This is a genomic window from Dyadobacter sp. HNCC25DJ183 (assembly GCF_056895175.1).
On record NZ_JBXHAP010000001.1, the window covers coordinates 1 to 115,343 of the forward strand.

At 49.3% G+C, this 115,343-nt stretch carries 90 protein-coding genes (1 of these 90 running past the window's edge); 47 read left to right on the plus strand and 43 right to left on the minus strand.

Features of this window, described 5'->3' with window-relative positions:
* Both AC1XTG_RS00005 and AC1XTG_RS00010 read right to left on the minus strand, forming a co-directional pair.
* Positions 1–769 (minus strand): transposase (locus tag AC1XTG_RS00005; protein ID WP_484840534.1); only part of this gene is annotated, 769 nt, incomplete at its 3' end.
* A 138-nt stretch (positions 770–907) separates the two neighbouring features.
* Entirely contained in the window at positions 908–1,597 is a 690-nt protein-coding gene (locus tag AC1XTG_RS00010; protein ID WP_056288443.1) for a hypothetical protein, read from the minus strand.
* A 102-nt stretch (positions 1,598–1,699) separates the two neighbouring features.
* On the opposite strand from AC1XTG_RS00010, the gene AC1XTG_RS00015 reads away from it, so the two are divergent.
* From AC1XTG_RS00015 to AC1XTG_RS00030, 4 genes are all read left to right on the plus strand, one after another.
* On the plus strand, positions 1,700–3,082 hold the full coding sequence (locus tag AC1XTG_RS00015; RefSeq protein WP_056288440.1) for an MATE family efflux transporter: 1,383 nt from the start codon (positions 1,700–1,702) through the stop codon (positions 3,080–3,082).
* A gap of 46 nt (positions 3,083–3,128) precedes the next feature.
* Positions 3,129–4,151, plus strand: coding sequence for an LLM class flavin-dependent oxidoreductase (locus tag AC1XTG_RS00020; protein WP_484840535.1), 1,023 nt, complete (start codon positions 3,129–3,131; stop codon positions 4,149–4,151).
* Between the two features lie 128 nt (positions 4,152–4,279).
* Positions 4,280–4,450, plus strand: coding sequence for a hypothetical protein (locus tag AC1XTG_RS00025; protein ID WP_056288433.1), 171 nt, complete (start codon positions 4,280–4,282; stop codon positions 4,448–4,450).
* Between the two features lie 10 nt (positions 4,451–4,460).
* Positions 4,461–6,587: a type IA DNA topoisomerase gene (locus tag AC1XTG_RS00030; RefSeq protein ID WP_484840536.1), complete on the plus strand. Its 2,127-nt coding sequence runs from the start codon at positions 4,461–4,463 to the stop codon at positions 6,585–6,587.
* Here AC1XTG_RS00030 and AC1XTG_RS00035 read toward each other — a convergent pair whose 3' ends face one another.
* The 4 genes from AC1XTG_RS00035 to AC1XTG_RS00050 form a co-directional block, all read right to left on the minus strand.
* Positions 6,588–8,195: a sulfatase family protein gene (locus AC1XTG_RS00035; protein WP_484840537.1), complete on the minus strand. Its 1,608-nt coding sequence runs from the start codon at positions 8,193–8,195 to the stop codon at positions 6,588–6,590.
* Positions 8,196–8,200: 5 nt separating this feature from the next.
* Positions 8,201–9,706 (minus strand): sulfatase family protein, encoded by a 1,506-nt coding sequence (locus AC1XTG_RS00040; RefSeq protein WP_484841095.1) that lies wholly within the window; start codon positions 9,704–9,706, stop codon positions 8,201–8,203.
* Positions 9,707–9,893: 187 nt separating this feature from the next.
* Positions 9,894–11,540, minus strand: a complete 1,647-nt coding sequence (locus tag AC1XTG_RS00045; RefSeq protein WP_484840538.1) for a RagB/SusD family nutrient uptake outer membrane protein — start codon at positions 11,538–11,540, stop codon at positions 9,894–9,896.
* 3 nt (positions 11,541–11,543) lie between these two features.
* Positions 11,544–14,639: a SusC/RagA family TonB-linked outer membrane protein gene (locus AC1XTG_RS00050; RefSeq protein ID WP_484840539.1), complete on the minus strand. Its 3,096-nt coding sequence runs from the start codon at positions 14,637–14,639 to the stop codon at positions 11,544–11,546.
* A 281-nt stretch (positions 14,640–14,920) separates the two neighbouring features.
* Between AC1XTG_RS00050 and AC1XTG_RS00055 the strand changes: the two genes are divergently transcribed.
* Positions 14,921–15,259, plus strand: a complete 339-nt coding sequence (locus AC1XTG_RS00055; protein WP_056288420.1) for a PadR family transcriptional regulator — start codon at positions 14,921–14,923, stop codon at positions 15,257–15,259.
* Positions 15,256–17,862, plus strand: a complete 2,607-nt coding sequence (locus AC1XTG_RS00060; RefSeq protein WP_484840540.1) for an ABC transporter permease — start codon at positions 15,256–15,258, stop codon at positions 17,860–17,862. Before AC1XTG_RS00055 ends, AC1XTG_RS00060 begins: the two co-directional genes overlap by 4 nt.
* Before the next feature lie 10 nt (positions 17,863–17,872).
* On the opposite strand, the gene AC1XTG_RS00065 is transcribed toward AC1XTG_RS00060, so the two are convergent.
* Positions 17,873–19,045, minus strand: a complete 1,173-nt coding sequence (locus tag AC1XTG_RS00065) for a cytochrome-c peroxidase (RefSeq protein ID WP_056288417.1) — start codon at positions 19,043–19,045, stop codon at positions 17,873–17,875.
* Between the two features lie 245 nt (positions 19,046–19,290).
* Here AC1XTG_RS00065 and katG point away from each other — a divergent pair, with 245 nt between their 5' ends.
* From katG to AC1XTG_RS00085, 4 genes are all read left to right on the plus strand, one after another.
* The gene (gene katG / locus AC1XTG_RS00070) at positions 19,291–21,570 is read left to right on the plus strand and encodes a catalase/peroxidase HPI (protein WP_484840541.1); all 2,280 of its coding nucleotides are present in this window, start codon (positions 19,291–19,293) and stop codon (positions 21,568–21,570) included.
* Between the two features lie 246 nt (positions 21,571–21,816).
* On the plus strand, positions 21,817–22,140 hold the full coding sequence (locus AC1XTG_RS00075; RefSeq protein ID WP_056288410.1) for an ArsR/SmtB family transcription factor: 324 nt from the start codon (positions 21,817–21,819) through the stop codon (positions 22,138–22,140).
* Positions 22,141–22,145: 5 nt separating this feature from the next.
* Positions 22,146–22,628 carry an SRPBCC domain-containing protein gene (locus tag AC1XTG_RS00080; RefSeq protein WP_484840542.1) on the plus strand — a complete coding sequence of 161 codons (483 nt, stop codon included), beginning with the start codon at positions 22,146–22,148 and terminating at the stop codon, positions 22,626–22,628.
* 7 nt (positions 22,629–22,635) lie between these two features.
* Positions 22,636–23,022: a DoxX family protein gene (locus AC1XTG_RS00085; RefSeq protein WP_484840543.1), complete on the plus strand. Its 387-nt coding sequence runs from the start codon at positions 22,636–22,638 to the stop codon at positions 23,020–23,022.
* A 37-nt stretch (positions 23,023–23,059) separates the two neighbouring features.
* On the opposite strand, the gene AC1XTG_RS00090 is transcribed toward AC1XTG_RS00085, so the two are convergent.
* Together AC1XTG_RS00090 and AC1XTG_RS00095 are read right to left on the minus strand one after the other, a co-directional pair.
* Positions 23,060–23,461, minus strand: a complete 402-nt coding sequence (locus tag AC1XTG_RS00090; protein WP_484840544.1) for a hypothetical protein — start codon at positions 23,459–23,461, stop codon at positions 23,060–23,062.
* Positions 23,462–23,587: 126 nt separating this feature from the next.
* Complete coding sequence (locus AC1XTG_RS00095) at positions 23,588–25,654, minus strand: sensor histidine kinase (RefSeq protein WP_484840545.1); 2,067 nt, start codon at positions 25,652–25,654, stop codon at positions 23,588–23,590.
* Between the two features lie 356 nt (positions 25,655–26,010).
* Here AC1XTG_RS00095 and AC1XTG_RS00100 point away from each other — a divergent pair, with 356 nt between their 5' ends.
* The 5 genes from AC1XTG_RS00100 (at position 26,011) to AC1XTG_RS00120 (ending at position 32,459) form a co-directional block, all read left to right on the plus strand.
* On the plus strand, positions 26,011–26,577 hold the full coding sequence (locus tag AC1XTG_RS00100; protein WP_484840546.1) for a DUF4256 domain-containing protein: 567 nt from the start codon (positions 26,011–26,013) through the stop codon (positions 26,575–26,577).
* A 72-nt stretch (positions 26,578–26,649) separates the two neighbouring features.
* Entirely contained in the window at positions 26,650–27,318 is a 669-nt protein-coding gene (locus AC1XTG_RS00105; RefSeq protein WP_484840547.1) for a DNA alkylation repair protein, read from the plus strand.
* Positions 27,319–27,362: 44 nt separating this feature from the next.
* The gene (locus tag AC1XTG_RS00110) at positions 27,363–28,262 is read left to right on the plus strand and encodes a histone deacetylase family protein (RefSeq protein ID WP_484840548.1); all 900 of its coding nucleotides are present in this window, start codon (positions 27,363–27,365) and stop codon (positions 28,260–28,262) included.
* 102 nt (positions 28,263–28,364) lie between these two features.
* The gene (locus AC1XTG_RS00115) at positions 28,365–29,618 is read left to right on the plus strand and encodes a hypothetical protein (protein WP_484840549.1); all 1,254 of its coding nucleotides are present in this window, start codon (positions 28,365–28,367) and stop codon (positions 29,616–29,618) included.
* 276 nt (positions 29,619–29,894) lie between these two features.
* Entirely contained in the window at positions 29,895–32,459 is a 2,565-nt protein-coding gene (locus tag AC1XTG_RS00120) for a TonB-dependent receptor (protein WP_056288382.1), read from the plus strand.
* 88 nt (positions 32,460–32,547) lie between these two features.
* Here the strand turns inward: AC1XTG_RS00120 and pruA are convergent, their stop codons facing one another.
* Positions 32,548–34,173, minus strand: coding sequence for an L-glutamate gamma-semialdehyde dehydrogenase (gene pruA, locus AC1XTG_RS00125; RefSeq protein WP_484841096.1), 1,626 nt, complete (start codon positions 34,171–34,173; stop codon positions 32,548–32,550).
* Between the two features lie 226 nt (positions 34,174–34,399).
* Here pruA and AC1XTG_RS00130 point away from each other — a divergent pair, with 226 nt between their 5' ends.
* Both AC1XTG_RS00130 and AC1XTG_RS00135 read left to right on the plus strand, forming a co-directional pair.
* A complete protein-coding gene (locus AC1XTG_RS00130; RefSeq protein ID WP_484840550.1) occupies positions 34,400–35,602 on the plus strand; it encodes a proline dehydrogenase family protein in 1,203 nt (400 codons plus the stop codon).
* Between the two features lie 276 nt (positions 35,603–35,878).
* Complete coding sequence (locus AC1XTG_RS00135; protein ID WP_056288374.1) at positions 35,879–36,760, plus strand: AraC family transcriptional regulator; 882 nt, start codon at positions 35,879–35,881, stop codon at positions 36,758–36,760.
* A gap of 158 nt (positions 36,761–36,918) precedes the next feature.
* On the opposite strand, the gene AC1XTG_RS00140 is transcribed toward AC1XTG_RS00135, so the two are convergent.
* The 5 genes from AC1XTG_RS00140 to AC1XTG_RS00160 form a co-directional block, all read right to left on the minus strand.
* Positions 36,919–38,466 carry an amidohydrolase family protein gene (locus AC1XTG_RS00140; protein ID WP_484841097.1) on the minus strand — a complete coding sequence of 516 codons (1,548 nt, stop codon included), beginning with the start codon at positions 38,464–38,466 and terminating at the stop codon, positions 36,919–36,921.
* Positions 38,467–38,587: 121 nt separating this feature from the next.
* Positions 38,588–40,177, minus strand: coding sequence for a S10 family peptidase (locus tag AC1XTG_RS00145; protein ID WP_484840551.1), 1,590 nt, complete (start codon positions 40,175–40,177; stop codon positions 38,588–38,590).
* A 54-nt stretch (positions 40,178–40,231) separates the two neighbouring features.
* Positions 40,232–41,719, minus strand: a complete 1,488-nt coding sequence (locus AC1XTG_RS00150) for a S10 family peptidase (protein WP_484840552.1) — start codon at positions 41,717–41,719, stop codon at positions 40,232–40,234.
* Between the two features lie 35 nt (positions 41,720–41,754).
* A complete protein-coding gene (locus AC1XTG_RS00155; RefSeq protein WP_056288364.1) occupies positions 41,755–43,140 on the minus strand; it encodes a RagB/SusD family nutrient uptake outer membrane protein in 1,386 nt (461 codons plus the stop codon).
* A gap of 11 nt (positions 43,141–43,151) precedes the next feature.
* Positions 43,152–46,205, minus strand: coding sequence for a SusC/RagA family TonB-linked outer membrane protein (locus tag AC1XTG_RS00160; RefSeq protein WP_484840553.1), 3,054 nt, complete (start codon positions 46,203–46,205; stop codon positions 43,152–43,154).
* 445 nt (positions 46,206–46,650) lie between these two features.
* On the opposite strand from AC1XTG_RS00160, the gene AC1XTG_RS00165 reads away from it, so the two are divergent.
* The 3 genes from AC1XTG_RS00165 to AC1XTG_RS00175 are packed head-to-tail and all read left to right on the plus strand — an operon-like array spanning position 46,651 to position 49,253.
* Positions 46,651–47,406, plus strand: a complete 756-nt coding sequence (locus tag AC1XTG_RS00165; RefSeq protein ID WP_484840554.1) for a TIGR04290 family methyltransferase — start codon at positions 46,651–46,653, stop codon at positions 47,404–47,406.
* A 2-nt stretch (positions 47,407–47,408) separates the two neighbouring features.
* Complete coding sequence (locus AC1XTG_RS00170; protein WP_056288356.1) at positions 47,409–48,293, plus strand: glycosyl hydrolase; 885 nt, start codon at positions 47,409–47,411, stop codon at positions 48,291–48,293.
* Positions 48,294–48,311: 18 nt separating this feature from the next.
* A complete protein-coding gene (locus AC1XTG_RS00175; protein WP_484840555.1) occupies positions 48,312–49,253 on the plus strand; it encodes a glycosyltransferase family 9 protein in 942 nt (313 codons plus the stop codon).
* Here AC1XTG_RS00175 and AC1XTG_RS00180 read toward each other — a convergent pair.
* Both AC1XTG_RS00180 and AC1XTG_RS00185 read right to left on the minus strand, forming a co-directional pair.
* Positions 49,219–50,607 carry a Coenzyme F420 hydrogenase/dehydrogenase, beta subunit C-terminal domain gene (locus AC1XTG_RS00180; protein WP_484840556.1) on the minus strand — a complete coding sequence of 463 codons (1,389 nt, stop codon included), beginning with the start codon at positions 50,605–50,607 and terminating at the stop codon, positions 49,219–49,221. The two genes, AC1XTG_RS00175 and AC1XTG_RS00180, sit on opposite strands and share 35 nt — an antisense overlap.
* Positions 50,591–51,691: a polysaccharide pyruvyl transferase family protein gene (locus AC1XTG_RS00185; protein WP_484840557.1), complete on the minus strand. Its 1,101-nt coding sequence runs from the start codon at positions 51,689–51,691 to the stop codon at positions 50,591–50,593. The genes AC1XTG_RS00180 and AC1XTG_RS00185 overlap by 17 nt, the downstream gene beginning before the upstream one ends.
* A gap of 160 nt (positions 51,692–51,851) precedes the next feature.
* On the opposite strand from AC1XTG_RS00185, the gene AC1XTG_RS00190 reads away from it, so the two are divergent.
* Entirely contained in the window at positions 51,852–52,454 is a 603-nt protein-coding gene (locus AC1XTG_RS00190) for a histidine phosphatase family protein (RefSeq protein WP_056288349.1), read from the plus strand.
* Between the two features lie 8 nt (positions 52,455–52,462).
* On the opposite strand, the gene AC1XTG_RS00195 is transcribed toward AC1XTG_RS00190, so the two are convergent.
* The gene (locus AC1XTG_RS00195; RefSeq protein WP_056288346.1) at positions 52,463–53,029 is read right to left on the minus strand and encodes a DUF1003 domain-containing protein; all 567 of its coding nucleotides are present in this window, start codon (positions 53,027–53,029) and stop codon (positions 52,463–52,465) included.
* Between the two features lie 803 nt (positions 53,030–53,832).
* Between AC1XTG_RS00195 and AC1XTG_RS00200 the strand changes: the two genes are divergently transcribed.
* The 8 genes from AC1XTG_RS00200 to AC1XTG_RS00235 all read left to right on the plus strand — a co-directional run bounded on the left by AC1XTG_RS00200 (position 53,833) and on the right by AC1XTG_RS00235 (position 63,461).
* Positions 53,833–54,951 (plus strand): NAD-dependent epimerase/dehydratase family protein, encoded by a 1,119-nt coding sequence (locus tag AC1XTG_RS00200; protein WP_056288339.1) that lies wholly within the window; start codon positions 53,833–53,835, stop codon positions 54,949–54,951.
* Positions 54,952–55,020: 69 nt separating this feature from the next.
* Positions 55,021–57,051: an NAD-dependent epimerase/dehydratase family protein gene (locus AC1XTG_RS00205; protein ID WP_484840558.1), complete on the plus strand. Its 2,031-nt coding sequence runs from the start codon at positions 55,021–55,023 to the stop codon at positions 57,049–57,051.
* Between the two features lie 11 nt (positions 57,052–57,062).
* On the plus strand, positions 57,063–58,016 hold the full coding sequence (locus AC1XTG_RS00210; protein WP_484840559.1) for an MDR/zinc-dependent alcohol dehydrogenase-like family protein: 954 nt from the start codon (positions 57,063–57,065) through the stop codon (positions 58,014–58,016).
* 11 nt (positions 58,017–58,027) lie between these two features.
* Complete coding sequence (locus AC1XTG_RS00215; RefSeq protein WP_484840560.1) at positions 58,028–59,032, plus strand: Gfo/Idh/MocA family protein; 1,005 nt, start codon at positions 58,028–58,030, stop codon at positions 59,030–59,032.
* A 25-nt stretch (positions 59,033–59,057) separates the two neighbouring features.
* Positions 59,058–60,143, plus strand: coding sequence for a glycosyltransferase family 4 protein (locus AC1XTG_RS00220; protein ID WP_162242757.1), 1,086 nt, complete (start codon positions 59,058–59,060; stop codon positions 60,141–60,143).
* Between the two features lie 2 nt (positions 60,144–60,145).
* On the plus strand, positions 60,146–61,261 hold the full coding sequence (locus tag AC1XTG_RS00225; protein WP_484840561.1) for a CgeB family protein: 1,116 nt from the start codon (positions 60,146–60,148) through the stop codon (positions 61,259–61,261).
* A complete protein-coding gene (locus tag AC1XTG_RS00230) occupies positions 61,258–62,346 on the plus strand; it encodes a CgeB family protein (protein WP_484840562.1) in 1,089 nt (362 codons plus the stop codon). Before AC1XTG_RS00225 ends, AC1XTG_RS00230 begins: the two co-directional genes overlap by 4 nt.
* Positions 62,343–63,461 carry a CgeB family protein gene (locus AC1XTG_RS00235; protein ID WP_484840563.1) on the plus strand — a complete coding sequence of 373 codons (1,119 nt, stop codon included), beginning with the start codon at positions 62,343–62,345 and terminating at the stop codon, positions 63,459–63,461. The genes AC1XTG_RS00230 and AC1XTG_RS00235 overlap by 4 nt, the downstream gene beginning before the upstream one ends.
* Positions 63,462–63,485: 24 nt before the next feature.
* Here AC1XTG_RS00235 and AC1XTG_RS00240 read toward each other — a convergent pair whose 3' ends face one another.
* A complete protein-coding gene (locus AC1XTG_RS00240) occupies positions 63,486–64,973 on the minus strand; it encodes a glycoside hydrolase 5 family protein (RefSeq protein ID WP_484840564.1) in 1,488 nt (495 codons plus the stop codon).
* Between the two features lie 231 nt (positions 64,974–65,204).
* Here AC1XTG_RS00240 and AC1XTG_RS00245 point away from each other — a divergent pair, with 231 nt between their 5' ends.
* On the plus strand, positions 65,205–68,423 hold the full coding sequence (locus AC1XTG_RS00245; RefSeq protein WP_484840565.1) for a SusC/RagA family TonB-linked outer membrane protein: 3,219 nt from the start codon (positions 65,205–65,207) through the stop codon (positions 68,421–68,423).
* A gap of 9 nt (positions 68,424–68,432) precedes the next feature.
* A complete protein-coding gene (locus AC1XTG_RS00250) occupies positions 68,433–69,872 on the plus strand; it encodes a SusD/RagB family nutrient-binding outer membrane lipoprotein (RefSeq protein ID WP_484840566.1) in 1,440 nt (479 codons plus the stop codon).
* A 65-nt stretch (positions 69,873–69,937) separates the two neighbouring features.
* Here the strand turns inward: AC1XTG_RS00250 and AC1XTG_RS00255 are convergent, their stop codons facing one another.
* Positions 69,938–70,249: a hypothetical protein gene (locus AC1XTG_RS00255; protein ID WP_056288313.1), complete on the minus strand. Its 312-nt coding sequence runs from the start codon at positions 70,247–70,249 to the stop codon at positions 69,938–69,940.
* Between the two features lie 21 nt (positions 70,250–70,270).
* Positions 70,271–70,456 (minus strand): DUF3606 domain-containing protein, encoded by a 186-nt coding sequence (locus AC1XTG_RS00260; RefSeq protein WP_056288310.1) that lies wholly within the window; start codon positions 70,454–70,456, stop codon positions 70,271–70,273.
* 187 nt (positions 70,457–70,643) lie between these two features.
* On the opposite strand from AC1XTG_RS00260, the gene AC1XTG_RS00265 reads away from it, so the two are divergent.
* On the plus strand, positions 70,644–71,297 hold the full coding sequence (locus AC1XTG_RS00265; RefSeq protein WP_056288305.1) for a hypothetical protein: 654 nt from the start codon (positions 70,644–70,646) through the stop codon (positions 71,295–71,297).
* Between the two features lie 15 nt (positions 71,298–71,312).
* On the opposite strand, the gene AC1XTG_RS00270 is transcribed toward AC1XTG_RS00265, so the two are convergent.
* Genes AC1XTG_RS00270 through AC1XTG_RS00280 form a run of 3 tightly spaced genes read right to left on the minus strand, consistent with a single transcriptional unit; the run spans position 71,313 to position 74,828 of the window.
* Positions 71,313–72,008 (minus strand): ABC transporter ATP-binding protein, encoded by a 696-nt coding sequence (locus tag AC1XTG_RS00270; RefSeq protein ID WP_056288301.1) that lies wholly within the window; start codon positions 72,006–72,008, stop codon positions 71,313–71,315.
* Positions 72,001–73,392: an ABC transporter permease gene (locus AC1XTG_RS00275; RefSeq protein ID WP_484840567.1), complete on the minus strand. Its 1,392-nt coding sequence runs from the start codon at positions 73,390–73,392 to the stop codon at positions 72,001–72,003. Before AC1XTG_RS00275 ends, AC1XTG_RS00270 begins: the two co-directional genes overlap by 8 nt.
* Positions 73,389–74,828 carry an ABC transporter permease gene (locus AC1XTG_RS00280; RefSeq protein WP_484840568.1) on the minus strand — a complete coding sequence of 480 codons (1,440 nt, stop codon included), beginning with the start codon at positions 74,826–74,828 and terminating at the stop codon, positions 73,389–73,391. Before AC1XTG_RS00280 ends, AC1XTG_RS00275 begins: the two co-directional genes overlap by 4 nt.
* 114 nt (positions 74,829–74,942) lie before the next feature.
* Between AC1XTG_RS00280 and AC1XTG_RS00285 the strand changes: the two genes are divergently transcribed.
* The 3 genes from AC1XTG_RS00285 to AC1XTG_RS00295 all read left to right on the plus strand — a co-directional run bounded on the left by AC1XTG_RS00285 (position 74,943) and on the right by AC1XTG_RS00295 (position 78,135).
* Entirely contained in the window at positions 74,943–75,857 is a 915-nt protein-coding gene (locus AC1XTG_RS00285) for a pirin family protein (RefSeq protein WP_484840569.1), read from the plus strand.
* Positions 75,858–75,983: 126 nt separating this feature from the next.
* The gene (locus AC1XTG_RS00290; protein WP_484840570.1) at positions 75,984–76,865 is read left to right on the plus strand and encodes a sulfite exporter TauE/SafE family protein; all 882 of its coding nucleotides are present in this window, start codon (positions 75,984–75,986) and stop codon (positions 76,863–76,865) included.
* Between the two features lie 214 nt (positions 76,866–77,079).
* Complete coding sequence (locus tag AC1XTG_RS00295) at positions 77,080–78,135, plus strand: SGNH/GDSL hydrolase family protein (RefSeq protein WP_484840571.1); 1,056 nt, start codon at positions 77,080–77,082, stop codon at positions 78,133–78,135.
* A 64-nt stretch (positions 78,136–78,199) separates the two neighbouring features.
* Here the strand turns inward: AC1XTG_RS00295 and AC1XTG_RS00300 are convergent, their stop codons facing one another.
* The 5 genes from AC1XTG_RS00300 to AC1XTG_RS00320 all read right to left on the minus strand — a co-directional run bounded on the left by AC1XTG_RS00300 (position 78,200) and on the right by AC1XTG_RS00320 (position 84,206).
* A complete protein-coding gene (locus tag AC1XTG_RS00300) occupies positions 78,200–79,786 on the minus strand; it encodes an ABC-F family ATP-binding cassette domain-containing protein (RefSeq protein ID WP_484840572.1) in 1,587 nt (528 codons plus the stop codon).
* Between the two features lie 173 nt (positions 79,787–79,959).
* Positions 79,960–80,772, minus strand: a complete 813-nt coding sequence (locus AC1XTG_RS00305; protein ID WP_484840573.1) for an alpha/beta hydrolase — start codon at positions 80,770–80,772, stop codon at positions 79,960–79,962.
* 113 nt (positions 80,773–80,885) lie between these two features.
* Complete coding sequence (gene xth / locus AC1XTG_RS00310; RefSeq protein WP_056288277.1) at positions 80,886–81,662, minus strand: exodeoxyribonuclease III; 777 nt, start codon at positions 81,660–81,662, stop codon at positions 80,886–80,888.
* A 63-nt stretch (positions 81,663–81,725) separates the two neighbouring features.
* The gene (locus AC1XTG_RS00315) at positions 81,726–82,445 is read right to left on the minus strand and encodes a hypothetical protein (protein ID WP_056288275.1); all 720 of its coding nucleotides are present in this window, start codon (positions 82,443–82,445) and stop codon (positions 81,726–81,728) included.
* Positions 82,446–82,487: 42 nt separating this feature from the next.
* A complete protein-coding gene (locus AC1XTG_RS00320) occupies positions 82,488–84,206 on the minus strand; it encodes a tetratricopeptide repeat protein (protein ID WP_484840574.1) in 1,719 nt (572 codons plus the stop codon).
* Positions 84,207–84,497: 291 nt separating this feature from the next.
* On the opposite strand from AC1XTG_RS00320, the gene AC1XTG_RS00325 reads away from it, so the two are divergent.
* Positions 84,498–87,203: a PAS domain-containing protein gene (locus AC1XTG_RS00325; RefSeq protein ID WP_484840575.1), complete on the plus strand. Its 2,706-nt coding sequence runs from the start codon at positions 84,498–84,500 to the stop codon at positions 87,201–87,203.
* Between the two features lies 1 nt (position 87,204).
* On the opposite strand, the gene AC1XTG_RS00330 is transcribed toward AC1XTG_RS00325, so the two are convergent.
* A complete protein-coding gene (locus AC1XTG_RS00330) occupies positions 87,205–87,801 on the minus strand; it encodes a hypothetical protein (protein WP_484840576.1) in 597 nt (198 codons plus the stop codon).
* Positions 87,802–87,805: 4 nt separating this feature from the next.
* Complete coding sequence (locus AC1XTG_RS00335) at positions 87,806–88,612, minus strand: metallophosphoesterase family protein (protein ID WP_484840577.1); 807 nt, start codon at positions 88,610–88,612, stop codon at positions 87,806–87,808.
* 210 nt (positions 88,613–88,822) lie between these two features.
* Here AC1XTG_RS00335 and AC1XTG_RS00340 point away from each other — a divergent pair, with 210 nt between their 5' ends.
* The 5 genes from AC1XTG_RS00340 to AC1XTG_RS00360 all read left to right on the plus strand — a co-directional run bounded on the left by AC1XTG_RS00340 (position 88,823) and on the right by AC1XTG_RS00360 (position 95,670).
* Entirely contained in the window at positions 88,823–89,278 is a 456-nt protein-coding gene (locus tag AC1XTG_RS00340) for a hypothetical protein (RefSeq protein ID WP_056288267.1), read from the plus strand.
* Positions 89,279–89,484: 206 nt separating this feature from the next.
* Positions 89,485–90,099, plus strand: a complete 615-nt coding sequence (locus AC1XTG_RS00345; protein ID WP_484840578.1) for a TetR/AcrR family transcriptional regulator — start codon at positions 89,485–89,487, stop codon at positions 90,097–90,099.
* Positions 90,100–90,150: 51 nt separating this feature from the next.
* On the plus strand, positions 90,151–91,518 hold the full coding sequence (locus AC1XTG_RS00350; RefSeq protein ID WP_484840579.1) for a TolC family protein: 1,368 nt from the start codon (positions 90,151–90,153) through the stop codon (positions 91,516–91,518).
* A 6-nt stretch (positions 91,519–91,524) separates the two neighbouring features.
* On the plus strand, positions 91,525–92,568 hold the full coding sequence (locus AC1XTG_RS00355; protein WP_484840580.1) for an efflux RND transporter periplasmic adaptor subunit: 1,044 nt from the start codon (positions 91,525–91,527) through the stop codon (positions 92,566–92,568).
* Between the two features lie 18 nt (positions 92,569–92,586).
* On the plus strand, positions 92,587–95,670 hold the full coding sequence (locus AC1XTG_RS00360; RefSeq protein ID WP_484840581.1) for an efflux RND transporter permease subunit: 3,084 nt from the start codon (positions 92,587–92,589) through the stop codon (positions 95,668–95,670).
* Between the two features lie 54 nt (positions 95,671–95,724).
* Here AC1XTG_RS00360 and AC1XTG_RS00365 read toward each other — a convergent pair whose 3' ends face one another.
* The 3 genes from AC1XTG_RS00365 to AC1XTG_RS00375 form a co-directional block, all read right to left on the minus strand.
* Positions 95,725–96,066, minus strand: coding sequence for a hypothetical protein (locus AC1XTG_RS00365; RefSeq protein ID WP_056288252.1), 342 nt, complete (start codon positions 96,064–96,066; stop codon positions 95,725–95,727).
* 128 nt (positions 96,067–96,194) lie between these two features.
* Positions 96,195–96,965, minus strand: a complete 771-nt coding sequence (locus AC1XTG_RS00370) for a LytR/AlgR family response regulator transcription factor (protein ID WP_056288248.1) — start codon at positions 96,963–96,965, stop codon at positions 96,195–96,197.
* Entirely contained in the window at positions 96,940–98,184 is a 1,245-nt protein-coding gene (locus tag AC1XTG_RS00375) for a sensor histidine kinase (protein ID WP_229238711.1), read from the minus strand. The genes AC1XTG_RS00370 and AC1XTG_RS00375 overlap by 26 nt, the downstream gene beginning before the upstream one ends.
* A gap of 125 nt (positions 98,185–98,309) precedes the next feature.
* On the opposite strand from AC1XTG_RS00375, the gene AC1XTG_RS00380 reads away from it, so the two are divergent.
* Positions 98,310–99,332: a LacI family DNA-binding transcriptional regulator gene (locus AC1XTG_RS00380; protein WP_056288245.1), complete on the plus strand. Its 1,023-nt coding sequence runs from the start codon at positions 98,310–98,312 to the stop codon at positions 99,330–99,332.
* 88 nt (positions 99,333–99,420) lie between these two features.
* Positions 99,421–100,062: a bifunctional 4-hydroxy-2-oxoglutarate aldolase/2-dehydro-3-deoxy-phosphogluconate aldolase gene (locus AC1XTG_RS00385; protein ID WP_484840582.1), complete on the plus strand. Its 642-nt coding sequence runs from the start codon at positions 99,421–99,423 to the stop codon at positions 100,060–100,062.
* 100 nt (positions 100,063–100,162) lie between these two features.
* On the opposite strand, the gene AC1XTG_RS00390 is transcribed toward AC1XTG_RS00385, so the two are convergent.
* Together AC1XTG_RS00390 and AC1XTG_RS00395 are read right to left on the minus strand one after the other, a co-directional pair.
* On the minus strand, positions 100,163–100,477 hold the full coding sequence (locus AC1XTG_RS00390; RefSeq protein WP_484840583.1) for a helix-turn-helix domain-containing protein: 315 nt from the start codon (positions 100,475–100,477) through the stop codon (positions 100,163–100,165).
* Between the two features lie 12 nt (positions 100,478–100,489).
* Positions 100,490–100,828, minus strand: coding sequence for a type II toxin-antitoxin system RelE/ParE family toxin (locus tag AC1XTG_RS00395; RefSeq protein ID WP_484840584.1), 339 nt, complete (start codon positions 100,826–100,828; stop codon positions 100,490–100,492).
* A gap of 238 nt (positions 100,829–101,066) precedes the next feature.
* Between AC1XTG_RS00395 and AC1XTG_RS00400 the strand changes: the two genes are divergently transcribed.
* Both AC1XTG_RS00400 and AC1XTG_RS00405 read left to right on the plus strand, forming a co-directional pair.
* Positions 101,067–101,534, plus strand: coding sequence for a nuclear transport factor 2 family protein (locus AC1XTG_RS00400; protein WP_484840585.1), 468 nt, complete (start codon positions 101,067–101,069; stop codon positions 101,532–101,534).
* A 517-nt stretch (positions 101,535–102,051) separates the two neighbouring features.
* Positions 102,052–104,289 (plus strand): bifunctional alpha,alpha-trehalose-phosphate synthase (UDP-forming)/trehalose-phosphatase, encoded by a 2,238-nt coding sequence (locus AC1XTG_RS00405; RefSeq protein ID WP_484840586.1) that lies wholly within the window; start codon positions 102,052–102,054, stop codon positions 104,287–104,289.
* 52 nt (positions 104,290–104,341) lie between these two features.
* On the opposite strand, the gene AC1XTG_RS00410 is transcribed toward AC1XTG_RS00405, so the two are convergent.
* The 5 genes from AC1XTG_RS00410 to AC1XTG_RS00430 form a co-directional block, all read right to left on the minus strand.
* Positions 104,342–104,596, minus strand: a complete 255-nt coding sequence (locus AC1XTG_RS00410) for a hypothetical protein (RefSeq protein WP_056288225.1) — start codon at positions 104,594–104,596, stop codon at positions 104,342–104,344.
* 224 nt (positions 104,597–104,820) lie between these two features.
* A complete protein-coding gene (locus tag AC1XTG_RS00415) occupies positions 104,821–105,894 on the minus strand; it encodes a dipeptidase (protein WP_484840587.1) in 1,074 nt (357 codons plus the stop codon).
* 10 nt (positions 105,895–105,904) lie between these two features.
* Positions 105,905–107,014: a D-TA family PLP-dependent enzyme gene (locus tag AC1XTG_RS00420; protein ID WP_056288218.1), complete on the minus strand. Its 1,110-nt coding sequence runs from the start codon at positions 107,012–107,014 to the stop codon at positions 105,905–105,907.
* A 46-nt stretch (positions 107,015–107,060) separates the two neighbouring features.
* Complete coding sequence (locus AC1XTG_RS00425) at positions 107,061–107,537, minus strand: RidA family protein (RefSeq protein WP_056288214.1); 477 nt, start codon at positions 107,535–107,537, stop codon at positions 107,061–107,063.
* Positions 107,538–107,657: 120 nt separating this feature from the next.
* Entirely contained in the window at positions 107,658–108,971 is a 1,314-nt protein-coding gene (locus AC1XTG_RS00430; protein WP_484840588.1) for a GntT/GntP/DsdX family permease, read from the minus strand.
* Between the two features lie 283 nt (positions 108,972–109,254).
* Here AC1XTG_RS00430 and gyrA point away from each other — a divergent pair, with 283 nt between their 5' ends.
* On the plus strand, positions 109,255–111,885 hold the full coding sequence (gyrA, locus tag AC1XTG_RS00435) for a DNA gyrase subunit A (protein ID WP_056288209.1): 2,631 nt from the start codon (positions 109,255–109,257) through the stop codon (positions 111,883–111,885).
* A gap of 73 nt (positions 111,886–111,958) precedes the next feature.
* Positions 111,959–113,419: a tetratricopeptide repeat protein gene (locus tag AC1XTG_RS00440; protein ID WP_056288206.1), complete on the plus strand. Its 1,461-nt coding sequence runs from the start codon at positions 111,959–111,961 to the stop codon at positions 113,417–113,419.
* A gap of 43 nt (positions 113,420–113,462) precedes the next feature.
* Here the strand turns inward: AC1XTG_RS00440 and AC1XTG_RS00445 are convergent, their stop codons facing one another.
* Both AC1XTG_RS00445 and AC1XTG_RS00450 read right to left on the minus strand, forming a co-directional pair.
* Complete coding sequence (locus AC1XTG_RS00445; protein ID WP_484840589.1) at positions 113,463–114,806, minus strand: hypothetical protein; 1,344 nt, start codon at positions 114,804–114,806, stop codon at positions 113,463–113,465.
* A gap of 1 nt (position 114,807) precedes the next feature.
* Positions 114,808–115,343: the 3' portion of a glycosyltransferase family 2 protein gene (locus tag AC1XTG_RS00450; RefSeq protein WP_484840590.1), read on the minus strand. Its footprint extends 430 nt past the window's final position; 536 of the gene's 966 nt are visible here — the last part of the coding sequence; the start codon falls outside the window, past its right edge; its stop codon occupies positions 114,808–114,810.

Here is a 115,343-nt window from a genome sequence, read left to right on the forward strand (position 1 = left end):
AACTGTTGCGCTCTCCTAAAATGGCCTCTTGCTGCTCGTATCGAGCAATATTGGCCGGATAATATTGGGTCACGTAACCCAATTTGGCTTTCATTTTCTTGTCAATGTTTTCTTTCTTGCCAAGTACCTGGTTGAGCGTATCGACCGTATCCTGTACTTTTTCTTTGTTGATCGTGGTCAGGTCAGGGGGTTCGGGTAAGTTGTCCTCGGTGGCGGCCACGCTCTGGGCATAGGCCCAGATATCAGCCAGTTGCTTCTTCATTTTCTCCTTGCTGGTAGCGATCGCCTTCTTCCAGACAAAAGTGTATTTATTGGCATTGGCCTCGATCTTGGTGCCGTCCGTAAAAACTTCCTCAATGCTCAAATAGCCTTCCTGCGCAAGTAAACTGACCACTTGCTCAAAAATTGTCCTGAAAGTATCTTTCAAACGCACGCCCCGAAAACGGTTAATCGTATTGTGATCTGGGAAGCTCATCGAACTCAAAAACATAAAGTAGATACTTTCCTTGCAGGCTGCTTCGAGCTTCCTGCTAGAATAGATGTTGCTCATATAGCCAAATACAAGCACTTTCAACAGCATCTGGGGATGGTAGCCTGCCGAACCCGAATGATAGTAAGCTGCATTGAGCGGCTCCAAGTTGATCTTATTGATCACATCATTGACCACACGTACGACGTGCCCCTTAGGGATCAATTCGTCCAGACTTGGAGGAAGCAACATCAACTGTTGCTGCTGATAAGGCTTAAAAGAAGGTTGTTTGCGGCCCATTTTTCTGATTTGCTTATACCTAAAGATAATCAATCCGGAAAATTTGCACAACCGCTACAAACAAAAAAAGACTGCCTCATTTGAGACAGCCTCTTTTTTCGTACTTAATGTTATAGTTTCTTAAACAAGCAATCTACATTAATAAAGCACTTCATACCAGTGTTCTCTTGCGGCTATTCTTTCCACTTTCGTAACCCAGGCTGCTCTCATGGTAAATATGTATTTGATCTGGCTGCCTTTTGGGTCTTTTTCGTAATAGATAATGCGGATCCGGTCGGGAGATGCACCTGTCACAGCATCTTCTATCGACTTGTATTTAGCAGGAAGTGTATTATCCAGGTAACCAACGGAGGGCGAAAAGTTATTTTTAGAAAGTGATTTTACTGCTGCGGCGAAATAGTTATCAGGAAGTTTGATCTCCAAGGTTTGCCGCTCGTCGTTCCATTGACTGCTGCCCTTTTCTGCACTCTGCGGAAGGAATTCATAAAGCTTTTTACCTGTAGCATAGGGTACATTGCCATGCGGCCCCGAATCAATGACATGGATATTGACAGTCTGCGAATTGAAACTAAATGCGGAATAACCCACGAGCGCTAAAAAGGTAGCCCCATCAATATTTGCTTCGTTACCCAACAGATTTGATGTTTTCGTCACCCCAGCTTGTTCAATCGTCAGCTCCTCACATCGCCAGTATTTGTTTCCTGCTTCCAGGGAGGCCAGCAATGCTTCTTTATCAACAGTCGGTTTTGTTTCAGCCTCAACGGGATCTTCTTGTGAGCACGCGGAAAGGGAGGTAATTAATAGCAGGAGGTACAAATAACGTCTCATAAGTAACAAGTTAGTTCATATGCAAGATAAGATAGTTTTGTAAGTCACCGCACGGCGCATTTTATTTTTTGTAGCTTTGCGCCCCTTTTCAAAACTTTCTCTATGTCAGCCTCCAATCAACTTGGGCATGCTCCTGTCAGATCTCTGTTTTTTCAAAACTATGGTCCTGCTATTATTAGCCTGCTATCCTCCATTGTGCATCAGGTAATCAATGGGATTATACTAGGACAACAGGTAGGGAAAGATGGGCTTGCAGCCGTAGGTCTGTTTGGCCCGGTCGTCATCGTCCTGATCGCATTGAGCTTGCCTGTCATGATCGGTGGAAGCGTGCTGATCGGCAAAGGAATAGGAGCAGGTGACTATAGAAACGTACAACAGGTATTTCAGTTTGCTACCACACTGGTCATTTTAATGGGAGGCTGCGTAGCTGTCAGTGCGCCATTCCTGACAATGCCGCTTGCCCGCTTCCTAGCCGGCGCAGGTAATCTTGCTCTGACAGAAAACACAGCAGACTATGCATTCTGGCAATTAGTCAGTCTTCCGGTATTCTTTCTGGGAATGATCTGGGGCAGCTTCGTACGTGCTAACAATGCACCAAAAGTATCAAGAAATGCGTCGATCCTGGCAGCTGCAGTCAACATCGTTCTTGATGTAATATTCATCATCGTCTTTGAAATGGGTGTTGAAGGTGCATCAATCGCAACATCAGTCGCATTAGCCTGCGGCGCGGCCTACCTTTTTGTCTTCATTTCAAAGGGCAGTACACATTTAAGTTTTTCTTCTTTCCGATTTACACTCAGGCTAGCGCAATGGAAAGAATATTTTCAAATCGGCCTGCCTTCGTTCGCGTCTGAAATCGCGTTTTCATCAGGTTTGTTGCTTATCAACCAATCATTAATCCACTACGGTGCCACTGCAATTGCTGCATTCGGGTTGGTCAATTACCTTAGTTTCCTTTTGATCCGACCATTTACTGCTGCCATGATTGCCGCACTTCCGATTATATCTTACAATATCGGAGCAAAACAACCAGATCGGGTACTTGCAACCCTGCGCTTTTCACTGGGTTTTACCCTAATACTCGGCATAGTAGTTGCAGGGCTGGGTTTGTTCCTGTCTGACGTGCTAGTTGGGTTATTCTCAGGAGATCAAACTGTTAGTTACCGGGAAACTGCGGGCGAAGCAATGGGCTTATACTTCCTGCTATTTCTGGCAGCGGGCCCTAACTACCTGCTTGCAGCATTCTTCCAAAGTACAGGCAAGACAATCGCCTCTCTTTTTGTCAATCTTCTGAAAGGTTTCTTACTGATTCTCCCTGCGCTCGCGATACTGCCTGATTATCTGGGCCTTCCGGGAATTTGGCTGTCCAGGTCGATTTCCGAAATAGTCACGCTCATCGTCATTGCAGCTTATACATTGTATTTCAAAAACCGGTATTACACTAGTGACGCTATCCTTCAAGTTAGTGGTCGCCGGAACTTTTAGGTCTCATTATCCTTTGTAAAAGCAGGCCTACTCTGGAATATATATTATGAAAAAAATAGGATTTTTATCGTTTGGGCACTGGGCTAACCACCCCGCCTACAACGCCCGGACAGCCAGTGATACCCTGCTTCAATCCATTGATCTGGCTGTTGCAGCCGAAGAAATCGGCTTGGACGGGGCGTATTTTCGGGTACATCATTTTGCGTCGCAACTCGCTTCTCCATTTCCGCTGCTTTCAGCGATTGGAGCGAAAACAAGCAAAATTGAAATAGGCACGGGCGTTATTGATATGCGCTACGAAAACCCGTTGTATATGGTGGAAGACGCCGGCGCGGCAGACCTGATCTCGGAAGGACGATTACAGCTGGGTATCAGCAGGGGATCGCCGGAACAGGTGATTGATGGCTGGCGGTACTTCGGATATGAACTGGCCGAGGGAGAAACAGATGCAGATATGGGACGTCGCAAGGCGCTGGAATTCCTGGAAAGGCTGAATGGAGTTGGATTTGCGAGACCGAATCCCAACCCAATGTTCCCGAACCCTCCAGGTTTGCTGAGACTGGAACCCTACTCCGAAGGTTTGCGTGAGCGGATCTGGTGGGGCGCTGCTTCGAATGCAACAGCTGTGTGGGCGGCCGAAAATGGCATGTACTTGCAAAGCTCCACATTGAAGTTTGATGAAAGCGGCAAACCTTTTCATGTGCAGCAGGCTGAACAGATCAGGCTGTATAAAGAAGCCTGGAAAAGGGCGGGACACCAGCGTGAGCCGAGGGTTTCCGTGAGCCGGTCTATTTTCGCATTGGTCAATGAACAAGACAGGTATCTATTTGGTCAGGAAGCCAACAGACGCGACAAGATCGGCATGATCGAGCAAGATAAGCGGGCTATTTTTGGCAGAAGCTATGCTGCTGAACCTGATCAGCTTATCAAAGAATTGGCTCAGGACGAGGCTATTCAGGAAGCGGATACGCTGTTGCTGACCATCCCAAATACGCTGGGCGTCGATTACAACGTGCATGTGCTTTCATCTATTTTGGAGCATGTCGCACCCGGCTTAGGCTGGCGGTAAGTTCTGAATTTGAATGAGATATAATGGCAACCGGTGCAAAGCCGGTTGCCATTGTTCGTTAAGACAGGTCATTCCACACGTCACTTTTTTGTACTTTCGCCTAAACTCCTACTAAACCGTTTATTCAAATGAATCCAATCTGGGCGATTGTAGCTATTATTCTTGGCGTTACTTTGTACAAACAATTTGATTTTCAAACCCTGCAGTTCGAAAAACCTGCGCTGGCCGTTGTATATCTGCTCACATTTATTGCCTCAGTGTATTTTCTGATAAAAAGCAGGAAACAATCGACCAAGTAAGTTTACAATCATGAAACTGTGTATTGCTGAAAAGCCCAGCGTTGCGAAGGACATTGCAGGAGTGATCGGGGCAAACCAGCGGCGGGACGGTTATTTTGAGGGGAACGGTTACCAGGTAACCTGGACGTTTGGGCATTTTTGTACTTTAAAAGAGCCCCACGACTACACCGAACGCTGGAAAGCGTGGCGGCTGGAAGATCTGCCTATGATCCCGTCAAGCTTCGGTATCAAGCTGATTGATAATGCAGGCGCATTGAAGCAGTTTGGTGTAATAGAGAATCTGGTCAGCCAGTGTGAGGAAGTGATTAACTGTGGTGATGCAGGGCAGGAGGGAGAGCTGATCCAGCGCTGGGTCCTGCTGAAAGCCAAATGCAATGTACCTGTCAAGCGACTCTGGATTTCGTCGTTGACCGAGCAGGCAATCCGCGAGGGATTTGAGAAGTTGAAGGACAGCGAGCTTTACAACAACCTGTATGCCGCGGGCAGTGCGCGCGCCATTGGCGACTGGCTCCTGGGCATGAATGCGACGCGACTTTTTACCAAAAAATTCGGTCAGGGAAAGGTGGTACTCAGCATCGGCCGCGTACAAACACCGACACTCGCGCTCATCGTGCAGCGGCAAAAAGAGATCAATGCATTCGTATCCGAGGAATATTGGGAGCTCAAAACCATTTACCGGGAAACAGAATTTACAGCCAATATAGACCGGCTTAAAAGTGAGGAAAAGGCAAAAAAAGGCTTGGCTTATCTGCTGTTGCATGATTTTGAAATCACCTCATTTGAAAAGAAAGAAGGTAAAGAAGGAAACCCGAAGCTTTTTGACCTGACTTCCCTGCAGGTGGAAGCCAACAAGAAATACGGCTACTCTGCGGAAGACACATTGAAACACACACAAAACCTTTACGAAAAGAAGTTTATTACCTATCCAAGGGTAGATACCACTTATCTCTCGGAAGATCTGCATCCCAAAGTGGAAGGGATATTAAGAGAACTTACGCACTACGCGCAGTATACCGCGCCGCTACTTGAAAAGCCGATACCGAAATCGAAATCCGTTTTTGACGATAAAAAGGTAACCGATCACCACGCCATTATTCCTACCGGCGTGCAGCCAAATCATATTAATCAGGACGAGAAACGCATTTACGATCTGGTTACCCGGCGTTTTATAGCCTTGTTTTATCCCGAATGTAAAGTTTCAAACACGACAGTACTTGGGAAAGTCGGTCAGGTTGAGTTTAAGGCTACGGGAAAGCAGATACTTGAACCTGGCTGGCGTGCGCTGTATGCCAATGATGCGAGTGCCAAAAAGGAAGCTGCGGAAGAGGAAAAGCTGATGCCTAACTTCGAAGTAGGTGAAAGAGGGCCGCATGAACCGCGCGTGCACCAGGGAAAAACGACGCCGCCAAAAGCTTATACGGAAGCTACGCTGCTCAGGGCAATGGAAACAGCCGGCAAGCAGGTAGAAGACGATGAAATGCGTGAGCTTTTGAAAGACAATGGAATAGGAAGACCTTCCACCCGGGCCAACATCATAGAAACCCTTTTTAAAAGACGATATATCGAGAAGAAAAAGAAGAATATCGTCGCTACGCAGACAGGCATTGATCTCATTGATACGATCCAGAACGAATTGCTTAAAAGTGCCGAGCTGACGGGGAACTGGGAACGCAAGCTGCGCCTGATCGAAAAAGGCGAGTATTCTATGGATACATTCAAGCAGGAATTGATCCAGATGGTCGTGGATCTCACGCAGGAGGTGAAGAACAACCGCGGACGGGCGATCAGCATTGCGGAGGAAGTGCCGGTAGAAGTCGAAAAAGAGGTAAAGGAAAAGAAGGTCGCCAAACCCAAAGAGCCCAAGGAGGAGATTAATATTGAGACACTTACCTGTCCGAAATGCAAGGCGCATTTGCTGAAAAAAGGTAAAACAGCTTACGGCTGTGCCAATTTTCAGGTTTGCGGCTTTAAGATACCTTTTGAATTTTTGGGTAAAAAGCTTACTGACAAGCACGTTTACGATCTGCTAAGCAAAGGGAAAACGACGCGCATAAAAGGTTTGCAAATCCCGGGCAATCCTGAAACAACCGACGCCAAGCTGGTCATGAACGGAGATTTCAACTTCGAAGTAGGGTAGTTAAGGTTTGATCTTCTCAAAATCGGATGCATTGACCCAGCCAGCTTTCATTTTCTCACCTTTCATGTAGCGTTCATAGAAGTTGCGGGAGGCAGGTTCTGCAAACGGGTAGCTGTCGAAAACGTCTACTTTCCCAAACATGCGAGGATCGTTCTGACTTTTCAGCTCTTTTTCCAGTTGGATTCGCAGCGCATTTTTTACTTTGGCGTAAGCAGGGTCTTTCGCGAGATTGGTCATAGCGTCGGGATCTTTGAGATAGTTATAAAGTTCTTCCGCCCCTTTTTTTCCAAAAGATAAATTCCATCTTTCCTGATCTTGCCCGGCACGTTTTGCATTTAATAGGACGGTTTTCGTCGGACTTCCATCCGTATCGAGGTAGCCGGTTTCAGGGTTACCTGCCGGCCAGCGACCAGGTTCATAGTTGATCGTGTAAATCAGGCTGTCTTTAACAATCCCGCGTACCGGGTATCCCTGATCGTGTGGCCGGCCCACGTCCGTGCGCTCTTTTCCAAGCAAAACGTGGTCACGTGTTTGATCTGTGCGTCCCGCCTCTCCGTTTGCGAAAACAGGTAGCAAAGACTTACCCTGCATTTGCATTCCGGTTTTGCCTTGCAGCCCGGCCGCTTCCAGCAGGGTAGGCGCAAAATCTGTAAAACTTACAAAATCCGACACTTTCCGTCCAGGCGATTTGATCCCGTCTTTCCACATAATAGCCAGTGGAAGGTGGTTATCATATTCGTAAACATGTCCTTTCGTTCTGGGAAATGGCATTCCATTGTCCGAAGTAACGATAACAATGGTGTTGTCCAGCTCGCCTGCATCTTCCAGTATCCGCAGCATCTCTTGCAGGTGCTTGTCGAAGTACTCAACCTCGTAGGCATAATCGAGCATATCGTTTCGAACCGTATCATTGTCGGGCCAGTAAGCTGGCACGCGTTCAATGTCGGAGCGCTTCTTCTTTCCTTTGGCTGCGCCGCTGCCATATTCGTATACCCTGTGCGGTTCGTGGCCACCATACCAGAAACAAAAGGGCTGGTCGCTGTTTCGGTCTTTCAGAAATACTTCCAGATTGGCAGCATAGTTTACGGGTGAAATAGCCTTAGTGGGCGCATTCATTTTGATTTCGTTGTAATGCTTGCCAGTCAGCAGCCGCGGACTTCCATTAATTTCCCCGGGATCACCAGGTCCCCAGCCTTTGCCGGTAAAACCCGTCAGGTATCCTGCATTGCTCAACTTTTCCACCCAGCTGCTGAATTTCGCCGGAAAAAACGGCACATGGTTAGCTGCTTCTTCCAACTGCCAGGGATTGCGTCCAGTCAAAATGCAAGAACGGGAAGGCGCACACTTGGCATTAGGAGTGAATGCGTTTTCAAACAGGATTCCATTTGACGCAACACGATCAAAGCCCGGCGTGCTGACCCACTTATTTGATAATCCGTACGCGCTCATGTGCCGGTAGGAAGCATCGTCAGCAATGCAAAAGAGGATATTTGGCCTCTTCTGCATTGCGCCAATAGCATCGTTACGGGTGATTTGCACAGCAGCCATCAAAGGCAACAGCAGCAACAGGATCCAGCAATAACATTTGACTTTGCTTTGTTTGATCATGGTCATTATTCCAGCTTGATAGTCTCTGTCTCGCGTTTCGGACTACCTTTCTGTATTTCATTCAACAAGTCGGTCATCTGCTTCAACTTTTCCGGCTGCGAGGAAGCAAGGTTGGTAAGCTGTCCAACATCCGTTTTTACATTATATAACTGGTACTCTTTCGCATTGCCCAGTTCGATATTTACATTCTTGTTTACTGCCGGGCCATTGTAGGGAGGTATCATCACAAAATCACCTTGCCGCAATGCAGTACGGGAGCTCGCTTCTATCACCAGCTCATTCCGCCCTTTTTTGCTTTTACCCAAAAACACATCGAGGTAATTCTGACTGTCCAAACCCTTTGCTTCCTGTCCCGCCAAATGCGCGAGCGAACTTAGTAAATCAAGCTGGCAAACCACGGCGTCGGATACTGTGGGTTTGATCGTGCCTTTCCAGTACGTGATGAATGGAACACGAACGCCAGCTTCAAACAAACTGTATTTGCCGCCCCGCAATGGTCCCGCCGGTTTGTGGCTGCCCAGTTTCTCAACTGCATCGTCATGATAACCGTCATTTACGACCGGTCCGTTGTCACTCGTGAAGATGATCAGGGTGTTTTCAAGAATACCTTCTTTTTCGAGTGTTTTCAATAACTCACCCAGGCACCAGTCTGCCTCCGCGATCGCGTCGCCTCTGGGGCCCATTCCGGTTACCCCTTTAAAGCGGGGATTGGGCGTGCGCGGCACGTGTGGCTGCTGCATGGCGTAGTAAAGAAAGAACGGCTTTGATTTGTTGGAAACAACAAACTGCTGCGCCTTGGTCAGGAACAGGTCGGCCATTTCTTCATCATTCCACTTCGCCTTCGCGCCGCCCTTCATGTAACCAATGCGTGAAATTCCATTGGTGATGCTCTGGTCGTGACCGTGGTGCCATTTCATTTTCAGCAACTCGGGATTATCTTTTCCCGTCGGCTCACCTGGAAAGTTCTCTTTGTAGCTCACCTGAATGGGATCGTTCGGGTCAAGACCAACAACACGCGTATTTTCAATGTAAACCGTCGGTACCCTGTCTTGCGTGGCAGCCAGAATGTAGGAGTAGTCGAAGCCCAGCTGGTTGGGCCCGGGCTTGATTTCCTTGTTCCAGTCTGTATTTCCATCTCCCAATCCCAGATGCCATTTACCTACGATCCCTGTCGCATACCCTGCTTTTTTCAGGATTTTCGGAATGGTCGCTTGCGCTGTATCGATCAGCAGCGGAGCATCACCCGGCAGGATCTTGGCGTCTTTGTTGCGCCACGGATACACGCCCGTTACCAATGCAAAGCGGCTGGGCGTACAAGTTGACGAAGTGGCATAACCATTTGTAAACCGAATGCCACCTTTCGCGAGCCGGTCCATATTCGGGGTATTCAAAGCAGTCGCTCCATAAGCACCCACATCGCCATAACCGAGGTCGTCGAGATTTATGAGGATGATATTGGGTTTCGCTGCGTCAGGCTCTTTGCCTGCAAACTGCCAGCCGGTAGCAGCCATCAAAACTGCAAATGAGAAGCCCAGAATAGTAAGCTGTATGTTTTTGTTCCGTGTTTTTTTTATCATGTTATATAAAATTGAATGCGGGATATTTGTTTAATTGAGCTTCAACCTGCATTGAAGAAAGTGTTAGGCTTTACATTTTTACCTTGTTGGTTAAATGGCTTGGTTGCTTCTCCCCAACACCTCACTTACCCAGCTTAGGATTTACATTCACTTCCGTTTCCGGGATTGGCCATAATTCGTCAGTGCCTTTCCTGAATTTCTTTGACGTAACATACCAGCGGAATTTTGGGTCGGTCTTTTTGGAAGTAGCCGCGTATCTCTTGGAATCCGGGAAGGCGGCTCCCCAGAAATCACCGGACAGAGCCTGATCAGTTGTGCCCCAACGAAGCAGATCCCACAACCGTATCCCTTCGAAAGCCAGCTCAATCCGCCGCTCTCTCCGCAGGATCGTTCGCAGTTCAGCCGCATTGGTTACCGTAATTTTGGGTAAATTAACAGAAGCCCTGCCGCGTACTGCATTGATCGTTTGATCCAGAAGTGACTGCGTAATGGGCGTGCCTGCTTCCAGTTCGGCTTCCAGGTAGCTCAGCAGCACTTCGGCGTAGCGGATCACAGGCAGGTTTCCTCCGTAGTCGGCAGTCAGACTTCCATTGAAAGATTCATCAAAAAATTTGCGAAGCCCGTAACCCGTGCGCGTCGCTTGCTTGGAATAAGTGAGCTGGTCGAGTGAGTTGACGGAGTCTGGATGTACCACGTACCTGCGCCCGCCGAATGTAGTTCCATCCCACAGGAAAGTCGCGCGGAAACGCGGGTCGCGGTTGGCGCCCATATCTTTCGGATTGTATTTGGGGCTGTCGTAAGAGAATGGCGTTCCGTCTGCAAATCCATATTCCTCAGCCAGACTTCCAAGCGGGTTGATAATATGCCAGCCGCCGTTGATCGCAGGATAAGCATGCTGCGGCATCGCATTAGGCGCTTGTCCAGGCACGTGCTGCAAACTGAAAATGATCTCCCTGCTGTTTTCATTGGCAGTATTGAACAAACCTGCGTAGTCCGGGTCAATGGTATTTTCACCTAGATCAATGAGCTGTTTGTAAGCAGCAGCCGCTTCTTTAAAGCGTTTTTCACCCAAATACATCCGTCCAAGAAACGCCAGCGCGGCCTGTTTGGTAGCACGACCGCTTTCATTCGCAGCCAATGATTTTTGTCCGGGCAGGTCAGCTGCGGCGGCAGTCAGCTCGTCAATTACAAACTGTACAATTGCTGTTTTCGGCGCTTTTCCAACGTTGTTGGCCTCATCCGGTGTCAGCGTTTTGGTAACCAGCGGGACCGAACCCCAGTATTGCGACATATAGAAGTACTGGGTTGCACGCAGGAACCTGGCTTCTGCGGTCAGCCGGCGGATAAAGGCCTCGCTTGCAGGTACTTTGCCAATGTTTTCCAGGAAATCGTTGGTGATTGCGATCCTTTTGTACGAACCTGTCCAGTAACCCTGGATCACATTGTTGTTGGCAGTTAATGTCCCGTCGGTAAGTTTGTTAAAAGTCGAATTGTCGCCCCTGCGGTCGTATGCATTGTCTGTTGCAAATTCGAGGAACACGCTGCCGAAGTAGCTCCACCAGTCGTTCGGTACCGTGTTGGTTGCATAAGTAATGCCGCCCCGGTACATTCCCGAAAGGGCGATCATCGCATTTGATTCTGAATTCCAGAAAACATCTTTGGCAAATGCATTGGTGGGAAATTGCTTCAACTGATCGTCGCATGAAAGCAGCGGCAGCAGGATCAGTAACAGAGTCGATTTACGTAAAATATATTGCGGGATTCTCATGACCTAAAATTTGATATTGACACCGAAAGTATAAGTGGATAGAATAGGGTAGTATGGGCCGCCGGTGTTGATCTCGGGATCCCAGCCCTCGCGATAGCTGCTGAATGTGAGCGGATTTTCAATACTCAAATAAAGCCGCAAGCGGTCGACTTTCAATTTGCCCAGTACAGAAGCCGGCATTGAGTAGCCCAGCTGCACGTTCTTAACCCGCAGGTAAGCCGCATTCTGAACCCAGAAATCGGATTGCACGGTATTGGGCGTGCCGCTGTTGGTGACTACTTCGAGACGAGGGTAGTCAGGGTAGCGCTGCGGATTGGCGGGGTCAAACCGTCCTTCCATTTGCCAGCGTTGGATATTGCCCAGATTAAAGAATGCAACACCGGCGTAATTGTTCAGCTGGCCTTTCACGCCCGCCACACCTTGCAGGAACAGCGAGAAATCAAAGGCTTTGTAGCGCAGATCCGAATTGAAGCTGTATGTATACTTCGGAATGCGGCTGCCGAGGTAAGTGCGGTCGTAAGTAGCGTCCACCTTTCCGTCGGGTACGCCATTGGGTCCGCTGATGTCTTTATAGCGCAGATCGCCGGGCCGCGCGCCGGGTGTAATTGTCGTTTGATTGGGCCAGGCATCGATGTCTGTCTGGTCGAGGAAAACGCCATCGGAAAGGTAGCCGTAGTACATTTCCATTGGAAAACCATTGAATAGCGTCGAACCGTTTCCGACAAATCCGTTTGGCTGCCGCACATTGCCCAGGCCCAACGACATTACCTTATTCTGGATAATAGAAAAATTTCCGCCAATCGAGTAGTTGAGCTTCCCGACATGGTCACGGTAAAATCCGTCAAATTCCCAGCCTTTGTTTTGTGCCTCACCCGTATTCGTTTCGCTGATCGCTACGCCCAGCACAGAAGAAACGCTGGCCGAGGGTTTGAAGAGAATGTCTGTTGTATTCCGTTGGAAGTACGTCGCATTAAAGCCTAGCTTCCTGTTAAAGAATTCTGTTTCGATGCCGAAATCAGTTGTTCTCGTCGACTCCCATTTGATATTTGCATCACGGTAAGTGGCATACGCCGCGCCGGTCGTAATGCCTGTACCAAATGGATAATTGGCACCCGAATTCAGCACGGTCTGATAAGGATAGTTCCCGATATTCTGATTACCCAGGATACCCCAGGAGGCTTTGAGCTTCAAATTGGAGAGCCAGGATACACTTTTCAGGAACTGCTCTTCCGAAATGCGCCAGCCGGCCGCCGCGGAAGGAAACACGGCATATTTGTTGTTATCAGGAAAGCGCGAAGAACCGTCGTAGCGAAGGGTTGCTTCCAGCAGGTACTTATCCTCGCGGTTGAAGCGCAGCCGCCCGAAGTAGGACTGGATCGCCCATTGCTCGCCATATCCATTGACCTGCTGATTATCCGCGCCACCCATATCAATGGCGGTATAATCGTTGCTCGGGAATCCCTGGCGATAACCAGAAAAATAGTCACTTTGCTCGTTTTCAAAAGAATATCCCAGCAGAAAGTCTACCGTGTTCTTCTGGAAACTCCTCGAATACTCTCCCACAAATTGCAGTGTGCGATAGATCTCTTTATTGCGGTCCTGGTTCAGTACTGATTGTGCCAGGTTTACTGTCGGGCTCAGGCGCTGCGATGCATTGTAGGAGACACGTTCGAGCAATGCAAAATTATAACCGCCAATTGCCGAGAGGTTTAATCCGGGAATGGGCTGCCAGTTGAGCTTCATATTGGTAGTCAGCCGGTTTTGCGGATTGCGGAAATACGACGAAGATGCAATCCAGGACACGGGCGTGCCACCACTTTCCGGACCTAACCCAAATTCGCCGTTTGAAGCCTGGCCCAGGAAAACAGCCGGATATCTCACTGCATTCTGGATCAGCTGGTCTGTGAGCTCGCCGCCTTTGTTGCCTGTGGCCTGCGGCTCCTTTCGCAGTTGGGAAGAACCGCCAATTCGCGTGGTCAGCTTGAAGTTCCTGCCCAGGTCGTTTTCCAGGTTCAGGCGCACATTGTAGCGGGTAAAGTTGTTCTTCGGCACAATGCCGTCCTGACTCAGATAGCCGCCCGAAATGAAATATTTTGCCCGCTCGTTGCCGCCATTGATGTTGATGGTATGACCGGTCTGAATGCCCTTTTCAGAAAAAAGCATGTCGAGGAACCTGGTATTGGGAAACCGGTCGGGATCACTCTGCGAGCGGAATTTGGCAATATCCTCGGCAGAGTAAGCCGCGGTTCCGGAAGCGATATTGAACATTTCTGCATACTCCCAGGAATTAACGAAATCAGGCAGCTCCGTTGGTTTGTTAAAGCCCACATACCCGTTGTAGCTGATCTTCGCCTTTGCCTCGCCGCCGCTTTTTGTAGTTACCAGGATCACTCCATTAGCGGAACGTGCGCCGTAAATGGCAGCAGAAGAAGCATCTTTCAAAACTGAAACAGACTGGATATCGTCCGGACTGATATCATTCAGCTGTCCGGGTATACCGTCGACAAGGATCAGGGCATCGGGCGTAGCACCGAAGGAACCTACGCCGCGTACCCGGATCGTGCTTCCATTACTACCCGGCCGACCCGAACCTGTGGTCACAGTTACCCCGGGCATTTGACCGGCAATAGCCTGACTTACCTGCGTCACGGGGCGATTTTCGAGCGCATCCGAACCGATCTGCGACACGGAGCCGATCACATTCACCTTTTTCTGCTCGCCGTAGCCTACTACCACAAATTCATTCAGAAGCTTTTGGTCAGAAACGAGCGTGACTTCAAGCCGGGCTTTGTTGCCAACTGTAATTTCCTGAGTTACGTACCCGACGAAAGAGATAATTAAAACGGAGCTTTCACTGACACCGTCAAGACTGAATGCGCCATCGCCGGCGCTGGAAGTGCCTTTGCCTGTACCCTTGATCAGCACGCTCGCGCCGGGGATACCTTCGCCTTTTTCATCGGTAATTTTTCCGGTTAAAGTGCCGGCATCCTGGGCGAGACTTGTCTGCGCATTAAAAACCAGCAGCAATGCGGCCAGGCAAAGTATGGCTGCGAGCCGCCTTTTCAAGGCTGCATTTTGTAAGGTAAAAAATCTGTACATAAGGGTTATAAATTGATAAAAGGGAGCATACCGCTGGTTGAGGTATGTTAATCGATTAAGTCTAGCAAATATATAGGCTTAAAAGACTGGTTTGTACAAAAAAATTGAAAAAACTGTGAACAGAGCGGATAACTACGTCCGCTATCGGACACTTCCCGTTCTTTTACGGACAAAAATTTTCTGCTGATAACCATTCAAATCGCGGCTGAATGCACTTATTCAGCATTTCTGGTAAGTGGCACATATTTGTACTATAAAATATAAACTAATCAGCCGGGCTGATGCGACGAACTTATCTGGGAGAATTTGAAGAACTCGTTTTACTGATGATCGCCATCCTGGACGGTCAGGCTTATGGGTTAACCGTCAGTCAGGAAATCGAGCAGCACACGGGACGGATAGTCACCCTGGGCGCCATTCACAACACATTGATCAGACTGGAAGAAAAGGGCTTTGTGCGCTCCGAACTCGGCGGTGCAACTATGGAGCGCGGCGGCAGGCGGAAGCGGCTGTTCAAAGTAACAGCGCTAGGGGCAGGCGCACTGCGCGATATACAGCAACTACGCAGCAAGTTATGGCAGCTGATGCCCGATAGCGGGTTAAATACCAATGCACTATGAATACGCCACAGCCACCCCGCTGGGCCAGATCTGTGCTCAGGTTACTGCATCCGGACAATACACTGGAAGAAGTGGAAGGCGATCTGGATGAACTGTATGCATACTGGTACCGGCGCGCAGGAGCTGGTGAAGCACTGCTGAGATACCTGCTGAATGTGGTTTCCCTGTTGCCGCCTTTTGTGCGATCTCGGGCCCGACAATACGAATATGAACAACCTTTTGCCTTAAATCCTGCTATGTTAAAGAACTACTTCAAAATCGCGTGGCGCAACATTGTCCGTCAGAAAGCTTACTCAGCGCTCAACATCGCCGGACTTTCCATTGGAATGGGGTGCAGTATCCTGATCCTGCTTTGGGTTCAGAACGAGCTGAGCTACGACCGCTTCCACGCACAGGCAGACCGGATTTTCAGACTTACATGTAATGCGGGAGATTTCAAGGCGGCAGTGAGTCCTGCTGGAATCGCGCGCGGTTTACAGCAGCAAATGCCGCAGATTGAGGCAGGTGTGCGGCTAAGCAAGCCGGTAACCAGCCTTTTTGAAGCTGGCGAAAAGAAGTTTGAAGAAAAGCGCGTCTTTTTTGCCGACTCGAATTTTCTTCGTGTCTTTTCCTTTCCATTGCTGAAAGGGAACCCGGCCATTGCACTCAGCGATCCGGGCGCGTTGCTCATCACAAAGGAAATGGCCTGGAAGTACTTCGGGAGCGACGATGCTGTGGGCAAGATCCTCAGGAGAAACAATGGCGAGAATTTCAAGGTGGCAGGTGTTCTGGCCAATGCGCCCTCCAACTCTCATTTACAGTTTGATTTCATCATTCCGATGTCCAATCTGGCGCGCACTGATCGGGATTTGCAGACGGATACCTGGGGCAATTATAATTTTTATACCTATTTCAGACTTGCTGAAAATACGGATACCTCGCTGCCCGCCCTGCAAAAGCTGACTGCCCGGATGTTTGAGATCTATAAAGCGCATGGACAAGCTTTGAAAGTCGGCTTTCAGCTGCAACCGCTTACCGCCATTCACCTGCATTCCGATCTGCAGATCGATCTTCCCGGTCACGGTAATATCCAGTATGTCAACATCTTCTTTGTTGTGGCGATTTTCATCCTGATCGTTGCATGTATCAATTTCATGAACCTCGCCACGGCCCGATCTGCACGGCGCGCCAAAGAAGTGGGGCTGCGCAAGGTAGTAGGAGCGGGGCGTTACCAGCTTGTGCTGCAATTCCTGGGCGAGTCGCTGATCTTTTCATTCCTGTCACTTTTCATTGCAATCGGCATTGTCTTCTTGCTTTTGCCGATCTTCAAAATGCTGACCGAAAAAGAACTTACGATACAATTGCTCGACGCCAGGCTGTGGCTGACCTTAACCGGAATAGCACTGCTCACGGGACTGGTCGCGGGTAGCTATCCTGCCTTATTCCTGTCAGGATTTGCGCCGGTTAAAGTGCTTAAAGGTAAAATGAGGGTAGCAGGTGCGAATCTGGTCTTCCGGAACGGGCTCGTCGTGGCGCAGTTTGTAGTCGCTATCGTGCTGCTTGTGGGTACTGCCGTCGTGTATAAGCAATTGAATTTTATCAAAAACAGGAACCTCGGATTCGATAAATCTAACCTGCTCTATGTACCAATGACGGGTGAAATGTGGGGGAAAAAACAAAGTCTGAAAGCCGCCCTGGCCCAGGAGCCGTTCACTTCCAATTTCTCCATTATTTCAGACTTACCCACCGCGCTCATATCAGGTACTACCGACCTGGAATGGCCCGGACAAGTCGCGCCGAACCAGGTTATTATTCCCTCACTGGACGTGGACGAGCATTTTGTGGATGTTTTCAAAACCAAAATACTCGCCGGCCGCAGTTTTTCCAGCGGATTCTCGGGAGATAGTTCCAGCTACATCATCAATGAAAAAGCAATGCAGGTGATGGGTATGAACCTGCAAAATGCCGTGGGACAAAGCATTACATTTAGTGAAGTAAAAGGCAATATCATAGGTGTCGTAAAGGATTTTCATTTCAAGTCTTTGCAGTACGAGGTAGAGCCGCTTGTGCTCAGGCTCAATAAATGGGGCGGGTATGTGATTGTCCGCACGCCGGCAGGAAACAACGAAGCGACCATTCAGGCGCTGAGCAGGCTTAATCAACAGCTTAACCCCGCTTTTCCCTTTACTTATGGTTTTCTGGACAAAGACCTGGATAACCTGTACCGCAGCGAGCAGCAAATGGGCAGTATCTTTAACCTTTTTGCCGGACTGGCCATCTTTATTTCCTGCCTGGGTTTATACGGTTTATCCGCTTTTATGGCCGAGCAGCGGAACAAAGAGATAGGTGTCAGAAAGGTGCTGGGCGCAACTGTCACCGGCGTAGTGGCATTGCTTTCCCAGGATTTTTTGAAACTGGTACTGATCGCGATCGTTCTCGCGTCACCAATCGCCTGGTATGCCATGCACAAATGGTTGCAGGATTTCGCTTATCAAACAAGCATCGACTGGTGGGTGTTTGTGCTGGCCGGCGCACTGGCTGCTTCCATTGCTTTGCTTACAGTCAGTTTTCAAAGTATCAAAGCCGCATTAATGAACCCTGTAAAGAGCCTGCGGAGCGAATAATGGAGTGGATTCATAGTCCCGAGACGCGCAATCCGCTTGGTACGGAAGCAGGTACTGTTTTGTCGAAAGCATCATCATTCAGCGTATTCAGGAACTCGACGATCCGCGAGATATCTTTGAAGTTGACATCCATATGCGTAGCCAGTGAGTCCATTTGCGAGGCTTTTACATTCGGGTTCGCGATCTTTCCGCCAGCTACGTCTTCATAAAACAGCAGCACCTGATCCAGCGTGGCAAATTTCCCGCTGTGCATGTACGGAGCAGTATACCGCAGGTTTCTGAGAGTCGGCGTGCGGAATGCATAATCGTTATTGATTCCGCTGTCGCTTTCCTTTCGATTACCACTGTCGGGCACGCCGAGCGTATGTAATTTGAAGTCCGAGAACATCGGACCGGAGTGGCATTTGGCACATCCACTTGTCAGAAATGCATTCAGACCTTCTTTTTCACCGGTCGACAATGCATTGCTGTCGCCGCGCATATACTGGTCAAACCGCGTATTCGTCGCGATCAATGTCCGCTCGTAAGCTGCCAGTGCCTTGGCCATATTCCATTGGTTCACAGGTTCAGGTTCGTTGTAAAAAGCTTTGGCGAACAGCTCCTGATAGGTTGGTATCTTCCGGATCCTGGCGATGATCTCGTCAATAATATTTTCTTCTCCAAAAGCATTGCCACGCATTTCTTCCAGTGTCCTGACGGGCTCCAAAGCCTGCTGCTCCAAACCTTTCGCGCGCAGGTCCCAGAACATCGGCGCTGATTCTGGCTGGTAGGCTTTATGATTTTCAATCCCGTTGAAAGCGGTATTCAGGATACTTTGCGAATTGCGCTTCACAAAAGGAATGGTATTGGCATGGGCAAACCTCCTTTTGCTGCCGGTTCCACTTCCGTTTACACCAATAGACGTTTCGAGAAACTCTGCATAATTGAACTCAGGCTGGTGGCAAGTCGCACACGCCACGTCCTGATTACCCGATAGTACCGGGTCAAAAAACAGCAGCCTGCCCAGCTCGACCTTCTCGGGTGAAGTAGGATTATCCACGGGATGGGTGACGCGCTCTGGCAATGCGCCGAGGTCGGCAATGGTTTCGACAACTTTTGGTTTACGCTGGCGCGTGCTGCTTCCATCCTGTCCGCAAGACAAACAGCCAATGACCAGCAAAGACAAAAGCAGTGTTATATTCATTGCCTTACAAAAGCTTTTCAGAATTGATTTTTACGCAAAATCTCACCGCATTTTGATTCGATGCTCGATGGGTATTCTGAAACACTCCACTGCTTTTAAAACTAAATTCAATGCACATTGATTAATAGATAGGAACTATCGAATGATAGAATTAATCAATTTTCATTATAATCTCCAAAAACATAACTTGCCGACCTGCATTGAAATCCTGTGCAGGTACTGACAGTAAATTCTGAACTTACAATATGGAAAACGAATCAAACGACATTAGCAAATGCCCGTTTCACAACGGCACTATGAACAACAGCAATGTGGGCGGCGGCGGCACGCGAAACCGTGACTGGTGGCCAAATCAGCTTAAATTGAACATTCTGCGTCAACATTCCTCCAAGACAAACCCGATGGGTGAAGACTTCGACTATGCAGAAGCGTTCAAAAGTCTGGACCTCGCCGCTGTAAAGCAGGACCTCCATGCGCTTATGACCGACTCACAGGATTGGTGGCCGGCCGATTTCGGGCACTACGGTCCATTGTTCATCCGTATGGCGTGGCATAGTGCAGGTACTTACCGCGTGTTTGATGGCCGTGGGGGCGGTGGTTCGGGACAGCAGCGTTTCGCGCCGCTGAACAGCTGGCCTGATAACGTGAGTCTTGACAAGGCGCGTCGTCTGCTTTGGCCCATCAAACAAAAATATGGAAACAAAATCTCCTGGGCGGATCTGATGATCCTGACGGGTAATGTGGCCCTGGAATCAATGGGCTTCAAAACGTTTGGATTTGCCGGAGGGCGCGCCGACGTATGGGAGCCGGATGAAGACGTTTATTGGGGAGCGGAAAAAACGTGGCTCGGCAATGACCGCCGGTATCCTCAGGGTGTTCCGGGAGTAGCAGACCACGGTGTGGTATCTTCGGATGAAGATGCGGGCCGGGGCATTCACTCGCGTGACCTGGAAAAGCCGCTTGCCGCAGCACACATGGGACTGATCTACGTAAATCCGGAAGGCCCGGATGGAACACCCGACCCGGTTGCATCTGCAAAGGATATCCGAGATACATTTGGTCGCATGGCGATGAACGACGAGGAAACGGTTGCGTTGATCGCGGGTGGACATAGTTTTGGTAAAACACACGGAGCGGCTCCTTCCGAGCACGTGGGTAATGAGCCGGAAGCGGCAGACGTGGAACTGCAGGGTTTGGGTTGGAGCAACAGCTTCGGCTCAGGAAAAGGTCCTGATACGATCACCAGCGGACTGGAAGTAACCTGGACCGCGACACCTACACAATGGAGCAACAATTTCTTTGAGAACCTTTTCGGTTTTGAATGGGAATTGACAAAAAGTCCTGGCGGTGCACACCAGTGGGTAGCGAAAAACGCGGAGCATATCATCCCTGATGCGTACGATAGTACCAGGAAGCACGCGCCGACGATGCTCACGACCGACCTTGCATTGCGCTTTGATCCGGTTTACGAAAAAATCTCGAGGAACTTCCTTGAAAACCCGGACGCATTTGCCGACGCATTTGCCCGCGCCTGGTTCAAGCTGACGCACCGGGATATGGGCCCGCGCGCCCGCTACCTGGGCCCGGAGGTACCCGAAGAAGTATTGATCTGGCAGGATCCCGTTCCGGCTGTTGACCACGCGTTGATTGATGACGCGGACGCTGCTGCATTGAAGTCGAACATTCTGGCTTCCGGATTAACAGTATCTGAGCTGGTATCTACTGCCTGGGCATCTGCAAGCACATTCCGTGGCTCCGACAAACGCGGTGGCGCGAATGGCGCGCGTGTACGGCTGGCACCTCAGAAAGACTGGCTGGTGAACAATCCGATCCAGTTGCAAAAAGTACTGAGTACGCTGGAAAGTATCCAGGGTGAGTTTAACAGCATTCAGACCGGTGGAAAGAAGGTATCCCTTGCCGATCTGATCGTGCTGGCCGGCTGTGCCGGGGTTGAGAAAGCTGCCCAGGATGCAGGTCACGCAATTTTGGTTCCGTTTACACCCGGCCGCACGGATGCTTCACAGGAGCAGACTGACGTAGAGTCGGTGGCATTCCTCGAACCGGCTGCGGACGGATTCCGTAACTACCGCCGGACAAAAGCGGATGTAGCTACGGAAGAGCTGCTGATCGACAAGGCGCAATTGCTGACGCTCTCGGCACCTGAGCTGACCGTGCTGGTAGGTGGAATGCGGGCATTGGGCGCCAACTTTGACGGTTCCAAAAACGGCGTTTTCACGTCACGCCCGGGTGTTCTGACCAACGATTTCTTTGTTAACCTGCTCGATATGCGCACGGCGTGGAAGGCAATGGGAGAAGACAGGGAAACGTACCTCGGTACCGATCGCGCAAGCGGACAGCCGAAATGGACTGCAACGCGTGCCGACCTGGTTTTCGGATCAAACTCAGAGCTACGCGCCGTTGCAGAAGTATACGCAAGCGCAGACGCCCAGGGCAAGTTTGTAAAAGACTTCGTTGCAGCCTGGAACAAGGTAATGAACCTGGACAGGTTTGATCTTGCAAAATAGGGCAAAAAAAGCCGCATAGCGGCCAAACATAGGTAGGAACAGGTAAAAAGAGGGGAGTAAATCCCGTAGGGATGCAACAACAATGCGCCGCGAAATTATTTAGCCTCTCCTAAGTTTCAGCATAGCCTCTATGCAGACGTTCCGGTTTTCCGGAGCGTCTTTTTTTTAATGTTTATCTAAATAAATTCCCAAAACATTTGCGTAGTTAAATGGCTACATTTATATTCGTAGCCAAATAACTACATAATGAATTTAAGAAGAGACGTATTTCAGGCTATTGCCGACCCGACCAGAAGGGCGATCCTGATGCTGGTAGCATCGCAGTCGCTGACAGCCGGCGCGATCGCGGCCAACTTCGACTCGGCGCGCCCCACCATTTCCAAACACTTATCCATCCTGACGGAATGCGAACTGCTTGAACCGCAGCAGAATGGGAGAGAAGTGTACTACCATATCAATGCGAAGAAGATGAAAGAAGTGGCCGATTTTATCGAGCCTTTCCGGCAGATGTGGGATGACAGGTTTAACAAACTGGAAGCAATCATGAAAAATTATAAACCCAAAGAATAAAAGCAATGGAAAGAAAAACCAGAGTGGATGCCGAGGAAGGAAAGCAGGAAATTGTGATTACCCGGGAATTTGATCTCCCGCTTGAACTGCTTTTTAAAGCCTATGTCGAACCCGAGATTGTGGCCCAATGGATGGGAACGAAGGTGCTGAAACTGGAAAGCCGGAAGCACGGCGCTTATCAGTTCGAGACTTCCGATCCGCAGGGTAACGTCGTTTTTCGCGCCAATGGAGTGATCCCCGAATTTGTTCCAAATGAAAAGATTACGCGGACTTTTGAAATGGAAAACATCGTTGCCACGGCGCCGCCCTTCGCCGTGCAGCTTGAATTCCTCGAATTTGAAAAACTGACCGAAGGTACCAGCAAGCTTACCATGCAGATCATTTACAAATCCGTCGAGCTGCGTGATCAGATGTTGAAAATGCCTTTTGCATACGGATTGAATATGGCGCACAACCGTTTGGAAGAAGTTGTAAAACAGTTGAAATAAAACGATTATGGAAAAGCGAAACAGAATCATTTACTGGATTGCCACCATCTGGCTTGCGCTCGGAATGACTTCAACCGGCGTCGTGCAGCTCATGAAGATGAAAGAAGAAGCGGATATGATGACGCATTTGGGCTATCCATCTTACTTTATGACATTGATTGGCGCTTGGAAAATCCTCGGTGTGGTCGCATTGCTTGTTCCAAGGTTCCCTTTGTTAAAGGAATGGACTTATGCGGGCTTTTTCTTTGCAATGTCGGGCGCGGTGTTCTCGCATCTGGCAGTAGGTGACGAGGTGAAGGATCTTTTCGGGCCGGTGCTGCTGATCGTGCTAACAATTGTTTCCTGGTACTTCCGCCCGGCGGATCGCAGGCTGGCTAGCACGGGTTTGGCTTGACCCAATCATTAACCTTAACGGGCCTGTTACTTCCCAATTATGCAGCTTGTACAATAGAAGTTTTTACTTTTTCCGGGAAGTCAAAGTTTTGCAAGACTCCATTTATTCTGGCCTCTGGCATCATCATTTCATCTGTAAAAGATATTTCCTGCCATCCGAGGCTTTGTAATTCATCATGCATTTCAGTCTGGGACAGCGAGAATAAATCTTCAAAAAAAGTTTCAATATTCTCTTTCAGGGAAGTTAACGCTGTGTGCTCTTCGGAACCATATCCTGACACGTTCAGAGACGGGATAATGCTGACAATGTGTTCCCCTTGTTGGCCCGTAAAGACACGAAGTGTGCCTTCGAAACCATCTTTGAAGATCCGTAGCTTCTCTGACGGAACATCGCGTGAGTCTGACGACTGGTTTGTTGAAAGTATATCTAAGCTAGACATAGTTAACGAAGATTGGTTATGAGATCAAGTACCAAAAATACGAACTGATATTCAAGGTAAAAGCATTCAATTGATTTGGTTCCCCTAGTTCTTCAGTGGCTATCGGTAATGAATGTGCGGCGCATTTCACGAAGGCAGCTCTACGAAAAACGTAGTGCCTTCGCTCGCTGACTCAAACCAGATCCGGCCGCCGTGTGCTTCCACGATCTGCTTGCAAATGGAAAGCCCGATGCCGAATGATTGTTCACCGGCGGTGCCCGATCGTTTCGCGCTGCTCAAATGGACGAAGATCTGGTCTTTCAGTTCCGCAGGTATCCCGATCCCGTTGTCCTGAACAGCCAGCAGTACTTTTCCTGTTTGTACCTGTAAAGCAACGCGGATTGTTCCGCCTGCCGGAGAAAATTTAATCGCATTGCTCAGCAGGTTACAAAACACCCGCCATATTTTTTCGCGGTCAACAGGCACTGTTACCTTTTCGAATTGATAGTCGATTTTCTGGTGCTTTTCACTGGCTTTGTAGCTGAGCATATCAATGCACGATTGCACGATTTCCTCTAATGCAACTTCGCTTTTGATGATTTTGTCACGGTCTGGTGTCGATTGCAGGATCTGTCCGATCAGTCCGTTGGCACGTTGCCCGGCTTCCTGAATGCCCGTGATAATTTCCTGCTGATCAGCCGACGGGTCCAGGTCCCAGAAGAGCAGCTGCGAAGCCGACATCATGGACGCGATAGGGTTCCGAAGGTCGTGCGCGATGATTTTCAATACCGCTTCATTTTCCATTTCAGCCTGTTCCAATGCATTCACGGTATCCTGCAAAACAATATTGCTCTGCGTAATGGCGCGGTTCAGTTCGGTGACGGCGAGCAGGTTGCTGGCGCTTTTCTGCGCGCTCCGCCAGATCAGGTACACGATCACACATAGCGAAATGGATATGATCAGGGCAAAATTGAGGATCACTTTCTGTCGGGCATCTTGCTCTGCTTCCAGGTCTATCTCGTGTTCCCGCTGGATCTGCTGCAGAAGCTGCCCCACGTCGCTTTTGTTTTCTGCATTGTTTTTGAGATCAGCAATCCGCTCCGCTTCCATATTGGCGACAAACAGTTTACCGGCCGTTTCAAAATCTCCTAAACCATACGAAATAGCGCCTTGCAGCTTTCCGTACAACCTTTCCGACTCAGGGTCAGGAGCATTCGTGACGCTTTTCAGCAAGTCCAGTTGCTCCCGGGCTTTGGTAAATTGTTTGGTATCAATGTAAAGCTTTGTCAAAATCAGCCTCGATTCCTGCTCCACGTCAAGCGACCATTCAATTTCATTGTCGTGCTGCAGGCAACGTTTGATCAAACTTTCGGCAGTCTGCGTCTCGCCTTTCAGCGCGTAAGCTTCGGCTTTATTTTTCAGGATTACCAGCTTTGCAAAGCGGATAAACTTGTGTTCTCGCGGGAAATCTTTTGCATGGGCAGCAATGAAATCCTCTGCTTTTTTGAAGTATTCCAAAGCAATATCAGGCTCGTTCCGGTGAATGTGCGCAATGCCGATGTTCCGCAAACTACCTTGTTTCTCGATGAATTGCAGCTGGAAATTCTCCTTATCTGTGCATTCCGCCAGTTCTTTCAATTCCTGTTTCCAGTACTGGATTGCCTGGTAATAGTTCTCTTCCTCGTAAGAAATGTTCGCGATTCGGCTGCTGTACCGCGCGCATTCGCAAATCTCACCCAAACCAAGCAAAAAGGATTTTCCATTATAATAGTTGCGGTAAGCTCTGTAATAGTCTTTTTGTTTCAGCAGATCGTCTCCTTTCAGCAGCAATGCCCGGGAGTAGTCGATCGGGTTCTCTTCGCGGATCTGTACAGAGGGAAAAAGTTGCATGAGGCTGTCGGTATACAGCAATGCATCCGCAGCCCTGGTGGAATCGCGGTAGCTGAGCACTTTCATGAACTTGTAGTATTGAACCTGGTCAGTGAGGCTGAGCGTGCCCAAAGTTGCCACCAGTGAATCGAGTGTTTTGACAGATTCTTTCACGCCAACTATCCTGGAACTTCGGTCGAGACTGTCAATCCACGTTTTAAGTTGTTCATTAGGCTTGTTCTTCTCAGATTTCCTGCAAGCATTCAGGCCGGAGATTAATGGAAGCCAAAGCAGAAAAATGATAAACGGACTTGCAGGTATAATCTGATGAAATCGCTTGTTCATTGCAGTAAAAGCCAATCTATACGTCGGCTTAAATGGGGATAGGAGTGGGTTAATGCCGGATTAATACAATTGTAACACAGCTGTTTGCGTACATAAAGACATAAACTGAACAGAAAGCTACACACAAATCTTTAAGCAAAATTGTAGAAAAACTTGTGTAGTCACCTGGCTACTTATATATTGGTAGCCAAATAGCTACATAATGCATTCGTGAGAAAAGACGAAATGCTTAATTTTTAACGAAAACAGCAGCAGATTAAATGCCCTCATGCTTCGTGAAAATTCGTGCATTCGTGGCATCAAAGAATGCGCATTAAAGGATTGATCAAAAGCAAAAAACGAACCAGATCGCTATCATGAAAACAACAAAAAAGCAACTATCCGCCGACCAGACCTCCGAGCTGCTGGCGACACTGAAAGCACGTTTCGAAAAAAACAAAAACCGCCACAAAGGCATAGAATGGGAGCAGGTACAGGCAAAGCTGGAAGCTGATCCCGAAAAATTGTGGACGCTGGATGAAATGGAGGTGACAGGCGGCGAGCCGGACGTGGTCGGAATGGATGAAAAAACGGGGGAGTACCTGTTTTTCGACTGCTCACCGGAGACGCCCAAAGATCGGAGAAGCTTATGCTACGACCGACAGGCATGGGAATCACGCAAGGCAAACAAGCCTGAAAATACGGCCATGGACGTGGCTGCCGAAATGGGGATCGAGCTGCTGACGGAGGAACAGTACCAGGAGTTGCAGCAGCTGGGGAGTTTTGACCAGAAGACATCAAGCTGGCTGAAAACACCCGCCGACGTACGAAAGGCAGGCGGCGCAATCTTTGGCGACCGCCGCTTCGGGAGGGTGTTTATTTACCATAACGGCGCTGATTCTTATTACGCAGCGAGAGGCTTCCGCGGCGTACTGAGGGTATAGCACTGAATGCAGCAGAATGAATTAGAACTGCTTCAAACCACGCTTTACAGATCAATGTAATTCACCTAAGATATGACGCTCGAAGAAACCCTTAGCAAGCTCGAAGCACTTGGCGGCGAAAAGATGCGGACTTTTAACACGAAAAATGGAGCAGGTCCCAACCAGTTTGGCATCAAGCTCGGGGATATCCGTGCCGTGGCGAACAAAATCAAAGCCGATCACAAACTGGCGCTAGCGCTTTGGGATACGGGAAATGTAGAGGCGCGGCTGCTGGCTACGCTGATCATGAACCCGAAAAAGCTTTCGGCGGATGAACTTGAAAAAATGGTCAGGTCTGAGCGGTACGTGCAGGTTTTCGAGTGGCTTTATGCCAATGTGGTCAAGAATCATCCGGATGCTGAAACCCTCCGCAACAAGTGGCTGCAATCCGACGACTCCATGTGCAGGCGCCTGGCATGGAGCCTGACGAGCGGCTGCGTGGCAAGGAACCCCGGCGTGCTGGACCTTCCTGCATTACTTGACACCATTGAGTTCAAAATGCCCGCCGAGGCGCCGGAAGTACAATGGACCATGAACTCAGCGCTGGCCAATATCGGCATCCATTTCCCGGAACACCGGGAACGCGCATTGGCGATTGGGGAGAGGCTCGGTATTTACCGCGACTATCCGGTATCCAAAGGATGCACCTCCCCATTTGCCCCGACATGGATCAATGCAATAGTAAGCAGACAAACTAAGTGACCGTTGCATGGAGGCTTTTACGATTTCATGTGTAAATTCCCTCCATGTTCCCGATTGCTTTTGACCCTGTATATAAGTACCCGGTGCCGGAAGGTCACCGCTTTCCAATGGATAAATATGAGCTGCTGCCCATGCAGCTCCTGCGGGAAGGTATCGCGGCGGAGATAGATTTTTTCAGTCCCGCGCCAGTTGAACTGGAGTATGTATATGCAGTGCATGAGCGGGATTACATTGACAGGCTTGTGCAAGGGAAGCTGAGCAGGCAGGAAATGCGGCGGATCGGTTTTGAGCAAAGCGCATTGCTGGCCGAGCGTGAGCTGCGGATCACCAACGGTACCGTGCTGGGCGCGCTTAAAGCGCTGGATAGTGGCTGTGCTTTCAATATAGCAGGCGGCACGCACCATGCGGGCTACAATTTTGGTGAAGGCTTTTGCATGATCAACGACCAGGCTGTGGCCGCGCAGTACCTGCTCGATCACGGCAAAGCAAAGCAGGTGCTGATCATCGATCTAGATGTGCACCAGGGAAATGGTACCGCTCACATTTTCCTCAACGAACCCCGTGTTTTCACCTTTTCTATGCACGGGAAAAATAATTATCCATTCAGAAAGGAACGCAGCGACCTTGATGTGCCGCTGGAAGACAAAACTGGCGACGCTGCCTACCTGCGGTTACTGGAAGAAAATCTCCCCGACCTGATCAGCCGCGTCAAGCCCGATTTCATTTTCTACCAGGCCGGCGTTGACATTCTTCATACAGACAAGATAGGCCGCATGGCGTGCACGGTGGAAGGCTGCCGCATGCGCGACCGACTGGTTTTCGGGCTGGCTACACAGCATCGCATTCCGTTGCAAGTCAGCATGGGAGGCGGCTACTCACCACAGTTACGCACCATTCTCGACGCCCACGTGAACACATTCCGTTCCGCTGCGGCGCTTTTATAAGTTGTTCAAAAATCTTTTTTGCTGAGGCACATGGATTTATCAATTTCGCATTTAACTTTGAATTACAAAGTACTTTGGTTAACACGACAAAATGAACTTTCTATGCGCGAACAAATCCTGTTGAACATCGACAATCCTGGACAACTTGAGAAGCTGTACCGGAACAACAAGCCGAATTTCAAGTCGGCATTTAACGACCTTTATCCTCAGCTGCGCGAGAATATGCTCGCGGAGACCTGGTACCAGCGGCTGAACTTCAGCCAGGATGAACTCTTCTGGGGAACGCCCGGCGAGCGCGTTTTTGTAGTAGCCGCTTCGCTCGTCGCCGCACTGCTGGCGCAGCTTCCACGTTTGCTGTCCCTGGATCAGGAGTTTTTTTATTCCCGCAACCTGAGCTTTATCGTTTTCCCGATCCTGATCGCCTACTTCGCCTGGAAAAACAGGATTTCATTTAAAACAGTCGCTGGCCTAGCTGTTTTAACATTGGCTACTGCCGTGTTTATCAATGCGCTCCCGAACGAAACACCCGGCCGGACTGCGGATACCCTCATTCTGGCTTGTATCCATTTGCCTTTGTTGCTGTGGTCGCTACTGGGCTTTGCATTCGGTGGCGGGAAGCTGCGTGACAGGGCAAACTGGCTTGGTTTTCTGCGCTATAATGGCGAGCTCGCCGTGATGATGGTGCTGCTCCTGATCGCCGGTGGCCTTACTACCGCCATTACGATCAACCTTTTCCAACTGATCGGATTGCGCATTGAAGATTTCTATTTCAACTATGTGGTAATATGCGGACTGGCCGCAGTGCCGGTTGTCGCTACTTTCCTGACGCAGGCACAGCCCGCCATTGTCAACCGGGTAGCGCCTCTTATCGCCCGGCTGTTCAGTCCGATCGCGCTGGTGATACTGATCATTTATCTGGGAGCAATGGTATTTTCAGGTAAAAACCCTTACCAGGACCGAGAGTTTCTGTTGCTTTTCAATGCGCTGCTGATAGGAGTAATGGCGCTGATCTTCTTCTCTGTCTCAGGAAGCGACGCCGGAAAGAAGAACGAGATTCAGGTACAGATTCTCTTTTTGCTGTCAGCTGTTACTATTCTGGTCAACGGGATCGCGCTGTCGGCCGTTTTGTTCCGGATATCGGAGTGGGGGATTACACCTAACCGTCTTGCCGTACTGGGCGCTAACCTGCTTATGCTCATTCATTTGTTCTTCGTGGCCGCTAATCTCTGGAATGCATGGAGGAAAGAAACCGGGTTGTCGCCCGTTGGAAAGATAATGGTCACATTTCTTCCGGTCTACGCATTGTGGGCTGCCGTTGTTACCTTCCTTTTCCCTTTCATTTTTGGATTTAAATAATCAACAGAAGAGCAGGTTGATCTGCGTTCAATTTCAAAAAGCCGGTTGCTGTCACCAGTAACCGGTTTTTTTTTCGAAATAAAATATACTCTATTAAATTGATAGATTTAATGCTTTTTATTTTAGTTTTGCACGCAGTCACAAAATCTTGAAACCAGTGTCACGAATTATCCCCTGCGATCGCAGCCGATGTCAACCCAGTTCCCCTGTCCGGAATAGCGCGGACGTTAGCCATTTTATTTTTAACACCACCAAAAAATAAGCAGATACCTCTCTATGAAGACATTTTTTAAAACCATTCTAAGTTCCGGCTTGATTCTGGTTTCGTTTTTAGTAAATGCGCAGGACCAGCCCATGATCAATGCCACTGTCAGCGGTACGATCCTGGATGCGACCAACGACACGCCGCTGGTTGGTGCCACGGTCACCATTAAGGGAACTACGAATGGGGATGCCACAGACGCCAATGGTCAGTTTGACCTGATTACCGGCCAGAAATTGCCATTTACGCTGATCGTATCGTTTTTGGGTTACCAGAAAAAAGAAGTGCTCGTCAGCGAAACGCAGGTGACGATCAAGCTGGATCCGGCAGCTGATAACCTGGAAGATGTGATCATTTCTTCGCGCCGCCGTCAGGAATCAGCCCAGGAAGTACCTATCCCGATATCTGTAATCCGCGGTTCTACTGCCGAGGATGCGGGTGCGTTCAATGTGAACCGTTTGAAGGAACTTGTGCCTACGGTGCAGCTTTACGTGTCCAATGCACGGAATACCACCCTGAACATTCGCGGGTTAGGATCCACCTATGGTTTAACCAACGACGGTGTTGATCCGGGCGTGGGATTTTATGTGGATGGCGTGTATTATGCGCGTCCCGCCGCAACTGCGCTGGATTTTATAGACATCGAGCGGATTGAGGTACTGCGTGGTCCGCAAGGCACTTTGTTTGGAAAAAACACCACTGCGGGCGCGTTCAACATCAGTACGAGAGCTGCAAGCTTTGATCCGGGTGGCAGCTTTGAATTGAGTTATGGAAATTTCGGGTTTGTTCAGGCCAAAGCTTCGGTAACAGGTCCGATTTCCAAGAAACTGGCAGCACGCGTTTCTTTCACGGGAACACAGCGAAACGGATTGTTTTACAACGTGCATACGCAGCAGCCGATCAATGATATCAACAACATCGGTGTCCGCGGACAGCTTCTTTACACGCCGAATTCAAAAACAAACATTACGATCATCGGAGATGTTTCCGATCAAAAGCCGAACGGATATGGCTGGCCGGTGGCCGGGGTGGTGCCTACCAAACGCGCACCTTACCGCCAGTTCAATGCCATCATCGCGGATCTGAACTACCAACTGCCTTATAACAGCGCATTCGAAAGAAAGTTGGACCTGGATACACCTTCGAAAGCGGATAACCAGCTTGGCGGTGTTTCAGTCAATGCAGATTTCAAAATCGGAAATGGGACATTAACGTCCACTTCGGCATGGCGTTATTGGAAATGGACCCCATTGAATGACCGTGACTACATCGGGCTGCCTGTATTTACGATATCATCGGGTAATTCGAAACACGATCAATGGTCGCAGGAAATCCGCTATTCGGGCAGGATTTCTCCGAAGCTGAGCGGGGTAGTAGGGCTGTTTGGCCTGTGGCAGGACCTGGCTTCCGATCCTGTACAAACAGAAGAGGCAGGTTCGGCGCAATGGCGCTTTGCGCAAAGCTCGAACAGTCCGCTCTGGAAAACACCAGGCTTGTTTGATAATTTCGGAATCCGTACTACCAATCGTATCAAAAGCACGAGTATGGCAGTTTTTGCCAACGTTGACTGGGCGATTACCGACAAGCTGCATGTGCTGCCGGGTATCCGTTACAACTACGACAAGAAGGTGGTAAATTATGACCGCAAAGCATACGGCGGTCTGCAAACCACAGATGCGGCACTGCTCGCACTCAAAAAAGGAGTTTACTCCGACCAATCATTTAACACAGACTATGATCAGGGTAACTTCTCAGGGCAGTTGTCGCTCCAATACAAAGCGAGCGCCAGGTTCAATGCATTTGCAACTTATTCTATTGGATACAAGCCGATTGGAGTGAATGTAGGTGGCTTGCCGACAGCAAACGGCGCGATTCTGCTGGATCTTGCGAATGTGAAGCCGGAACACGTGGAGCATAAAGAACTTGGTTTCAAAACTAAGCCGACTGCCAACTCTATCCTGAATTTAACATTGTACCGCTCCGATATTCGCGATTACCAGACACAGGTTCAAACGCCTGAGCCAGGTGTAAACCGCGGCTACCTGGCCAATGCGGAGAAAGTGCGTGTGCAGGGAATCGAGCTGGACGGTAACATCCGCTGGACGCATTTGACCCTGAATGCAGCTGTGGCTTATACCGACGGTAAGTACGTGAAATTTGCCAATGCGCCTGTTCCTCTGGAAGAAGTGGGTGGTGAGCAGGCATTTAAAGATGTTTCCGGCGGTGCATTGCCAGGTATCTCCAAATGGTCGGGATCGATAGGCGGTGAAGCGAATGTAAAAGGTACTTTCCTTGGATTGAAGGGTAACTACTTCCTGGGTATTGATGAATTTTACCGCTCAAAGTTCTCGTCGAGTCCGTCGCCCTCCCAATACCTGAACATCGACGGCTACGCGCTGACAAACGGCCGCCTCGGCTTCCGGGCATCTAACGGGATCTCTGCCTTTATCTGGGCGAGAAACCTGCTTAATAAGGATTATTACGAATTGCTCCTGGCTGCGCCGGGTAGCTACGGCCAGTATGCTGGTATCGTGGGCGACCAGCGTACGTACGGCGTAACACTGCGCTACTCGTTCTAAGCGGAGCAGGATTTTAGCTTAAAACACATTTTACAGCCTGGATTTCCATACTGTAAAATGTGTTTTTTTTGTTTGTTAGAACGGCAGGTCAATCCTTTTGCAAGAAGGGATATTCATATGTTTTTGGAGGGTCAAATGTTTCCTTGATCGTTCTTGCAGAGACCCAGCGCAGCAGGTTCAGAATAGAGCCGGCCTTGTCATTGGTACCCGAGCCCCGAGCCCCGCCGAAAGGCTGCTGCCCCACTACTGCGCCGGTAGGTTTGTCGTTGATATAAAAATTACCAGCCGCATGCCGGAGTCGCGCCGAAGCCTTCTCAATTGCTTCGCGACTGGTGGCGATCACCGAGCCCGTCAATGCGTAAATGGAAGTTTGATCGATCACATCCATGATCTTTTCATAATCATCGTACACAAAGACGGACAGTACCGGGCCAAATATCTCTTCCCGCATTGTCACATAATGAGGGTCGGTTACCTCTATGATCGTGGGATCAATGAAGTAACCTGCTGACTTGTCGTAGGTACCTCCTGCAATAAGCTGCGCCTCGGGATCTTTCCGGGCCTGCTCAATATAGGCGACGATCTTGTCAAAGGCTTTTTCCGAGATGACCGCATTGATGAAATTGCCGAAATCCTCCACTGTGCCCGTTCTGATCGCTTTCAGGTCGCTCAGCATACGCGCTTTGACAGCCGGCCAAAGCGCCGCCGGAATGTAGGCGCGGGAAGCGGCAGAGCACTTTTGTCCCTGGTATTCAAATGCGCCGCGGATCAAAGCGGTGGCCACCACGTCCACAGGCGCGCTCTCGTGTACCAGTACAAAATCCTTCCCGCCGGTTTCACCCACGATCCGCGGGTAGCTTTTGTACTTTCTGATATTTGCGCCAATGTGGTTCCAGATGGTCTGGAAAACGCCGGTGGATCCTGTAAAGTGGATTCCTGCAAAATCGGGATGGTCAAAAATCACCTCGCCGGCCTTCGGTCCGTCTGCATTGATGAGGTTGATTACCCCGGCGGGCAGCCCTGCTTCCCTGAAAACTTCCATGATCACCGCCGCCGAATACACCTGGTTTTCCGAAGGTTTCCACACGGCCACATTGCCCATCATGGCGGCAGAAGCGGGTAGGTTGGCTGCTATCGCAGTGAAATTGAATGGGGTAAGTGCATACACAAAGCCTTCCAGCGCGCGGTATTCGGTCTGGTTCCAGATCCCTTTTCCGGAAACGGGCTGCATTCCGTAGATCTCTGTCATAAACTTCACATTAAACCTCAGGAAGTCGATCAGCTCGCAGGCGGAATCAATTTCTGCCTGGTAAGCATTTTTCGACTGTCCCAGCATGGTCGCTGCATTGATCTTGTACCGGTACGGTCCTGCAATGAGGTCGGCGGCTTTCAGGAAAATCGCAGCCCGGCTTTCCCAGGGCGCGTTTTCCCAGCTGGGTTTGGCTGCCAATGCTGCTTCAATGGCGAGTGTTACGTGGCGCTCATCGCCCTCGTGGTAATAGCCGAGTATGTGCGCGGTTTCATGCGGCGGGCGGATCGCTACTTTCTTGTCAGTCCTGATCTCCTTATCCCCGATATACAGTGGAATGTCCGCTTCCGTTGACTTTGCTGCTTTGATTGCCTCATTCAGTTTTGCCCGTTCCGGGCTTCCGGGAGCATAATTGAGTACAGGTTCGTTTTGAAGTGCGGGAGCGTCAAAGAATCCGTTTGCCATATCTGTTGTTGTGCTGGTTGGTTTTTTGTTGAACAATGCGCGGATGGAATGGTAAAGCCGGGTGGGTGCGCATTGAACTAGTTCTATATATATCAAAGGTAAAGCAGGCGCAGAAATCAGCTTTAATCGCAAATTATCCATGTCTAATCAGAAATTGGCATTGCAGGAAATCTGAAAATCTGCCGTTTATTTTTGATGGAAAAAGCTGATCAATACGATGGAAAATATGTTTGAAGACTCAGAGCCTGCATTTGCTTACAAGTCCGACAATGAGCTGAAAAAGGCTTTCTGGATGTTCAGGGCAATGGGTTTCAACCAGCTCGTGGGACTTGGTACCAGTGCTATCCTGAACGCAATCAAATGGAAACTGCCGGTCAATCCAATCCTGAAAAACACGCTTTACAACCAGTTTGTAGGCGGTGAAACACTCGAAAAGATAGGGCCTGTCGCCGATAAGCTGGCCGAATACCAGGTGGATGTGATCCTCGACTATGGCGCCGAGGCAAAAACAGGTGAAGCGAATTTCGATCTTACCAAACGGGAGTTCATCAAGGCGATCGGGTATGCTTCTTCCCGAGGTAATGTCCCGTTTGTAAGCCTCAAAGTAACCGCACTCGCAAGCTTCGGACTGCTCGAAAAGCTCAATCCCTTTTTCAGGATGAATGCAGCCGGCGTTTCAATGGACACCACGCAGCTGACCGAATCTGAAAGCCGGGAATGGCTGAATATGACCGACCGTATTTTCCAGATCTGCGAAGTGGCGATGAACAAACAGGTAGGCGTGCTGATCGATGCGGAAGAATCCTGGATTCAGAACACGATCGACTACATTACCATGCGCGCCATGCAGATGTACAATCAAAAGCGCGTAACCGTGTTCAACACCATTCAGCTTTACCGGCACGACAGGCTTGCATTTCTGAAAACAAGTCACGCAGCAGCAGGCAGTCTGGGTTTTCGTCTTGGTGTGAAGCTCGTACGCGGCGCTTACATGGAAAAGGAAGCAGCACGTGCAGCCGCCCGCAACGAAAGCTCGCCCATTCAGCCCGACAAAAGCGCAACCGACCGGGACTACAATGCGGCACTCGCATATTGTCTCGACCACCTGAATGAAATCTCCATCATCGTGGCCACGCACAACGAGTTCAGCAGCCTGTACACGACAGCAAAGCTCAGGGAGCAACACTTGCCTGCGAACAATGGGAAAGTGTTCTTTTCGCAGCTATATGGGATGAGCGACAATATCACATTTGGGCTAGCCAAAGAAGGGTACAGTACGAGTAAATACCTGCCTTACGGGCCAGTGAGCGATGTTATTCCGTATTTGCTGAGGAGGGCGCAGGAGAACAGTTCGGTAGCGGGACAAACCGGCCGCGAGGTAGAATTACTCCGCCGCGAAATGAAAAGGCGCGGGTTCACTACCTTCTGACAAAGGCCTGAAAACGGCGTGGATAATATTTAATAATTTTTCGCTAATAATAAACATATATTAACCTCCCACTAGGTTCTTCGGAGAAAAATGATAATATTGATTAAGGTTGTAAACACACTTCATTAAGCGTAACCAAACAGATTCGCCGCACAGTTCTGTTTAAAGGCACTATGCCTGTTACAAACCAAAATTTTCATGAAATACTGATATTAAAATTTTACTATTCGTATATACCTAAATCTTTAATGTTTGTAACCCATTTAATGAAAGTTTATGAAAGTACTTCAATTTACTCCGCCAGTCCCGAAAGAAGACGCAGTAGTGGTAGAAGAGGACCTGCTGCCCCACTTTTACAATTTCCTTCACCGGCATAAGGAATTGCAGGTCACTCTCATTATCAAAGGAGAGGGTACATTGGTCGTAGGCAATTATTCACAAGCCTTCAAATCCGGGGACGTTTATGTGATCGCTGCGAATCAGCCGCATATCTTTAAATCCAACCCGGCTTATTTTGCAAGAATGGAGAAGGACAGTGCGCACGCGATCCACATCTTTTTCGATCTCGAACGCATTCCCGACGCCTTTTTCCAGCTGGCCGAATTCAGTTCCATCAAGAAGTTCATCTGCTCCTGCAACTCGGGCTTACAGCTGCCGGAAGAACACGCAGCGCATGTGGCCGGCGTAATCCGGGCACTTACCGGACAGAGCAATCTGGAAAGGCTGTTGTCGCTTTTCGAATTGTTCCAGTACTTCTCTCTGCAGGTGAACAGCTGGAAATCAATGTCGACCGGCTTCTTCGATTACCCTGTTTCAGAATCCGACGGAAACCGGATGAACGACATTTTCCAGTATACATTAGAGAATTATGCAGAGAATATTACATTAAACAAAATCGCTGCGATCGCGCACATTACGCCGCATGCATTCTGCAAGTATTTCAAGCAGCATACCCGTAAGACCTACAACAACTTCCTGAATGAGGTCAGGATCAATGAGGCTTGCAAGAAGATCATCAGCGGTAATTACGACGGCATTTCAACGATCGCCTATAAAACAGGTTTCAATAGCGCCATTAATTTCAACCGTGTTTTCAAAAAGACAACCGGCATGTCGCCCAGCGATTACAAACGCGAATTCCGCCGCAAATTTGCATAATTAGCAATTGCGTATATGTGCTAGCGTTATGTATTTTGGTTATTAGGTGGTCATTTGTGGTCATTGATTGTCATTAGGAGTCATTTGTGGTCATTAGATTGTTATAGCTGTGAGCACAGCAAACAACTCAATGACCACAAATCACCCCCAAACCCCCACTACCTTCCAGGCTGGACGATCTTCATTCCTGTCTTGGCCTTCTCATCATCTACCATTTTCTTGACATCTGCGAGCAGCTTTTTGGCATCGTAAATTACACCGTCTTTGATTGTGTACCGCACGCCGCCCACGCGGGTAACTTTATTGTCGGGCATGAGCCTGATTGCGCCGGTACCGTAAAGTACCTGGAAGTTTTGCAGCGGGTTTTCTTCCACCAGCACGAAGTCGGCGAGCTTGCCTACTTCCACGCTGCCCAGGTCCTGGTCAATGCCAAGCGATTCAGCGCCATTGAGGGTAGCAGCTTTGATCACTTCCAGCGGGTGAAAGCCGGCTTCGCGGAGTAATTCAAGCTCGCGGATGAACGAAAATCCGAAGAGTTCGTAAATAAAGCCCGAGTCAGTGCCCGTAGTGACCCTGCCGCCGCGGTTTTTATATTCATTCAAAAACATCATCCACAAACGGTAATTCTCCTTCCATTGAATCTCCTGCTCGGTTCCCCACGAATGCCAGTACGATCCGTGCGAATTCCAGCTTGGTTCGTAAAACCGCCAGAGTTGCGGCATGGTGTACTCGTCGTGCCACTCCGCCCTTCTTGCGCGCATTAAGTCACGGTTTGCCTCATAGATATTCAGGGTAGGAGACAATGTAAAATTCAATGCGATCATCTCGTTCATCACTGCATTCCATTTTTCTGAAAATGGCGGCGCTGCCTGTTTCCAGAGCGTACCTGCTTCTCCAAACCGGTCCTGTTCGTTGGTATAGTTATAATCGAGCGAATAGTTCTGGACCGTCCGGTCTGCAAAGAGCGCTTCGGGCAGCCCATACCAGTGTTCCATAGAGTTCAGACCGGCGCGCGCGCTGTTCAATGCATTCCACGGTCCCACGTCGGTTTGCGAGTGGTGCATCATCGAGCGAAGACCGAGCTTCTTGTTTTCGTCTATCGCGGCTTTCATGATTTCAGGGGCTGCGCCAAAAAACTTGATACCGTCCGAACCTGCCTTTGCATTGGCCTGCACCCAGGCGCGCGCCTGTTCCGGCGTGGAGATAGGTGTGTTGCTTCCCAAACCAAACCGCGAGTACGCTTTGATCCGGGGCGCTGTGATCAGGTTTTTGGCACTTTTATCTTTTTCTTCCAAAGTCCATTCACGACCGTTCATGCTGCCCGGCTCAGCAATGGTGGTTACGCCGTGCGCCATCCAGAGTTTGAAAACATACTCGGCATGCGCATTTTTGCTGCCGCCGCCAATGTGCGCGTGGGTATCGATAAACCCGGGCATCAGGTACATTCCTTCTGCCTGTAACTCTTTGCCTCCGGGCTTCAACACCGGGCGGCGCTTGGCGTCAACAGGCTGGCCGGTTACACCGACTGTGGTAATGCTCACGATCCTGTTTTTCTCCACCACAATATCTACCGGACCAGTAGGAGGGGCGAGGGTACTGTTGATCAGCGTGGCGCCCCGGATGATCAGCTGGCTGTGTGGCCCGTCGCCTTCCTTCACTTCCGGCGCCTTCATGGTAGCAGCCTGTCCAAATGCATTCAATTGCATTGCAGCCGCAGCGATGGCGAAACTCCATTTTGTTAAAAAACGCATCATAGCAATGGGGTTAAGTTGTTTAAAGCCAAAGAAGCCCGCTGTTGGTGCGGGCTCCTTTGCATATTATTGACTGTCAGTATTTGGCAGGCTGGCCGCGTTTCGGCGTCGCTTTTTTGATGAAATCACGGAGGTCGTTATTGGCAGATACAAGGTCTTCCTGCCGCAGGTACATCATGTGACCGCTCCGGTATCCCTTCCAGTCCATGCGCGATTTAAGCTTACCGCTCGGATCCATTTGCCACATGTTGTTTTGTGCATTGAAGTAATCGCAGGCGCCATCGTAGTAGCCCGATTGTACCAGCAAATGCAGGTATGGGTTTTGGGCCATAGCCTGGCGCAGGTTTTCGCCTGTTTTGTCGGTATCATCTCCCGTCCGCGACCAAGGGTGCACCGGTCCGAACATATAATATTTCAGGTCCGTCTTGTAATTAAGTACCTCGCGGAAATAGTAGTTGATAGGGGGCGTAAATGAATGCAGCCAAGAAGTCAGCTCTGGTGCGTAGTCGGGCTTTTCACCGGCATCCTCACTGTCAATACCCAGGTAGCGCGAGTCGAGACGGCCGACAGTCCGTCCTTTGTCACGGAGCAGCTCTTTCCAGAAAAACTGCGCAGGAATAACCAGGTTATGTTCCAGTACCACTTTTTCCGACAAGCCCGAGTACCGCGCGATTTTGCCCGCGATTTCTTTTCTTTTCGCAGGTTCAAGGGTACCGCCCATTGCAAGTGCGGGAATCAGCTCGAATGTCGTAAACTGCTCCACTTCCGGCAGCATCTGAACCAGGTCTTTCTGTTGCAGGTCGGACGCAAGTACCTTGTGGTGCCAGGCCGTAGCCGCATAGTAAGGAAGCATGTTCGCGTCGCCTACCGGACCTTTCCTGTCAATCCCGAGATTGGTTGGGGATACCAGGATCACGCCATTCAGGTACATCCAGTTGGCATTCTGCAGTTCAAGCGCCAGTCCCGACACGCGGTTGGTGCCATAACTTTCCCCGATCAGGTATTTAGGCGAAAGCCAGCGGTTGCGGCGGCTCACGAATGTATTGAGCCAGTCAGCCAGGTATTTGATATCTACATTGGTCCCGAAAAATTTGGATTTGGGCACATCCTTGTCAGCCGGGCGTGAATAGCCGGTATTGATCGGATCAATGTAAACGATGTCGGCGATATCCAGAATCGAATTGGGATTTTCCTTCACTGTATAAGGCTGCACAGGGTAACCTTCGCTGTCGATGCTCAGCAGCTTTGGTCCCGTGTAAGCCAGGTGCATCCACACCGAAGCAGTACCCGGGCCGCCATTGAACGAGATCACCAGTGGCCGCGTTGCCCGGTCTTTGATATCCGATCTTTCATAATAAGTGTAAAAAACGCCGCCGATTGCTTTGCCCGCTTCGTCCCACACCGGCTGGGTTCCCACGGTTACATTGTAAGGTACCTTCACACCTTTGATCGACACCGACTGGTTAAGCGTGGTCGCCGAGTCGAGCAGGAGCTTTACCGGCTTTGGCAATGGAGAAATGGGCGGTTCCGCCTTGGCTTTCGGGTCCGCTTTGGGCTTGTCCTCCTGCTTGGTTTCAGGCCTCGGGCCAGGGGCGGTTGGCCTTTGCGCTGTCAATGGGGAAACGGTGGTCAGGGCAAGTACAGCAAGTACGAATATTTGCTTCATGATATGTTTTGTAAAAATGAATGACAGATTGAATGGAGTTGAACGAGGTGCCGACTAGTATTTGGCCGCCTGGTCCGCTTTCGGAGTTGTCTTTTTGATAAATTCCCTTACATCCTCATTGGAGGTAACCAGGTCTTCGCTTCTCAGGTACATCATGTGCCCGCTCCGGTAACCCTTCCAGCTGAACCGGTCCTGCAACTTTCCGCTCTTGTCCATTTGCCACATATTGAATTTTGCATTGAAGTAGTCGCAGGCGCCATCGTAGTAGCCCGACTGTACCATTACATGCAGGTAAGGATTCTGAGCCACAGCCTGGCGCAGGTTTTCACCCGTTTTGTCAATGTTGGTACCTTCTCTGTCCCACGGGCGCGTTTGTCCGGCCACGAAATATTTCAGGTCGGTTTTGTAGCGGAGTACTTCACGCAGGTAATAGTTGATCGCGGGCGTGAATGAATGCTGCCAGGAAGTATTTTCAGCCGAATAGTCAGGTCTCTCGCCCGCAGTTTCCCTGTCAATACCCAGGTACCGTGAATCAAGCCGGCCGATGTTGTAGCCTTTGTCGCGCAGTAGTTCTTTCCAGAAAAAGCCGGTAGGGATCATCAGGTTGTGTTCCAGCACTACCTTTTCCGAGATACCTGCGTATTTGGCCACCTTGGCGGCTACTGCCTTTCTTTTTTCCGGTTCCAGAAACCCGCCTTTGGTAATCGCCGGGATCAGTTCATTGATGGTAAACTTCTCGACTTCCGGGAGCATGTCCGTCAGGTCTTTGTTTTGCAGATCGGGTGCGAGCACTTTGTGGTGCCAGGCGGTAGCGGCGTAATAGGGCAGGAGGTTGGCGGCGGCTACCGGCCCTCCCCGTTCAATGCCCAGGGAGGTCGGTGATACCAGTACCACGCCATTCAAATACATCCAGTGAGAATTTTGCAGTTCCAGGGCGAGCCCCGAAACCCTTGTGGTGCCATAGCTTTCCCCGATCAGGTACTTCGCTGAGCTCCATTTGTTTTTTCGTGTGACAAAGTTGTTGATCCACTCGGCCAGGTATTTGATATCCGCATTCACCCCGAAAAACTTCGATTTCGGAATGGAATCGTTCGCTGCTCTTGAAAACCCTGTATTCACCGGCTCTACATACACGATATCAGCCACGTCGAGAATGGAATTCGGATTGTCCTGGATCCCGTAGGGCTGTACAGGGTAACCTTCATCGTCGATCAGCAGTCGCTTCGGGCCGGTGTAGCCCAGGTGCATCCAGCACGATGCCGCGCCGGGGCCGCCATTGAAGGAGATCACGAGCGGGCGTTTGGTGCGATCGGTCACATCGGTACGTTCGTAATACACATAAAACAAACTGGCGATCGCCTTTCCGTTTTCGTCCCAAACGGGCTGGTTGCCCGCCGTGGCGGTATATGAAACTTTCTGACCTTTGATAGTGACCTGATCTTTGGTGACTACATCGGTATCAAACTTGATCGTCCGGTTTTGCGCCCACGTGGAGGAAACAGCAAAAGTTGCGAGCATCCAAATGGTTAGGATTTTTTTCATACGGCAGAAATTTATATTAGGATAAAAGGTTGGAATTAGCGGTATACTTCGTTCTGAACGACATTGGTGTTGGTGCGTATCTCAGCCGAAGGAATGGGCAAAACCTGCTTTCCGGCCACTTTGATACTGTATGAAGGAAGACTTCCTTTTGACCTTTTGACAGCGCCAAACTCAGTGAGGGCAAGCCCGCGGCGGATCACGTCAAACCAGCGCATACCTTCTCCCACAAATTCCAGCTTCCGCTCATTCAGTACCGCCGTAATCAATGCATCCTTGGTACCAGCAGCACTTGGCGCCACGCCTGCCCGCTTTCTTACCGCATTCAGATCTTCGGCTGCGCCTGGCAGCTTGCCAAGTTCAGCGCGGGCTTCAGCCCGGATCAGGTATTGCTCGGCGAGACGAAGCACCTGTACATTGTCTGCATTCTGGGCAGTGCTCCATTTGGTGGTGTAAAAAACATTGGCAGTTGTATTCTTGGCTGTCAATGCGGCGCGCGTATCAGCCGGGTCGGCGATGATGGCCGCGTACATTTCGTCGTGCAGCGCAGTGCCGCCTCTTCCGCTCAGGCTTGAAGGGAAGTACCAGTTTCTCAATCCGGCTCCGTCGGTCGCATTGAATTGAAGTTCAAAAAGCGATTCAGCCGTGTTCCTGGACCGGAATATGGTTTCAAACGGAGTACTTAATGCCTGGTTCGCGATTGCCTCCGTGGCATATTGCTCGGCCTTGTCCCATTGCTTGTTGTACAGATAGTACCTCGCCAAAAGTGCCCGGGCTGCCCCTTTTGTGGCTTTTGCTTTGCTGAGGATCGTGGAAGACCGCGTTTCGGGCAGCTTCGCAATCGCTTCCAGCAGATCTTTCTCTACCTGGTCGTAAGTTTCACGCAACGTATTGCGCGGCGCGAAGTCAGCTTCGGTGATACCTATTGACGGAGTCAGCTTGATCACCACGCCTTCTGTCCCGTACACATTTGGAATACCGCCGAAAAAGCGCGCAAGATCGAAGTAGGCGAGGCCGCGTACAAAGTGGGCCTGTCCAATTAAATCGTCCTTGCTGGTTTGTGCGACGGTCATTTCGGGTACTCCGGTAATGACGGAATTGGCAATGTCCACGCAGCGGTAAAGTGAGGTGTACAAATCTTCCACTTCCGAATTGTCAGCACTAAAGTTGAACTCGTCAGCCGAAATCAATGCATCCCAGGTATCTACCTGCTGAGACATATCGGAAGCAACGTCGCTGATCACCTGCACGCGCCACATGTAAACGGTTTGTAAATTGTTGTACATCCCGTTTACCACACCCTCGGCGCTGTTGAGACTGGAAAACGCCTGGCTGCTGCTGATCTGCGAAAGCGGCTCGATGTCGAGTACATTGCAGGCAGAAACCCCCGTGATCAATAATAATGCTGTCAGTATCTTTTTCATCGTATCGTTGATTAAAAGGTTAAGTTGATTCCGCCCATGAATACACGTGGCTGCGGCATAACGCCCTGGTCTACACCTTGCACGGTTTCGGATGGACTTACCGACACTTCGGGATCAAGGCCCGTGTATTTGGTGAAAGTGAGCAGGTTTTGTGAGGCCACGTAAATGCGGGCGCTGCTGATACCGATCTTGGAACTGAATGATTTTGGTACCGTAAACCCGAGGTTTACATTTTTCAAACGGAGGTAAGAAGCATCTTCCACGTGGCGTGACGGACGGAAGTTGGTGTCATAGTTGCTGTGCGACATGCGTGGAATGTCCGTCTTGTCGCCCGGATTTTGCCAGCGGTCGAGCTGCTGTGAGCTGTAACCCGTGGTGCGCTCGCCGCCATGCTCGAAGAAGAAGCGGTTGTAGTTGAACACATAATTTCCGTAGCTGTACTGGAAGAATGCCATCAGATCGAAAGCTTTGTACTTGAATGTGTTCGTCAATCCTCCCTGGAAGTCAGGCCACGCGCTTTTATCCAGGATAAACCGGTCGGTATTTACATTGAAAACCTCGTCGCTGCCGGTATTCCAGATGATATTCCCGTTTTGCTCGTCAACACCCAGCTGCTCGTGTACGTAGAAAGAAAAGAGCGGGTAACCTTCTTCAATGCGGATATAATCTCTCGTAAATGCACTGATCGGTGCAGCCAGTTTTTTTACGAGGTTTTTATTACGTGAGATATTGAATGCGATGTCCCAGGTGAAGTCTTCGCTCTGAACTGCCGAAGCATTAATACCCAGCTCAAAACCTTTGTTTTCCATCTCACCATAATTCTGGATCAATGTGCTGTACCCGGTTGAGCGCGGCACAGGTACTTCGAGCAGCATATCCTTGGTTTGCTTGTTGTAATAATCAAGCGTTACATTCAGCTTGTCCTGAAAAAGGCCGAGGTCCATTCCGATGTCAAACTGTGCCGTGGTTTCCCATTTCAGGTCTGGATTAGCCAGCTGAATGGAGTTGAAGCCAGGATAATCGCCGTAAGCCGCCGCACCGCCGGAGCCAGGAGTTACCCCGCCGCCGCCACGCAAGCCGCCTCTTTGTCCGCCCCATAAACCAAGCGAAGCAAAGTTTCCGATCCCGCTCTGGTTACCTGTCACGCCGTAGCTTGCTCTCAGCTTCAGTTCTGAAATTGCTTTCACGTCTTTCAGGAATTCCTCTTCCGATACAGCCCAGCCCACTGAGGCTGAGGGGAACATTCCCCAGCGGTTGTTTGCACCAAAGCGCGATGATCCGTCGTAGCGGATGTTACCTGTGAAAAGGTATTTCTTTTGAAAATCGTAATTAACCCGGCCAAAAAAGGAGGCGATACCCCAGGCTGTCTGGTCAGCAGTGGAGTTTTTAACTGCCGCCGAAGCGATGGTTTTGAACTCGTTGCTTGGAAAGCCGCTGCCTGTCGCCGAAGTGGCATTGTTGACGTTCTTTTGCAGCGTGTTACCCAGCAGTAAATTGAAGCTGTGGTTGCCGCCCAGTTTAAACTGGTATGTCAGTACGTTTTCGTTGATCCAGTTGAAATCCCGCACAACACTGTTCGTAGCGGTGCCGCCCACAGCTGCACCGGCGATCAGGTTGGTGTTTGAATAATTGTTTTCCGAGATATAGTTGTTGTCAATACTCCAGTTGGTGCGGAACACCAGTCCGCTCGCAATTTCCCAGTCACCGAACACATTCCCGATGATCCTGTCGGTGTTCATCATGTAGTCCATTTCGTTGACAATCGCGATCGGGTTTTCCCAAACCGGTCTGTTGTATGTCCCGTCCACATTGTAAACAGGTACATTGCTCGGGTAAAAGAATGCATTGGCTAGTGCAGAAGTAGTATTGTTCCCATTCTGAATGCGGTTTCGTTTGCTGTTTGAGTAAAAAATGCTTGTACCGAATTTGATCGCGTCGGAGGCGGAAAAGTCGAGGTTAACCCTGAAAGTTTTGCGGTCAAATTTGGTAGGCTTCATAATTCCTTCCTGATTGAAAGTATTGGCCGAGACCAGGTACTTCACCCGCTCATTCCCGCCTGAAATAGAAGCGTCAATATTGTAAAGCGCGCCGCTCTGCATGATCGGATCCAGCCAGTTGGTGTTCACAGCCGCGTCAGGATTCGCGTATTGTGGCTTGTAAGTGGCACCGGCAGGGTTGGGCGCGGTAATGGAGCCGTAAGTATCGACCCAGTTGTTGGCAGAAGCTTCATTTTGCAGCCGCTCGAAAGTAGGCCCGTCCACACGCAGTTCATTCGGGTCCCTCCATGCTTTGGAAGTACCTGCGTAAGACGAAATGGATATTTTTGGCTTACCGGATTTTCCTCTTTTGGTTGTAATCAGAATGACCCCGTTGGCGGCCCGCGCTCCGTAAATCGCTGTGGCGGAAGCGTCTTTCAGGATTTCCATAGATTCAATATCGGAAGGGTTCAGGTCGGCGAGCGGGTTGGTAGGCTGTCCGAAAGAAGTTCTCGCCAGGTTTTGCGAGACGATCGGCACACCGTCAATTACATATAGTGGCTCTGAGCTTGCATTGATGGAAGTTGCCCCGCGCACACGCACCATCACGCTCGTTCCCGGCTCCCCTGAGCCTGCGCTCACCTGCACACCCGGGCTTCTTCCCTGAAGCAGCTGGTCGGGGCTCGGACTTGGTACGTTCTTGATCTGTTCTGCGGAAACGGTGGAGATAGCCCCGGTGACCGTGCGCCTGTTCTGCTCACCATAACCCACCACAACCAGCTCCTGCAATGCTTTTGCTTCCGCTACTAGCTCTATTTTATACGAAGTTTGGGAGGTAACAGGTACTTCAAGTGTCGTGTACCCGATAAATGATGCAACAAGCCGCGCGTTGGGTGCTACGTCAATTTTGAACTTACCGTCTACATCCGTTTGCGTACCCGAAGAGGTGCCTGCGACGCGGATAGTGACGCCCGGCATGGGCAGATTATCCTCCTTTGCTACAACCACGCCGGAGATCGGGACGGTCTGTGCCTGCGCGGCGCGGACCACACAAAACAGCAGCAATAACCATAGTAATTTAGCTCTCATATTCTTTCTAGTTTTTGTTTACCTCAATAAATTAACCAAAAAGAAAAATGACATTTCAGCCCGTTGGAGGGCACTGTGTGGTTATTACCAATATCTATTTATCATGCGATAATTTTGGTAAAAACAGCAGGAAGTTAAATTTCTAAAATTCTGGAACTGCCCGTTATTGCGCTATTAAATTTTGATATATATAGATAAAATAATTCAATGCGCTAGGAACGGGTATTTTGAAGATTTTTTATTTGGTGAGTTGCTGTGGATAGAATTTGTATTATTTAGGTGTCGCGTTTGCTGTTGATCATCCGCATCAGCCGGGTTCCTGTGTCGGAGCCATAGTCATGACCGTTAGTTGCTGGCACATAATTTGTGCGTACTGCCGACTAACTAATGTTGCCTTCCCAATCGTGGAATGCGCATTTTACACCTTTCAACTTTTCTTTACTGAATGACGACAGAACAGATACAGGAAAATGTCCTGAAACTTGGCAAATGGTTTCATAACATTGATCTGCATGGCGTGAAAACTGCGCCCGACCACTTCCTGGGAGACTATCCCAGCTTCAAGTACCAGAATTTTTCCAAAGCGATCCCCGCAGACCTGACGGGCAAATCCGTGCTGGACATTGGCTGCAATGCCGGATTCTATTCCATCGAAATGAAAAAGCGCGGAGCCGAGAGGGTAGTGGCCATTGATTCAGACGAACGTTACCTTGCCCAGGGGCGCTTTGCAGCGGAGACACTCGGCTTTGATATCGAGTTCCGTAACATGTCCGTATATGAGGTAGCGGAACTGGGAGAGAAGTTCGACGTGGTTATTTTCATGGGCGTACTATATCACCTGCGCCACCCGCTCCTGGCGCTGGACCTGCTGTACGACAATGTGGTTGGAGATATACTGATCTTCCAATCCATGCAGCGCGGGGGAGATGTGGTAGAGCCTTTGAATGCGGACTACGAGTTTAGCGAGACGGATATGTTCATGTCTCCGAATTTCCCGCAGATGTATTTTATAGAAAAGAACTACTCACACGATCCTACGAACTGGTGGATCCCCAACCGAGCAGGAGCAGAAGCAATGCTGCGCAGTGCGGGATTCGAGATTACCGCACATCCTGAACCGGAAGTATATATCTGCCGCCGGGCAGAGCTGGCCGACAACCAGCCACGCGCCGTTTACCCAAGCCGACAAACGAAAAAATAACCATGATAGAAGCAGTTAAATTCTGGAACGAACCGAACAATAAGTCGCATTGGGATTTTGAGATTGATGGAGATTGGCGCATTTTTTCTGAGATGGTCAAATTGGCCGCTCAGGCAGTAAAAGCTGAGAATCCAGGGATTCTCAGGGTGATGGGCGGCATTTCTCCCATTGATGCTACATTTATACAAAAACTGGATCAGTATGGCGCACTGACCGATATTGACCGCGTGGCTGTACACGGTTTTCCGCTCGATTGGAACCACTGGCAGCTGAATCAATGGCCTGAAAAAATTGCGGAGATTGAAGCGGTGACTAACAAGCCTGTCTGGGTTACCGAGGTGGGGATATCCACTTTTGGCGCCGAGGAAGTGCAGGAATTCGGGTTGAGAAGAACGGCAGAGCTGCTGTCCGGAAGAGTGGAACGCGTTCACTGGTACAGCCTGTTTGACCTGCCAATGGCGTGGGGAGCAACTACGCGCCACCGTGAGGCAGAGGGTTCTTCCTACTACCGCCACTTTTATATGGGGCTGATCCGGGAGGATGGTACGCCCAAGCTGGCATTAAAGCATTTTTCTGATTTTACACCTGAGTTCGGGATCTGTCAATGGTTTCACTTCAATGATGAGCGCCTGGAATCGGCGGTACATTGGCTTCGCAAGCTTGGGGTGAAAAAGCTCCGCACCGGCCTGAGCTGGGCTGACTGGCTGCGGCCTGACGCACATATCTGGTTTGACAAGATGATGAAGGCGCTGGAAGAGTTTGATCTTACAGTGACATTCTGCTTTACACCGGAAGAAAAGGGCATTGCGCCGCACCATACCAGTGCGCCGAAGAATATCGAAGAATTTGCAGCCTTTTGCGTAGAAATGATGCGCAGATATGCCTGAGCCGAAAATGTGTTGGATATGAGTGAAGAAGTACAGTCAAATGCTGCTGAAAAGTGGTTTGAGCTCATGCTCAATGGCGAATTCGAGGCAGTCTGGAAAATCAGTGATGAGGGTTTAAAGGCCAGGGCTGGGAAGTCTGAGCACCATCTACCCCGGCACTTTCAACATATCTGGCAGGGCGGATCGCTGGCGGACAAGCGTGTGCTTGTCCGCTGCTACCATGGTCTGGGTGATACCATCCAGTTTATCCGCTATGCGCCTTCGATCAGGCAAATCGCAAGCGAAGTAATTGTTTGGGTGCAGCCCGCACTCATTCCTTTGCTCCAAAACGTTGCAGGCATCGACAAGCTGCTGCAGCTTCACGATGGTACACCCGAGGTAGCCTATGATGTGGATATCGAGATTATGGAATGCCAGCATATTTTCCGTTCTACCCTCGACACGATCCCTCGTGAAGTGCCTTATATCTTCGTACAACCGCACTATTTGCCACATACCGAAGGTAATCTGGCAGTGGGGCTGGTCTGGAAATCGGGCGGGTGGGATGCGCGCCGCGACGTGCCTTTTGAATTATTGAAGACATTGTTCCGCGTACCCGGCCTGACTATTTTTATCATGCAGGCAGAAGCAGCCGCGTCAGGCTGGGAGGAAGGTTATGGGATCTACCCCGGCGCATTCGATCTTCCTGATTATTCAGCGGTGCTGAAAGGTCTCGATCTGGTGATTTCTGTGGATTCAATGCCGGTACATCTTGCCGGCGCGTTGGGAGTACCCGTATGGAACCTGCTGCACGCGCAGGCAGACTGGCGCTGGATGAAAGACCGGGAAGATAGTCCCTGGTACCCTACCATGCGGATCTTCCGTCAGGAAATGGCAGGCGAATGGGAGCCTGTGATAAAGAAAGTGACCGCGGAGCTGGAAAAGCTCAGCGGCCGTTCAATTGCAGATACCGTTTCCTGATCTCACTGAATTTTCCCTGATGATATGCGAGTCCGTGGTACACGGCAGCGGCCATGCGCGCCCATCTGAGATAGATTTCAGGCTCATGCTGCAATCTTGCACGGCGGAAAATGCGGTGGCTCCAGAGTGAAATATAGTGCCGGGTCCGGTAGATCAGCTTTCGCTGGAAAGTCGGACTGGCTGCGTCCGGCTTCACGCGTTTGCGTGTTTTGGAGCGTCCTGCCGCCCAGGTAAGCCGGTAAGCAAGCCCCTCGCGGCGCTGCCGGAATCCAGCTGCCTGCGTTTGCGCCACGAAATCCCCATCGACCGATTCAAGCTGCAGGCGGCCTGCCGCCACTGCCTCTTTCACCAAACCTGAAATCAGCTCGTTTCTGACAATCACCACGTTAGTGCCGCGTCCGTCTGACGAATAAGGTTCTACCCAGGCATCCCCGAATGCGATATCGGCGGTTTCAGCTACTACGTCGTCGCAGAAGTTACAGGCGTGGTTCATGAAAAAACCTGCGCCCCAGTCTCCGTCTGCCAGGTGCCACCAGTCTTTGTACGTCGATTCTCCATTGTTCATCGTCAGCTCGGCGGTGTAAAGATTGGCTGGCCGGGTCGGATCTTTACGCCGGTAATCCACACGGGAAATGTCGGTTGACGGAACATGCATTTGCCACGCAAAGCTCTCCACAAACCGCGCGCTTTTCATGTGGCCGCAAAACAATCCCAATGTAAACTTGATCCGCTCACGAAAAACAGGATCTTCCCGGCGCAGCAGGTGCACAGCCTTGATAAAACAGGGAATGCCGACTACCGCATAATTGCCAGGCTTTTCACGGATCAAATCCAGTATCCCCGACATTTCGATCGGGTGATAGCGCGACTTCGCGCCTTCGAGGATCTCTGTCTCGGTTGTGGATATACGATAGTGAAAATACCGTCCATTGGTCTGCGGATCTGTCTCCGTGACAACGTGCGCTACTCCGTCGATCAGCCCCAGCCGCAGCAGCTCGGTGGCTACCCAGCTGACCATCCCGCCAGAGCTACCAAGAACTCGAAACTCCTTTTCAGCCACGTGCCCCACGTAAGCAGACTCAACTACACCCAGGAGCGGGTGCTTTTCTTGCTGTGTACCAAACTGTTCCGCAGCAATTTGATCTTCATCAGCCGCGCCGCGTGAAAAGGGGCAGGTACGCGTAAATGTTTCTGAATCCTGGTGCAGCCAATATTGCGGACCAGCCGGTTTGAGCTGGCCGAATTCGTCGAACTGCATTCGGATGTCGCCTGATCCTGCCTGCGCCACGCAGCTGCCACATCCAATGCATAAACCTGCATCAATGATCTCGCCGGGGCTAAGGAGTTGGTTCATGCGTGAGTTGTTTAAGGCTAAGCGCCTCGTCAAGGTAATGATCCGAAACCTGACGGAGCCGTATAATATTCTCGAAAACTGCCTGATCAAGTGGCTGAGAAAGCAGCTGACTTACGATTGCAGAATCTGTATTTTCATTGATCAAATGCTTATCTGCCCCCAGCGTGGCCAGCAGGCCCTGCACTTTGAAGCTGCGATAGGAGGTAACTTCCGTCACAAACGGCCGCTCATTCCGGATCGCGAACACGCAGCCGTGGAAAAAGTTGGTCGCCACAGCTTCGGCTTTCGCCATGAAATGCGCAAAATCGTGCGGGTCAGCTGTAATCCATTGTTCGTCTGCCCAGTCGTTACGGTAACCAATGCTGATCAGCGGCAGCTTGCTGGATTCGGCATATGCTTTGATTTTGGAGATATAAGAATCAGAAAAGTTGTGTCCGTAAACGGCGATATAAGGTTTTTCCCAATACGCACTTTCGCGTGGATCAGGGATGATCGGGAACTGGAGACAAGGATCCAAAACGATCACAGGCTCGAATCCAAGCGCATTCTTGACGATCGTTTGTGAATTTTCATCCCTTACCGCAATGCTTTCGAAATTACGCAGCCGCTGTGCCCAGCTTTCTTCCAATCCTTCCGAAGCAGGGTAGTTACCATAGCTGGCCGCATAAGAAATCAGGTGTTTGGCTTTCACGCCTTCTCCGTAAAATAGCGGGTTACGTCCATACCAAGGATGGTACAGATTCCACACCTCGTCGCTTCCTACCACTACCACATCGTAGTCTTCCATCTCTTCCGGACGGTCCAGCTCAAAGCGGGGAGAAAGCGGGAGTGACTCGAAAATTTCGAAAAATCGCTCTACTTTCTGGCGGTAAACCGGGTGGTCGGATTCAGAAACATGGGTAGGTAATGTAGGCTGTAATGCACATTTCCATTCCGCCATATTGACCCGCCGGGAGTCGTGGTCGAGGATCGTGGAACTGTGTCCGCGTGATTGTAAACCTTCTGCCAGGCAGCGCGCCTGCCAGTAGCTACCATAATTAATACAACGGTGAAAAGTCAGTACTCCGGTTTTTAAAACACTCATTCGGTATAAGGACAGTTATTTTAGGAAAGTGCAGTTATAAAGCTCCTTTTCGCACGATTTTTGAGCTGCGTCAATAATCTTCAATTTTTATGTAAAAAGAATGCCAAAGTACTTGCATTGGCATTCTGACAACTTGCGTAAACAGTAATCAACGATTTACATGACCCGATTTCTTCTGATCCGGCACGCGACTACCGACTCGGTGGGAAAGCGATTGTCCGGCCGAACACCACAGGTATCTTTAAATGAAGCAGGACGCGCCGAAGCTGAAAGGCTTGCAAAGCAGCTCACCGGCGTGACGATCCACGCCATTTACACCAGTCCGCTGGAACGCACGACTGAAACGGCCACGTTCGTTGCCAGGCCGCATAACCTGCAACCAGTCAGCCAGGAAGATTTCCTCGAGATCAACTTCGGGGAATGGACCAATGCTACATTTGCCGAGCTCGACGCCCTCCCGGAATTCCGGCATTTCAACACATTCAGGAGCGGCACGCGCATTCCCGGCGGCGAAACCATGCTCGAAGCACAGGCGCGAATGGTAGGAGGGATTGAAAAACTTTGTCGCCGGCACCCGGGCGAAACGGTCGCCATTGTGAGCCACTCGGATATGATCAAAGCTACCATCGCTTATTACACCGGCGTGCATCTTGATCTTTTCCAGCGCATTGAAGTGAGTCCCGCTTCGGTGAGTATCATCGAAGTTGGTGCTGATTACGCCGGCATCAAGCTGGTGAATTATACGGGTGAGCTGGCGTTCTGATCCTGCGGCTATTTCTTGTCTTGCTTGGCTTCAAGCCCCGCTTCTTTCCGGTGCTGTTCCATTGTTTCCAGCACCTGTTCGGGGCGAACATCTTTGGCAAGACTGTCAATCTCAGCATCATAGGATTCGGGAATATCCATTTTCTTGGCCATCGCCGTGGTGAGCTGGATCAGGCGCGTGATCTCGTGCTCAGCCAGCAGGTTTACCTGCAGGTTCAGCTCGGCGCGCCGGTCAGCCTCTGCATTCATCCGGTTCTGACTGATCAGTACAAATGTGGAGAGGAAAATAGCTTCCACGGAAGCAAACATGGCGAGTACCACAAAAGACTCGTCAAAGGGTTTCAGTCCGAGCCAGCCCAGGTTCCAGATGATCCAGATCACGAACATCGTGAGGTGAATGTATACGAACAGCATACTTCCGGTAAAGCCGGTAATGGAGTCGGCCAGTCTTTCCTCAAAAGTTTTCCTGCGTTGTTCTTCCTTGGTTCTTTCCAGCAACGCGCTGATATTGCGCGTAACGATCTTCATTTCAGGGGCGTTTGCGTGATCCGTTTCGTTTTGTGTTGGGCTGCCCATGTTCAGTTTGTTTAATCCGGCCGCTCCGGTCTACTATCGTGCCACTGAAAAGACCCGGATAAAATTGCATTATTCCTGGCTCTTCATTTTTCAGTCAAATCCTGCCTGTAAGCTGTTATCTTACCCGCAGTTTTTTCAAATACATGAAACAACCGGCGCGGGTCGCATTCTCCTCTCCCAATTTTGTTCGTATGAAATCGAAAATTGAGGGTAAGAAAATTTTGTCCGATAGGTGTTACACTGTTGAAATTGTCCGGGAGTTTGTAGGGAAACATCCCCAGATGGGATCAACAGGTGGTTTGTTCTCTACATGTGGTTACATGATTTATTAAAAATTTCGCCTTTTTTGCCGACTTTCTGCCTGCAAAATCAGGACAAGCCATTTGTCTCCCGGTGTAAAGCCGCTCTGTTCCATTTTCCCTCTTCAGGTACTTACCAGCTTGATTTTCTTGCAAATGACATGCCCACTTTTCAGTAATGCCGGTCGGCGGTCTGCATCATCTTCTACTACTTTATAGCTCCGGCCGCAGCTTCGTATACCGACTTAGGTACAAAGCTTGTAGTACCCAGCGACGAAAATTCGGGTTCACACATTTGTCCCCATCATCGGAGGAAGTGTCCCGCAGCCAGATTCAGGAGGCATATTCCCGCAAGTTGTAGGCCTGGATAATCCGGATTGTTCCGCGCTTGGTGCAAGCAGGAATCTTTGATTTTGCAGCCGGGAAGCACAATTGGACAGCGGGTAGAATTGTAATTTTTATAGAAAGTAAACTGAACGAATAACTAACCTCAAAGATCATACAATGAGCAAAACAGTTCTAATAACAGGAGGTGCTGGTTTCATAGGTTCTCATTTGGCAAATGAGCTACTCGAAAGAGGGTATAATGTAAAAGCGCTGGATAATTTAAGCGAACAGGTCCACGGAAAGAACTGCACGCGTCCCGACTACCTCAATGAGGAAGTAGAGCTGATCGTCGGCGATGTGCGCGACCCTGAAAAAGTAAAGCAGGCATTGAAGGGTGTGGACGCAGTTTACCACTACGCCGCAATGGTAGGAGTGGGCCAGAGCATGTACCAGATCAAAGAGTATACGGATGTCAACAACTGCGGAACCGCTGTCCTGTTAGAAGCACTGATCAACAATCCCGTTGAAAAGCTGGTTGTAGCAAGCAGCATGAGCATTTATGGCGAAGGTTTGTACCGCGACAAGGCAGGTAAAATCAGTCCGGGCTACGAGCGTGACCTTAACCACCTGAAATCGGGCAACTGGGAGTTGATGGATGCAAACGGTGATCTTTTAACCCCTTATCCGACCCCGGAAACCAAAGCACCGTCACTGGCTTCGGTGTATGCGCTTTCCAAATATGATCAGGAGCGCATGTGCCTCATGATCGGTAAAGCTTATAACATCCCGACTGTCGCATTGCGGTTTTTCAATGTGTACGGTACCAATCAGGCACTGTCAAATCCTTACACCGGCGTACTCGCGATTTTCGCGTCGCGACTGATGAATGGAAATGCGCCGATGATCTTCGAAGACGGCCGCCAGCAGCGTGATTTCGTAAGCGTACAGGATATCGCCCAGGCTTCGCGGCTTGCGCTTGAAACCAAAGCGGCGGAGTACGAATCCTTCAACGTAGGAAGCGGAAACGCTTATACCGTGGTGGAGATCGCCGAGAAAATGGCGCGTGTACTTGGCAAAGAGCACATTGAAGCAGAGATATCAGGTAAATACCGCGTAGGTGATATCCGGCATTGCTTCGCTGATATTACCAAAACAAAAGAAGTACTGGGTTATCAGCCTAAAATTTCCCTGGAAGAAGGTCTGGTGGAACTGGCTACCTGGCTGGAAGGACAAACCGCGGAAGACAAAGTTGCACACGCTAAAAACGAGTTGATGACAAGAGGTCTGACCGTTTGAAATATAGTTTCTAATCTATAAACACGCAAACGAAATATGGTGCCGGAAATCCCCTTGAATAGAAAAGATATGGAATATGAAAACAATAATGTGGGACTTGTACAATGGTTCCATATCAATCAGCACCGGGAAGTGGAGAAGGCAGTGGAGGAGTTTGAGAAACTGGGTGTTGCACGCATTCGTACAAATATCTCTTGGGCAGACTGGCATCTGCCGGAAGGAAAAGAATGGTTCGACTGGCTGTTTGCGACGATAGGCAAGAAGCTGGAAATACTGCCTTGCATATTGTACACACCGCCATCGATCGCATTGAAGCCGAAATCGTCTGCACCGCCGCGCAATGCGAAGGATTATGCAGATTTTGTGGACACCATCATCACCAGGTACGGCGAATATTTCGAATATGTGGAGCTTTGGAATGAGCCCAATAACCAGGCTGAATACGATTTTACATTGGATCCGGACTGGAATATATTCTGCGAAATGATCGGTTCGGCGGCAAACTGGGCGAGACAGCGCGGAAAGAAAACGGTACTCGGCGGAATGAGCCCCATTGATGCCAACTGGCTGAATGAAATGTTCAGAAAGGGCTTGATGGAGCATATTGACGTAGTGGGTGTGCACGGTTTCCCCGACGTATTTGATTACAACTGGGAAGGCTGGCAGGCCGAGATCAGCAAGGTGCGCGAGGTGCTGAACAACCACCAGTCCAATGCAGCACTATGGATTACCGAAGCCGGGTTTTCTACCTGGCAGAAGAATGAGCGCAAGCAGGTGATGGAGTTTATCAATGCGCTTGAAGCCGGTGCCGACCGCGTGTACTGGTACACATTGAAAGATCTGTCGGCCGAGCTGCCGGCGGTGGACAGGTTTCACCTTGACGAGCGTGAGTATTATTTTGGTATAAAAAATGAGGACAACTCGCCAAAACTGCTCTACACGCTGCTCGCCGACAGCGGAGTAACCGGCGTTAAGCAATACGAATGGATGACTCAGCCGCTTCAAGGCGCAAATGCAGACGAACAATATACATTGATCACAGGCGGCGCGGGCTTTGTAGGTACCAACCTCGCTGAGCGGATACTGAGCTCGGGTAAGCCTGTGCTGATCTTTGATAACCTGTCCCGCGCAGGCGTACAGAACAACCTGTATTGGCTCAAAGAAAGATACCCCGATAAATTGCTCGTGATGGTAGGCGATATCCGCGACAAGCATGCTGTTAAGCAGGCTGTTTCGGGTGCTTCGCAGATATTTCATTTTGCAGCGCAGGTGGCGGTAACGTCAAGTCTTACCAATCCCTACCACGATTTCGAGGTAAATGCATTGGGCACGCTCAACCTGCTCGAAGCGATCAGAAATTCGGATCACAAGCCGCCGGTTGTTTTCACGTCCACCAACAAAGTGTACGGTGATCTGCACGATTTGGGCATGTCGGTGAATGAAACACGTTACTTTCCGGAGAATAAATATGTTGCGGAAAATGGGATTGACGAGGAACGTAACCTCGATTTCCACAGTCCGTACGGCTGTACCAAAGGTGTAGCCGACCAGTACATCCTCGATTACGCCCGCACATTCGGTTTGAAGAGCGTGGTGTTCCGGATGAGCTGCATTTATGGTCCGCACCAGTTTGGTACCGAAGACCAGGGCTGGGTAGCTCACTTCCTGATCCAGGCGCTGAAAGGCAAGCCGATCACGCTGTACGGCGACGGAAAGCAGGTTCGCGATATCCTGTTTGTTGAAGACCTGGTAGATGCATTCCTGCTCGCAGAGAAACACATGGACCGGATCAGCGGCAATGCATTTAACATTGGAGGCGGCGTCGGAAATACTGTCAGTTTACTTGAACTGATTGATATGATCAAGCTGATCACAGGCGATAAGCCCGAAGTGAAAATGGAAGAATGGCGTTCCAGTGACCAGAAATACTATGTTTCCAATTTTGACAAACTGAAAGCGGCCACAGGTTGGAGCCCGGCGACAGGTACCATGGAAGGTATAGCCAAGCTGCACGAATGGTTGATGGAAAACGCACATATTTCATTGGACAAAACAAAAAAGGCGAAATCCGCTGAGAAGAAAACAACTCCTATTTTTTAAAATACCCGAAAATGATTGCAGCAGTACTGACCAAACCTGGTCTTTTCGAAATACAGAAAGTAGGCATACCGGAGTTAAAAGAAGATGATATCAGAATAAAGGTGGAAGGCTGCGGTGTATGTGCATCGAGCCTGCCGCTGTGGGAAGGCCGCGAATGGTTTGGGTACCCGGTGGAAGCCGGTGCGCCCGGACATGAAGGCTGGGGGATCGTGGATCAGGTGGGCGACAAAGTGACGGGTTTGAAATCCGGAGACAGAGTTGCATTCCTTTCTGGCAAGGCTTATGCCGAATATGACATTGCACCTGAAAGTGCAGTGGTAAAGCTGCCCGATAACCTGAATGGTGTACAGTTTCCCGGCGAACCGCTGGGCTGCGCGATGAACATCTTCGAGCGAAGCGACATTTCAGAAGGAGATACCGTGGCCATTATCGGCATGGGTTTTCTGGGTGTTTTGCTTTGTCAATTAGCTAAAAAGCGGGGTGCAAAAGTGATCGCTATATCCAAAAGAGACTTCTCCCTGGGTTATGCGGAACAAAATGGCGCTGATGAAGTGATCCCGCTGACAAGTACCTGGGAGGTTGCCAATAAAGTCTCTGAAATTACCGGCGGTGCATTTTGCAGCCGCGTGATCGAAGCGACCGGCAAGCAGGAAGCCATTGATATTGCTACTGAAATCGTGGCAGAAGGCGGCCGACTGATGATCGCGGGTTACCACCAGGACGGAATGCGCCAGGTTAACTTTCAGAAGTGGAACTGGAAAGGCATCGACGTGATCAATGCGCATGAGCGTAAGCCGGAACGGTACCTGAGCGGAATGCAGCAGGCAGTAGCCGCGGTTGTCGACGGAACGATCCGCCCGGCTGACCTGTACACACACATTTTCCGGATAGAAGAGCTGGCGAAAGGTTTTGAAATGACCGCCAGCCGCCCGGACGGATTTATGAAAGCGCTTATTCAGATATAACATTCACGAGTTTGGAAATTTCGACTAACACAAAACCTGCGCTGGCTTTTGCGGGGGTAGGCTGGATAGGCCGCAGCAGAATGCAGGCTGCAATCGAGAGCGGCACAGCAGAAATTGCGCTCTTAACCGACCCGTCTGCCGAGTGCATTACCGAAGCATTGAAAATGGCGCCGGGCTCCAAAACCGTTTCTTCTTTTGAGGAAGCGATTGCAGATCCGGACATTGATGGCGTGGTGATCGCTACGCCTAGTGCGCTTCATATGGAGCAGGCGGTTGCCGCATTTGAAAACAACAAGGCCGTTTTTTGTCAAAAACCACTGGGGCGCAATGCGTCTGAGGTAGCTGCTGTGATCGCCGCTGCTGAAAAAGCGGATAAGCTGCTTGGCGCTGATTTCTCTTACCGCTATACTGCTGCTTTTCAGCAAATCCTGCCCATTATCTCGTCCGGCGAGCTCGGACAGATCTTTGCAGTCGATCTGAAATTTCACAATGCATACGGTCCTGATAAAGCATGGTTTTACGATATGAAGCAATCCGGCGGCGGCTGCGTGCTCGACCTGGGCATTCACCTGATCGACCTGATGCTCTATGCCCTCGATTTCCCTGAGGTAACTGCATTGAACAGCAGTTTATACAGCAAGGGTGTTTCGGTGAAAGGGAAAAATGAGGTGGAGGATTACGCCAACGTTTCGCTTGAACTGGCAACCGGCACCAATGCGCAGCTTTCGTGCAGCTGGAATTTGCAGGCAGGGCAGGAGGCAGTCATTGAGGCTTCTTTTTACGGTACCAAAGGCGGGGTCTCGCTTAAAAACGTGAACGGGTCTTTTTATGATTTTACAGGTTCCCGTTACTGGGGTACCAAAACAGAAACGCTCGTGAGCCCGCCGGATGCCTGGGGAGGAAGAGCATTGACAGACTGGATACAAAAACTTTCGGTGAACACGGCCTTCGACGCCTCGGCAGCACAATACCTGCCTTCGGCCGAAGTGCTGGACCGCATTTATGGACGCAGCTAATCACATATCGCCCCTCAAAGTACTCATGACCGCCGATACAGTTGGCGGCGTATGGACCTATTCCGTAGAGCTTTGCCGGGCGCTGGCTGACTATCATGTGCATTTTCACCTGGTTACCATGGGTGCAAAAATGCAGCCCTGGCAGGCAGCTGAAATTGGTGCGCTGGACAATGTAACTGTCTACGAAACAGATTACAAGCTGGAATGGATGGACAATCCCTGGGAGGAAGTGGACGAAGCAGGCGCTTATTTATTGTCTCTGCAAAAAGCGGTACAAGCCGACCTGGTTCATTTAAACGGCTATGTACACGGCGCATTGAAATGGGATGTGCCGGTCATTTCGGTTGCGCACAGCGACGTATTCTCGTGGTTCAGGGCAGTTGCTAAAACAAACCCGCCTGCGGATTGGGATACGTATTTTACAAAAGTCCAAAGCGGCTTGCAGCAGGCAGATCACATTGTAGCCCCTTCCCGGGCGATGATGGACGAACTGGATGCGATTTATTCTTTACACGAAAACCATTCGGTGATTTACAACGCCCGCGGTGCAGACCGGGTTTTTTGTGGTAAAAAAGAAAAGACGGTGCTCTGTATGGGCAGGATCTGGGATGAAGCCAAGAACGTGAAGCTGCTGACCGACGCCGCACCCCTGATCCGCTACCCGATCAAAATCGCAGGCGAAACACAGTTTGAAAATAACAGCACGGAGGTGCAGCAGAGTAATATCTGCCACCTGGGCAAGCTGGGTTCCGAGGCTATTGCCAAGGCACTTTCCACGGCCAGCGTGTATGCATTACCGGCCAGGTACGAACCGTTCGGGCTGTCGGTGCTCGAAGCGGCATTGTCGCATTGTGCATTGGTGCTCGGCGACATTCCTTCCTTGCGGGAAATCTGGCAGGATCATGCGATTTACGTTCAAACAGACAATCCGCAGCAACTGGCCGATACGATCAATGCATTGATGCAAGACGAGGAAAACCTGAATAAAATGGCTGAAAAAGCCCTTCAGCGCGCACAGCAATTTACCACAGGCAACATGGGCAGATCCTACGCAGAACTGTACCAGCAGCTGGTAGAACAGTTTGAAGCGGCACAACGAAACATCCTTTAACTATGAATATTGTCCTTTTTTACCATTCCCTGCTTTCGGACTGGAACCACGGAAACGCACATTTCCTAAGGGGAATCGCCACCGAGCTGATCAAGAGAGGGAATACCGTAAGCATTTACGAGCCCAAAGATGCGTGGAGCCTGCAGAACCTAATTGCAGATTACGGGCAGGAAGCAGTGCAGGAACTGCAAAATTACTACCCGCTCCTGAGCAGCATTCAGTACGATCCGGCCACGCTGGACCTGGATGAAGTACTTAAAGATGCCGATCTGGTGCTGGTGCACGAATGGAATGAACATGCATTGGTGAAGGCAATTGGTGAAAAAAGGAAGAAGTACTCTTTCAAGCTGTTGTTCCACGACACGCACCACCGCGCCGTAACCGAGAAGGCGAGCATGAGCGCGTATGATATTTCCAACTACGATGGCGTACTCGCATTTGGCGGCAAGATCAGGGACATTTATCTGTCAGAAAAATGGACTAAAAACGCGTGGACCTGGCATGAGGCTGCGGATACCAATGTTTTTCATCCCATTGAAAATACCGGCTACGAAGGTGATTTTGTGTGGGTGGGCAACTGGGGCGACGAGGAGCGTACAAAGGAGCTTTTCGAGTTCATTATCGAACCCGTGAAAGAAATGAAGCTGAAAGCGAAGATATACGGCGTGCGCTACCCTGATCACGCAAAAGCGGCTTTGGCCGACGCAGGTATCGAGTATGCAGGCTGGCTGCCCAACTTCAAAGCGCCGGAGGTTTTTTCGAAATACCGGTTTACAGCACACGTGCCGCGTGGCCCGTATGTAAAAGCATTGCCGGGTATCCCGACGATCCGTCCATTTGAGGCGCTTGCCTGTGGTATCCCGCTTATTTCGGCTCCGTGGGATGATACAGAAAACCTGTTTACTCCCGGAAAGGATTTTGTTTTTGCCAAAAATAAAGAAGAAATGAAGCGGTGGATCGACCGCGTGCTGACAGACGAAAGCCTGGTAAGAGAAATGACCACGCACGGACTGGAAACGATCCGCAGCAAGCATACCTGCGCACACCGTACAGATGAATTGTACCAGATATGCGAGGAGCTGGGTGTTAACAACTTAAACCAAACTATGACGCTATGAAATTTGCATTCTTCGGTTCGAGCCTTGTTTCAGCTTACTGGAACGGCGCTGCAACCTATTACCGCGGCATTATCCGCGCTATGAATGAACTCGGGCACGAGATCACATTTTACGAGCCCGACGCTTATGACCGTCAGAAAAACCGGGATATGGATGATCCTGATTGGGCACGTATTGTCGTTTACCAGCCCAATGAGGAAGATGTAGCCAAGGTGCTGAATGACGCGATGGATGCAGATGTGATCATCAAAACGAGTGGGGTAGGGGTGTTTGACGAGTTACTTGAAAAAGAAGTTGCGGCCCTAGGCCAACGTGACAAGTTCGTGATCTTCTGGGATGTGGATGCGCCTGCGACGCTGGACCGCGTACATCACAATGAAAATGATTATTTCAAAGACCTCATTCCGCAGTACGATCTTATATTGACTTACGGCGGCGGTGATCCTGTAATCACTGCGTATACAGCGCTGGGCGCAAGAAAATGTGTGCCGATCTACAATGCGCTCGATCCGGCTACGCACCATCCCGTTGAAACGCAGACGCGCTTTGAAGGTGACCTGGTGTTTTTGGGTAACAGACTGCCTGACCGTGAAAAGCGCGTGGAAGATTTCTTCCTGAAAGTGGCGGCGGAAATGCCTGAGCAACGTTTTATACTGGGCGGCAATGGCTGGCACGATAAGCCGATGTCTTCCAACATCAACTACATCGGACACGTATTTACAAAAGACCATAATGCATTGAACTGCTCGCCGAAAGCGATCCTGAACATCAGTCGCGACAGCATGGCCAAGTACGGCTTCTCGCCCGCAACCCGCGTGTTTGAAGCAGCCGGAGCAGGTGCATGCATTATCACCGATTACTGGGAAGGTATCGAGTTCTTCTTCGAGCCGGGGATAGAGATCCTGGTAGCCAGAAGCGGGGACGAAGTACGGAGCCTGCTTACTTCTCTCACAGCAGAGCACGCAGCGCAGATCGGACAGGCAGCTTTGAATAAAGTTTTGGAAAAACATACATATGCGCACCGTGCCGTGGAGCTGGACAAGCTTTTAAAAGATGAGCTTACATTAAACAAAGCGGCGGTATGACGGAAGGTAATTTGAAAATAGTGGTACTGGGTTTATCCATTACCTCTTCGTGGGGAAATGGCCACGCTACTACGTTCAGGGGATTGATCCGTGAGCTGCACCAGAACGGACACGATGTTACATTCCTGGAACGCGATGTACCCTGGTATGCTTCCAACCGCGACCTGAAAGATTTTTCGTACTGCAAAACGATCCTTTACCAGAACATCGACGAGCTGAAAGCCGCTCATTCAGAAACGATCAGGAATGCAGACCTGGTGGTGGTAGGCTCCTATGTGCCGGAAGGCGTAGAGGTAGGAAGGTTCGTAACGGAAACGGCCGAGGGTATCACCGCATTTTACGACATTGATACGCCGGTGACACTCGCAAAGATCAAAAAGGAGGACTACGAATACCTGCACCCGGACCTGATCCCGCTGTACAATATGTACCTGAGCTTTACCGGCGGGCCTACTTTGACTTACCTGGAAGAACATTACGGCTCACCCATGGCGCGTCCGTTTTATTGCTCTTTCGATCCCGAACTCTATTATCCCGAAGCACACGAAAAGCAATGGGACCTGGGGTACCTGGGTACTTACAGCGACGACCGCCAGCCTCCGCTCAAAGCATTAATGCTGGATGCAGCTGAAAAAATGCCTGACGGGAAGTTTGTAGTAGCAGGTCCGCAATATCCCGGCGATATTCAATGGGCGGGCAACGTGGCGCGCATTGAACATTTGCCGCCTTCGGAGCACCGGAAATTTTATAATAGTCAGCGCTTCACAATGAATATCACGCGGGCAGATATGATCCGAGCGGGTTACTCGCCAAGCGTGCGGCTGTTTGAAGCAGCTGCCTGCAACACGCCGATCATCAGCGACTACTGGGAAGGATTGGATACGATCTTTGAGCCCGGTAAAGAGATCCTGATCTCGCGTTCTGCTGAGGACACGATTGATTTTTTAACCAACATCACGGAAGGCGAGCGGCAGGCCATTGCAGAAAATGCAAGACGCAAAGTGCTGGAATTCCATACCGCCGCACACCGCGCTACCGAACTTGAAGGGTATTATGCCGAGGCAATGCGCATGCGTGAAGCAACTACCGCCGAAATCAGGCCTGATACCTATTGAACCAGCATTCGGCCGCAAACTGATTTACACATTTGCACGAACTGCCACAGCCAGATCAGCAACGAACCGGGGAAGCTGGATCGCCAGCATCCCCGGCGTTATCAGCTCTACTTCTTGCTGCCCCACTATCACTCCATTCAATGTGTCCCAAAAATGAACTGAATAAGTACCCGCGGACATGCCCGGTACTTGGACAGTCACATCAATGGAGGACGCATTTTCATTCAGTATTTTCAGATTGCCGGCTTTCTTGACCAGTGTATCGGTACGCATTGCCCATAAGACCGCCTGCTGGCTGTCGGCGCTGGCGAATACAGCCACATGGTGGTTGCTTGAAGCAATTTCTTCATTCAGATTTTTCCTGCGGAAATTTTTCCAGTCGATCAGGCTTGTGAAGCCTGACAAGCTACGTTGCGCCAGCCGCATGCCGGGCGTCAGACAATGCGGGTGCCGGTTAGGCCAGCGCATGCCGCCGCCTGCTGCTCCCGACGCAAGGTGCGCCCATTGTATGTGGCGGAAATACTCGTCGTCGAAAAAAGCCGGAAATGTGATATGCTTGTCTTTAAACGCGTGAATGGGTCCGTGCTCACTGTCGAAAAACGGTCTGTCGGGTGGTAAGTGAGACAGCGCTTCTCTTACAAGCCGGCCCGTAGCGATAGCCGATGCAACGGTATCCTTTGGATTGTCGATCGTGGCTGAATCGTAAAAATGGGTACTTGCAAAATCAAGGTCGGCGTGGCGGAAAATCACGTCGGCAGCCGCCGGGTGCTCGTTCAGTACCGGTCCGAATATGGATACGGTTTGCGGGTGAGTGCGCCCGTACAGCCGCATTTCGGTGGCCCGCAAATGGGTGCTCAGTTCGTGAACAAAGGTTTCGAAAACGTCGGTGCGCCCGCCTGCGTGTGCCGGGTGGATTTCATTCCAGAGATCCCAGGCAAAAAGAACACCGCTGCCGCCCCAGCGCTCGGCTACAAAGCTTAGCCTGTTTTTGACTGCCTGCAATGTGTCCGGACAAATCAGCCACTCGGAGCGTTTTTTACAGGGACCACCGTGTAACTTGTTGTAAGGATGGTGCCGCCAGCGTATCCACATCCAGAAAGTATCTACCGGAGTGAGGAGTATGCGGATGTTGTATTTCGCACAAAGTAGAAAAAGATCATCCCAGAGCCTGATCATGTTTGGTGAGAATTTACCTGCGGGTTTTTCAAAATACCGGTGCTCTCCCTGGGCATATTCCAGCATCAGCCGAATGCAGGTAACCCCGTGCGCAGCAAGCCAGGCGAGATAATCCGCTACCTGCTGCACGTTTTTACGCCTGAAAAGACCCTCCAATTCAGGCCAGGTAATGGCGTCGTTCTGCCCGATCGGCGTCCAGTTCTCACCTTCCCCAGTCACAAAATATGGTGTGCCCGGTGCCACCTGCACCCAGGGCAATGCATGCACGCCATTTAAAGACAACTGCAATCCGCGGTTATCCCTCGCTCCGTTACTTTCTTTTTCAAATAAGTCCATTAAAATCCTGCGCTGGTGACAACAATTAAAAAGATCAACAACCTCACCCAAAAACCCCCGCGCAAGACAAAATCATGCCAGGACAAACTCATAAACTCTAAACTCATAAACTCCCAAACGGCGACAAACGCCCTTCGTCCACGCCAGGATACCGTCTGCCGACGATGGTTTTAAAAGTCGCCAATTGGTTATTACTTCCTTTTTTGTCCAGTCCCAATTCCTATTATGTCCATGAAAAAACATCTATTCATCATCTTTTTCCTGCTTGCCGGCACTGCGGAAACGCTGCTGGCGCAGAACAGGGTCGTTATCGGAAAGATAAGCGACGCCAGCACCCGTGAGGCACTGCCCGGGGTGAGTATCCTGGTCAAAGGTACGCAGACAGGTACTGCCAGCGACACCGAGGGTAACTTCCGGATCGAAGTGCCTGCCAATGCACCTGTACTGGTTTTTAGCTTTATCGGCTATGCTACCATTGAAATGCCGGTAGGTTCGTCATCCACTATGGAAGTGACATTGCAGGCCGACACGCGCCAGCTGAGCGAAGTGGTGGTTACGGCGCTGGGTGTGGAGCGTACGCGTAATGCATTGCCCTATGCCGCCACCCAGATCGACGCGGCCGCAGTTACCGCCGGCAGAAACCCGAACCTTGTGAATTCGCTGGCGGGCAAGGTAGCCGGACTTAATATTACGCAAACCAACACGCTCGGTGGTTCTTCGAATGTGGTGATCAGGGGTATTAAGTCGCTTACAGGCAATAACCAGGCGCTTTTTGTGGTGGATGGTGTGCCTGTGAACAACGATGTGGCGAACACGCGCAGCCAGGTCACCGGTAGCGGTGGCTTCGACTATGGTAACCCTGCATCAGACATTAATCCCGACGACATTGCTTCGGTAACTGTCCTGAAAGGCGCTGCCTCCACTGCCTTGTACGGTTCCCGCGCTTCAAACGGGGTGATTTTGATTACCACCAAAAAGGGAAAAAAAGGACTGGGGGTAACGATCAACAGCGGGCTGACGGTTGGCGCTGTGGACAAGAAGACTTTGCCCGTTTACCAAAAAGAATACGGCGCGGGTTATGCGGCGGAATGGGGAGCTTTTGATGTTGACGGCGATGGCGTCGAGGATAACATTGTCCCATTCAGCGACGATGCTTCTTACGGCCATAAATTCGACCCCAACCTGATGGTGTATCATTGGGACGCATTTGATCCTACTTCGCCCAACTACAAAAAGGCCCGGCCCTGGGTAGCGGCAACACACGGCCCTGAGTACTTTTTTGAGAAATCGGTATCAACCAACAACAGTATTACCATCGACGGCGGGAGTGACAAGGCTACTTTCAAAGTAGGCTATAATCGCACAACCGACAAGGGGATTTTACCAAACAGCCGGATCTCCAAGAACATGATCAATTTTGGCGGTACCCTTCATATGACGTCTAAGCTGTCGGTTAATGCAAGTGCGAATTTTACGGAACAGGAAGGATTGGGCCGCTATGGTTCGGGGTACGGGTCCATTAACCCGATGCTCGGCTTTCGTCAGTGGTTTCAGACCAACGTGGATCTGAAAGAGCAAAAAGAAGCTTATTTCAGAACGAAGCAGAATATGGCGTGGAACTGGAAGGGGCCGGATGATCTGGAAGCGGCGTATTCCGACAATGCCTATTTCACACGCTACGAAAACTACCAGAACGACAAGCGGTACCGGACTTTCGGCAATATCTCGACAGTTTACAATGCAGCCGACTGGCTCAAAATTACGGGCCGACTGTCTCTCGACAGCTTCGACGAGGTGCAGGAAGAGCGCTTTGCGATCGGCAGTACGACCAATGAGAATATGCCTTATTACATCAAGTACAACCGCACTTTCCGCGAGTTCAACTTCGATCTTTTTGCCAACATACATAAGTCCCTTTCGAAAGACCTGGATCTGACGGGGCTTGTGGGGGCGAACATGCGGCGGTCGCAGCTCAATACCATGCGGGCTTCCACGAGCGGCGGGCTTGTGGTACCGCGGCTTTACGCATTGTCCAACTCGCGCAACCTGCTTTCGCCACCCATTGAAAGCGAGCAGAATATTGCTGTGGACGGTTTGTACGCCAATGCGACACTGGGTTTTCGGGAAATGCTTTTTCTGGATCTGTCGGCACGCCGCGAGCAGTCTTCCACTTTGCCAAAGGGAAGCAATGCTTACTTTTATCCCTCAGTCGCGCTTAGTTTTGCCTTTTCTGAATTGTTGAAAACGACTCCGTGGCTGTCGTACGGAAAGGTGAGAGCCAACTATGCCGAAGTGGGCAGTGATGCACCATTTGCCGCATTGGACAAGTACTACAACAAGCAGGATGAAGAAATAGGCTCGCCCATCGGTGGCTTCAATGGGATTCCGTTATACTCTGTGCCCAACACCCGCTTTAATCCAAACCTGAAACCGGAACGGACCAAAAGCACCGAGGTAGGGATCGAAATGGCGTTTTTCGGAAGCCGGGTAGGTTTTGACGTCACTACTTACCAGGCTAATACAATCAACCAGATCCTGCCCGTGACCGTGCCGACTACAAGCGGTTACAGCTACAAATACACGAATGCAGGAGAAGTATCAAACAAAGGCTGGGAAGTTTCAGTATTTGCCACGCCGGTGAAAACGGCGGACTTTTCATGGACGATCAATGCAAACTGGGCACGAAACAAGAATAAGGTAGAGTCGCTGGCAGAGGGTGATAATATGATCATCGCCACTTACCAGACGAGCGTTAGTTCCAATGCAACTGTTGGCAGGCCGTTCGGGATGCTGCGGGGTTCGGGATATGTGTACCACGAGAACGGTGGAAAGCTGATCGACTCGCGCGGGCAGTATGTACTGTCAGGCCCGACGAAAGAGATCGGTGACCCAAATCCCGACTGGGTAGGCGGCATCGGCAATACGGTGAGCTTCAAAGGAATCTCGCTGTATTTTTTGGTTGATGTAAAAAAAGGCGGACAGCTCTACAACCTGGATACATTTTACGGATTTGGAACAGGGCTTTATCCTGAAACAGCCGGACTTAATGAGCTGGGCAACCCGTCGCGGCTGCCGGTGGCGCAGGGCGGGGGAATACTGCTCGAAGGTGTCAAAGCAGACGGATCGCCCAACGATGTCAGGCTGGAAAACCGGGCTTACGCACTTGGCCCGTACGGACCTAACGAATCCCACATTTACGGTGCAGGGTTTGTAAAGCTGCGCGAAGCATCGTTGTCGTATGCATTGCCTGCCGGACTGATCTCGAAGCTGAAAGTGGTAAAGGGAATCGATCTCGCGCTAGTAGGGCGGAACCTTTGGATTATCCATAAAGACGTGCCTTACTCAGATCCAGAGGCAGGATTTGGCGCTGGTAATATCTCGATGGGCTACCTGGGAGGAGCCTACCCGACAGCACGCAACATCGGCTTCAATGTAAAACTCAGATTTTGACAAAACACCATGAAAAAGACCATTCTATATAGTATTGCGGCATTGTTTCTGACCGCGGGCTGCGTCAGTAACCTGGACGATGATTTTAATATCGACCCCAAGAAAGCCACGGATGTACCTGCCGCTACGTTGGTGAGCAATGCGCAGTTCAACCTGACAAGTATCATTACTACGCCGGATTATAACTACAATCCATTCAGGTACTATCTGCAATACTGGGCTGCGGTGCAGTATCCGGACGAAAGCCAGTACAACATCAATTCGCGCGAGATCAACAAGGCGTTCTGGGACGTGATATACCGCGATGTGCTCAGCGACCTGCGTGAGGCACGGAAGACCGTCGACGCCAATGCATTTCTCACAGCCGGTGAGCGCGCCAGCCAGGTTGCTGCCATTGAAATACTGGAAGTGTATGCATGGTCGGTACTGGTGAATACGTTCGGCAACATTCCCTATTCGCAGGCGCTGGATATCAACAATGTGCTGGCAGCTTATGAGGATGACGGGGCTATTTATGCAGACCTGATCAAGCGCCTCGACGCAGCAATCGCAAGCCTCAATGCCCACCCGGATGCAAGCGGGTTTTTAACGGGTGATCTGTACTACGGCGGCGATACGGAAAGCTGGCTTAAATTCGCGAACTCCCTCAAACTCCGGTTTGCGCTCACCATTGCGGACGTGGAACCTGCCAATGCCAAAAAGCTCGCCGAGGAAGCCGCGGCGCACGTTTTTACTTCACCGGAAGAAGATGCGCAGCTGAACTACACAGCAAACATGCCAACCGCAAACCCGATGTCGGACATACTTGCCAAAAGGGACGATAACGTGGCTGCCAATACACTTGTGGATGTGATGAATAAGTTATCGGACCCTCGCATTGACGAGTTCTTCCAGCCAGCCACAGCGGGGCCGAACGCTGGTAAGTATGTGGGCGGGGTTTACGGTGTTGCCAATGCTTACGCGCGGTACGCGCAGCCGGGTACTCTGCTCAGAGATCCTGTTTTGCCTGGTTTGCTCTTGTCGTATACCGAAGTTGAGTTTCTGCTCGCCGAAGCTAAGTTGCGCGGGTTTAATGTGCCTGGAACGGCGGCCGCGCATTACAATGCAGCAGTTACGTCTTCCATCGTGCACGATTTCGGGGGAACGCAGGCAGAAGCCAGCACTTACCTGACAAAGCCGGGGGTTGTTTTCGACGCGGCTAACTGGAAAAAAAGCATTGGTACTCAAAAGTGGATTGCAATGCATAACCAGCCGGTAGAAGGCTGGAAGGAGTGGAGAAGGCTGGATTATCCTGTTTTGCAAAAGCCGGCACAGGCTCTTTCTGAAATTCCGCTTCGTTTTCCATACCCGTTTTCGGAACAAAACCTGAATGGGGCAAACTACCGCGCGGCAGCTACGGCAATGGGCGGGGATGAGGTTACCTCACGCATTTTCTGGGACAAACCCTGAACTTATAAGTCTTAAAAACAAGCTGCCCGGAATGTATATATGCATTCCGGGCAGCTTGTTTTTGCCTAGTCGACCCGACCGAGCTCCTTTTTCAGGTTATACCATTTTGTTACATCGCCTTCTTCGGCATCTGTGTAGTTCTTGGCGAGGTAATCCAGGAATGCAAACTTCGCTTCGTCGGATTCCAGGAATAAGTGTTCTACAACACCTTCGGCTTTGATAAAGTACTGGTAGCCATCATTGGTGACTTCCTTGGTTGTATAAAACCGGCCTGATCCTTCAAAATTGGTAATTGAATCATACAGGTTGTAAACGTCTTCGTGATCGGCAAGGCTCACGCCTGAAAGCCATTCCTCATGATCAGTTGTTTTTTCCATTGTGGTTTGTTTTGATAAATTTCAATTCGCGTGGTTCTTTAAGTAAGCCTCGATCTTCTCACGGTTGCCGCCTACGGCTTTAATAGCTTCCATGATCTGCTCGCGGGTAGCGCCGCTTTTCTTTGCCAGATATTCAATTTCATAATCCTCGCTGGCGGAAACGCGACTGCGGTCGCGTGCGTCCTTTTTGGTCTTGTCGTCTGCCATGATCGTATTTTTTTAGTTTGTTGAACAAAGAATTTCGGGCATACCAGCAAAAACCGTGCTTGCATGCTTTTGAGGGCAGTCTTGCATTTGAAATTCGGGTAATTATTGAATAGCAGGCAGCGCAGGCAGCAGATAGCGTGTCTGTTAAATCAGTTGAAAAATGGTTTTAACAAGAAAAATTTGAACTATGCGAAAACTTCGACGCTACCTGCCGGCACTAGCTTTGCTCATTTTCGTTGCTTCCTGTTCACAGGATGAAGTTGCCAACCGCGAAACTGCGGTGAAGCTTGGAAAGGATTCTGTGAGCCTTCAACTCGGAACCTACCCGCTTTTTATAGCAGAAGCATACCGTTTTGTGGGATCAGATTCGGTCGATCTGATGCAGATTGATCCCAATTTCAACACTTACAGGAAGGAAGTGTATCTGGCATTTCGCCCGAGCGGAGGCTATATCAATTACTGGTTTGGCAGCGAGATCAACGAAGCGGCACAGCAGGGTGCATCATACACCTTTTCCATGAACATCAGAATAGAGCGGCCGATTGGTCTGCGCATTCACTGGGACGATGAAAAAGGAACGGCAGTGGTGGAATCGGAGGCAAATTCGCCTTTGCCAATGATTGTTCCGGGGAAATCGGCGTACCTGGAAACCAGTACTTACAGGATCTACAACACGCTGGAAGAAGCGCGGAATGCGACGGTAAAAGGCGGTGCCACATTCATTTACGAAGACACTGATCCGAAGCTCGGCAAGGTCACTTACAAGATCAGGTTAAAGCCGATGTACCAGTACTATCGCCAGCCAGGGCAGCAGAACGACGCCAAATTCGCGGTATTCTGATTAGTCCGTTGAATTTCAAACAGTTTTCAGGTAGAGCTGTTCCAGTTCATTGGCCGAGATGGCGCCTGCTTCGGTCACGGATTGCAGGTTGCCTTCTTTCATGATCCCGATCCGGGTTGCTACTTCGCGCGCCCGGAAAATGTCGTGCGTAGCCATCAGGATTGCGGTACCCGAGGCAGAGAGTGTTTTCAATATCTCTGAAAATTCGTTGGAAGCTTTGGGATCCAGTCCGCTAGTAGGCTCGTCGAGGAGCAGTACCTTGGCCTTTTTCGCGATCGCAATCGCAATGCCCACCTTTTGTCGCATTCCTTTGGAGTAGCCGCCCAGGCGATTTCCGTGCGCTGAACTTTGCAGCCCCGCCGTGTCCAGAAACCCCGCCAGCTGTCCCGCTTCATAGCTGAACCCGGCCAGGGACGAGAAATATTCCAGGTTTTCGAGTCCGGTCAGGTTGGGATAGAGCATAACGGTTTCGGGAATGTAGGCCAGTCGGGTTTTAGTCTCTTCGGCGTGTGTAGCCACATTCAACCCATCAATGGAAGCAACACCCGAAGTAGGCTCCACAAATCCCAGAAACAGGTTGATCGTAGTCGTTTTGCCTGCGCCGTTCTGGCCGAGCAATGCAAATATTTCCCCTTTCCCGATCGTCAGGTTCAGGTTATTAAGTGCGGTGTAATCACCGTATTTCTTGGTCAGATTGTTAGCTTCAAGCATTTTGCCTCCGGGTATGTTGGATAAAATTTCTTCTCAATAATAAAATGGCAGACAGTCCCGCCAGTACGCTCCACACGATCAGCGGCCAAACCGGTGCATTGCCAGCATTCATAGCCGCTGCTTCGGGCTGGTACTTCGGGTAACTGGTCCAGTCGAGGTGCTCGGTTTGTTCGTTTTCGAAAATAGGAGGGTAAAAAAACTCTCTCAGCTGTTTGTGGTAGCGCTTTACCGATTGCAGGTATTCGATGTGGTTCGTCAGGTCGGTGGCTGCAATGCGGTTGAGCATTTGCTGCGCGTAAATCACCGGATTGAACATACCAATCTGTTCAGCCAGGGCTTGTCTTTGTGCCAGCTTGTCAAACAGTTGCCCGGCCGATTCCCGCGCTTCCACTTCGCCGGCGTACTGCATCGCATAATACCAGCCAGGTGAATATTCATTTTCAGGGACAGGGTATTTGCGGTACTGCGGGTAAGCTGCGTAGAAAGTCTCCATGGTTGGTTTTTTAGGCAAGTCCCATTTAGCGTGGTAACCTTCCCGCTGTTTGACGGTCGTTTCGAGCGCCTCTGGAATGGCGATCTGTCCGCTGATCAGTACATTGGCGATTCCCGGAAAAAGCATGCAAAGAAATATCCAGCACGAAACAAGTGCCGTCGCATTGAAGGAGGAGCTCTTGCCCAGCGAAATCACGAATGCACAAAGCAGGAACCAAAAAAGGAGGTAGCAGACGATCACCAGGAAAAGCTGGAAAGTAGGGCCGGAAAACGGGAGACCGAGCAGCAAAACGCCCGTCAGAAACACGATCGACGCGGTGAGTACCACGGCTGAAAAGCGTACCAGCAGTTTGATGAAAATGATGGTAAGCAGGCTCGGTGCATTCGTTTCCACGATCCGCCACACCCCGTGCTCCTGCTCCTGCGATACCGTGTTGTAAGTGAATGCAATGATCAGCAGCGGGAACAGAAAGATGAAAACAAACGCGGCATCGAGGTTACCTACCAGCAGGGTAAGCGGGTTAGTAAGCTCCGAATCGTACAGCTGACCTTCAATGCCCAATATCTTGATTTTCAAACTGAATGCATTTACATCGCGCTGACCAATTGAAAACGACGCCCAGGGTGAAGGATAGTTGGCCGTGTAAAAGAAAGGGTAATAAGCGGTGGTTCCCACAGACTTCCCTTTGCCTTCCTCGGCGATATGTTGCAAATGGGTTTTCTGAACAGACGGAATGGAGCTGATTGTTGCCAACTGGCTGCCGATCACATTCTTACCATGATAAAAACTGTACAGACCAAACAAAACAAGTCCTGCGATTGCCCAGCGCACTGTTTTCTCGCGGAAGAAATTCCTGACTTCCAAATGGAGGAGCTTACTGCTGATTTTCATAACTGGAATTTGCGTTGGGAAGAAATGAACCCGAGTGCGGCGGCACCGGCAACAAGCCAGAAAAGCAATGCGATCAGGCTCCATTTTGCATTGTATATGGTGGCGGCAAGTGGCACCGGCCGGAATTCAAACGGTGGCATTTGTTGCCAGTTCGATTGGGCTACTTTCTGCGCACGGTCGTTTTCGTAGGAGATTTGCGTCAGGTGGATTTTGTTGATCAGCGTTGTTTTGTCAAAACGGTATTGTTCGGTTTGTTTCTGGAATTCAGAAAAAGTATCGAAATCAACCCCGCAGAGCTGCATGGAAATATTTCGCAGCGGAAGGTAGGGATCAAAGAAGCCGAGGATCACGGACACTGCATTCTGTGCTTGATAAGTTTCGATGAGCTTGTTGAACTGCGTCCCGAAGATGCCCGAGGTAATGCGCTCGCCTTCCTGCATCACCATCGCGCCATAATTCACCGGCAGTTTATGCACCGAGTCCACGCCGTACTTTTTCAGGGTATTGGCCCGCAACACGGCGAAATGCGGATCGTCGGGATTGTGGCTGTCACCTTCTTTCCTTACCTCAGCTTCAATAGCCTGCTCAAAAGCAATCTTGTCCGGGGCTTTGTACAGGCCGCTGCCGAGCGTCTGCGCGCTTTTTGGAATAACAATAAAACAGACCATCCAGCCCAATACGAGCATTATCAGCGCATTTGAAGCATTTTTGCTCATTGCCGAAACACCCGTTACGATCATAGTGATGATCAGGAAATAGATCGCGTAGACGAAAAGGATCAGTCCGCTCCTGAGCAAGAGCTCTGCATTGATCTCGTTTTGCAGCAGCACTGCGCCGCCGATCAATGCGGCCAGGATCAAAGGCAGGAAGAGCAGCCAGGTTACCGCGACCAGTCCGGCCGTTTTTCCAGCCAGTATATCAAAGTAGGAGGCTTTCTGGCATAACAGGATTTTCAGGACTCCGTTTTGCTTCAATCCGGCTACCGTAGCGAAGCCCAGAAAAATGATGAAAAGCGGCACCAACAGTTGAAGCACCAGCGCCATACTCAGCTCACCAAAGCGCAGCATACCATTTGAAAACCCTGCCTCGCTCATATTCACGGTATTCTGCCGGTGCGCTTCCAGGAAAACGGAGTTACCCACGTAGCTGTCCAGACCAAAGTCAAAGAAACTGAGCGGCGCTTTTTCCCTGAAAACGAGGTAGCCGTAATGCGCCACCCGGTGGGGATGGCGCTCGGGCTGGTTCATCCAGTTGTCCTGGACTTCCGTGGTGTACCGGGCTTGCTGTGCATTGAACTTACTCACGTAATTCCAGCCTACAAACCCGGCAAGTAAAAGCATGGCTAGCAGAATACTGTAAAGAATAAAAGGCATATTGCTCCTGAAAACGGTCCTGATTTCGTGCAGGGCAACAATGCGGATCAAATGGAGGTGCATAGGAGTGGGTAAATGAACACGGTTGCAAATATAACGGCGGGTTGCTCATATGCAACAATGTTGCACAAATTTATTGGCGGCTTTCCTTATATTTAGCTCAACCAAATACCAGCTATGTTAGACATTGTCATCGAATCACGAAAGGCTGCCATCAGCGAATCTGTCATGGTCAAGCGCATTCTTCCATTCCGTTTAAGGAGAATGGTAGGGCCTTTTATTTTCATGGACCACGCCGGTCCGATCGCCGACATACCGTCCAACCCGTCATCACTCGACGTGCTGCCGCACCCGCACATCGGCTTGTCGACCGTAAGCTATTTGTTCGGTGGCCAGGTGACGCACCGCGACAGTCTGGGTGTGCAGCAGGTAATCAGACCGGGCGAGGTAAACTGGATGACGGCCGGCAGCGGCATTGCGCATTCAGAACGATTTGAGGATCCTGCTGCCTTGGCGGGCGGTTTGGAAATGATACAAACCTGGGTGGCATTGCCTGAAAAAGATGAAGAAGCTGCGCCGGATTTTAAGAATTACAGCACTGCGGAGCTGCCCATTTTTACTGATAAAGACGTGTGGATGCGGCTGATCGCAGGTGATGCTTACGGTTTGAAGAATGAGGTCAAAACGCATTCACCCTTGTTTTACCTGCACGTGGTACTCAACGCAGGCGCGCGTTTCGGGCTGCCAGCCGGATATAGTGAGCGGGCGATCTATGTTGTGAAAGGGTCGGTGGAAGTTGGCGGGCATCGTTACGGATCCGGCAGGATGCTGGCTTTCAATACGGGCGTGGATCCGGTGATCATTGCCGTGGAAAATACGACGCTGATGCTGCTGGGAGGGGAGCCGCTGGGTGAAAGGTTTATCTGGTGGAACTTCGTTTCGTCCCGGAAGGAGCGTATTGAACAGGCCAAGGAAGACTGGAAGCAAGGCCGGATCATACTACCGCCGACCGACGATCAGGAGTTTATTCCATTGCCCGAAGACAGATCCAGGCCTGCCGGCACTCCCCCAAGGCCCGAGCCACTTTCGTGAAGTGCGTGTTTTGGGAGTGATGGCTTCGGCAGCGCAACATTTTCTAAGGGAAATTTAATAGACTATAATTTTAATAGAGTAAATAGATTTGCTACTTTTGAAGCCTAACAATTTTGTGCCGCTTCTATGCTTTCCAAAGTTCTCTCATTACGTCTTCCGTTTTCATCCTGGTTGCTGCTCCCGATCGCATTGGTTCTGGGCGTTGCGGGTATCCTGATTTTCAATGGGCCCGGCACGTTTAATGCCGAAAATGTAACCGGATTCCTGAGCAGCGATTTTGCGCTCTACCTGCTGGTAGGGTTTATAGCACAAATGGTCGACGGTGCATTGGGAATGGCTTACGGTGCTACTTCGTCTTCTTTCCTGCTTGGCATGGGCGTGCCGCCGGCGATCAGCAGTACGAGCGTGCACGTGGCGGAAATGTTTACCACCGGCGCATCCGCGATCTCGCATTTCCGGTTTAAAAACATCAACAAGAAACTATTTAAAAGTCTGCTTATCCCCGGGGTGATCGGGGCCGTCACAGGCGCTTACCTGCTTTCGGATGTGATCGACGGCGATTTCATCAAGCCTTTTATTGCATTCTATATGCTGATCCTGGGTTTGATCATTATCCGCAAGGCGCTTTTAACCAAACTTGCCAAAACAAAAACGAAACGCATCGGCGTGCTCGCAGCGGCTGGTGGCTTCCTTGATTCCATTGGTGGAGGCGGCTGGGGACCGATTGTCACTTCTTCATTGCTCGGGCAGGGCCGCGATCCCCGTTATACGATCGGCTCGGTCAATGCGGCTGAATTTGTGATCAGCTTTTCAAGCGGGATCACATTCCTTTTCTTTCATGGTGTAGCCAGCTGGCAGGTAGTGCTCGGCCTGATCGTCGGCGGCGTAATCGCTTCTCCATTCGGTGCATTGCTCGTGGGCAGGATCAAGCGCAAGCCTTTGATGCTGATCGTCGGCGCACTGGTAATCTTTCTAAGTACCCGCACTATTCTTCAAAGTCTGATTTAAAGGGAGGAAGGAGGAGGGAGGAAAGGGACGAAGGGGAAAAAAACATTTCGTTGCTCCGTCTCCCATTCCTCCCTTTCTTCCCGTTCCTCCCTTTCCTCCCTTTCCTCCCTTTCCTCATCCTCCCTTTTCCTGCAGGAACGATTATTGATCTTGATGATAATGAAAGCCTGTTTTAGGACTTTTCAAGCAATCAAACACATACTCGTTCCATCAAATGCTTGACGATCAAGAAAGTACCCCGAAGATTAACAATTCAAAAACTGCACTGAGCCGCAGGCGATTTTTTCACCATTCTGGGGCGGCCCTTTTGGCTACCACCTTCCTGACCTCGTGTGAAGGTCTGCTCGACGACATTCTCCCCAAGAAAAACGGGTCGGAAAATGAAGCGTCAGGTGATGAAGAATCAGGGCCAAAGAGAGACCAGACGCTCGCGTTTTTTGGCGACAGTCTGACGATAGGAGCGGGGGGAAGTAGGCCCTACGGTGATATAGTAGGCGCGGCATTTCCCGGCAGACCGGTGGTCAGCGACGGGATCGTAGGTCAGATCGCTATGTCGATCGCGATCAGACAAGGCGGTACTCCGCTGAAAATTTCTGTGGAAGGCGGTAAGTTCGACGGGGCCAAAGAGATAAAGGTGACCAAGCTGAACAACGAATTTTTATCGACACCGATCAACTACACCACTTACAGCAGGACGGGAACGGTTGTAGGAGTAAAATGCACGATTACGCGGAAAGCAAATGACACTGGCGAAAGCTACACGATCAAGCCCGATGCAGAAAGTACGCTCGCCATTCCCGAGGATTCGATTTTCGAGCTGGACGATGCGCTTCGTTTGAAAACGGCAACCCAGATCTTGTGGTACGGTCGCAATAACATTACCAAGGGAACAGCGCAGGACGAAATTCTGACGGCACTGGATGATTCCATTGCTTTCATAGAAGATCCGAAAAGATACCTGGTCGTGGGTATGTTGCAGGCGAGGCCGGAGAATAAAGGAACGGATCGATATAACCAGGTGATCTCAATTAATGAAAAGCTTGAAAGTCGCTACGGCAGCAAATACGTGCCTATGACACCGCCGACTGCTGATGAAATGGCGGCGATCAACTACACACCTACCGAGCAGGACCTGGCTGATATTGAGAACATGAACTTCCCGACAGGAATGCGTCCGGATGATCGTTCAGATGAAATCCACATCAATGACAAAGGATATCAGATTGTAGCCAACCGGGTAATTGCCAAGTTGAAGGAATTGAAATATTAATAACCGATTCTGGTTAAATATTTAAATGCGGACTGTCCCAAAACAGCCCGCATTTATTTTTGAATTATAATTGAATTACCCGCTCTATTTTGATCTGTTCGAGAAAGTGCTCGTCGTGAGATACCACCAGTATTGTTCCCTGATATTCATTCATTGCGGCTGTCAGTATTTCCAGATTTTGTAAATCGAGGTTATTGGTTGGCTCGTCGAGTATGATCATATCCGGCGACTGGCTGATAATAGAAACCGAACAAAGCATCAGTCTCATTTTTTCACCACCGCTTAATGCACCGCAGGGTTTGTCCCAGAATTCCCTTGTAAACAGGAAGCGGTTCAGTCTGATCTTCACTTCATGTTCCTGCAAAAACCCATCATTGAATTGCTGCACCTGATCAAAAACGGAGAGCTCATTTTTAATTAATGAATATTCCTGATCAATGTAAATGGATTTGAAATCGGCGCGCTCCACTTTTCCGGTTTGAGCTGTTAACTGACCTAATATCAATTTAATTAAAGTCGTTTTGCCAGACCCATTATTTCCCTTCAAAGCAATGCGTTCCCCGCTGGTTATTTGAAGATTAATGGACGATTTCCATATTGGTTCCTGATCAAACCGGAAGTTGATCTGATTTGCATTTACCAGCAATTTTCCCCTGTGCAAAGCGGAATGATCCAGGTTCATTTTCATCTTGTCAATTCCTGGTAAATCACGGCGCAATGCGGATAATTCCTGGGAAATAGCACCTACTTTTTCTGAGTGGATCCCTTTGATTTTCGAGGTGTTTTTCTCCGCATTGTTTTTCAGCGTGTTCATCATGATCGTAGGCAAGCCGGCTTTTTCTTGCTTCTTTTTACCTCGGGCATCCAGTTTTTGCTGACGTTCCAAAGTTTCCTTTTCGATCTCTTTTGCCTTGCGCAGCGCTTTTTCCCTGCTTTTTAAGTCCTGGGCAAGCGCCTCCTGTTCGATTGCTTTTTGTTGCTGATAAAAATCAAAGTTGCCTCCGTAAGTGGTGATCCCTTTTTTTGTCAGCTCATAAATCGTTTCTGCCAGGCTGAGCAGCATCCGGTCGTGACTGGCGATCAGCATCGTTTCTGTATGCATTTGAACAAAATCATAGAGCAGCTTTCTTCCTGCTGCGTCCAGGTGATTGCTGGGTTCATCAAGCAGGATAATGTCTGGATTGTGGATCCGTATTCCAGCGAGTAACACCTTCGTTTTCTGACCGCCACTTAATTCTCCGAGTTTTTGGGAGAGGTTAAAATCAGGCAGTTTCCATAATTCAAATGCTTCGCGGCAACGTTCTTCAATGGTCCAGTCGTCGCCAAGTAAAGTCAGATTTTCCTCAGTGACATTTCCATTCAGGATCTGATTCAACGCATTTACTTTTTCATCAATACCAAGCGCTTTTTCGATGGACTGATCATTAAGCTGATCAAAAAGCTGGGGTATATAATAGGGTTGTGAATCGTATTTCACGTGACCATATTGCGGCAGTATCTGGCCGGCAAGTATTTTAATCAATGTTGATTTTCCGGCGCCGTTGTTTCCGATTAATGCAGCCTTTTCGTGCGGGTGAATGGTGAGATTGATGTCCTGAAACAACATATCTCTATTAGGATGCGCGTACGCAACATCTTGAATAAAAAGCATAATTTCTTTCGATTGAAGTAAATAATGGCAGCTCTGAATGTGAAGCTGCACCGACTATTTGTGAAAGAAATTTGCTCTTACATGGAAATGCGTAATGGATTGTTGAAATGCAAAAATAAAAAACTCCATCTCATTTCTGAAATGGAGTGCGAAATATTTCCAATTTGATAAGGTTAAAATGCTTGCTGGTGCGAAACCTGCTGCTGTGTTACCAGCCAGTTTTGAATGTAACCTGCCACTTCTTCCCAGCCTGGTTCCCCACAAATAAAGTGCGAGCGATTTTCAAATTCTTTGAAAGACATATCAGTTACTGCGTCAGTGTAAGCCTTGCTGTTTTTCTCCACCAGTTCGGTAGGTACAATGTGATCTTCTTTGGCACTGATAAACAGCATAGGTACCTGCGGCATATCCAGGTCAATGTGTCCATTCGATCCCAGGCAACCTCTTAGTACATTCCGGCTATCGTGGACGGCAGTTTCTTCAAATGCCTGACGCGCCGAGGCTTCATCCAGCGTGTTACAAAAAGCTTCATGGAAACTCTCCGGCGTTTGTTTGAAAGGTTCATCGCCTTTAAACGGGTTGGTGATGGCAGCCACGTTTTTGAAAAAGGGCCAGTCCAGCGTCATCATCATATTTGGCGCAACCGTGCAGATCGGCACGCCCACACTCGCCAGGTTCTTGCTGACAAATATCTGCGTGAGCAGGCCGCCAACAGAATGTCCGATGATAATGGGCTTCTCTGCAACTTCCGGATTGTTCCCGCCGGCTGCAATCACGGCGGCTTCCATGGCTTCAATCACATCTTCAAGCATCAGGTCACCAAGTGTTGCCGGCGGATTGTCGCGCAGGCTTTGCGGATCGCCAACGTGATCGGGCCAGGATGGGGCGGAACATTCGTAGCCCAGGTTTGTGAAATGATTAACCCATTTGTCCCAACTTTTGGAGGTCTGGAACATACCGTGAATAAATACGATTTTCTTTGACATGGTTTCTCGTGTTGATGAAAGATACCCACCTGAATGGCGGTTACCAACCATCATGAAAATACGTGCCACCATGCAGCTTTGTCTGTAACTTACTTACAACCAGCAGGGGTATTTTATTCGTCGGCAATTTCGATCCAGGTAGGAGCGTGGTCGCTTGACTTCTCCCAGCCCCGCACATCCTTGTCTACACCTGCCGAGAGCAGCTTGCCGTTAAAGTGCGGACTCAGGAGAAAGTGATCGATACGCAAGCCCGCATTGCGGCTGAATGCATTGCGGAAGTAATCCCAGAATGTATAAATTTTTTCATCTGGGTAAAGCGTGCGCAATGCATCGGTCCAGCCCTGATCGACCAGCGTCTTGTATGCGGCGCGGGTTTCCGGCCTGAAAAGAGCGTCATCTACCCAGCGTTCTGGTTTATAAACGTCCAGATCCGTGGGCATCACATTGTAATCGCCCGCCAGGATCACTGGTACATCGTGTGCGAGGAGCTCGGCGGCGTGTGTGATGAAATGATTGAACCAGCGCAGCTTATAATCGAACTTCGGACCGGGCGCGGGATTTCCGTTGGGTAAATAAAGGCAGCCGATCAGCATATTATTGATGATCGCTTCCTGGTACCGGCTGTGCGTGTCTTCCTCCTCGCCGGGTAACTGTCGGCGCACTTCCTGTATCTCAAGTCCGCGCGCCAGAATCGCTACGCCGTTCCAGCTTTTCTGTCCGTGCCAGATCGCATTGTAGCCCGCGTCCAGGATCGCCTTTTCGGGGAATTTCTCCTGTGGTGCTTTGAGCTCCTGCAGACAAACGATATCGGGAGCCTGCTCTTCCAGCCAGCGCAGCAGTACCGGCAGCCGGCCGTTTACGCCATTTACATTGTAGGTCGCAATCTTCATTGTTTCTGATCAGCTTTTAGAAAAATGGTCATCCACAAAAATCAAGCCTTGATGAAAGCTGTATTATTTCAGCTCCTGACAGAAGGCGAGCAGCCTGGTAAGGTCTTCCTCCTGTGTAAAATTGACAGGATTGTCTTTCAGGTACTGCGCGATCTCGGTTTTGTATTTCGGGAAAAGCCTGGTGATGCTGTTTTTGCCTGGGATCAGAAAACGATCATTTGGATCCATAAAAAAGTAGAGCGTCCGGTGGCCGAAAATGGCTTCCGTATCCATCTTCAATTTCCTCGCCCCGGGCGATGCCTCATTCGAATAAGAGTTGTAGGTAGTGACAGAAGACGCGGTGTAAGAAATGCCATAAGGTCCGCCTTTTTCATTGCCGATCCGTGCCAAAATGTGCTTTTTTGCCAGCTTGATATCTCCGAATGCAGAAACCATTTCGCAGAATCCGTACTGTTTGTCATTGTAAAAGATCTTCCCCTGCATATCGACAACCTTCACCAGTTTTTGATCGAGGAGTTCGAGGGTATCTTTCTGGTTATTCAAAAACAGCAGGTTTCCGCCGAGATAGGTATAGTTTAAAGGCGCCTCTTCGGTCCGTCCCCCGTAGAAAAGGATCTTCCCACGTTCGAATGTAGGAAACTGGAACTGCTCGGCTACGGGTATCACCTTGTTAGGATAATCCCCGGCTTTCACCTTGAATGTTTTCATCGTTTGCCCGTGCACAGCCGGCGTAAGCAAGGCAAGCAATGTAAGCAGGTATATTGTTTTGCGGCGGTTGATCATTTGTGTCGGTTTAAATGCCTGTGAATTGACCAGGTTGCATTCTTATTTTATCAAAACCGATGCGACCGGCATCTCGTCGGCGTGCGCAAAAGCGGTTTTGTAACGTGCTTCGAGGCTGTTGAGCTCCTTTGTTTTTCCCTGCGCTTTCAGGCTCTCGTGCAAGCCTTTCAGCGACCAGCCGTTTCCGGGGTTCTTTACCAGATCTTCCCGGTACACCTGCTCGGCCTGCGCCGCTTTTCCTGATTTAAGCAGGTATCGCCCCAGAAACTGCCGGCTCGGGATCGGCCAGTCTTTGGGTTCTGTATAAATCAGGTTGTCTTCCAGCTTCACTGCTGCTTCCAGTGAGGTAAGTGCGCGTGTCGGGTCTTTTTGTTCAAACAGCACCGCGCCTCCCAGTATCCGTTCTGCAATGCGCGCTACTTCAACAGGTGAATTGAAAGGAATGCGCCGCTTAGTCAATGTAACGTCGTTGATATTAGCTTTGATAATCGCGAGCTGAGCAGCAGCGGAGTCTGCTTGTCCGGTCTGGGTAAATGCGATCCCTTTCGCGAAAGCAGAAAGTATTGTCGCATAATTCCATTGCGGATCAATGCGGGTGGTATCGCTGAGGATCTCGTTCCACTTGCCCATTCTTACCATCGCCATTTGCGGGAGCATGTACAAATACTGATCATAGGTGCCTTCGTGGGAAGGAGCTACCGTCTTGCGCAGGCGCTGGGCATAGCGGGCAGCGTCTTTGTACATTCCGCCCGTGAGTGCGCAGTAGGTTTGCACTGCGAAATAATGCGCAGAGTGCTTGTTGAGTGACAGATTTTTAGCAAGCGCATCGTAGTATAACAAATTGTCATCTGCTACATTGTTCACCTCCACACCTTTGGCATACAGTCCGTTGCGCTCGTACTCGTGGCTCGCCATATGCACCATGTGTGCCACGCCCGGGGCTACATTGCGAAGCGTTTCAGCACTTGCCAGTGCTACCTCCGGTTTTCGTGAAGCCTCGGTCAGGTGAATGTGGTAATGCAGGGCAGCGGGATGTTTCGGGCTTTCTTTGAGCACCTGCCCGCACAGGCGGATCAGCTCGGGCGTCCACGATTTGGCGCTTCCGTCCTTGTTCCAGAAGTCCCAGGCGTGGATCAGCATCATCGCGTCTACGTACAGGATTTTGAATTCTTTCTCACGCGGATTTTGTGCGACGAGCGCTTTCAGACTTTTTGCATAAGCCACGTTCAGTTCTTGTCTGCGGGAATCGTCTGTCCCTTCCGAGTAGCGCGTGTTCATGCTTTTGATGAGCGCCTGCCCGGTGGGGTTTGCATTGGCGGCGGCTGCATTCATACTGGCGAGTACTTCCGGAATTTCCGCCGGCTTGGTATAGCTGTGCGCGGCATTATAGTAAGGTCCCATAGCGAGCGCCTGTCCCCAGTAAGCCATTGCATTCGCCGGATCCAGTCGCGCCGACTCCCGGAAAGAAGCCACTGCTTCCTTGAAATGGTAACCATAATATAAGTTGAGTCCCTGGTCAAAGAAAAACTGGGAGCTGTCATTTTCAGTTGTGACGGGAAAAGAGTAATCTCCCCAGCCGGGCATGGCGCCGATAAACTTCCCGGCTGCATTCAAGCCCGCCGGGCCGGAATACACGGGTCCGCAAATAGTAATATCCTTGCTATCGGCAATGTAGCGTGTTTCAGGTTGTCCGAAGTACATGTAAGCCGCGGCTCCGGCGAAGGTTGCGCCTAATGCAGTTGTCAGTAAAATAGTCCTCATGATCATTCTTTTTCTTCCGCCAAAAACAGCCTTCACGGCAAGCAGAAAAGTTTATCTTGAAATATAATTAATAAACAGGCACATTCCGCTTTTAACGATGGCAGATGCATTGATCAGTCCTGTCTCTTTCATTTTTCTATTTACTCAAAACACCATTTAGTTACTTATAGAAGATATTAGTACCAAGCTATTTATACCAACGACTTCCAGAACTTACCTTCACCTTAATTAAATGTACATAATGCAGCTATTGTCAATTATTGCTTGTCGTGTACAACCCGGGTAATCAGTATGATCAGCCAAGATTTTAAGGGAATATTTAATGCCAGTCCGGTTCCGTCCCTGGTGCTGGAAGCCGACGCGCCTGCGTTTACGATTGCGGAGGCGAATGAGGCATTTCTGTTGTTGAGCGCCAGGAGCAGGGAAGAGCTGGTGGGCAGGAGCTTTCATGATGCCTTTGTTGAGGTACTCTCCGGTGAGGCGGGCTCGTCCCTCGCCGTGTTGGAGCAGGTGGCCGTTACCGGCAAGTCAACTTTGGGCCCTGTGATGCGGTACGTTACCCCGCCTGATAAGCACGGACAGGTTTCGGAAGAATTTTACCAGTCCACCTGTGCTGCTGTCTTCGGAGAGGATGGAAAAGTGCAGTACATTCTGAAATCGGTGATCAATGTGACCAGTGACGAGGGTAGCCTGAAAAATCGCGGGCTTGTGCTGGATATCACTGAAACCCGGCGGCTGGAACAAGTGGAGCATCTGGAAAGAACGGTACTGGAAATCAATGCGGGAAAAAACTCGCAGCTGAACGACGTGCTCCTGCATTACGTGACCGGCATTGAGCGGATCTTCCCGGAAATGGCCTGCTCGATCATGGGTATTCGCAACAACAGGCTCCAGAACTGGGTCTCGCCGTCGCTGCCGCCAGAGTACATTCAGTCGATACAGGATGTGGAAATCAGCGCGAAGGCGGGCTCTTGCGGTACTGCTGCATTTACCAAAAAAATGATCGTGGTGGAGGATATTGCCACAGATCCCGTGTGGGAAAACCATAAGGAGCTTGCCCTCAAATATGATCTGCTTGCGTGCTGGTCGCACCCGATCATTCTTTCCGACGATACAGTTATTGCCACGTTCGCTGTATACTACCACAAAATCAAGGCGCCGAATGAAGAAGAGCTCAAATTTGTAGCCAAAGCGGTAGCGCTACTGACAGTAATCCTCGAAAACCGCCGCAACCTGGATTTGATCGCCGACAATGCGCTGCTGATCTCGCAAGGCCAGGAGCTGGCGCGTTTCGGTACCTGGCAATGGGACATTGAAACGGATGTAGTAAGCTGGTCGGACACTTTATACGCGATTTATGGTCTGGAAAAGGGAACGTACAAGCCCAGTCTGGAAGGCTATCTCGCAATGGTGCACCCGGCGGACAGGGACAGGGTGCGCGGAGGGCTTGAATACGCAATGGGGAATAAAACGGATATTGAATTTGAAGAACGGATCATTCATGCTTCCGGTGAGGTAAGGTACCTGAAAACATGGAGCAGGTCGAAACTGGGGGAAAGCGGCCAGGTCGAGAAAATGATCGGCGCTTGTCTGGATATTACCCAGAGCAAGAACATACAGGAGGAGCTGCTGGCCAGCGAGTCGCGGCTGCGCAGCCTGGTGGATGCACAAACCAACTACGTGATCCGGACAGACCTGCAGGGAAATTATACCTACTACAACACCAAGTTCCGGGAGGATTTCAGGTGGTTTTATAATAATGAAGACTTTCTGGGCGTCAATTCGATCATGGTTGTGATGCATTACCACCGGCTGAGCGTGGTGGATGTGGTGAATAAATGCCTGCTTGAACCGGGTAAGATTGTCTCGGCGGAGCTGGATTACGTGCAGCAAAGCGACAAGCCGCGTTCGGTGTACTGGCATTTTATTGCATTAACAGACTCAGCAGACAAGCCCGTGGAGATACAATGCATTGGTATCGATGTGTCTGAACGAAAGCAGGCGATTGATGAGCTGCGAAGAAGCAACCAACGATACGAGTTGCTGAACATGGCTACAAACGATGCGATTTACGATTGGGACCTGCTGACCGACCGAATCGAATGGGGCGCAGGATTTTTCAGATTGTTCGGCTTCGATTTGATTGAAAAGGACGGAGTAGCTGAGTGGCTGCGGCATTTGCACCCGGAAGACCGTGCCGCGGTGGAGCAAAGCCTGCACCTGCTCCTCGCCGACCGGGGCCAGAAATGGAGCGCAGAATATCGTTTCAGGCGCGCCGACGGTACTTACGCATTCGTGGAAGAAATTGGTTATATCACCCGTAACCGCCAGGGTAAAGCAGTGCGTATGATTGGCGTCATGCGCGATGTATCCCGGCAGAAAGCGGAACAATATGAGCTGAAACTGCTGGGGTCCGTGATCACCAACACCAGCGACGCCGTACTGATCGCCAAATCTGATCCGGGGAATGTAATGGGCTTGCAGATACTGTACGTCAATGCAGCATTTACCAAGCTGACGGGCTACACGCCGGCAGAAGTGATCGGAAAAAGTCCATTGGTGCTGAAAGGATTCAGATCTTCCGACAATGACATTGATAAATTACAAAGGGCGGTTTCCAACCTCGAACAGCTGAAATCGGAGATTGTCTACTACGAAAAAGAGGACAAAGCATACATTATCAACCTGTCGCTGCACCCGGTGCTGGACGGCGCAGGGCAACTTACCCACTGGATTTCCATTGGTCGAGACGTGACTGAAAAGCGCAGGTACATCAGCGAGATCGAAGAGCGGAACCAAAAGCTGCAGCAGATCGCCTGGATGCAGTCGCACGTGATCAGGGCTCCATTGGCGCGTTTAATGTCGCTGATCGACCTGATGAAAAACTACGAGAACTCGGCAGAAGAAGTAAGCGAGCTGCTGGATCACATACTCACGTCCGCGCATTCGCTCGACGACATTATCAGGGATATTTCGTCCAAAACCGACGAGATCTGACCTAAAACCCAAACTTGAAACCGATTGCAAGATTGAGAATGTCGCCGGGTTTCAAAAAACCTGTGTTCTGGACGTAGCTGATCAGCAGCAGATCGTAGGTGCCCAGTTCATAGTACAGTTCGAGCTGGCGCTTGCGTGTGCGCGGCATTACATCGCGTCCCACTTTTCCCCCCACATACAAACCCGGCCGCACAGACGTTGCCCACCAGTAATAGCCTTTGGGATAATACTTCGGCCATTTCCAGTCAAACTGCGGACCGAATGTGTAGCTGAGGTACATACCCAGCGAAAATGGTTTGATATAGTAAGAGTTAGGCAGCGGAACCGACCAGGGCGAGTAGGTGGTTTTGCCGGTAATGGTAATCAATGCATCGCCTCCGAATTCCTCAGGCAGGTAGCCAAACAGGAAGTCGGTTTCGAGTGTCCGGTTTCTTGAAATATAACCTGGTCCCCCGGAGAGGAAGCCCGTCCCGCCTGCGAATTGCAGTTTTGCATGGTCAGGCATGAACCAGCGCCGGTGCGATCGTGCGAGATCGATACTTTGTCCCGAAGCGGTCAGTTGTGCGCAAAGGAGGCAGAGGAGTAATACTTTTTTCATAGTGTCAAAATTCTATTCGTTTAACCTCCTGGCCACCTTTCCAAAGCTTGATCAACAAATAGCCTCTTGCTCCCATGCTCGTGGTAACTACATACCGAACGCCATCTTTGTAATATTCTCCGTCCGTAAATGAATGCTGGTGACCGTATAAGCTCATGTTTACATTCGGGTTATCGCGCAGTAAACCGGCGAATTCAGGTTCGAGCTTTTTATCAAAATCATTGTCGTAAGGCGGAACGTGACCTACGACGATCATTTCCTTCCCATCGGGATTGTCGGCCAGCTGCGCGCGGAGCCAGGGTACATTGGGCACGGTGCCGTCGAATGCATATTCCCGTGAGTTGGTGTTGATGAAAATGAATTTGTAGTTGCCGTAAGTGAAACTGTAATCCAGGGGACCGAACATCTTCTTGTATGCGTCGGGTCCGTTGGCGATGATATCGTGGTTGCCGATCACCGTCATATAGGGAACATTCAGGCGGGACATAATGCGATCCACCCACTTCAATTCCTGGGCAAGTCCAAAGTCGGAAATGTCGCCGGCGTGCAGAACGAACGAGATTTCTTTCTGGCTGTTGGCGCTCTTTACAAAATCTTCCGATTCGTCGTACCAGCGCTGTGTATCTCCCATCAAAATAAAACTCAGTGTATCCTGAGGCGGGTTTGAAGCAAGGAGCGCGATGTTTTTATTGTTGAGATTGGATTGTCCGTTCAACAGTGTAACCTGATTGGGGTTATATAAAAACAGGCTGTCGCAGGAGGCGAGGCTCAGCAAGAAGAGGAGCAGTAACGGTAGGGTAACGCGGTTCAAAGTAAAGTTGTTTGTCAGTGAGGAGTTTAAAATGATGTTGTACAAACATTTTAAACAAACTATTTAAACAACCTTTTAATTCCGGAAATCTGCATTTCCTGCGAAATTTTCAACTTTTTCCTTGTATGTAACTGCTATTATGACGCACTTTTCCCGCCGGTATGGTTTTTGCACTGTCAGGTTTTTACCTCACATCATAATTTGGAAGCGATGAAAATCAGAAACATAGTAGCATCCCTCGGACTTGCGTTTATTACGCTGTCGGCCTCTGCCCAGGTAGTATCCAAAGACTCTATCAACCTGCTGAAAAATCAAAAAGAAGCACTTGAACTGAGCAAGAAATTGAACGACCGCAAGCTGGAATTGGCCAAACTCGAAAACGAGCTGCAAAGCAAAACGGAAGAAGCAGCGAAAACCGCCGAAGCGGCCGAACGTTCCGTTGAGCAAAACCGCAAGGCTGCCGACAGGCTGAGCGACGATCCGCAGGACAAGCGGGCAGCGAAGCGGGCAAGCAAAAGCGCGAGTTCAGCCAACCGTGATGCCAAAAAAGCAAGGAGAGCTGCGGATAGTCTTGAAAAACTGAAACGAAATATTGATGACCTGAAAAAGGATATCAGCCGCGATGAAGAGAAGTTAGCTTCGCTGCCGGGTACCTCAGGAATGTAAATGCCGGATAAATTTGTATGGAAAGCGGGTCAGTTCTGTCCCGCTTTTTTATTGCTTAATACGATCAAATGCTTGCGACACAGCCTTCATAATCACTATAAAGCTTTCCGTTCAAGTATATTTTTCTACCATTCTTCCTTTTTGTACAAAAGAAAAATAGATTTACTAAACACTGTTTATTATATTCACGGCGTATTTCAGAGACTATGGCGATCAAGGAAAGGAAAGAGCGGGAAAAGCAGGATATGAGAAACCTGATCATTGATTCGGCAACTCAGTTGTTTTTGAAGCAAGGTTATGATAAGACGTCTATCCGTAACATTGCCGAGGAGATTGAGTACAGTCCAGCCACTATCTATCTGTATTTCAAGGATAAGGATGAAATTTTTTACATTATCCACGAAAATGCATTTGAAATACTCGACAAACTTTTGCGTCAGCACAACTCCATCAGCGACCCTTATGAGCGGTTGCATGAACTGGGTAAAACTTACGTGAATTTTGCCCTTGAAAATCCGGATTACTACGATTTGATGTTTGTCATGCGTGCCCCGCTGGCGGAGATCAAGCACAAGGAAAAGTGGAGTGCAGGCGAATGCGCATTCGGGTACCTGCTCGAAACAATGGCCGCGTGCATCGATCAGGGTTTGATTAAGCCGGCCGACAAGTTTGTTGCTGCTATGACAGTCTGGTCTTTTGTGCATGGACTTGTCACATTGTACATCAGGGAGCGAACTTGCATCCTTGAAATGCCCGACGAAGATGTTAGACAAATGATGAATGCATCCCTATCTCATTTTTTGACGCAAATGAAAACCTAAAAAAATTTTACCATTCGATGAACACTGTTTAGTAAATAAACGACTCTTATTATGGACTTCAACTTTAAGGCGCCCTTGCGGCGGCTGTTACACTATGCTTTTGCCTGTTGTGTGATGATTTCTGCGGCGCAAGCGCAGGATGCGACTTTACAGGAATACATCGATCATGCATTGAAAAACAATCAGGGTGTAAAGCAGCAGGGGTTTTTACTGGAAAAAAACCTGTATGCATTGAAAGAGGCGAAGACGCTCTTTCTGCCGGAAGTAAACCTGAATGCATCTTACCTGGATTCACGGGGCGGCCGGAAGATCAGCATTCCCATCGGCGATTTGCTGAATCCGGTCTATAATTCGCTTAACCAGCTTACAAATACTTCCGCTTTCCCGCAGGTTGACAATGTAAGCCAGACTTTTAATCCAAACAATTACTACGACGCTCGTTTCAGGACTTCGCTGCCCATCTATAATGCCGAGATCATCTATAACTCCCGCATTAAAAAAGAGCAGATCAACTTGCAGCAGGCCGAACTGGATGTTTACAAAAGGGAACTGGTGAAAGAAGTGAAGCTGGCCTATTATGCTTGTTTACAGGCAAATGAATCCGTCTCAATTATCCAGAATGCAGTTTTGCTGGCCAGGGACAATCTGCGCTTTAATCAGGTTTTGGTTAAAAATGACAAGGCGATCAGGACCGTCGTGAGCCGATCGGAAAATGAGCTGATCGGTTTGGAGGCACGGCTGGAAGACGCCAGGAACCAAGCGGTGAATGCGGTGGCATACTTCAATTTCCTTCTGAATAAGCCGCTGGATAGTCCGGTGAGTTTGCCAAAACAGGAATCGCAAAACCTGCTCGCGGATCAGGCAGCCGATGGGAAGCGAGAGGAGCTGATCAAGCTGGAAACACTTTCAAAGATCAATGCACTTTCTGTTCAGCTTGCGCGCTCCGCTGCATTGCCCAAACTGTCGACGTTTATGGACCTGGGTTCGCAAGGCGACTTCCTGCGGTTTAATAATGATACCCGCTATTACCTCTTCGGTTTTACGCTTGACTGGCGTGTATTTGCGGCCAACCGTGTTCAGCACAGAACCAGACAGGCCGAAATGGAGGTCAAAGCAGCGGGCGAGCAGCTTGACCAGGTAGAACAGCAATTGTTGCTGCAAACACGAACTGCAACGAACCGGCTAAGCTCGGCGGTGCAGATATACCAGGCTTCCCGGAGCCAGACCGCCTTATCGCAGCAGTACTATCATGATCAGCAAAAGCTCTATCGCGAGGGACAACTTCTGTATATAGAGCTGCTCGACGCACAGAACCGGCTGATCAGCGATCAGTTGCAGCAGAGTATTTCCTATCTCAACGTACAAACCCGTGCAGCCGAGCTCGAACGTGCAAAAGCAAGCTATGTACTTCAAAACTAAATTGTTATGAAAACAACTACTCAGATCACAATACCGGGCGTGTTACTCGCCTCGCTTCTTTTGCTGGCAGGATGCAGCGAGGAGAAAAAGCATGAACAATCCGACAATACCATTCCGGTGAAAATCGTGGGCCCGACTGCTCTTACCCAGGCGCAGGCGGTGGAAACCTCGGGGCTGCTGGCATCGGATAGTGAAGCTCGATTGTCTTTCAAAACGGGCGGTATTATCAGTTCCATTACGGTTAAAGAGGGCGATAAGGTACGTCGGGGGCAGGTACTTGCCACACTGAATATCACGGAGATCCAGGCGCAGGTAAACCAGGCGGAAGAGAATTTCCTGAAAGCAAAGCGCGACGCCCAGCGCGTACAGAACCTGTACCGGGACAGTGTAAATACCAAAGAGCAGCTAGAAAACAGCCAGACTGCATTGGTACTAACAGAAAAACAGCTCGACATTGCGAGGTTCAACTTGTCGCAGACCAGGATCATTTCAAACACCGACGGGGTCGTGATCCGGAAGCTGCAGAATGCAGGTGAGCAGGTGCAGGGCGGCGCGCCGGTATTGTACATCAGCAGTACTGCCAACAAAGATTGGGTGGTGAAATGCGGGTTGACGGATAAGGACTGGGCTCGGCTGAAAGGCGGGGAAAAAGCAGAGGTAACTTTTGACGCTTACAAACAGACTTTCACTGGAAAAGTGAGCGCGCTGGGGCAGGGGAGTGAGGCAGGATCGGGTTTGTACCAGGTGGAGATCAAGCTGGATAAATCAGCATTGAAGCTCGCCAGTGGTCTTTTTGCAAGAGTAAGTATTTACCCGAATGAAAAAACGGATATGATCTCGCTGCCTGTCGACGCGTTGATCGAGGGAGAAAGCGACAGCGCATTTGTGTTTGTAGCGCAGCGCGACAAAGCGGCCAAAAAGCTGGTGAAGATCGCGTACCTGGAAGGCAACAAAGCTTACATTCTTTCCGGCATTGAAGCCGGCGCTAGGGTGATCAGGGAAGGCTCTGCGTACCTGACGGACGGATCGGCGATTAAAATTGTCCAGTAACCTTCAACAGACGAAATCATGAAACTACCTGAATTTGCCGTCAAAAATTATCAGTTTACGCTGGTGGTGTTCCTGGCAGTAATGGCGCTTGGCATTTATTCTTTGCTGACGATGCCGCGAAGCGAAGATCCCGACATTCACCCGCCGCAGTTTACAGTCGTGGTGATCTATCCGGGCGCAAGCCCGAAGGATATGGAGCAGCTTGTGGTGGATCCGATGGAGAAGAAGATCAACGAGCTGGACAATATGAAGCACGTGATCACCGACATTCAGGACGGATTGGCGGTGATGCAGATCCAGTATAAGTACAGTTCCGATCCCGAGGATAAGTACCAGGAGATTGTGCGCGAGATCAACAGCATTCGCGGCCAGCTTCCTGCCGACATTGCGGATATCCGCATCAACAAACAGATCCCTTCCGACGTAAGTATCTACCAATTCGCGCTGGTCAGTGAGAATGCGACTTATACGCAATTGAAGAAGTATTCGAAGGAGCTGAAAGAGCAGCTGGAAAAGATCAAGAGCCTGAAAAAAGTGGATTACCAGGGCGTCCCTGAGCCACAGGTGAAGGTAAGTCTGAACCTGCAAAAGATCGCTCAGCAGCAGCTAACCCAAAATCAGGTGATCGCCGCCCTCCAAAGTGAGAATGTGAATATACCCGGCGGAAGCATCAGTATGGGTACCAAGAAACTTAATGTTAAGACGAGCGGTAACTATCGGACGCTGGACGAAATCGCCAATACGGTCGTTTCCACGGCGAATGGAAAGATCGTTTACCTGAAAGATGTGGCCGAAGTGAAAATGGGCTATGAAGATGAAACCCACCTCGCCAGATTGAATGGGTACCGTTGCAGTTTTGTGAATGTAAGTCAGAAAGAGGGAGAAAATATCATTGCCGTGCAGGACCAGGTAACGCCGGTAGTGGATCAGTTCAAAACCAGGCTGCCGGCCAATATCGAGCTGGTGAAAGTGTTCGACCAGGCAAAGAGCGTCGATACACGGCTCTCGCATTTTGCCCGCGATTTCGGCATTGCGATCCTGCTGGTGCTGCTCACATTGCTGCCGCTGGGTACACGGGCTTCGGTGGTGGTGATGATCTCCATTCCATTATCTCTCGCGATCGGGCTGACGCTGATGAACCTTTTCGGGTACAATATCAACCAACTGAGTATTGTCGGGATGATCGTCGCGCTCGGTATCCTGGTCGACGACAGCATTGTTGTCGTTGAAAACATTGAAAGGTACCTGCGAATGGGCTTTAACCGCGTGGATGCATCTATTAAAGCTTCCTCGCAGATCGGGTTGGCGGTAGTAGGCTGCACGATCCTGCTGATTTTCGCTTTTCTGCCGCTCGTATTTCTTCCCGAGGGTGCAGGTGATTTTATCCGTAGTCTGCCGCTCTCCGTTATTACCACGGTGTTTGCGTCTATGATCGTATCGCTGACGATCGTTCCCTTTTTATCAAGCGTGATTTTGAAGCCGCATGCGAGCGAGGAAGGTAATTTTTTGTTGAGGGGAATGAAAAAACTCATCCACGGAACTTACGGCACTATCCTGGATAAGGCATTGAAGCGCCCGGCCGTGACGCTGGTAATCGCCGCATTGATCTTCGCAGGCTCACTTGCCCTGGTCCCGCTCATTGGAAACTCACTTTTTCCCAAATCTGAAAAACCGATGTTCCTGGTTAGCATAGAAACGCCGCAAGGGACCAATATCAGGAAGACAAACCAGGTTGCCCGCTATGTGGAGGGTGTTTTGAAGCAGGAACCACAGATCACTTCTTTTGCTACGAATGTGGGTAAAGGAAATCCCAGGATCTACTATAACGTAGTCCAACACAATGAAAGCGAGAATTTTGCGGAGATTTTCGTGCAGGTAGAAGGTTTAAAAACCACGGAGAAAGTGGAAGTGATCGAGCGTCTCAGAAAGAAGCTGGAAGGCTATCCCGGCGCAGAGATCAAGGTGAAAGACTTTGAGCAGGGCCCGCTCATCGAGGCGCCGCTTGCTTACCGGATCTACGGTGAAAATTTATCAGATCTTCGTAAAACGGCATTTCGCGTAGCGGATCTGTTGGCCAAAACGGAGGGTACCATCTATGTGAACAACCCGCTGCTGGTGCAGCCTACTGACCTGCGTATCAGCATTAACAAGCAAAAAGCAGGAACCCTCGGCATTTCCTCTGCGGAAATCGACCGTACGATCCGGCTGGGGGCGGCGGGACTGAATGTGGCTACCTACCGCGAGGATGTGGGTAAGGCGGATAATTACGATGTGAATGTGTCCGTTTCGCGCAATGCAGCAGTTCAGGATTACAGTGTTTTTGACAAGCTGTATGTTACCTCCGCCTCGGGCGCTAGTATCCCTTTGAAAAACGTAGCGACGGTAGAATTCGAGAGTTCGCCCAATCAGATCCGGCATTACGATAAAGATCGCTACGTCACTGTATCCGCATTCGTGAAACCGGGCTATAATGTGCAGCGGCTTGATGAAGAGATTACTTCAAAGCTCAATCAATTCAGATTTGAGGATGGACAAACTTTCACGGTAGCCGGCGAAAAGGAAAGCCAGCAGGAAAGTTTCGGCGGTTTGGGACTCATTATCCTGGTAACTATTTTCGGCTTTCTGGGTGTGCTGATACTTGAATTCAAGACATTCAAAAGTATACTGATTGTGCTTTCTGTGATCCCGCTGGGCATTGTTGGCGGATTGGCTATGCTCTTCCTGACCGGCGAGACCCTCTCTTTCACTGCCACAATCGGCTTTATCGCATTGGTAGGTATTGAGGTCAAAAACTCATTGCTCGTGGTGGATTTTACGAATCAGCTGCGCGAGCAGGGCAAAGGAATTGAAGAGGCAATCATTGAAGCTGGCGAAATTCGTTTTGTGCCTATCCTGCTTACTTCACTCACTGCAATCGGGGGATTACTGCCGTTGGTGATCGAATACAGCGCGCTCTACTCGCCGCTTGCATTGGTGCTGATTGGTGGATTGATAAGCTCTACATTACTGTCGAGGCTAGTGACGCCGGTGATGTACAAGCTGCTCCCTCCGGCCATTGAGGTGAAGAAAGAAGTGCGTGAAGTTGCGGAACTGGCTTATTAGTAAAAAAAGTAATCGGTAGGCCGGGTTTGTTTAAGCCCGGCCTACTGATTTTGATTATAGCTGTATCAAACTTTGCAGTAGGGCAGGCCGCCTGAAAGCTTCGATGCTGCTGACCGGCAATGCTATTTCCGCAGACTTGTTGCAACGTAGGGCAACCGGCTTCACTACCAGTTTCTGGTTCATCGGATCGTAGCACCAATGCGACTCGCCGACGCCTTCGCGGAGGTTTTGTTCAAGTTCAGGAAGAGGTCCCGACGAGATGGTAGGTGCCAGCAGCGCTAGCCCAATGATTACGGCACTGCCACCAATCGCGGCTGGTGCCCATTTTGACTTCGCCATAGCACGCAGGTCGCGCGTGAGGGCGGAGTTTGGGAAGTTGAAGTTTTTAAATTGCATGGCTAAATAGTTAAGTAACAGAACAGGCGCAAATTCGCCTGCAGATAGCCCGTGCGGAAGTACTACTGTTTGAATTGTAGATTATTTTATCTGAACTGTGCCTATCAGTGCCTGAAACAGATTTGCTGTCAGCCGATTTTTGTGAGAAAAGCGCGGATATTTTCCCGGTATCCTCTTGTCCACTTTACTTTATCACCTGTGGAAAGATGGATAATGTACTCGCCATTAAAGTACGTTTCCAGTTCAGAAATATAGTTCATGTTAACGATGTTGGAGCGGCCAACGCGGATCATGATGTCGGGATCAAGCCGATTTTCCAGGCTGCTGAGGCTTTCGTAAATGGTGTAGGTTTTGGCAGCAGTATACACCGAAATGTAATTTCCGTCTGCCGAGAAGTGGCTGATATCTGCTGTTTTGACCAGATACATTTTACCGGCTTCTTTCACCAGAATCCTCTGCAGATAATTCTCCGGTCGCTCGCGCTGTTCTTTCAGGAGGTTGGCAACAAGCTCCTCCATGCGCGGCTGTGATTTGAGGCTCAGCCGCTCTTTTGCCCGCCCGAGCGACTGATGAAACCTGATCTCGTCAAACGGTTTCAGCAGGTAGTCAATCGCATTCACCTCGAAAGCACGAAGCGCATATTGATCGTAGGCAGTTGTAAAGACCACAAATGGCTGATAATGCGGCCAGATTTCCTTCAAAACCTGAAACCCGTCCAGCTCCGGCATTTGTATATCCAAAAAAACCAGTTCGGGCCGATACTGAAGTATTTTAATCACCGCCTCCGATCCATTGCCAGCCTCTCCGGCTACCTGAATGTGCGGGTCGTCTTTCAGAAATGTGCGGATCACATCTCTTGCCAGGATTTCGTCGTCAACGATCAGACTGGAATGTTTCATTGCTGCTCATTAATTTGGTTTTTGCCTGACCTTCAAAAAACAAGGTCACAATGGTACCTCCGCGCGCCGGCTGTTCGAAAGTCAGACCTGCTTTTTCTCCGTACGCCTGCTTCAATCTCGATGTTGTATTTTTCAGCCCGAGCCCCATTCCCTCCGAATCCTTCTGCTGTCCGGCTCCATTGTCTTCCACTTTTATTTCCAGTCCGCTGTTGCTTACGGTAGCTTTAATGCGGATCAGTGCGTCGGTAGTCACATCCGAGATACCGTGTGTGATGGAGTTCTCGACGAGCGGCTGCAAAATCAGCTGCGGCACCGGGTATAGTTCAGATGCAGGATCGATCTCGTATTCCACTTTCAGCCTGTCCTGAAACCTGACCTGCTGAATGCTCAGGTACTGTCGTGTAAGTTTAAGTTCTTCCTGCAATGGAATGAAATCAGCCTTTTGGTTAATCAAAACCGCCCGAAGCAGGTCGCTTAAAGTGGTGATCATTACGGTCGCCTTCCGGATATCATTCTTGATCATGAGGCTGATCACGGCGTGAAGCGTATTGAACAGGAAATGCGGGTTAAGCTGCATTTTCAGTGATTGCAGCTGCGCGTTGGCCAGCTGGCTCCGCAACTGTTCATTATTTAGCTCAATATCAAAATGCTGCTGCTTTAATGCCTGATAGCGATAGATATAAGACACTTTATTAAAGCCAACCACCAGCAGAAGGTACTGTGCAAAACTCCCTGCGAAGCCGAAATAAAAGGAAAAGAGGTATTTTTCAAGAGGAATCGACTTGCCTGCTACTTTGAACATCAGCGGATTGGTAACAAAATAATGCAGCAGGTTTACAAACACATTCAGAAAGCCTACTATAAACAGGTGGATTAAAATGGCTTTCAGGAGCGAACCGTCCCGCCCTTTGAATGCGATAGGCACTTTGAGCGAAGCCCATAGTACCAGCGGCGTAGTCGACCACCAGAATAATCCGTCAAGGAACCAGATAAAAAGCTCGTTCGGCTGCATGGTGAAGCCTTCACGAATGCGCCAGAGCATGGTGAGCTGCCACAAAGTGATCAATGCAAAAATGCCCCAGTAGCAAAACGAATACCACCAGAACTCTTTTTCGGAGACCGGCAACTTGGATTGATCGAGCAGTTTTCTCAGGAAATTATTTCGCTTTTCAGGCACGTTGCGGGAATGAGGATGTGGGTTGTAAAATAAGTGTGGCAAAATATGGTTTTCAGCGCATTTACTTAAACCGTTGGCTCACTTATCTGAACTGTGGTAAATGGGTCTGTAATGCCAATATTGGGTAGAGAAAGGATTTTTGCTTGTTTTATGTGAAAGCGACCTCAATGAAAAAGGCTTCCCTCAAGGACATTGCACATAAAGCCGGCGTTTCCACCGCCCTCGTTTCCTATGTTTTGAATGGGAAGGAGCGTGAAACGCGGGTAGGAGAAGCAATTGCGAAGAAGATCAGGGAGATCGCATTGGAGCTCAACTACCAGCCCAATCATTTGGCGAAGAGTCTGCGCAGCGGCAAAACGCACACCATTGGTCTGGTTATCGCCGATATTTCGAACCCGTTTTTTGCCAATATCGCGCGGGTTGTGGAAGACGAAGCCAAGCGAAACGGTTACACGGTTATTATAGGCAGCTGCGATGAAAACGCAGATAAATCCTGGGACCTGCTGAATGTACTGATCAACCGGCAGGTAGACGGGATCATCATTGTTTCCTCGGAAGGCTCCGAAAACCAGATCCATTATCTCAAAGAAAGGAAGATTCCGTTTGTGCTCCTGGACCGGCATTTTCCGGAAATTCAAACCGATTTTGTGGCAACAAACAATTACAAAGCCTCCTATGATGCTGGCATTCACCTCATCAAAGGAGGGTATACCCGGATCGGGATTATCGCCTATGATTCTAAAATGTACCACATGGAAGAGCGGGTACGCGGCTATAAACACGCACTGGCCGATAGTCAGATCCAGTTTCAGAATGAATGGTTGAAAGAGGTACGCTTCGACACCATGGAAGGCGAGGTACGAATTGCAATTGACCAGATACTGTCCCTGCCCGAGCGGGTTGAGGCACTTATATTCGCGACTTACGGATTGGCGATCAATGGACTGAGATACATCAACGAGCTCCGGCTCAAAGTGCCGCAAGATCTGGCGATTGTCAGCTTCGGTCAGGCAGAAGTTTTCGACCTGTACTATTGTCCGATCTCCTATCTTCGCCAGCCGCTTGAACTGTTGGGGAAAACGGCAGTGGAATTTCTGCTCGCCAAATTTGTTAACCCGGAAGAAGGAGTAAGGCAGATCCTAATGGAGGCCCGGCTGATAGCAAGGGAATCTTCCAGTGCAAAGAAGTGATTGTGCATGGAAGGAGCGAGTTAGCGCTTCAAGTGGCGCGGAGCAAAAAGGCGCTCACAATTGATGAAATAGATAGTTAATTAACACAATGAATAAAGAAAAGTTTTCATTCCCGCTATTTGAGAAAGCTCCTCTGGTAGGGATTATCCGGAATGTAGATCTGGAAGATATCAAGCAAATTCTTCCTATTTACAGGGAAGCTGGTCTTACCACAGTAGAAATCACCATGAACACCCCTGGCGCAGCTGACATAATCCGGTATGCTGTGGAAAATGAAGCGGCAGGTCTGAATATCGGAGCGGGTACGGTTTGCACAAAAGATGATTTGAAAAGTGCCTTAAAGGCCGGCGCCCAGTTCATTGTTACGCCTGTGATCAGCAAGAAAGTAATCAAATCGTGTGTGAAAAAGGGAGTTCCTGTCTTCCCCGGTGCATTTACACCTACCGAGATTTATAATGCATGGAGCCTCGGAGCGACAATGGTGAAAATTTATCCGGCAACCTCCCTGGGACCTGAGTATATCAAAGACCTTAAAGCCCCTATGAACCAGCTCAAACTTCTTCCAACAGGAGGCGTGGGCCTGGACAATATGGTCGCATTCATGAAAACAGGCGCAAATGGACTAGGTATCGGCGGACAGCTTTTCGATAAGAAGCTGATCCAAAATAAAGATTGGGAAGGTTTGAAAAACCATTTCATCCAATTTGTTCAAAAACTGGCGGAGCTCTGATTACCTGAAACCCATTTAAAAAGTATATTCCCCTGTATTACTATTGATTTGTATACGGCATTTAATACTTTTTAATAGTATATGATGTAATTACAGGTAGCTACTTTTCAACATTAATACTAATGTTAGGAAGCTCCACATGAAGCTGCACTTTGGCCTTCAAAGCAGCAAACACGCGGATTAATGTATCTAGCGTCATGTTCGCTGCATTGTTTTCCAGTTTTGAGATCTGCGCTTTTTGTACACCAACAAGCTTACCCAACTCTTCCTGTGTAAGCTGCCTTTCAAGACGCGTGTCCCTGATTGCTTTGCCCACCAGGTCTATCTGCAGGTTGTACTCGAACCTGTCCCGGGCGGGTGTCCCGATCTTGCCGATTAATTCGTCCTGTACTTCTTCAAGTGTGAAAGTTTTCATTTTTTGAATGGTTTATTTTTCATCGAAATACTTACTTCTAAGTTTTTGAGCTCTGCCCACTTCATTTTCCGGCACTTTGCTCTGCTTCTTGATAAAACCATGTGTCGCAATGACCATCGTCTCTTCTGCCTGAGACTTATCCCAAAATGCCAGAAGGCGGTACTGTAAACCTTGATACAATGTCCGGAACTCCCATATTTCACTATTAAGCTTCTTCAAAAGCTCCGGGTCATTCTTAGCTTGTGCTTTCCTGACGTTGTACAATATCTTTTCGGAATGTTTCTTATCCAGTGCTTTCAGGAAAGTAAACGCCTCTTCGAGGAATACCACCTCAAACAATTTTTCAATCATAAAGTTACATCAATTTTTTGTTTCTATATATGGAAACCATCTTTTTTCAAGATTTTTTCCTCCTTTCCTTTTTAGACGTAGCATTAACTGGAAAGTAACTGTGGATCTGGCTTTATTTTTCGTGAGCTCGGCCTGGATCAGGTGATTTATGATCATATGTGGCTAAAAAGCCAGTATAGAACGGAGAGGATGGTATTTTAAAGTCAGGAAACAATTTTAAACTTAAATTACCTCTTGCATGAAAAGTGCTATCCCAAGAAGCTGGTTGGGCATTTGCCTGGCTTTTTTGTTAATCACGCTACTAACCCCGCAATCAAGTATGGCGCAAAGCAAGGAAGAATCAGAAGTTGCAAAAGCAGTGGAGTCTTTGAAATTGCTGCTTGTTGAACCCAATCAAAAAGGACTTGAAGCAATTTCTTCCAAAGACCTGAGCTATGGCCATTCGAATGGGTTGGTTGAAGATCAGAAAACATTCGTCGAGTCGCTGATGACCGGCAAGTACGACTTTGTAACAATGGATCTCACGGAACAGACGATCAAGATAGTTGGCAATGCAGCAATCGTGCGTCACATTCTTACCGCTAAGACGAATGACGCCGGAAAAGGCTCCGGCAATGCAAATATCAAAGTGTTGCAAGTGTGGCAAAAGCAGACAGGCGGCAAATGGATTTTGATCGCCCGCCAGGCTGTGAAGATCGTCGCTTAACAGTTAATTAGATATACAAATGAGAGCGGCAGGAGCAATCTTGCCGCTTTTTGTTTCTGACAGGATTGGGCAAACAACAAAAAAATGGCGGTCATTTCTGACCGCCCGCAACCCACAACAAAGAGTGGCACAGTATTAATCTGCGATTACGTGATTGTAGTCCAGGACTAATCTAGGGTTTTCTTTCGAAACCTGTATTTGTGTTCAGTCATCACATTATTCTGCGGAAAACAGCACTTTTAGATGCTTGCAAAGTAACCCTAGGATTATTTTGCGGTTCGCCAGAAGCGACTCCTGTAATGTGATGAACGAGGTTGCGGAGGCTAAGCTAATGCAATTTCAGGCAAAGCCAAAATCTGCCTAGTAGAAAAAACCCCAGATTGTGTAGCGAATTGTTCAGAAAGACTGGCAGGGGCAATGTGCGCCTTTATGCTTCTTTCAGGTTTAGTTTGGACACATATCAGCATTCCGTCGATTTAGACCGGAATGGCACAATTTTGACGTAAAATAGTAGTCTATGGAAAATTTATCAGATCATGGTAGTGCAGGAAGATTAATAATAGTCGCGTACCGCCTGCCTTTCAAACTGGTTTGGGAGAACGACCAGCCCCGGTTATTCCAAAATTCGGGCGGTCTGGTCTCTGCCGTTTTATCGCTTGTTAAAGATACCAGCAATGCTGCTTTCAATGCGAACGAGAAAATTCAATGGGTTGGGTTTTCGGAGAATACGCAGGAGGAGCTGGAAGGACAGTCCATGGAGAACGACGACTTCCAGGCGCATCCGGTTTTCATTCCCGAAGAGATGAATGAAAACTATTATGAAGGTTTTTGTAACAACCTCATCTGGCCGCTGTGTCACTACTTCCCGTCGCTCGCCCGCTTTGAAGACGCTTATTTCGAAGCTTATCAGCAGGCCAATCAGCTTTTCTTTGAAAAACTGTCAGAGATCATCAGACCTGGCGATGTGGTTTGGGTACAGGATTACCAGTTGATGCTCCTGCCTGGCATGATCCGGGAGAAATTTGCTGCCAACAAGGTCGGCTTCTTCTTTCACATACCTTTTCCTTCCTACGAACTCTTCCGCATGTTGCCGACAGGCTGGCGGAAGGCGATTGTCAATGGAATTTTAGGAGCTGATGTGGTTGGTTTTCATACCAATGATTATGTAGAGTACTTTCTGAAGGCCGCGCGTCTGGTTTCGGAGCATGGCAACAAGCTGCATTACATTAATATGAGCAACCGGATTGTGAAGGTTGATTCATTTCCGATCAGTATTGATTTTGCCAAATTCAATGACGCCTACGATAAGCCGGAAGTGGTGCACGCCAGGGAAGATGCCCGGCAATCTTTAAAGGAGAAGATTATCTTTTCTGTGGACAGGCTTGATTATTCCAAAGGTATCATTCACAGGCTGCGTGGTTACCAGCGATTTTTGGAGCGATACCCCGAGTGGCACGAAAAGGTTTCTTTCGCGATGGTGGTAGTGCCTTCACGGGACACAATCGAGCAATATCAGCAGATGAAATCCGATATCGATCAAACGGTAGGGAAGATCAATGCAGATTTTGGAAGTATCTCCTGGCAGCCCATTATCTATCAGTATCGCTCGATGCCTTACAATGAGCTTGTCGGCATGTACACTGCCAGTGATGTGGCACTGATCACGCCGGTTCGAGATGGTATGAATCTGGTTTGCAAGGAATATGTAGCTAGTCGAAAAGACCGCCGGGGAGTATTGATACTCAGTGAAATGGCGGGTGCCGCTGCGGAGCTTGGTGAAGCTTTGATCATCAACCCGCTTGACAGACAGGATATCGCAGATGCAATCAAGCTTGCATTTGAAATGCCGGAAGAGGAGCAGATTAAACGAATGGACGCAATGCGCGAGCGCATCAGAGACTACGATGTTTTTGCGTGGACAAACGACTTTTTTACACAAATGACAATGCTGGAACAAGAACACGAAAGATTGAAACAGGCTTTTTTGACCGACAATGGAATCAATGCGATCCGTCTGGCTTACCGAAGAGCTTCAAACCGGATCCTGTTTTTTGACTATGATGGTACACTCGCGCCGATCGTGCCTGATCCCGCAAAGGCCATTATTTCTCAGGATGTAAAAAGACTGATCGGCGAAATTGCGCAGCGTGACACGGTAGTAATCGTGAGCGGAAGGGACAAGTTTTTCCTGGACAAGCTTTTCAGGGACTTACCTGTACATATGATCGCCGAACACGGCGCTTTGATCAAATTGAAAGGTGAAGAAGATTGGACATTGAACGAGAATTATGAGGAGGGATGGAAAGATAATATTCGCCCGATTATGGATATGTATGCCAAAAGATGCCCTGGCGCATTTGTGGAGGAAAAGGAAACTTCGCTTGCCTGGCACTATCGTACTGCTGACGACCCGGAATACGCAACACGTCGCGCTCAGGAGTTGTTATGGCAATTGAAAAACTACATTCAGCCTGAAATGAACTTGCAGGTAATTGATGGAAACAAGGTTGTGGAAGTTAAGAAGACTGCATTCAACAAGGGAACTGCAACGAAGATGTTTGTAGATAATGGCAGCTATGATTTCGTTTTGGCGATAGGAGATGATACTACGGATGAAGATATGTTTGAAACATTGCCGGAAACATCTTATACCATTAAAATCGGGGATGATTTGTCTGCTGCCCGAAATCACATTAAAAGTCAGGAAGAGGTATTCTACTTTTTGAACTTCATGGTATCTGCCGACCAGGAATAGGTAGGGTTACTAGCAAAAGCGGCCCGGCGATTTCGCCGGGCCGCTTTTATTTTCAGGCGACAGCAAGCTCGCCGCCGCTCGAATCGAGGTTTTCAAGTTTGATGAAGTGACAAACGTATCCTGCGGATCTTAATGCAGTCTCAATCACTTTGAAGTCTGAAAGCTCAGATGTGAGTGTAAGCATCAGATCCTGGAAATCGTAAGCCCAATGTTTTACATTCAATTGTTTGAGGCAATCGTGGAGGCGTTGAAATGACTTATTGTTTTTGATCCGCGTTCTAAACGAAATCTTATATGTGTTTTTCATTCTGGCTAATTAACGGTCGGTTGATATTCAATTGGCAATCGCTGTGGATCAAAGATGCTAATTATTTATAATAATTCCAAATAAGAAGCTCCGATTTCCAGCTTTATACGTAAACAAAAAAGCCTCGCAATTCGTAAGGCCGAAATTGCGAAGCTTTTCTGAAAAAGGTTTTATTATATTATTAAGAAAATATTAGATTTTACATTAATTACTTTACACAACAATCAACCAGCCCAGGCAATTCGCAGAAACTCAACCCAGTTCTTCCACATAATCTTCTCGATGTCTTCATCAGCGTAACCGCGGGAGGCGAGGAGGGGAGCAATTGTTTGCAGGTCGGCAATGGAGTCGAGGTCGCCGGGAGATTGTTCTTTGCCGTAAGCGCCGTCAAGGTCAGATCCTATTCCTACATGATCCGCATTGCCTGCTATCTGGCAAATATGATCAATATGCTGTACAATGTGCCCGATCTTCAATCCGGTACTTTCGGGCGTGGATTTTCCTCTTATCCAACCGGGAATCATCATCCACGCGTCAAATGCCATTCCGATCACCGCGCCTCTTTCGATCAGTGCCTTGATCATCTCGTCTGAAAACTGGCGGTTGTGCGGAGTAATGGCTCGTGTAAGGTTGTGACTCGCCCAAACCGGACCTTTATAAATGTTGAGCGCTTCCCAAAATGCAGTATCGCATAAGTGCGTCGCGTCGAGGATCATATTTAACCTATCCATTTCGAGGAGCAGGTCCTTTCCTTTTTGCGACAATGGCGCGTCAGAATCAGTACCATAGGCATATACGCCAGGCCCGTAATGCGCAGGGCCAATGGCGCGAAGTCCGTAGTTGTAGGCGATTTCCAGGTTTTTCAGACTGATCAGGGAATCCGCGCCTTCAAGACTTAGTATATAGCCGATCGGCAGGTTTTCGGTTGAAGCTGCATTTTGCCAAAGTGACAAATGTGCCGTGAGTTGTTCAAAATTCGTGATCTGGAACATTTCACCCGCTTCCTCCATGGCCTTGTACCACGCAATCTGCGCCTGGCTTTGCGCCCAGGCCTGGGCCTGGGAATGCCAGCCGGGTATCTTACTGTCAGGCTTGACAAACCGGGCAATTTGCGTGGCTACGCAGATACCGATATTACCTTTCCGCATTTCCGGAAAACTGACTACGCCTTTGCCGCGGTCGGGTTTGTCGGTCAGGTTTTTTTCCCGCTCTCGAATTGCATACAGGTCCTGGGTCAAGTCCCGGTTCCATTCCACCGCGTTCATGGAGAGATCGAGATGGGCATCAAATAAAAACATACAAATTGATTTAAATAGTTAATCTCCGGCTCCGTGCGACAATCTTCCATTCGCCTTTGATCGCTCCGGCTTCAATGATAGTAGCAAAGTCGTGAAGCGCGACAGTCGGGCAAACGTGATAGGGTAATGCGTAAAAGACATCACCTATATTAACACTTTCCCAAACATCATTATTTACCTGTAAAACCCCGTGTTCTTCACTCTGGCTGAGCAACGTGTATCCATTCAGGTTCAAAATGCGGAGGCGGTTTTCAATAGGGTTTTCCGCCGCTATCGCTTTGTGTCCCAGGTCGATGGTGACAATCCCGACGGTGGGTTTTGAAACAACGCGCGTCAGTATCAATGCGGCATGCTCAAAAGGCTGGCCATCGAACCGGTCGCCGTAGCCCCAATCCCAGAGTATGTTGGTACCTGGACTCAGATATACATGCTCTCGCAATGCATGAACAGTAAAGGAAGGAGAGCCGCCGACTATGATCATGGGATCACGCCCGACGTCATTTTTAACCAGGTCGATCAGTGGCAGTACTTCATCATAGGCAGCGTCACTGGCGATTTTCCGTTCAGAGAATTCCGGATTACGGATATGTCCGTCATACACATGCAATCCGCCAACTTCCAGGTGTGACATCGTTGTGAGAAACCTGTAAAGCGACAGCAGCGAACCGTCGATCGGGTGACCTGACCGATTCATTCCATTGTTGACATCGATAAACACACTTGCTTTCAGGCCACGGGCCAGTGCAGCATCGTTAAGCTGGCTCGCTGATTTCTCATTATCTACTAGAGATGAAAAGACAACATAAGGAAATGCTTCTTTCAGCCGGAACAATCGCTCAATGTTCGGACCAACCATCTGGTAAGAAAGGAGGATCCACTTCGCACCCGCATTGGCGACCATCTCTGCTTCGGCAATTGTGGCGCATTTGAATTTGCTGATACCCTGTTCAAGCTGAATAGCAACGATCTCTGCGCATTTGTGTGTTTTTACGTGAGGAACAAGTCGTTCCGCACTTCCAGCAATGCTGATCATCCCCCGGATATTATGACGTATCCGGTCTTCAAAAAACAGCAGCGAAGGCGAAATAACCTGATCGGGATTATCTAGTTGGTACCACATGGCGTTTTAATGAGTGAATGAGTGAATGAATTCAAAATTAAAACTATCACTTCTCTTCAAGCTCAAACATAGCCTCGATCTCTACCGGAATGTTGTCTGGCAGGCTGCCCATTCCTACGGCGCTTCTTACGCCGATTCCGTTTTCTTCACCCCAGATCTTCGCAAAAAGTTCGCTGGCACCGTTGATGATGAATGGATGTTTTTCAAACTCTGACGTACAGTTTACCATTCCTAATACTTTGATCACTCTCTTCACGCGGTTCAGACTGCCCAGATTTGCCTTCAATGTAGATAGGATAGTTAATCCAACCTGGCGCGCTGCGAGCTTTCCCTGATCCTGGTCCATATCCGCGCCGATCCTGCCGATGATCAATTTGGCATCGTCTTGTACGGGTCCGTGTCCCGATACGTACACCCAACGTTTGTCAACGATAATCATTGGTTTGTAAACGCCAAGAGGCTTGGGAGCGGGTGGCAGCGTAAGTCCAAGCGCCGCGAAATTTGATTCAGGTGTATTTTCCATTTTTGTTTTCCTCCGTTCGCTAAAGCGAACGGGTATGGATTAAATTGATTTGCGATTTTTTTTTAACATCCATTTCCGTTCGTTTCAACGAACGGGAAAAGGGGGGTATTTGCCGGATGCTTACGCTACGGTCAAAAACAAATTTAGTATCAAAACGCCCACCAATCCCATAATTGACACAATTGTTTCCATTACAGACCAGGTAAGCAGCGTGTCTTTGATGCTTAGATTGAAGTATTCTTTGAACAGCCAGAAGCCGCCGTCGTTGAGGTGTGAAAACATCAAACTTCCTGACCCAATGGACAGTACGATCAATTCCGGCTGTACGGAAGCATTAACCAAAAGAGGAGAAAGGATACCCACAGTTGTCAGTCCGGCTACCGTTGCAGAACCTACGCAAACGCGTATCACAGCAGCAATTCCCCAGCTCAGGACCAAAGGAGATACATCAATCCCAGCCAGGCTCTCTGCGATATAGGTACTCACGCCGCTTGCTGTCATGATCTCCTTGAATACACCTGCACCGGCAATAATCAGCAGGATCACAGATACGCCTTTGAATGCTTCTTCCATTGATTTACTGATCTTCTTCATATCCATTCCGCGGGCGATGCCGAGGGTGTAGGCCGCGAAAAGTACAGAGAGGAGCATACCGAAATACGGTTCGGCAAGAAGTCCGATGATCTTGTTATCAGGATAATACCGCTTGATACCTGACATCGCGGTAAGTAGAAAAACAGGCAGCAATGCGGTAATAATGCTGATACCGAGCCCGGGTAGCTCGGAGCTGGGCCTGGCTTTTACATTAAAAAGATCTTCGTCAGGTTTTGGTTGAAAGCGTTTCAATGTACTTCCAAAAATCGGCCCTGCTACTGCGATAGCAGGAATGGAGACAATAATACCGTATAAAAGCGTTTGACCGAGATCAGCATTCAGCTGACTGGCGATGGCGGCTGGCGAGGGGTGGGGTGGGAGGTAACCGTGTGCTACCGACAACGCCGAGAGCATTGGAATACCGACATAAAGTAATGGAAGGCGGGCAGTGGCGCTGATCATGAAAATCAATGGGATTACGATCACAAAGCCTGCGTTATAGAAAAGCGGGATTCCAATTACAAACCCCGCCAGCGCCATTCCCCATTGAATGTATTTTTGTCCGAATAAACCGATCAATGCATCTGTAATCCTTTGGGCAGCCCCGCTGTCGGCCACCATCTTCCCGAGCATGGCGCCGAAGCCTACAATGAGAACGAGGTCGCCCAACGTTCCGCCTACACCTTTCTGAATTGCTTTACTGACCGTTTCAACAGTCAACCCGCTCGCAAGACCAAGCCCGATCGATACAAGTAGAAATGAAATGAACGTATCAATTTTGAGCCACGCGATCAGGAGAATCAAAGCCAGGATCGCAATGAAAGTAAGTAGTAAGGGCATAATCGAAATGGTAGGAAAGTAAGCTAACGGTTATAAGCCGGAATAAAGCGTTTTTTAATGACAGATGCCAATTTAGTTTTGCAGGACGTAATAATCGGCATAAAATACACGGGATCACACATATAGCCGGACTGCCTCCAAATAGCATAAAAGATAGTTGCTAGACTGGGCAAAAATCGCGAAATTTGACTTTTTACAAAGGATAATATTGCATTAATTCACTGAGCAGTTGAACATATCCAATCGCTCGTTTTAACAAATTTCGATTCTTTTCTAACACTTTATGGCAGAATCTTCTGGTGAAAACATTATTCCGATTAATATCGAGGATGAAATGCGCGGGGCCTACATCGACTATTCGATGTCCGTTATTATCTCCCGCGCATTGCCCGACGTTCGCGATGGCTTGAAACCGGTACATAGGCGGGTTCTCTACGGAATGTCGGACCTGGGCGTTAATTACAACCGTGCGCATAAAAAGTCAGCTCGTATAGTAGGGGAGGTTTTAGGGAAGTATCACCCTCACGGTGACTCTTCTGTTTATAATACCATGGTGCGTATGGCGCAACCCTGGTCGCTGCGGTATCCATTGGTTGACGGACAAGGTAACTTCGGTTCTGTCGACGGTGACAATCCTGCGGCAATGCGTTATACAGAAGCGCGTCTGAAAAGAATTGCCGACGAACTTTTGAATGACCTGGGCAAGGACACGGTTGATTTTCAGCCCAACTTTGACGACTCGCTGAATGAACCTACCGTACTTCCTGCCAAATTCCCGAACCTGCTTGTAAATGGCTCTTCGGGTATCGCGGTTGGTATGGCGACGAATATGGCGCCGCATAACCTGTCGGAAGTAGTTGACGGTGTGCTCGCTTACATTGACGATAATGAGATTACCATTCCGCAGTTGATGGAGCACATCAAGGCTCCTGATTTTCCAACAGGCGGTATTATATATGGTTACAATGGCGTAAGATCAGCAATGGAAACCGGCCGCGGTAGCATTATCATGCGTTCCAAGGCGATTTTCGAAGTTGCTAAAAACGGTCGGGAGCAGATCATTGTTACCGAAATTCCGTACATGACCAACAAGGCTGCAATGATCGAAAGGATTGCAGCGCTCATCAATGAGAAAAAACTTGACGGGATTTCTGATATCCGCGATGAATCGGATAGAGATGGAATGCGCATTGTTTTTGATCTTAAAAAAGATGCGATTCCGAACATTGTACTGAACCACTTGTTCAAGTACACACCGTTGCAGACTTCTTTTGGCGTAAACAACGTGGCGCTTGTAAAAGGCCGCCCTGTTACGTTGAACCTGAAAGACCTGATCAAACATTACGTAGATCACCGGATCGTGGTAATCACGCGCCGTACAGAGTATGAGCTGAGAGAAGCTGAAAAGCGCGCGCATATTTTGGAAGGGTTGATTATCGCACTTGACAACCTGGATGCTGTCATTTCATTGATCCGCAGCTCGCGTGATCCTGAAACAGCAAAAAATGGTTTGATGGAGCAATTTGCATTGAGCGAGATCCAGGCGAAAGCGATTCTGGAAATGCGTTTGCAAAGGTTGACAGGTCTGGAAAGAGACAAGATTGTGAAGGAGTACGAGGAGATCATGCTCTTGATTGCAGACTTGCGCGACATTCTTGCAAATGAATTCCGTAAATACGAGATCATTAAGACCGAGTTGACTGAGATTAAAGAACGTTACGGCGACGAGCGCCGGACGAAAATCGAGTTTGCTGCGGAAGAGTTCAGCGATGAGGATATGATTCCTGACGATGAAATGCTCATCACGATCTCGAATGAAGGTTACATTAAAAGAACACCTTTGGCTGAGTACCGGACGCAAACAAGGGGCGGAGTAGGGTCACGCGGCGTGAAAACCAAGGATACCGACTTCACCGAGCACTTGTTCTCTGCGACTATGCTTAACTACCTGCTGATCTTTACTGAGTATGGTAAGTTGTTCTGGATGAAGGTGTATGAAGTGCCGGAAGGTAGCAAAACATCGAAAGGCCGGCCGATCCAGAATTTGATCAGTTTGGAAAATGGTGACTCAATACGCTCGGTGATCAATGTGCGTACTTTGTCAGATGAGGATTATATCAACAATAATTACCTCATTATGTGTACCCAGCAGGGCACAATTAAGAAGACTTTGCTGGAAGCTTATTCAAGACCACGTGCAAACGGAATTATCGCAATCTCGATCAATGAAGGCGACAGGCTTCTGAATGTGGCGCTGACGAATGGAGATAATGATATTGTAATTGCGTCTAGTGCCGGCCGTGCGGTTCGCTTCAATGAGAAAGGAGTTCGTCCGATGGGAAGAACTGCTGCGGGAGTTAGAGGTATCAACCTGACCGAACCAGGCAACAAGGTAATCGGAATGGTTTGTATCAACCGTGAAGATGCGCAGCTCCTGGTTGTTTCTGAAAATGGTTTTGGAAAACGTTCGAATATAGATAGTTACCGCGTAACAAACCGCGGTGGTAAGGGAGTTTCCACGATGAATGCAACCGATAAAGTTGGAAAACTGGTTGCAATCCGGGAGGTAACTGAGCAGGATGACCTGATGATCATCACACGGAATGGTATCGCGATCAGGATGAGCGTGTTGGATATCCGTCTAGCTGGTCGTAATACGCAGGGTGTGAAGTTGATCAGATTGAACAACTCTGACGAGATCACATCGGTAACGAGGATCCTGAAAGATCCGGACGAGAAGGCGGCTGAGCTGGATGAGGATGGTAATGTAATTGCCAAGCCGATTGCAGAAGGACAAGTGCTCGACGGAGAGGAAATCCTGCCCGCTGATGAGCTTGACGAAGAGGTGGAAGACGATGTGATCGAAGACGATGAGGAAGACGAAAATGATCCTTCTGAGGAACCAGAGGCATGATTTTTGTAAAAATTATATTAATTGATTTATATTTAGGATTCGAACAAACCAATCACAATCAAAGTTAATATTTATGAAAAGACTGTTTTTTGTATCTGCACTTAGCCTTTTCAGCCTGGCAGCAGTCGCGCAAGACGATGCTGTCAACAAGGCTCTGGTAGACGGATTTCGAAAGGAAAAAGAGAAAAGCGATAAAGATGTAACTGATCCAAAGGCAAGCGCAAAAGCTGCATTTTGGATGGAGCGTGCCAAGTTGTACGAAAACATCGCATCGCAGGCTTCTCAGGTCGATTCGAGTGCTGCAAAGACTGCAATGGAAGCATATAAAAAAGTTGTTGAACTTGACGTAACCAAAAAAGGGGAGCCAGGGAAATCTTCGAAAGAAGCAACAGCGGCACTTACAGCAGGAGAGGGCACTCAGCTTTTTAATGCATTTGTAAGACAGGGAGCTGAGAAGTACCAGGCTAAAAACCTGAACGGAGCTCTTGAAATGTTTTCAATGGCGCAGGAGATCAATAAAAAAGATACACTTGCTTCTTTGTATGCCGGTATTGCGGCGCAGCAGTTGGATAAAAAGGAAGATGCTAAAAAGTCTTTCGAAACTTATGCAACAAATGGCGGTAAAGATCCAAGCGTATACTATGGTTTGGCTCAGCTGTACCGTGCAGAAAACAACTTTGATAAAGCAATCGAGACTTTGAATAAAGGATTAACTCAATCTCCTAACAACAAAGATCTTAAAGCGGAAGTTGTGAATATTTTGCTTGCATCTGGTAAGGAAGACCAGGCTATCAAAGAGCTTGAAGGTTTGGCCGCTGCTGATCCTAACAATACACAGAACATCGTGAACCTTGCAATCCTGTATGATAACATGCAGAGAACAGCAGCTGACAAGATCAAGCAAATGAGCGCTAAGTCAGGATCAGGTGCAAATTCGGCAGCTACATTGACTAAAAATCTTGAAAGCGAAAAAGGTAAGATCGAAGTTTATGATGGTGAAGTAAAACGTATCAGCGCATTGATCAAGAAGCAGCCGAAAAATGCTGATCTGAAACGTCAGCTTGCTGATGTAAATGCAAAGAAAAAGGAATCACTTGCTGCTATTACCAAACTGGAAGGTGAAGTAAGTGCTGCGCAGGAAGCTGCAAAAAGCAGTGCAAGCTCAGGATCTGAAAAAGAACTGGCTGACCTGAAAGCAAAACAAGCAGATGCAGCAAGCAAAGCAATGGCTAACTATCAGAAAGTATTGCAAATTGACGCTGCTAACTACGATGCACTTTTCAACCTTGGCGTGTTCTACTTTAATGAGGCTGTTCAGTTGAAAGGCGAAGTTGATAACATGAACATGACAGAGTATCAGCAGAGAGGTAAAGAAGTTGAAGGTCGCGTTTGCGGTAAATTCAAAAAAGCGAAACCATACTTCGAAAAAGCAATTCAGGCGAAAGACGAAGCGGAAGCAAAAGAAACACTTGCAACTGTGAACAGCGTACTGGAACAATTTACAAGCAAAGGTGTTGCTTGTGTTGAGCAGTAAGCAATATTAGTTTTTTGAATATTGGAAAGAGCGGTAACGAAAGTTACTGCTCTTTTTTTGTTCCAATAGCGTTAAAATGCGAGTTACTACCGATCTCAGGCGGGAGCAATGTTATGATAGTCCGATTATCCAACAGCTGCTTCAACCGAACCGGATCCGGATAAGGAATATGCATTGTGGGTTGCCGAAGGTAGTTCGGATTGTTTGTTTGAAGGTAGCTAATTACGTTTTTGGTTTGAACAACGGAATGTCGGTGCACCCGTTGTACGTCATGCATATCTGATTTGAACCTCTTTCTGTGCCCATGAAAAAACAGAGGGAAGATACTTAGGATCAGATATTTGTACCATTTTGCCACTTTGTATTCCTCCACAAAACGAATTGCAAACCACGCATTCGCGACCAGTCCAATACTTAGCAATTCTGTATATCGGGAAGGTAAAGCTGTAAGTTCCTGTCCACGGCCGAATGCAATAGCCATAGCTTGAGTCAGGGACCACATTACACATCCTGCCATAAAGAAATCACTTTTACGGAGCCTGTTCCGTTTCAACAAAAATGCAAGGGTAATGAGCGCAGGCGACCAAAGTGGAGCAGCGATCCAGTTGTGGGGACCAACAGGCCAGCTCAGAATCAGTAACAATGAATGTGTCCATTCTGACAAATTTCTTGCGCGGTACATGTCATGAGCTGCAATGTGCGGAATTTGGAAATATCCGATTATGGCCATTATTGTTAAAGCTGCAACAAGAATCCAATACTGAATCTTGTTTCCGGGTTCGCTTAGCCATTGAAGCAGATACACACCTGCTACTGTAAGTGGAGTCAGAATGCCTGACGCCGTGGTGAGGGTACTTAGGAAGCAGAGTAAGAAGACTAAAAATTGCGCCGAGGCTCTTTCCGGAAAGGCAGTGCTCAGACCAAAAGCTGTCACTACAAACAGTATCAGAAAGTAGAACTGGCTTTGAAATCCTACCAGCCAGTTTTCGAAAGAGAATGGAAGTGTGAACTGTGCAATCAAAACAGGTAAAATCCACCATTTTCTTCCATTCAGGCCATTGAACCTGTAAAGAAAACCAAGTAGGATTGTAGGGATAGTAGCTGCAAGAACTACATTGACTTTTGCGGAAAAGAGGTTATTCCATTGACCTGTGATCTGGAATAACATCAGTGAAAACAGTCGGGTAGGGAAGATGCGGTGCTCATTGTGTGGGTTCCAAAGATCTGATACTTTGAGAGTTCCTTCCACCCAGGGGCGTATTAAATGATCTCCTTCGGCGTCCCATTGATCCCAGAAAGGTAGCGCTACAGCATAGTTTTCAACATAGCAAAGCCGTATAGCAACTACGAGAAGAAAACTCAATATCACTATCCAAATTCCTCTCATATCATTTCGCTGATTTTCCAAACAGTCGGCTCCATATCAATTTTGCTTTCAATCCCCATATCTGCCGATAGATGAATGCATTCCGTTTTGACTTCCTGGTTTTTTGAATGAAGTACAACGTTTCATAATGTTCAAGAATAAATCGGGCGTAGGCAATGGAGAGGTAGGAGTGTAGGCGGGTCTCAAATAGGGCCGCTAGTTTTTTCACAAAAGCTGGATTTTTATTGAGCGTAAATCCGGCACAATGTCTGATCCATTTCAGTTCCCGTTCGAGTTTCACAATATCCCGATTCTCATGATAATGTTTGTTGACCGTCTTTCTGTAATTAAGTATATCAGTGGAATTACTGGAATGTTGCCTGTAATCGACGAGGCATTCCCGCACGCAATGAATCGTACCTAAATTGGCGGCAGCATATGCTATCCAATGATCGTGAAAATACTCGGGATTAAACGGCAGAATATTTTTGAGAAGGTCTTTCCTAAACAAACAGCTATGGCCGGAAACGCAATTAAACAGTAGGAAAACCGCTGGCT

Coding starts and splice junctions, on each gene's coding strand:
- AC1XTG_RS00080 (WP_484840542.1), top strand. CDS start 22,146: ATGGAAAGAAAAACCAGAGTGGATGCCGAGGAAGGAAAGCAGGAAATT.
- AC1XTG_RS00295 (WP_484840571.1), top strand. CDS start 77,080: ATGCTTGACGATCAAGAAAGTACCCCGAAGATTAACAATTCAAAAACT.
- AC1XTG_RS00445 (WP_484840589.1), bottom strand. CDS start 114,806: ATGAGAGGAATTTGGATAGTGATATTGAGTTTTCTTCTCGTAGTTGCT.
- AC1XTG_RS00325 (WP_484840575.1), top strand. CDS start 84,498: ATGATCAGCCAAGATTTTAAGGGAATATTTAATGCCAGTCCGGTTCCG.
- AC1XTG_RS00180 (WP_484840556.1), bottom strand. CDS start 50,607: ATGAACCAACTCCTTAGCCCCGGCGAGATCATTGATGCAGGTTTATGC.
- AC1XTG_RS00145 (WP_484840551.1), bottom strand. CDS start 40,177: ATGAAGCAAATATTCGTACTTGCTGTACTTGCCCTGACCACCGTTTCC.
- AC1XTG_RS00185 (WP_484840557.1), bottom strand. CDS start 51,691: ATGAGTGTTTTAAAAACCGGAGTACTGACTTTTCACCGTTGTATTAAT.
- AC1XTG_RS00360 (WP_484840581.1), top strand. CDS start 92,587: ATGAAACTACCTGAATTTGCCGTCAAAAATTATCAGTTTACGCTGGTG.
- AC1XTG_RS00305 (WP_484840573.1), bottom strand. CDS start 80,772: ATGTCAAAGAAAATCGTATTTATTCACGGTATGTTCCAGACCTCCAAA.
- AC1XTG_RS00165 (WP_484840554.1), top strand. CDS start 46,651: ATGACGACAGAACAGATACAGGAAAATGTCCTGAAACTTGGCAAATGG.
- AC1XTG_RS00340 (WP_056288267.1), top strand. CDS start 88,823: ATGAAAATCAGAAACATAGTAGCATCCCTCGGACTTGCGTTTATTACG.
- AC1XTG_RS00170 (WP_056288356.1), top strand. CDS start 47,409: ATGATAGAAGCAGTTAAATTCTGGAACGAACCGAACAATAAGTCGCAT.
- AC1XTG_RS00035 (WP_484840537.1), bottom strand. CDS start 8,195: ATGATCAAACAAAGCAAAGTCAAATGTTATTGCTGGATCCTGTTGCTG.
- AC1XTG_RS00300 (WP_484840572.1), bottom strand. CDS start 79,786: ATGCTTTTTATTCAAGATGTTGCGTACGCGCATCCTAATAGAGATATG.
- AC1XTG_RS00240 (WP_484840564.1), bottom strand. CDS start 64,973: ATGGACTTATTTGAAAAAGAAAGTAACGGAGCGAGGGATAACCGCGGA.
- AC1XTG_RS00230 (WP_484840562.1), top strand. CDS start 61,258: ATGAAATTTGCATTCTTCGGTTCGAGCCTTGTTTCAGCTTACTGGAAC.
- AC1XTG_RS00085 (WP_484840543.1), top strand. CDS start 22,636: ATGGAAAAGCGAAACAGAATCATTTACTGGATTGCCACCATCTGGCTT.
- AC1XTG_RS00135 (WP_056288374.1), top strand. CDS start 35,879: ATGAAAGTACTTCAATTTACTCCGCCAGTCCCGAAAGAAGACGCAGTA.
- AC1XTG_RS00045 (WP_484840538.1), bottom strand. CDS start 11,540: ATGAGAATCCCGCAATATATTTTACGTAAATCGACTCTGTTACTGATC.
- AC1XTG_RS00440 (WP_056288206.1), top strand. CDS start 111,959: ATGAAAAGACTGTTTTTTGTATCTGCACTTAGCCTTTTCAGCCTGGCA.
- AC1XTG_RS00055 (WP_056288420.1), top strand. CDS start 14,921: ATGCGACGAACTTATCTGGGAGAATTTGAAGAACTCGTTTTACTGATG.
- AC1XTG_RS00210 (WP_484840559.1), top strand. CDS start 57,063: ATGATTGCAGCAGTACTGACCAAACCTGGTCTTTTCGAAATACAGAAA.
- AC1XTG_RS00175 (WP_484840555.1), top strand. CDS start 48,312: ATGAGTGAAGAAGTACAGTCAAATGCTGCTGAAAAGTGGTTTGAGCTC.
- AC1XTG_RS00270 (WP_056288301.1), bottom strand. CDS start 72,008: ATGCTTGAAGCTAACAATCTGACCAAGAAATACGGTGATTACACCGCA.
- AC1XTG_RS00190 (WP_056288349.1), top strand. CDS start 51,852: ATGACCCGATTTCTTCTGATCCGGCACGCGACTACCGACTCGGTGGGA.
- AC1XTG_RS00195 (WP_056288346.1), bottom strand. CDS start 53,029: ATGGGCAGCCCAACACAAAACGAAACGGATCACGCAAACGCCCCTGAA.
- AC1XTG_RS00105 (WP_484840547.1), top strand. CDS start 26,650: ATGACGCTCGAAGAAACCCTTAGCAAGCTCGAAGCACTTGGCGGCGAA.
- AC1XTG_RS00315 (WP_056288275.1), bottom strand. CDS start 82,445: ATGATCAACCGCCGCAAAACAATATACCTGCTTACATTGCTTGCCTTG.
- AC1XTG_RS00400 (WP_484840585.1), top strand. CDS start 101,067: ATGAAAAGTGCTATCCCAAGAAGCTGGTTGGGCATTTGCCTGGCTTTT.
- AC1XTG_RS00200 (WP_056288339.1), top strand. CDS start 53,833: ATGAGCAAAACAGTTCTAATAACAGGAGGTGCTGGTTTCATAGGTTCT.
- katG (WP_484840541.1), top strand. CDS start 19,291: ATGGAAAACGAATCAAACGACATTAGCAAATGCCCGTTTCACAACGGC.
- AC1XTG_RS00250 (WP_484840566.1), top strand. CDS start 68,433: ATGAAAAAGACCATTCTATATAGTATTGCGGCATTGTTTCTGACCGCG.
- AC1XTG_RS00405 (WP_484840586.1), top strand. CDS start 102,052: ATGGAAAATTTATCAGATCATGGTAGTGCAGGAAGATTAATAATAGTC.
- AC1XTG_RS00100 (WP_484840546.1), top strand. CDS start 26,011: ATGAAAACAACAAAAAAGCAACTATCCGCCGACCAGACCTCCGAGCTG.
- gyrA (WP_056288209.1), top strand. CDS start 109,255: ATGGCAGAATCTTCTGGTGAAAACATTATTCCGATTAATATCGAGGAT.
- AC1XTG_RS00265 (WP_056288305.1), top strand. CDS start 70,644: ATGCGAAAACTTCGACGCTACCTGCCGGCACTAGCTTTGCTCATTTTC.
- AC1XTG_RS00330 (WP_484840576.1), bottom strand. CDS start 87,801: ATGAAAAAAGTATTACTCCTCTGCCTCCTTTGCGCACAACTGACCGCT.
- AC1XTG_RS00130 (WP_484840550.1), top strand. CDS start 34,400: ATGTTTGAAGACTCAGAGCCTGCATTTGCTTACAAGTCCGACAATGAG.
- AC1XTG_RS00090 (WP_484840544.1), bottom strand. CDS start 23,461: ATGTCTAGCTTAGATATACTTTCAACAAACCAGTCGTCAGACTCACGC.
- AC1XTG_RS00380 (WP_056288245.1), top strand. CDS start 98,310: ATGAAAAAGGCTTCCCTCAAGGACATTGCACATAAAGCCGGCGTTTCC.
- AC1XTG_RS00290 (WP_484840570.1), top strand. CDS start 75,984: ATGCTTTCCAAAGTTCTCTCATTACGTCTTCCGTTTTCATCCTGGTTG.
- AC1XTG_RS00410 (WP_056288225.1), bottom strand. CDS start 104,596: ATGAAAAACACATATAAGATTTCGTTTAGAACGCGGATCAAAAACAAT.
- xth (WP_056288277.1), bottom strand. CDS start 81,662: ATGAAGATTGCGACCTACAATGTAAATGGCGTAAACGGCCGGCTGCCG.
- AC1XTG_RS00350 (WP_484840579.1), top strand. CDS start 90,151: ATGGACTTCAACTTTAAGGCGCCCTTGCGGCGGCTGTTACACTATGCT.
- AC1XTG_RS00285 (WP_484840569.1), top strand. CDS start 74,943: ATGTTAGACATTGTCATCGAATCACGAAAGGCTGCCATCAGCGAATCT.
- AC1XTG_RS00420 (WP_056288218.1), bottom strand. CDS start 107,014: ATGTGGTACCAACTAGATAATCCCGATCAGGTTATTTCGCCTTCGCTG.
- AC1XTG_RS00320 (WP_484840574.1), bottom strand. CDS start 84,206: ATGAGGACTATTTTACTGACAACTGCATTAGGCGCAACCTTCGCCGGA.
- AC1XTG_RS00025 (WP_056288433.1), top strand. CDS start 4,280: ATGAATCCAATCTGGGCGATTGTAGCTATTATTCTTGGCGTTACTTTG.
- AC1XTG_RS00155 (WP_056288364.1), bottom strand. CDS start 43,140: ATGAAAAAGATACTGACAGCATTATTATTGATCACGGGGGTTTCTGCC.
- AC1XTG_RS00015 (WP_056288440.1), top strand. CDS start 1,700: ATGTCAGCCTCCAATCAACTTGGGCATGCTCCTGTCAGATCTCTGTTT.
- AC1XTG_RS00255 (WP_056288313.1), bottom strand. CDS start 70,249: ATGGAAAAAACAACTGATCATGAGGAATGGCTTTCAGGCGTGAGCCTT.
- AC1XTG_RS00385 (WP_484840582.1), top strand. CDS start 99,421: ATGAATAAAGAAAAGTTTTCATTCCCGCTATTTGAGAAAGCTCCTCTG.
- AC1XTG_RS00345 (WP_484840578.1), top strand. CDS start 89,485: ATGGCGATCAAGGAAAGGAAAGAGCGGGAAAAGCAGGATATGAGAAAC.
- AC1XTG_RS00390 (WP_484840583.1), bottom strand. CDS start 100,477: ATGAAAACTTTCACACTTGAAGAAGTACAGGACGAATTAATCGGCAAG.
- AC1XTG_RS00220 (WP_162242757.1), top strand. CDS start 59,058: ATGACCGCCGATACAGTTGGCGGCGTATGGACCTATTCCGTAGAGCTT.
- AC1XTG_RS00065 (WP_056288417.1), bottom strand. CDS start 19,045: ATGAATATAACACTGCTTTTGTCTTTGCTGGTCATTGGCTGTTTGTCT.
- AC1XTG_RS00280 (WP_484840568.1), bottom strand. CDS start 74,828: ATGCACCTCCATTTGATCCGCATTGTTGCCCTGCACGAAATCAGGACC.
- AC1XTG_RS00075 (WP_056288410.1), top strand. CDS start 21,817: ATGAATTTAAGAAGAGACGTATTTCAGGCTATTGCCGACCCGACCAGA.
- AC1XTG_RS00095 (WP_484840545.1), bottom strand. CDS start 25,654: ATGAACAAGCGATTTCATCAGATTATACCTGCAAGTCCGTTTATCATT.
- AC1XTG_RS00160 (WP_484840553.1), bottom strand. CDS start 46,205: ATGAGAGCTAAATTACTATGGTTATTGCTGCTGTTTTGTGTGGTCCGC.
- AC1XTG_RS00430 (WP_484840588.1), bottom strand. CDS start 108,971: ATGCCCTTACTACTTACTTTCATTGCGATCCTGGCTTTGATTCTCCTG.
- AC1XTG_RS00205 (WP_484840558.1), top strand. CDS start 55,021: ATGGAATATGAAAACAATAATGTGGGACTTGTACAATGGTTCCATATC.
- AC1XTG_RS00150 (WP_484840552.1), bottom strand. CDS start 41,719: ATGAAAAAAATCCTAACCATTTGGATGCTCGCAACTTTTGCTGTTTCC.
- AC1XTG_RS00050 (WP_484840539.1), bottom strand. CDS start 14,639: ATGTACAGATTTTTTACCTTACAAAATGCAGCCTTGAAAAGGCGGCTC.
- AC1XTG_RS00365 (WP_056288252.1), bottom strand. CDS start 96,066: ATGCAATTTAAAAACTTCAACTTCCCAAACTCCGCCCTCACGCGCGAC.
- AC1XTG_RS00395 (WP_484840584.1), bottom strand. CDS start 100,828: ATGATTGAAAAATTGTTTGAGGTGGTATTCCTCGAAGAGGCGTTTACT.
- AC1XTG_RS00425 (WP_056288214.1), bottom strand. CDS start 107,537: ATGGAAAATACACCTGAATCAAATTTCGCGGCGCTTGGACTTACGCTG.
- AC1XTG_RS00010 (WP_056288443.1), bottom strand. CDS start 1,597: ATGAGACGTTATTTGTACCTCCTGCTATTAATTACCTCCCTTTCCGCG.
- AC1XTG_RS00115 (WP_484840549.1), top strand. CDS start 28,365: ATGCGCGAACAAATCCTGTTGAACATCGACAATCCTGGACAACTTGAG.
- AC1XTG_RS00020 (WP_484840535.1), top strand. CDS start 3,129: ATGAAAAAAATAGGATTTTTATCGTTTGGGCACTGGGCTAACCACCCC.
- AC1XTG_RS00370 (WP_056288248.1), bottom strand. CDS start 96,965: ATGAAACATTCCAGTCTGATCGTTGACGACGAAATCCTGGCAAGAGAT.
- AC1XTG_RS00110 (WP_484840548.1), top strand. CDS start 27,363: ATGTTCCCGATTGCTTTTGACCCTGTATATAAGTACCCGGTGCCGGAA.
- AC1XTG_RS00260 (WP_056288310.1), bottom strand. CDS start 70,456: ATGGCAGACGACAAGACCAAAAAGGACGCACGCGACCGCAGTCGCGTT.
- AC1XTG_RS00225 (WP_484840561.1), top strand. CDS start 60,146: ATGAATATTGTCCTTTTTTACCATTCCCTGCTTTCGGACTGGAACCAC.
- AC1XTG_RS00235 (WP_484840563.1), top strand. CDS start 62,343: ATGACGGAAGGTAATTTGAAAATAGTGGTACTGGGTTTATCCATTACC.
- pruA (WP_484841096.1), bottom strand. CDS start 34,173: ATGGCAAACGGATTCTTTGACGCTCCCGCACTTCAAAACGAACCTGTA.
- AC1XTG_RS00030 (WP_484840536.1), top strand. CDS start 4,461: ATGAAACTGTGTATTGCTGAAAAGCCCAGCGTTGCGAAGGACATTGCA.
- AC1XTG_RS00415 (WP_484840587.1), bottom strand. CDS start 105,894: ATGTTTTTATTTGATGCCCATCTCGATCTCTCCATGAACGCGGTGGAA.
- AC1XTG_RS00060 (WP_484840540.1), top strand. CDS start 15,256: ATGAATACGCCACAGCCACCCCGCTGGGCCAGATCTGTGCTCAGGTTA.
- AC1XTG_RS00140 (WP_484841097.1), bottom strand. CDS start 38,466: ATGCAATTGAATGCATTTGGACAGGCTGCTACCATGAAGGCGCCGGAA.
- AC1XTG_RS00245 (WP_484840565.1), top strand. CDS start 65,205: ATGAAAAAACATCTATTCATCATCTTTTTCCTGCTTGCCGGCACTGCG.
- AC1XTG_RS00040 (WP_484841095.1), bottom strand. CDS start 9,706: ATGGCTGCTACCGGCTGGCAGTTTGCAGGCAAAGAGCCTGACGCAGCG.
- AC1XTG_RS00120 (WP_056288382.1), top strand. CDS start 29,895: ATGAAGACATTTTTTAAAACCATTCTAAGTTCCGGCTTGATTCTGGTT.
- AC1XTG_RS00355 (WP_484840580.1), top strand. CDS start 91,525: ATGAAAACAACTACTCAGATCACAATACCGGGCGTGTTACTCGCCTCG.
- AC1XTG_RS00275 (WP_484840567.1), bottom strand. CDS start 73,392: ATGAAAATCAGCAGTAAGCTCCTCCATTTGGAAGTCAGGAATTTCTTC.